General features: G+C 61.7%; 106 protein-coding genes and 1 pseudogene (2 of these 107 running past the window's edge). 57 read left to right on the top strand and 50 right to left on the bottom strand.

The genetic code is table 11. The features are described 5' to 3' along the window. The 3 genes in view from tssC to tssA are tightly spaced (at most 54 nt apart) and all read right to left on the bottom strand, a layout consistent with a single transcriptional unit that may run on beyond the window. Positions 1–1,435: the 5' portion of a type VI secretion system contractile sheath large subunit gene (gene tssC, locus KUA23_RS29555; RefSeq protein ID WP_252993235.1), read on the bottom strand. It extends 65 nt beyond the left edge of the window; 1,435 of the gene's 1,500 nt are visible here — the first part of the coding sequence; it begins with the start codon at positions 1,433–1,435; its stop codon lies beyond the left edge, outside the window. 2 nt (positions 1,436–1,437) lie between these two features. Further along, entirely contained in the window at positions 1,438–1,944 is a 507-nt protein-coding gene (tssB, locus tag KUA23_RS29550; RefSeq protein WP_010207547.1) for a type VI secretion system contractile sheath small subunit, read from the bottom strand. A gap of 54 nt (positions 1,945–1,998) precedes the next feature. Further along, the gene (tssA, locus tag KUA23_RS29545) at positions 1,999–3,018 is read right to left on the bottom strand and encodes a type VI secretion system protein TssA (protein WP_078050755.1); all 1,020 of its coding nucleotides are present in this window, start codon (positions 3,016–3,018) and stop codon (positions 1,999–2,001) included. 394 nt (positions 3,019–3,412) lie between these two features. On the opposite strand from tssA, the gene tagH reads away from it, so the two are divergent. The 13 genes from tagH to KUA23_RS29480 all read left to right on the top strand — a co-directional run bounded on the left by tagH (position 3,413) and on the right by KUA23_RS29480 (position 20,923). Continuing rightward, positions 3,413–4,762: a type VI secretion system-associated FHA domain protein TagH gene (gene tagH / locus KUA23_RS29540; RefSeq protein ID WP_078050754.1), complete on the top strand. Its 1,350-nt coding sequence runs from the start codon at positions 3,413–3,415 to the stop codon at positions 4,760–4,762. Positions 4,763–4,819: 57 nt separating this feature from the next. Next, positions 4,820–5,329 (top strand): type VI secretion system lipoprotein TssJ, encoded by a 510-nt coding sequence (gene tssJ, locus KUA23_RS29535; protein ID WP_078050753.1) that lies wholly within the window; start codon positions 4,820–4,822, stop codon positions 5,327–5,329. 18 nt (positions 5,330–5,347) lie between these two features. Beyond that, complete coding sequence (gene tssK / locus KUA23_RS29530; RefSeq protein ID WP_078050752.1) at positions 5,348–6,682, top strand: type VI secretion system baseplate subunit TssK; 1,335 nt, start codon at positions 5,348–5,350, stop codon at positions 6,680–6,682. Positions 6,683–6,688: 6 nt separating this feature from the next. Then, positions 6,689–7,978 carry a DotU family type VI secretion system protein gene (locus KUA23_RS29525; protein WP_252993234.1) on the top strand — a complete coding sequence of 430 codons (1,290 nt, stop codon included), beginning with the start codon at positions 6,689–6,691 and terminating at the stop codon, positions 7,976–7,978. Next, positions 7,975–11,475, top strand: a complete 3,501-nt coding sequence (gene tssM, locus KUA23_RS29520) for a type VI secretion system membrane subunit TssM (protein ID WP_252993233.1) — start codon at positions 7,975–7,977, stop codon at positions 11,473–11,475. Before KUA23_RS29525 ends, tssM begins: the two co-directional genes overlap by 4 nt. After that, on the top strand, positions 11,472–12,125 hold the full coding sequence (gene tagF / locus KUA23_RS29515; protein WP_252993232.1) for a type VI secretion system-associated protein TagF: 654 nt from the start codon (positions 11,472–11,474) through the stop codon (positions 12,123–12,125). Before tssM ends, tagF begins: the two co-directional genes overlap by 4 nt. Continuing rightward, the gene (locus KUA23_RS29510) at positions 12,126–12,845 is read left to right on the top strand and encodes a PP2C family protein-serine/threonine phosphatase (protein WP_078050748.1); all 720 of its coding nucleotides are present in this window, start codon (positions 12,126–12,128) and stop codon (positions 12,843–12,845) included. Beyond that, positions 12,842–15,823 (top strand): serine/threonine-protein kinase, encoded by a 2,982-nt coding sequence (locus KUA23_RS29505; RefSeq protein WP_252993231.1) that lies wholly within the window; start codon positions 12,842–12,844, stop codon positions 15,821–15,823. The genes KUA23_RS29510 and KUA23_RS29505 overlap by 4 nt, the downstream gene beginning before the upstream one ends. Next, positions 15,823–16,527 (top strand): ABC transporter ATP-binding protein, encoded by a 705-nt coding sequence (locus KUA23_RS29500; RefSeq protein ID WP_078050746.1) that lies wholly within the window; start codon positions 15,823–15,825, stop codon positions 16,525–16,527. Before KUA23_RS29505 ends, KUA23_RS29500 begins: the two co-directional genes overlap by 1 nt. Then, positions 16,527–17,711 carry an ABC transporter permease family protein gene (locus tag KUA23_RS29495; RefSeq protein ID WP_078051008.1) on the top strand — a complete coding sequence of 395 codons (1,185 nt, stop codon included), beginning with the start codon at positions 16,527–16,529 and terminating at the stop codon, positions 17,709–17,711. Before KUA23_RS29500 ends, KUA23_RS29495 begins: the two co-directional genes overlap by 1 nt. After that, complete coding sequence (locus tag KUA23_RS29490) at positions 17,704–19,413, top strand: SUMF1/EgtB/PvdO family nonheme iron enzyme (RefSeq protein ID WP_252993230.1); 1,710 nt, start codon at positions 17,704–17,706, stop codon at positions 19,411–19,413. The genes KUA23_RS29495 and KUA23_RS29490 overlap by 8 nt, the downstream gene beginning before the upstream one ends. Positions 19,414–19,497: 84 nt before the next feature. Continuing rightward, entirely contained in the window at positions 19,498–20,421 is a 924-nt protein-coding gene (gene tagQ, locus KUA23_RS29485) for a type VI secretion system-associated lipoprotein TagQ (protein ID WP_028618483.1), read from the top strand. Positions 20,422–20,545: 124 nt separating this feature from the next. Beyond that, positions 20,546–20,923, top strand: a complete 378-nt coding sequence (locus tag KUA23_RS29480; RefSeq protein ID WP_028618482.1) for a hypothetical protein — start codon at positions 20,546–20,548, stop codon at positions 20,921–20,923. Positions 20,924–21,003: 80 nt separating this feature from the next. Here the strand turns inward: KUA23_RS29480 and KUA23_RS29475 are convergent, their stop codons facing one another. From KUA23_RS29475 to exbB, 6 genes are all read right to left on the bottom strand, one after another. After that, positions 21,004–22,404: an aminoacyl-tRNA deacylase and HDOD domain-containing protein gene (locus KUA23_RS29475; protein WP_078050743.1), complete on the bottom strand. Its 1,401-nt coding sequence runs from the start codon at positions 22,402–22,404 to the stop codon at positions 21,004–21,006. 77 nt (positions 22,405–22,481) lie between these two features. Next, positions 22,482–24,557, bottom strand: coding sequence for an ATP-dependent DNA helicase RecG (recG, locus tag KUA23_RS29470; protein ID WP_099493336.1), 2,076 nt, complete (start codon positions 24,555–24,557; stop codon positions 22,482–22,484). Positions 24,558–24,565: 8 nt separating this feature from the next. Then, positions 24,566–25,486, bottom strand: a complete 921-nt coding sequence (locus tag KUA23_RS29465) for a hydrogen peroxide-inducible genes activator (protein ID WP_015886540.1) — start codon at positions 25,484–25,486, stop codon at positions 24,566–24,568. 142 nt (positions 25,487–25,628) lie between these two features. After that, positions 25,629–26,378: a TonB family protein gene (locus KUA23_RS29460; protein ID WP_252993229.1), complete on the bottom strand. Its 750-nt coding sequence runs from the start codon at positions 26,376–26,378 to the stop codon at positions 25,629–25,631. Beyond that, positions 26,375–26,800 (bottom strand): TonB system transport protein ExbD, encoded by a 426-nt coding sequence (exbD, locus tag KUA23_RS29455; RefSeq protein ID WP_003195519.1) that lies wholly within the window; start codon positions 26,798–26,800, stop codon positions 26,375–26,377. The genes KUA23_RS29460 and exbD overlap by 4 nt, the downstream gene beginning before the upstream one ends. A 6-nt stretch (positions 26,801–26,806) precedes the next feature. Beyond that, positions 26,807–27,787, bottom strand: a complete 981-nt coding sequence (exbB, locus tag KUA23_RS29450; protein WP_099493222.1) for a tonB-system energizer ExbB — start codon at positions 27,785–27,787, stop codon at positions 26,807–26,809. A gap of 186 nt (positions 27,788–27,973) precedes the next feature. Between exbB and KUA23_RS29445 the strand changes: the two genes are divergently transcribed. Further along, a complete protein-coding gene (locus tag KUA23_RS29445) occupies positions 27,974–28,825 on the top strand; it encodes an SDR family oxidoreductase (RefSeq protein WP_099493221.1) in 852 nt (283 codons plus the stop codon). 123 nt (positions 28,826–28,948) lie between these two features. On the opposite strand, the gene KUA23_RS29440 is transcribed toward KUA23_RS29445, so the two are convergent. From KUA23_RS29440 to KUA23_RS29415, 6 genes are all read right to left on the bottom strand, one after another. Further along, on the bottom strand, positions 28,949–29,692 hold the full coding sequence (locus KUA23_RS29440) for a hypothetical protein (protein WP_078050740.1): 744 nt from the start codon (positions 29,690–29,692) through the stop codon (positions 28,949–28,951). A gap of 56 nt (positions 29,693–29,748) precedes the next feature. After that, positions 29,749–30,129: a RidA family protein gene (locus KUA23_RS29435; RefSeq protein ID WP_003176922.1), complete on the bottom strand. Its 381-nt coding sequence runs from the start codon at positions 30,127–30,129 to the stop codon at positions 29,749–29,751. Between the two features lie 22 nt (positions 30,130–30,151). After that, positions 30,152–32,257 carry a bifunctional GTP diphosphokinase/guanosine-3',5'-bis pyrophosphate 3'-pyrophosphohydrolase gene (gene spoT / locus KUA23_RS29430; RefSeq protein ID WP_078050739.1) on the bottom strand — a complete coding sequence of 702 codons (2,106 nt, stop codon included), beginning with the start codon at positions 32,255–32,257 and terminating at the stop codon, positions 30,152–30,154. A gap of 60 nt (positions 32,258–32,317) precedes the next feature. Then, positions 32,318–32,581, bottom strand: coding sequence for a DNA-directed RNA polymerase subunit omega (rpoZ, locus tag KUA23_RS29425; protein WP_003176920.1), 264 nt, complete (start codon positions 32,579–32,581; stop codon positions 32,318–32,320). A 167-nt stretch (positions 32,582–32,748) separates the two neighbouring features. Beyond that, entirely contained in the window at positions 32,749–33,369 is a 621-nt protein-coding gene (gene gmk, locus KUA23_RS29420) for a guanylate kinase (RefSeq protein WP_010168203.1), read from the bottom strand. A 10-nt stretch (positions 33,370–33,379) separates the two neighbouring features. Further along, positions 33,380–34,243: a YicC/YloC family endoribonuclease gene (locus KUA23_RS29415; RefSeq protein ID WP_078050738.1), complete on the bottom strand. Its 864-nt coding sequence runs from the start codon at positions 34,241–34,243 to the stop codon at positions 33,380–33,382. 186 nt (positions 34,244–34,429) lie between these two features. On the opposite strand from KUA23_RS29415, the gene rph reads away from it, so the two are divergent. Both rph and KUA23_RS29405 read left to right on the top strand, forming a co-directional pair. Further along, the gene (gene rph, locus KUA23_RS29410) at positions 34,430–35,152 is read left to right on the top strand and encodes a ribonuclease PH (protein WP_010207511.1); all 723 of its coding nucleotides are present in this window, start codon (positions 34,430–34,432) and stop codon (positions 35,150–35,152) included. A gap of 22 nt (positions 35,153–35,174) precedes the next feature. Next, entirely contained in the window at positions 35,175–35,546 is a 372-nt protein-coding gene (locus KUA23_RS29405; protein ID WP_025856354.1) for a DUF4870 domain-containing protein, read from the top strand. 58 nt (positions 35,547–35,604) lie between these two features. Here the strand turns inward: KUA23_RS29405 and KUA23_RS29400 are convergent, their stop codons facing one another. Continuing rightward, a complete protein-coding gene (locus KUA23_RS29400; protein ID WP_003195493.1) occupies positions 35,605–36,384 on the bottom strand; it encodes a catabolite repression control protein Crc in 780 nt (259 codons plus the stop codon). Between the two features lie 82 nt (positions 36,385–36,466). Between KUA23_RS29400 and pyrE the strand changes: the two genes are divergently transcribed. Continuing rightward, on the top strand, positions 36,467–37,111 hold the full coding sequence (gene pyrE / locus KUA23_RS29395) for an orotate phosphoribosyltransferase (protein ID WP_252993228.1): 645 nt from the start codon (positions 36,467–36,469) through the stop codon (positions 37,109–37,111). Positions 37,112–37,210: 99 nt separating this feature from the next. Here pyrE and argB read toward each other — a convergent pair whose 3' ends face one another. The 4 genes and pseudogenes from argB to coaBC form a co-directional block, all read right to left on the bottom strand. Next, complete coding sequence (gene argB / locus KUA23_RS29390; RefSeq protein WP_016975925.1) at positions 37,211–38,116, bottom strand: acetylglutamate kinase; 906 nt, start codon at positions 38,114–38,116, stop codon at positions 37,211–37,213. A gap of 19 nt (positions 38,117–38,135) precedes the next feature. Beyond that, positions 38,136–39,551 (bottom strand): annotated as a pseudogene (locus KUA23_RS29385) (phosphomannomutase/phosphoglucomutase); the annotation flags it as partial. A gap of 246 nt (positions 39,552–39,797) precedes the next feature. After that, a complete protein-coding gene (gene dut / locus KUA23_RS29380; protein WP_078050734.1) occupies positions 39,798–40,253 on the bottom strand; it encodes a dUTP diphosphatase in 456 nt (151 codons plus the stop codon). Between the two features lie 5 nt (positions 40,254–40,258). Further along, on the bottom strand, positions 40,259–41,467 hold the full coding sequence (gene coaBC / locus KUA23_RS29375; protein WP_010207499.1) for a bifunctional phosphopantothenoylcysteine decarboxylase/phosphopantothenate--cysteine ligase CoaBC: 1,209 nt from the start codon (positions 41,465–41,467) through the stop codon (positions 40,259–40,261). 161 nt (positions 41,468–41,628) lie between these two features. Here coaBC and radC point away from each other — a divergent pair, with 161 nt between their 5' ends. Continuing rightward, positions 41,629–42,303, top strand: a complete 675-nt coding sequence (gene radC / locus KUA23_RS29370) for a RadC family protein (RefSeq protein ID WP_078050733.1) — start codon at positions 41,629–41,631, stop codon at positions 42,301–42,303. 533 nt (positions 42,304–42,836) lie between these two features. Here the strand turns inward: radC and KUA23_RS29365 are convergent. Further along, complete coding sequence (locus KUA23_RS29365; RefSeq protein ID WP_078050732.1) at positions 42,837–44,429, bottom strand: ABC transporter substrate-binding protein; 1,593 nt, start codon at positions 44,427–44,429, stop codon at positions 42,837–42,839. Between the two features lie 458 nt (positions 44,430–44,887). Here KUA23_RS29365 and rpmB point away from each other — a divergent pair, with 458 nt between their 5' ends. Together rpmB and rpmG are read left to right on the top strand one after the other, a co-directional pair. Further along, positions 44,888–45,121 (top strand): 50S ribosomal protein L28, encoded by a 234-nt coding sequence (rpmB, locus tag KUA23_RS29360; protein WP_010207494.1) that lies wholly within the window; start codon positions 44,888–44,890, stop codon positions 45,119–45,121. 11 nt (positions 45,122–45,132) lie between these two features. Next, positions 45,133–45,288 (top strand): 50S ribosomal protein L33, encoded by a 156-nt coding sequence (gene rpmG, locus KUA23_RS29355; RefSeq protein WP_003176906.1) that lies wholly within the window; start codon positions 45,133–45,135, stop codon positions 45,286–45,288. A gap of 72 nt (positions 45,289–45,360) precedes the next feature. Here the strand turns inward: rpmG and KUA23_RS29350 are convergent, their stop codons facing one another. Next, a complete protein-coding gene (locus KUA23_RS29350; protein ID WP_015886527.1) occupies positions 45,361–45,723 on the bottom strand; it encodes a cupin domain-containing protein in 363 nt (120 codons plus the stop codon). A 230-nt stretch (positions 45,724–45,953) separates the two neighbouring features. On the opposite strand from KUA23_RS29350, the gene KUA23_RS29345 reads away from it, so the two are divergent. Beyond that, positions 45,954–47,447 carry an aldehyde dehydrogenase gene (locus tag KUA23_RS29345; protein ID WP_078050731.1) on the top strand — a complete coding sequence of 498 codons (1,494 nt, stop codon included), beginning with the start codon at positions 45,954–45,956 and terminating at the stop codon, positions 47,445–47,447. Positions 47,448–47,596: 149 nt separating this feature from the next. After that, complete coding sequence (locus tag KUA23_RS29340) at positions 47,597–48,739, top strand: MFS transporter (RefSeq protein ID WP_078050730.1); 1,143 nt, start codon at positions 47,597–47,599, stop codon at positions 48,737–48,739. Between the two features lie 124 nt (positions 48,740–48,863). Here KUA23_RS29340 and KUA23_RS29335 read toward each other — a convergent pair whose 3' ends face one another. Together KUA23_RS29335 and KUA23_RS29330 are read right to left on the bottom strand one after the other, a co-directional pair. Beyond that, the gene (locus tag KUA23_RS29335) at positions 48,864–50,432 is read right to left on the bottom strand and encodes a phospholipase D family protein (protein ID WP_078050729.1); all 1,569 of its coding nucleotides are present in this window, start codon (positions 50,430–50,432) and stop codon (positions 48,864–48,866) included. A gap of 62 nt (positions 50,433–50,494) precedes the next feature. Next, on the bottom strand, positions 50,495–51,919 hold the full coding sequence (locus KUA23_RS29330) for an aminotransferase-like domain-containing protein (protein WP_252993227.1): 1,425 nt from the start codon (positions 51,917–51,919) through the stop codon (positions 50,495–50,497). A gap of 167 nt (positions 51,920–52,086) precedes the next feature. Between KUA23_RS29330 and KUA23_RS29325 the strand changes: the two genes are divergently transcribed. After that, positions 52,087–52,311: a DUF1127 domain-containing protein gene (locus tag KUA23_RS29325; RefSeq protein WP_100491886.1), complete on the top strand. Its 225-nt coding sequence runs from the start codon at positions 52,087–52,089 to the stop codon at positions 52,309–52,311. Here KUA23_RS29325 and KUA23_RS29320 read toward each other — a convergent pair whose 3' ends face one another. Then, the gene (locus tag KUA23_RS29320; protein WP_100491887.1) at positions 52,312–53,604 is read right to left on the bottom strand and encodes an NAD(P)/FAD-dependent oxidoreductase; all 1,293 of its coding nucleotides are present in this window, start codon (positions 53,602–53,604) and stop codon (positions 52,312–52,314) included. Between the two features lie 115 nt (positions 53,605–53,719). Here KUA23_RS29320 and KUA23_RS29315 point away from each other — a divergent pair, with 115 nt between their 5' ends. Beyond that, positions 53,720–54,073 carry a YkgJ family cysteine cluster protein gene (locus tag KUA23_RS29315; protein ID WP_028618464.1) on the top strand — a complete coding sequence of 118 codons (354 nt, stop codon included), beginning with the start codon at positions 53,720–53,722 and terminating at the stop codon, positions 54,071–54,073. A 6-nt stretch (positions 54,074–54,079) separates the two neighbouring features. Here the strand turns inward: KUA23_RS29315 and KUA23_RS29310 are convergent, their stop codons facing one another. Continuing rightward, entirely contained in the window at positions 54,080–54,568 is a 489-nt protein-coding gene (locus KUA23_RS29310) for an Lrp/AsnC ligand binding domain-containing protein (RefSeq protein WP_003176896.1), read from the bottom strand. A gap of 156 nt (positions 54,569–54,724) precedes the next feature. On the opposite strand from KUA23_RS29310, the gene dadA reads away from it, so the two are divergent. The 6 genes from dadA to KUA23_RS29280 all read left to right on the top strand — a co-directional run bounded on the left by dadA (position 54,725) and on the right by KUA23_RS29280 (position 60,820). Beyond that, positions 54,725–56,026, top strand: coding sequence for a D-amino acid dehydrogenase (gene dadA / locus KUA23_RS29305; protein ID WP_078050725.1), 1,302 nt, complete (start codon positions 54,725–54,727; stop codon positions 56,024–56,026). Beyond that, positions 55,998–56,351, top strand: a complete 354-nt coding sequence (locus KUA23_RS29300; protein ID WP_252993226.1) for a RidA family protein — start codon at positions 55,998–56,000, stop codon at positions 56,349–56,351. The genes dadA and KUA23_RS29300 overlap by 29 nt, the downstream gene beginning before the upstream one ends. Before the next feature lie 78 nt (positions 56,352–56,429). After that, positions 56,430–57,503 (top strand): alanine racemase, encoded by a 1,074-nt coding sequence (gene alr, locus KUA23_RS29295; protein WP_078050723.1) that lies wholly within the window; start codon positions 56,430–56,432, stop codon positions 57,501–57,503. Between the two features lie 116 nt (positions 57,504–57,619). Next, positions 57,620–58,168 carry a cupin domain-containing protein gene (locus KUA23_RS29290; protein ID WP_003176893.1) on the top strand — a complete coding sequence of 183 codons (549 nt, stop codon included), beginning with the start codon at positions 57,620–57,622 and terminating at the stop codon, positions 58,166–58,168. A gap of 181 nt (positions 58,169–58,349) precedes the next feature. Continuing rightward, a complete protein-coding gene (locus KUA23_RS29285) occupies positions 58,350–58,763 on the top strand; it encodes a c-type cytochrome (protein WP_078050722.1) in 414 nt (137 codons plus the stop codon). 134 nt (positions 58,764–58,897) lie between these two features. Beyond that, positions 58,898–60,820, top strand: a complete 1,923-nt coding sequence (locus KUA23_RS29280; RefSeq protein ID WP_252993225.1) for an acetyl-CoA hydrolase/transferase C-terminal domain-containing protein — start codon at positions 58,898–58,900, stop codon at positions 60,818–60,820. An 83-nt stretch (positions 60,821–60,903) separates the two neighbouring features. On the opposite strand, the gene KUA23_RS29275 is transcribed toward KUA23_RS29280, so the two are convergent. After that, the gene (locus KUA23_RS29275; RefSeq protein WP_025856334.1) at positions 60,904–61,476 is read right to left on the bottom strand and encodes a xanthine phosphoribosyltransferase; all 573 of its coding nucleotides are present in this window, start codon (positions 61,474–61,476) and stop codon (positions 60,904–60,906) included. Positions 61,477–61,534: 58 nt separating this feature from the next. After that, positions 61,535–63,544, bottom strand: a complete 2,010-nt coding sequence (gene rep, locus KUA23_RS29270) for a DNA helicase Rep (protein ID WP_099493208.1) — start codon at positions 63,542–63,544, stop codon at positions 61,535–61,537. Positions 63,545–63,799: 255 nt separating this feature from the next. Here rep and KUA23_RS29265 point away from each other — a divergent pair, with 255 nt between their 5' ends. Further along, positions 63,800–65,464, top strand: a complete 1,665-nt coding sequence (locus KUA23_RS29265; RefSeq protein WP_078050719.1) for a putative bifunctional diguanylate cyclase/phosphodiesterase — start codon at positions 63,800–63,802, stop codon at positions 65,462–65,464. A 125-nt stretch (positions 65,465–65,589) separates the two neighbouring features. Here the strand turns inward: KUA23_RS29265 and KUA23_RS29260 are convergent, their stop codons facing one another. Next, on the bottom strand, positions 65,590–66,993 hold the full coding sequence (locus tag KUA23_RS29260; protein ID WP_100491889.1) for a NorM family multidrug efflux MATE transporter: 1,404 nt from the start codon (positions 66,991–66,993) through the stop codon (positions 65,590–65,592). A 149-nt stretch (positions 66,994–67,142) separates the two neighbouring features. Between KUA23_RS29260 and KUA23_RS29255 the strand changes: the two genes are divergently transcribed. Both KUA23_RS29255 and KUA23_RS29250 read left to right on the top strand, forming a co-directional pair. Next, positions 67,143–68,063, top strand: a complete 921-nt coding sequence (locus KUA23_RS29255; protein ID WP_078050717.1) for a LysR substrate-binding domain-containing protein — start codon at positions 67,143–67,145, stop codon at positions 68,061–68,063. 177 nt (positions 68,064–68,240) lie between these two features. Next, entirely contained in the window at positions 68,241–70,217 is a 1,977-nt protein-coding gene (locus tag KUA23_RS29250) for a methyl-accepting chemotaxis protein (protein ID WP_099493206.1), read from the top strand. A gap of 46 nt (positions 70,218–70,263) precedes the next feature. Here KUA23_RS29250 and KUA23_RS29245 read toward each other — a convergent pair whose 3' ends face one another. The 3 genes from KUA23_RS29245 to KUA23_RS29235 all read right to left on the bottom strand — a co-directional run bounded on the left by KUA23_RS29245 (position 70,264) and on the right by KUA23_RS29235 (position 73,413). Beyond that, entirely contained in the window at positions 70,264–71,760 is a 1,497-nt protein-coding gene (locus KUA23_RS29245; protein ID WP_100491890.1) for a YifB family Mg chelatase-like AAA ATPase, read from the bottom strand. Between the two features lie 94 nt (positions 71,761–71,854). Beyond that, positions 71,855–73,135 carry an MFS transporter gene (locus KUA23_RS29240; protein ID WP_252993224.1) on the bottom strand — a complete coding sequence of 427 codons (1,281 nt, stop codon included), beginning with the start codon at positions 73,133–73,135 and terminating at the stop codon, positions 71,855–71,857. Between the two features lie 17 nt (positions 73,136–73,152). Continuing rightward, entirely contained in the window at positions 73,153–73,413 is a 261-nt protein-coding gene (locus KUA23_RS29235; RefSeq protein WP_078050693.1) for an accessory factor UbiK family protein, read from the bottom strand. Positions 73,414–73,835: 422 nt separating this feature from the next. On the opposite strand from KUA23_RS29235, the gene glnK reads away from it, so the two are divergent. The 4 genes from glnK (at position 73,836) to sutA (ending at position 76,613) form a co-directional block, all read left to right on the top strand. Further along, positions 73,836–74,174: a P-II family nitrogen regulator gene (gene glnK / locus KUA23_RS29230; RefSeq protein ID WP_002555808.1), complete on the top strand. Its 339-nt coding sequence runs from the start codon at positions 73,836–73,838 to the stop codon at positions 74,172–74,174. 34 nt (positions 74,175–74,208) lie between these two features. Next, a complete protein-coding gene (locus KUA23_RS29225; protein WP_078050692.1) occupies positions 74,209–75,546 on the top strand; it encodes an ammonium transporter in 1,338 nt (445 codons plus the stop codon). Between the two features lie 211 nt (positions 75,547–75,757). Continuing rightward, complete coding sequence (locus tag KUA23_RS29220) at positions 75,758–76,183, top strand: secondary thiamine-phosphate synthase enzyme YjbQ (protein ID WP_010567185.1); 426 nt, start codon at positions 75,758–75,760, stop codon at positions 76,181–76,183. Between the two features lie 103 nt (positions 76,184–76,286). Further along, positions 76,287–76,613: a transcriptional regulator SutA gene (gene sutA / locus KUA23_RS29215; protein ID WP_015886504.1), complete on the top strand. Its 327-nt coding sequence runs from the start codon at positions 76,287–76,289 to the stop codon at positions 76,611–76,613. Positions 76,614–76,782: 169 nt separating this feature from the next. On the opposite strand, the gene KUA23_RS29210 is transcribed toward sutA, so the two are convergent. The 6 genes from KUA23_RS29210 to lptM are packed head-to-tail and all read right to left on the bottom strand — an operon-like array spanning position 76,783 to position 81,368. Then, positions 76,783–77,478 carry an HAD family hydrolase gene (locus KUA23_RS29210; RefSeq protein ID WP_099493203.1) on the bottom strand — a complete coding sequence of 232 codons (696 nt, stop codon included), beginning with the start codon at positions 77,476–77,478 and terminating at the stop codon, positions 76,783–76,785. Continuing rightward, positions 77,475–78,374 (bottom strand): tyrosine recombinase XerC, encoded by a 900-nt coding sequence (gene xerC / locus KUA23_RS29205; protein WP_078050689.1) that lies wholly within the window; start codon positions 78,372–78,374, stop codon positions 77,475–77,477. The genes KUA23_RS29210 and xerC overlap by 4 nt, the downstream gene beginning before the upstream one ends. Positions 78,375–78,376: 2 nt before the next feature. Beyond that, positions 78,377–79,093 carry a DUF484 family protein gene (locus KUA23_RS29200; RefSeq protein WP_099493202.1) on the bottom strand — a complete coding sequence of 239 codons (717 nt, stop codon included), beginning with the start codon at positions 79,091–79,093 and terminating at the stop codon, positions 78,377–78,379. Between the two features lie 13 nt (positions 79,094–79,106). Continuing rightward, positions 79,107–79,937: a diaminopimelate epimerase gene (gene dapF, locus KUA23_RS29195; protein ID WP_099493201.1), complete on the bottom strand. Its 831-nt coding sequence runs from the start codon at positions 79,935–79,937 to the stop codon at positions 79,107–79,109. A gap of 3 nt (positions 79,938–79,940) precedes the next feature. After that, positions 79,941–81,188, bottom strand: a complete 1,248-nt coding sequence (gene lysA / locus KUA23_RS29190) for a diaminopimelate decarboxylase (protein ID WP_099493200.1) — start codon at positions 81,186–81,188, stop codon at positions 79,941–79,943. A 9-nt stretch (positions 81,189–81,197) separates the two neighbouring features. After that, entirely contained in the window at positions 81,198–81,368 is a 171-nt protein-coding gene (gene lptM, locus KUA23_RS29185) for an LPS translocon maturation chaperone LptM (protein WP_010207449.1), read from the bottom strand. Between the two features lie 238 nt (positions 81,369–81,606). On the opposite strand from lptM, the gene cyaY reads away from it, so the two are divergent. From cyaY to rnk, 3 genes are all read left to right on the top strand, one after another. Then, on the top strand, positions 81,607–81,939 hold the full coding sequence (cyaY, locus tag KUA23_RS29180) for an iron donor protein CyaY (RefSeq protein ID WP_033897501.1): 333 nt from the start codon (positions 81,607–81,609) through the stop codon (positions 81,937–81,939). A gap of 2 nt (positions 81,940–81,941) precedes the next feature. Next, the gene (locus KUA23_RS29175) at positions 81,942–82,160 is read left to right on the top strand and encodes a DUF1289 domain-containing protein (protein ID WP_015886498.1); all 219 of its coding nucleotides are present in this window, start codon (positions 81,942–81,944) and stop codon (positions 82,158–82,160) included. Positions 82,161–82,291: 131 nt separating this feature from the next. Beyond that, positions 82,292–82,705 (top strand): nucleoside diphosphate kinase regulator, encoded by a 414-nt coding sequence (gene rnk, locus KUA23_RS29170; RefSeq protein WP_010207444.1) that lies wholly within the window; start codon positions 82,292–82,294, stop codon positions 82,703–82,705. On the opposite strand, the gene KUA23_RS29165 is transcribed toward rnk, so the two are convergent. The 3 genes from KUA23_RS29165 to KUA23_RS29155 all read right to left on the bottom strand — a co-directional run bounded on the left by KUA23_RS29165 (position 82,702) and on the right by KUA23_RS29155 (position 86,345). Continuing rightward, positions 82,702–85,542, bottom strand: coding sequence for a class I adenylate cyclase (locus KUA23_RS29165; RefSeq protein ID WP_252993223.1), 2,841 nt, complete (start codon positions 85,540–85,542; stop codon positions 82,702–82,704). The genes rnk and KUA23_RS29165 overlap by 4 nt on opposite strands. 167 nt (positions 85,543–85,709) lie before the next feature. After that, the gene (locus KUA23_RS29160; RefSeq protein WP_010207442.1) at positions 85,710–85,964 is read right to left on the bottom strand and encodes a TIGR02647 family protein; all 255 of its coding nucleotides are present in this window, start codon (positions 85,962–85,964) and stop codon (positions 85,710–85,712) included. A gap of 96 nt (positions 85,965–86,060) precedes the next feature. Further along, positions 86,061–86,345 carry a hypothetical protein gene (locus tag KUA23_RS29155; RefSeq protein WP_010207441.1) on the bottom strand — a complete coding sequence of 95 codons (285 nt, stop codon included), beginning with the start codon at positions 86,343–86,345 and terminating at the stop codon, positions 86,061–86,063. A 125-nt stretch (positions 86,346–86,470) separates the two neighbouring features. Here KUA23_RS29155 and KUA23_RS29150 point away from each other — a divergent pair, with 125 nt between their 5' ends. After that, complete coding sequence (locus KUA23_RS29150; RefSeq protein ID WP_078050684.1) at positions 86,471–87,130, top strand: glutathione S-transferase family protein; 660 nt, start codon at positions 86,471–86,473, stop codon at positions 87,128–87,130. Between the two features lie 93 nt (positions 87,131–87,223). Here the strand turns inward: KUA23_RS29150 and argH are convergent, their stop codons facing one another. Next, positions 87,224–88,618 carry an argininosuccinate lyase gene (argH, locus tag KUA23_RS29145; RefSeq protein ID WP_078050683.1) on the bottom strand — a complete coding sequence of 465 codons (1,395 nt, stop codon included), beginning with the start codon at positions 88,616–88,618 and terminating at the stop codon, positions 87,224–87,226. 505 nt (positions 88,619–89,123) lie between these two features. On the opposite strand from argH, the gene KUA23_RS29140 reads away from it, so the two are divergent. The 7 genes from KUA23_RS29140 (at position 89,124) to KUA23_RS29110 (ending at position 95,509) form a co-directional block, all read left to right on the top strand. Beyond that, on the top strand, positions 89,124–89,870 hold the full coding sequence (locus KUA23_RS29140) for a LytR/AlgR family response regulator transcription factor (protein ID WP_078050682.1): 747 nt from the start codon (positions 89,124–89,126) through the stop codon (positions 89,868–89,870). 138 nt (positions 89,871–90,008) lie between these two features. Beyond that, complete coding sequence (gene hemC, locus KUA23_RS29135) at positions 90,009–90,950, top strand: hydroxymethylbilane synthase (RefSeq protein ID WP_252993222.1); 942 nt, start codon at positions 90,009–90,011, stop codon at positions 90,948–90,950. Continuing rightward, positions 90,947–91,705: a uroporphyrinogen-III synthase gene (locus KUA23_RS29130; RefSeq protein ID WP_214497175.1), complete on the top strand. Its 759-nt coding sequence runs from the start codon at positions 90,947–90,949 to the stop codon at positions 91,703–91,705. Before hemC ends, KUA23_RS29130 begins: the two co-directional genes overlap by 4 nt. An 18-nt stretch (positions 91,706–91,723) precedes the next feature. Next, positions 91,724–92,836, top strand: a complete 1,113-nt coding sequence (locus KUA23_RS29125) for a uroporphyrinogen-III C-methyltransferase (protein WP_100491895.1) — start codon at positions 91,724–91,726, stop codon at positions 92,834–92,836. 5 nt (positions 92,837–92,841) lie between these two features. Then, complete coding sequence (locus KUA23_RS29120) at positions 92,842–94,083, top strand: heme biosynthesis protein HemY (protein ID WP_252993221.1); 1,242 nt, start codon at positions 92,842–92,844, stop codon at positions 94,081–94,083. Between the two features lie 236 nt (positions 94,084–94,319). Further along, positions 94,320–94,841: a disulfide bond formation protein B gene (locus tag KUA23_RS29115; protein WP_099493195.1), complete on the top strand. Its 522-nt coding sequence runs from the start codon at positions 94,320–94,322 to the stop codon at positions 94,839–94,841. 209 nt (positions 94,842–95,050) lie between these two features. Further along, positions 95,051–95,509 (top strand): Rsd/AlgQ family anti-sigma factor, encoded by a 459-nt coding sequence (locus KUA23_RS29110; RefSeq protein ID WP_078050678.1) that lies wholly within the window; start codon positions 95,051–95,053, stop codon positions 95,507–95,509. A 54-nt stretch (positions 95,510–95,563) separates the two neighbouring features. On the opposite strand, the gene KUA23_RS29105 is transcribed toward KUA23_RS29110, so the two are convergent. Further along, complete coding sequence (locus tag KUA23_RS29105; protein ID WP_252993220.1) at positions 95,564–96,241, bottom strand: FKBP-type peptidyl-prolyl cis-trans isomerase; 678 nt, start codon at positions 96,239–96,241, stop codon at positions 95,564–95,566. A 192-nt stretch (positions 96,242–96,433) separates the two neighbouring features. Here KUA23_RS29105 and KUA23_RS29100 point away from each other — a divergent pair, with 192 nt between their 5' ends. Beyond that, entirely contained in the window at positions 96,434–97,672 is a 1,239-nt protein-coding gene (locus KUA23_RS29100; protein WP_252993219.1) for an AlgP family protein, read from the top strand. Here KUA23_RS29100 and KUA23_RS29095 read toward each other — a convergent pair. Next, complete coding sequence (locus KUA23_RS29095; RefSeq protein WP_100491898.1) at positions 97,669–98,136, bottom strand: TIGR02444 family protein; 468 nt, start codon at positions 98,134–98,136, stop codon at positions 97,669–97,671. The two genes, KUA23_RS29100 and KUA23_RS29095, sit on opposite strands and share 4 nt — an antisense overlap. Positions 98,137–98,186: 50 nt before the next feature. Here KUA23_RS29095 and KUA23_RS29090 point away from each other — a divergent pair, with 50 nt between their 5' ends. The 3 genes from KUA23_RS29090 (at position 98,187) to KUA23_RS29080 (ending at position 101,390) form a co-directional block, all read left to right on the top strand. Then, positions 98,187–100,097, top strand: coding sequence for an ATP-binding cassette domain-containing protein (locus tag KUA23_RS29090; RefSeq protein ID WP_214497179.1), 1,911 nt, complete (start codon positions 98,187–98,189; stop codon positions 100,095–100,097). Continuing rightward, on the top strand, positions 100,097–100,669 hold the full coding sequence (locus KUA23_RS29085) for a mechanosensitive ion channel family protein (protein ID WP_025857438.1): 573 nt from the start codon (positions 100,097–100,099) through the stop codon (positions 100,667–100,669). The genes KUA23_RS29090 and KUA23_RS29085 overlap by 1 nt, the downstream gene beginning before the upstream one ends. Positions 100,670–100,757: 88 nt before the next feature. Beyond that, positions 100,758–101,390 carry a LysE family transporter gene (locus KUA23_RS29080; RefSeq protein WP_028618426.1) on the top strand — a complete coding sequence of 211 codons (633 nt, stop codon included), beginning with the start codon at positions 100,758–100,760 and terminating at the stop codon, positions 101,388–101,390. 137 nt (positions 101,391–101,527) lie between these two features. On the opposite strand, the gene KUA23_RS29075 is transcribed toward KUA23_RS29080, so the two are convergent. The 4 genes from KUA23_RS29075 to KUA23_RS29060 are packed head-to-tail and all read right to left on the bottom strand — an operon-like array spanning position 101,528 to position 104,671. After that, positions 101,528–102,268 (bottom strand): penicillin-binding protein activator LpoB, encoded by a 741-nt coding sequence (locus KUA23_RS29075; protein ID WP_078050673.1) that lies wholly within the window; start codon positions 102,266–102,268, stop codon positions 101,528–101,530. 3 nt (positions 102,269–102,271) lie between these two features. Then, the gene (gene lpoB, locus KUA23_RS29070; protein ID WP_015886479.1) at positions 102,272–102,859 is read right to left on the bottom strand and encodes a penicillin-binding protein activator LpoB; all 588 of its coding nucleotides are present in this window, start codon (positions 102,857–102,859) and stop codon (positions 102,272–102,274) included. 35 nt (positions 102,860–102,894) lie between these two features. Next, complete coding sequence (locus KUA23_RS29065; RefSeq protein WP_078050672.1) at positions 102,895–103,266, bottom strand: YcfL family putative periplasmic lipoprotein; 372 nt, start codon at positions 103,264–103,266, stop codon at positions 102,895–102,897. 10 nt (positions 103,267–103,276) lie between these two features. After that, a complete protein-coding gene (locus tag KUA23_RS29060; RefSeq protein WP_100491901.1) occupies positions 103,277–104,671 on the bottom strand; it encodes a COG3014 family protein in 1,395 nt (464 codons plus the stop codon). A gap of 265 nt (positions 104,672–104,936) precedes the next feature. Here KUA23_RS29060 and KUA23_RS29055 point away from each other — a divergent pair, with 265 nt between their 5' ends. Together KUA23_RS29055 and KUA23_RS29050 are read left to right on the top strand one after the other, a co-directional pair. Then, positions 104,937–106,832, top strand: coding sequence for an FTR1 family protein (locus KUA23_RS29055; protein WP_078050670.1), 1,896 nt, complete (start codon positions 104,937–104,939; stop codon positions 106,830–106,832). Positions 106,833–106,834: 2 nt separating this feature from the next. Further along, positions 106,835–107,290, top strand: a complete 456-nt coding sequence (locus KUA23_RS29050; protein ID WP_078050669.1) for a YaiI/YqxD family protein — start codon at positions 106,835–106,837, stop codon at positions 107,288–107,290. A 215-nt stretch (positions 107,291–107,505) separates the two neighbouring features. Here the strand turns inward: KUA23_RS29050 and elbB are convergent, their stop codons facing one another. Further along, a complete protein-coding gene (gene elbB / locus KUA23_RS29045) occupies positions 107,506–108,171 on the bottom strand; it encodes an isoprenoid biosynthesis glyoxalase ElbB (protein ID WP_099493190.1) in 666 nt (221 codons plus the stop codon). 117 nt (positions 108,172–108,288) lie between these two features. Here elbB and KUA23_RS29040 point away from each other — a divergent pair, with 117 nt between their 5' ends. Continuing rightward, positions 108,289–109,524, top strand: a complete 1,236-nt coding sequence (locus KUA23_RS29040; RefSeq protein ID WP_078050667.1) for a sterol desaturase family protein — start codon at positions 108,289–108,291, stop codon at positions 109,522–109,524. On the opposite strand, the gene KUA23_RS29035 is transcribed toward KUA23_RS29040, so the two are convergent. After that, on the bottom strand, positions 109,505–110,155 hold the full coding sequence (locus tag KUA23_RS29035; protein ID WP_078050666.1) for a DedA family protein: 651 nt from the start codon (positions 110,153–110,155) through the stop codon (positions 109,505–109,507). The two genes, KUA23_RS29040 and KUA23_RS29035, sit on opposite strands and share 20 nt — an antisense overlap. A 207-nt stretch (positions 110,156–110,362) precedes the next feature. On the opposite strand from KUA23_RS29035, the gene hemB reads away from it, so the two are divergent. Both hemB and ppk1 read left to right on the top strand, forming a co-directional pair. Next, positions 110,363–111,376: a porphobilinogen synthase gene (hemB, locus tag KUA23_RS29030; protein ID WP_078050665.1), complete on the top strand. Its 1,014-nt coding sequence runs from the start codon at positions 110,363–110,365 to the stop codon at positions 111,374–111,376. An 18-nt stretch (positions 111,377–111,394) separates the two neighbouring features. Then, positions 111,395–112,767 carry the 5' portion of a polyphosphate kinase 1 gene (gene ppk1 / locus KUA23_RS29025; RefSeq protein WP_252993218.1) on the top strand. Its footprint extends 850 nt past the window's final position, so the window shows 1,373 of its 2,223 coding nt (coding positions 1–1,373); it begins with the start codon at positions 111,395–111,397; the stop codon falls past the right edge of the window.

Here is a 112,767-nt window from a genome sequence, read left to right as displayed (position 1 = left end):
GGTAGTGCGGGCGCAGGTAGAACTTGGAGTTGTAGTAACCCGGGTTGCCTTCCACTTCTTCCACGATCACTTCGGCGGCAGCCAATGGGTGCTGGGCCTTGGTGGTTTCGGTGGAGTGCGCTGGGTCACCGTCCACGTAGTTGAGGATCCAGTCCTGCAACCAGCGCTGCATCTCGTCCTTCTCTTTGAAGGAGCCGATCTTGTCGCGCACGATGCACTTCAAGTAGTGGGCGAAACGGCAGGTGGCGAACAGGTACGGCAGGCGCGCGGCCAGGTTGGCGTTGGCGGTGGCGTCCGGGTCATCGTATTCGGCCGGTTTCTGCAGCGACTGCGCGCCAATGAACGCGGCGAAGTCGGTGTTTTTCTTGTGCAGCAGCGGCATGAAACCGTTCTTCGCCAGTTCCGCTTCACGGCGGTCGCTGATGGCGATTTCGGTCGGGCACTTCATGTCCACGCCACCGTCATCGGTAGGGAACGTGTGGGCCGGCAGGTTTTCCACTTCGCCGCCGGACTCGATGCCACGGATGCGCGAGCACCAGCCGTAGTGCTTGAACGAACGGTTGATGTTCACCGCCATCGCGTACGCGGCGTTGGCCCAGGTGTACTTGGAGCTGTCGGCACCGTCGGTGTTTTCTTCGAAGGCGAAGGCTTCCACCGGGTCGGTCTTGGCGCCGTACGGCAGGCGCGCCAGGAAGCGCGGCATGGTCAGGCCGATGTAGCGCGAGTCTTCCGATTCACGCAGCGAACGCCAGCCCGCGTATTCCGGGGTGGTGAAGATCTTGGTCAGGTCGCGCGGGTTCGACAGTTCCTGCCACGAGCCCATGCCCATCACAGTCGGCGAAGCGGCAGCGATGAACGGGGAGTGCATGGCGGCGCAGACTTTCGACAGCTCGCCCAGCAGTTCGACATCGGGTGGCGACTGGTCGAAGTAGTAGTCGCCTACCAGGCAGCCGTACGGCTCGCCGCCGAACTGGCCGTATTCTTCTTCGTACATCTTCTTGAAGATCGGGCTCTGGTCCCACGCAGTGCCCTTGAATTTCTTCAGGGTCTTGTGCAGGTCCGGCTTGGAGATGTTGAGCACGCGAATCTTCAGCTGCTCATCGCTCTCGGTGTTGTTGACCAGGTAGTGCAGGCCACGCCAGGCGCTTTCCAACTGCTGGAAATCCTGGTGGTGGATGATCTGGTTGACCTGGGCGGTCAGTTTGGCGTCGATGGCGGCGATGATCGATTCGATCGACTTGATCGCGTCATTGGACACCAGGTCCGTTTGCGCCAGGGCCTGTTCGGCCAAGGTGCGCACAGCGGTTTCCACGGCTTCGCGGGCGCGCTCGGTCTTTGGCTTGAATTCTTGCAGCAGCAGGTTTGCGAACTCGCTGGCTTCTTCGGTCTGGGTCCCCAGGATCTGGGTGCCTTCGCGGACGGTATTGTTAGTCATGATTACTGGTCCCCTGCAGGCTTGGGCGCGCTGGCAAGTGCCTGGAGCAGTGCCGGGTCCTTGATCGCCTTCATGATGATTTCTTCAGCGCCCGTCTTGCCGTCCATGTAGGTCAGCAGGTTGGCCAGCTGGGTGCGGGCTTCGAGCAGTTGGTTCAGCGAGTCGACTTTGCGCGCCACGGCGGCCGGGCTGAAGTCGTCCATGCTTTCGAAGGTGATGTCCAGGCTCAGGTTGCCTTCGCCGGTCAGTTCGTTGGGCACGTGGAACGCCACGCGCGGCTGCATGGCCTTGAGGCGCGAGTCGAAGTTGTCGACGTCCACTTCAAGGAACTTGCGGTCGGCCACCGGCGCCAAAGGCTCGGCGGGCTTGCCGGCGAGGTCGGCCATCACACCCATCACGAAGGGCAGCTGGACCTTTTTCTCGGCGCCGTAGAGCTCGACGTCGTACTCGATCTGCACTCGAGGCGCGCGGTTGCGCGCGATGAATTTCTGAGAACTTTGCTTCGCCACGTTGCTGCTCCTGGTCGCTTGAGCGACGGTGTTGTTACTGCGCAATCGGGCGGCTTACTCGCCGTCCGGGCCACGCAGGTTTTCAAATTGGGACATGCCGTCGGGAATCAGATTGCGCACGATGGCCGCGAAGTCGGCGTGTACCAGATTCTTGGCCCGGTTCAACAGCACCGGCAGCGGGCTCGAAGGCTCGTGCCGGGTGTAGTACGCAAGGATCTTGTCGAGGCTGCGCAGCACATCGTCGCGGCTGGCGATATCGCCAACGGGGCGCGGTGCTGCGGGGGCGGCGGCGAAGTCGACCGAGGGGGCATTGTCGTCACTGACGGCCTCGGGTTCGCTGCTGCCGGCGGTGCCTGGCACCGCTTGGTTGAGTATCTGCAACGCCTGCTTGAGCGGTTGCTTCAAGGCACTGAGGTCCACGCCCTGGGCGGAACCGACCTGATCGTTGACCTGTTGTTCGATCGCTTCGCACGCTGCACGCGCTGCAACCAGGGCGTCGCGAGTGGCTTGCAATTGCTCGGGGTCGCTGTCGAGGAACGCGGCATTGAGCTGCTGGGCGCCGAGTTGTTCATCGGGGAAGCTCAACAGGCCGCTGGCGTTGAGCGCCGCGCGCAGGGTTACCGGACCGAAGGTGCGTGAGCGCGTGAGGATGCTTTCGCGCAGCAGGCGGATGTTGGTGTCGCAGGTCAGGCCGGTGAGGGCGTTGATGCGCACGGTGGGGTCGTTATCGTCGTCAGCGTCCAGGCGCGGGTGCAGGTCGGCCCAGTAGTCGCGCAGCAGGGCGTCGATCAGCGTCAGGGCTTCGGCCAGGCCGGCCACACCCTGGAGGGCGAGGGCGCTTTGCAACAGGAAATGAGTGATGCGCAGGTCTTTGCTGCGTGCGAGCAAGTCGAGGCTTTGCTGCTGGATGCTGCGCCATTCCGGCGGTTCAGCGGGCAGGATGGAGTCGCCCATGCTGCGCTCGGGTTGGCCCTTGGCATCACGCTCCAATTGCAGAAATTGCGCGTCATATTCCATGTCTTCGCCACAGGGCGAAGTCGCGGAAACGGCGGTGAGCAGCAACGGCACATCCACTGAATTTGATCTCCCTATCAGCCCGTTAGAAGGCGGGCAATTCATGCATTAGTTGCGCGAGGAACTTTGCATGTTTTCTTGGTCATATAAGCAAGATGCCACTAATGTGCCATCACTGGTATTCAAGAAGTTGTGCATTTTTGGTGTAGTACTTAGGGCTTGTCAAGGTAAGCTATTCGCCCTCTGTGACAGATGTGCGGTGCTTAACAACCTGTGCGACTGGTGGGTCGAACGACGCACCGGGACAGGATTTTTGTCATAGAGCCCAGTTAAGATCAGCGATCATGCTGGCATTGGCAGGTTTTAGATGGTCGATTGCTCGACCTGATGGGGATACCCCGGGAAGCGCTGTCCCGGGAATCGACCGCGCGCGAAGTATCAGCAAGGAGGCAAGATGTCGCTGTGTTTGACTATCACTAGTTATCACAAGATTACCCCTGGGCAGTGCTCCGAAAAGTCCATGAATCAGGGCGCGATGGCTATCGGCCGCAGCTCGGATAATGACTGGGTATTGCCTGATCCAGAGCGCCTGGTGTCCTCGCAGCATTGCGTTATTCAATACAAAGATGGCCGTTATTATTTAACCGATAACAGCACAAATGGTGTGGAGTTGGTTAAAGCCGGTATTCGTATGCGCCGGGGTAATAGTGAGCTGTTGCAAGATGGTGAACTGATCCGCATCGGCGATTACGAGATCCAGGCGCGCATCGACTTCAATGTGCAAGCCATCGACAGCCAGCCGTTTGCCGGCGATGCACCGAACAGTTTTGAAGCGCTGATGGGCGCTGTGGTGAACACGCCCACGCCAGTCGCCACGCCGGTGATTGCGCCGCAGTTCCAGGGGGCGTCCTCGATGGACACGCTGCCGGACCTGTTTGATTTCCTCAGCCCCACTGCCGTGCCACCGCCCACCGCGCCGGACCACGTACCTTCCGAGCAGCACGACTTCCGCCCGCCGACGCCAGTCGCCATGCCTGTGGCCGAGCCGCCTGTGGTGTCGGGCGCGGTGATCCCCGAAGACTGGGACCTGTTTGGCGATGCGCCTGCACCTGTTGTCAGTGCTCCACCACCGCTCTCTCCACCACCGCCGACTCCACAGCCAGTCATCCCGTCGCCACCCGTGGTCGAGCCTGTGCTCCCCGTGGCAGACAGCCAACAACCCGATCTTTTGCAAGCCTTCCTGCGCGGCGCGGGCCTGGACCAATTGCGCCTGGACAAAGCCCAGGCCGAGGCCCAGATGGAAAGCATCGGCCGCAGCTACCGCCTGATGGTCGAAGGCCTGATCGACGTGTTGCGTGCCCGTGCCAGCCTCAAAGGCGAGTTCCGCATGCAGCAAACGATGATCCAGCCCGCGGAAAACAATCCGTTGAAATTCGCCCCCAATGCTGACGAAGCGTTACTGCTTTTGCTTCGTCACGGCAACCAGGCGTTTATGGCACCGGACCTCGCCGTGCGCGACAGTTTCAACGACCTGCGTGCCCACCAGTTGGCAGTGATGGCCGGCGTGGAAGCGGCGATCAAACACTTGCTCAGCCGCTTCGAACCGGCGCAATTGGAAGAACGCATGGGCAAGCCCGGCGGGCTCTCAAGTATTTTCAACGGCTCACGCCAGGCGCAGTACTGGCAGCAGTTCACCGAGCTCTACAGCAATATTTCCCGCGAGGCCCAGGAAGATTTCCAGGACCTGTTCGGCCGCGAATTCAGCCGGGCCTACGAAGAGCACAGCGCACGACAGCGTCGGTAAAACCGCGCCGCAACACATGGATTAACGGATAGCTAAGTACGTCATTGAGGACGCAGGATGATTCCCAGATTTTTACTCGCAGCCGCCACCTTGCTGCTGCTGACGGCGTGTGCCAAAGACGCCGCCAAACCCGAAACAGCCGCCGAGGCCGACGCGGATACCGCCGCCGTCGAGCTGCACTTTCATGCGATCAGCGGGCTTAACCCCGGCGCCAACGGCCAGGCCGCCCCGGTGCGGGTGCGTATCTTCGAGCTGAAAAACGCCGCCACCTTTGCCCGCTCCGATTACTTCGCTCTGGCTGATCGGGCGCAATCGACCCTGGGCCTGGACCTGCTGGACCAGGACGAAGTGATGGTGCAGCCCGGCGAGCAACTGAGCATCCAGCGCGACCTCGACCCCTCCACGCGCCAGATCGGTTTGCTAGTGGGCTATCGCGAGTTGGACCGCGCGCAATGGCGCACGGTGATCAACGTGCCCGCGCGCCAATACACCGAATATCAGATCAGCCTCGATGTACGTGCCGTGCGCGCTGACGTCGTGGTCACCCCATCCAGCCCTGCCCAATAAGAAGCAATCGGAGCCCCCATGTCCTGGAACAATCGCGTGGTCTGGTCGGAAGGCATGTTCATCGGAACGCAGCACTTCCAGCAGCATGACCGTTACCTGGAAAACCTGATCGACGCCCGTAGCCGTCCGTTATCCGCCGGCGCCTGGGGTTTTTCCGAGTTGCTGATCGACCAGGGCCTGCTGGCCCAGGGCAAGCTGGCAATCGTGTCGGCACGCGGCCTGCTGCCAGACGGTACGCCGTTCAACATCCCCCAGGACGACCTGGCGCCGAGCCCGCTAAACATTGACGACAACCTGCGCGACGGCCTGGTGTACCTGGCCCTGCCGCTCAAGCGTGCCGGCGCCCGCGATACCGTGGAGGAAGGCGAAGCCCTGGAAGCCGCGCGTTACGTGAGCCAGGTCCGTGAAGTGCGTGACGACAACGCACCGTTCGAAAACCGCGCTCCGGTGGCCGTGGGCTCCCGCGCCCTGCGCCTGCTGACCGCCCAGGATGGCATCAGCGATTACGCCGCCATCGGCCTGGTACGCATCAAGGAAAAGCGCGCCGACCGTGCGCTGGTGCTCGACGACACCTACATTCCGCCGGTCCTGGACGTCGCCGCGAGCAAGCCGCTGACCGCGTTCCGCAGTGAATTGCTCGGCTTGCTGCACCAGCGTGGCGAAGCCCTGGCGGGGCGGGTAGTCGCGTCAGGCGCCGGTGGCGCGTCGGAGATTGCCGACTTCATGCTGCTGCAACTGGTCAACCGTGCCCAACCGCTGATCCAGCATTTGAGCCAGTTGAGCCCGCTGCACCCGGAGCGCTTCTTCAGTGAATTGGTGAGCTTGGCCGGTGAGTTCTCGACCTTCTCGACCTCGGGCCGCCGTCCCCAGGAATACCCGCAATACCAGCACGACGACCTGGCCCTGAGCTTTGCCCCGGTGATGGCCGCGCTGCGTGAAGCGCTGTCGATGCTGATCGACAGCAAGGCCACGCCAATCCCGATTGTGGAGAAAGCCTACGGCGTGCACGTGGCGATGCTGGCCGACAAGACCCTGCTCGACAACGCCAGTTTCATCCTGGTGGTGCGTGCCGATGTCCCCGGCGAAACCCTGCGCGCACGCTTCGGCCAGCAGAGCAAGGTTGGTTCGGTGGAGCACATCCGCGACCTGGTCAACCTGCAACTGCCGGGCATCACCCTGTTGCCTCTGCCCGTGGCGCCGCGCCAATTGCCGTACCACGCAGGCTCGACCTATTACGAGCTGGATCGCGGCAGCGAGGCTTGGCAACAGCTGGGCAACTCCGGTGGCTTCGCCTTCCATATCGCCGGGCAGTTCCCGGGCTTGAACCTGGCCTTCTGGGCGATCCGAGGATAATCCGCGATGCATCCCAATGATGATGACCGCACCCAGTTCATGCCGCGTCCGGGTGGCCGGGCGCCGGAACCTGTGCGTGCCGAACCGTCGCCGCTGGCCATGCCAGCCGCGCCAATGCTCACCGGCAAAAGCCAGGGCCTCAACCCGCTGGAAAGTGCCGCCGGCCCCTTGCTGGCCCTGCTGACGCGCCTGCGCAATACCATCGCCCACCCGGCGCCGGCCAGCCTGCGCGCGCAGTTGTTGGCCTACCTGCGCCAGTTCGAAGAGCGTGCCGAAGCGGCCGGTATTGCACGTAATGAAGTGCTGCTGGCTCGTTACGCGCTGTGCACCGCGCTGGATGAAGCGGTGTTGAGCACGCCTTGGGGCAGCACCAGTGACTGGGGCAAGCAGAGCCTGCTGATCACCGTGCACAACGAAGCCTGGGGCGGCGAAAAAGTCTTCCAGTTGCTCGACCACTGCCTGCAAAGCCCACGGGAACGCCTGTACCTGCTGGAGCTGCTGTACCTGTGCATGTGCCTGGGTTTTGAAGGCCGTTATCGCGTAATGAACGACGGCCGCAGTCAGTTGGAAACCCTGCGTGAACGCACGGCTGCCGCCATTCGCAGCGCCCGTGGCGAACACGAACGTGAACTGTCGCCACACTGGCGCGGCGTGACCGTGGCGCGGGATCGCCTGGCGCAATTCATGCCGCCATGGATCGCCGTGGCCATCGGCGTGGCGTTGTTGCTGGCGCTGCTGTTTGGCTTGCGCCTCAAGCTGGCGTCGGATGCCGAGCCGGTGTTCAAGAATATTCACGCGTTGGGCGAAATCCCGGTGCAGGCCATCGACCGTCCGGTGGCGCAGCCCAAAGTCATCGAGCGCCCACGCCTGGCCGGTTTCCTGGTGGAAGACATCAAGGCCGGGCGCGTTGCCGTGGAAGATGCGGTCGACCGTTCAGTGGTGACCATCCGTGGCGACGAGCTGTTTGCGTCCGCCAGCTCCAGCATTGTCGATGACTACCAACCGCTGATGCTGCGCATCGCCGATGCCATCCGCAAAGTGAAAGGCCAGGTGCGGGTGACCGGGCACAGCGACAACCGCCCGATTGCCACGCTGCGCTTCCCGTCCAACTGGGCGCTGTCGGAAGCACGGGCCAAGTCTGTGCTGGAAATCCTCGCGGCCAAGACTGGCCAGGCGGAGCGCTTCAGCGCCGAGGGCCGAAGCGACACCGAGCCGGTGGCGACCAACGCCACCGCAGAAGGCCGCGCCCGCAATCGTCGGGTTGAAATCACCGTATTGGCGGAGGGCGTCGAGTGAAGGCGTTTTTCAGTTTCATGATTCGCTGGGTGATTCCCGTGCTGGGCCTGATCGCCCTGAGCCTGATCATCTGGTTTGTCGGGCCGTTGCTCGACGTGCTGGTGCCGGAAGGGCGCCGCTGGGCGCTGATCATCCTAGTGTTCGCGGTGTGGATTGCCTACCGCGTGTTCCGCATTATCCAGGCCCGTCGCCAGGCCGCCGAAGTGATGCGCAGCCTGGCCGCCGAAACCCCGGCAGACCCCAACAGCGTCGCCACCGCCGAAGAACTCAGCACCCTGCGCCAGCGCATGGACGAGGCCCTGGCGCTGCTGAAGAAGGCCAAGCTGGGTGGCGATGAACGCCGCAACCTCTACGAGCTGCCGTGGTACGTGATCATCGGCCCGCCGGGTTCGGGCAAGACCACGGCGCTGGTCAACTCCGGCCTGCACTTCCCGCTGGCCGCACAGTTGGGCGCCGGTGCCGTGCGTGGTGTTGGCGGCACGCGCAACTGCGACTGGTGGTTTACCGATCAGGCGGTATTGCTCGATACCGCTGGGCGCTACACCACCCAGGACAGCAACTCCACGGTGGATAAAGCCGCGTGGCTGGGCTTCCTCGACCTGCTGAAAAAGCAGCGCTCGCGCCGGCCTATCGACGGTGCCTTCATCGCCATCAGCCTGTCGGACCTGTTGCTCGGCACCGACGCCGAGCGCGCCGCCCACGCCGCCGCCATCCGCTTGCGGATCCAGGAGCTGTACACCCAACTGGGCGTGCGCTTCCCGATCTACCTGATGCTGACCAAGCTCGACCTGGTGCCAGGCTTCATGGAGTTCTTCGACAACCTGAGCAAGGAAGAGCGCGCCCAGGTGTGGGGCATGACCTTTGCCCTGGACGACGGCAAGAACAGCGACAGCCCGTTGGCACACCTGCAAAGCGAGTTCGCGGGCCTGGAACAGCGCCTCAACGAACGCCTGGTCGAGCGCCTGCAACAGGAACGCGACCCGGCGCGGCGCGACCTGATCTACGGCTTCCCGCAGCAGTTCGGCGCGTTGAAGGATTGCCTGCAAAGCTTCCTCGAAGGCGTGTTCAAGCCCAATGCCTTTGAAGAGCGCGTGTTGCTGCGTGGTGTGTATTTCACCAGCGGTACCCAGGAAGGCAGCCCGATCGACCGCCTGATCGGCGCCATGGCTCAAAGCATGAACCTGGACCGCCAGCACCTGGCGCGCCAGAGCGGCACCGGGCGCAGTTACTTCATCGAAAAACTCTTCACTGCGGTGGCGTTTGCCGAGCGTGGCTTGGTGGGAGTGAACCCGAAGGTCGAGCGTCGGCGCAAGTGGATTGCACGCGGGGTGCTGGCCGCCACCGTGGCACTGGTCGTGGTAGTCAGCGGCCTGTGGTGGGTGAGTTACCGCGCCAACCAGGCCTATATCACCCAGGTCGACCAGAAGGTCGCACCGCTGGGCCAGACCGTGCAGAACCTGAGCCCGGCGCAGCGTGAAGTGCTCGCCGTATTGCCGTTGCTCAACGCCGTGAAGAACCTGGCGGGCGACTCGCCGAGCTGGTCCGAGGGCCTGGGGCTGTACCAGGGCGATATGCTCGAAGCCGAGTCCGCCAGTGTCTACCGCAAGCTGCTGATCGCCGTGTTCGCGCCACGCCTGGTGACGCGCATCGAAGAGCAACTGCACGGCGGCGGCAATTCCGACTTCCTCTACGAAGGCCTCAAGGCTTACTTGATGCTGGCGGATACCGAGCATTACGACCCGGATTTCATCAAGGCCTGGATCGCTCTCGACTGGGACCGCAACCTGCCCCGCGACCTGCCGGCCGATCAGCGCCAGGCACTGGCCGGGCACTTGCAGGCGCTGTTCGAACGCCATCCACCGAGTGCTCGCCTCGACCCACGCCTGATCGATGACCTGCGTCGTCAGTTGCAACAACTGCCGGTTGCCCAGCGTGTGTATGACCGGGTCAAGCGCCAGAAACTGCCCGAAGGCATCCCGGACTTTCGCCTCAACGAAGCTGCCGGCCGTGACGCGGCGCTGGTGTTCAGCCGCAAAAGTGGCAAACCGCTTGGCGAGCCGTTGAGTGGGTTCTTCACCGCGAAGGGCTATCGCCAGGCGTTTTTGCTGAGCAGCCTGAACCAGACCGGCACCCTGGCTGAAGAGCAGTGGGTGTTGGGGCACGAACAGGCCGACCAGCAGAACGTGGTGAGCCTCGCCGCCGATGTGCGTCGCCTGTATTTCCAGGATTACCAGCGCCAGTGGGATGCGTTGCTGGCGGACATCGACTTCGTGCCGATCACCAGCGTGGCCCAGGCGGCCGACGTACTGCGGGTGATTTCCGGCCCGAGCTCGCCGCTGAAAAAACTGCTGGTGGCCGTGGCCAAGGAAACCGACCTGCAAGCCGAAGAGCGCCAACTGGCCGCCAAAGGCGTGCCGGTAGAAGGTGGCGTCGACAAGCTCAAGGAGCGCCTGGGCAGCTTGCTCGGCCAGGAGCAACCGACCGCCAATGCACCTGCTGCGGCGGATGATCCGGTGACCGCGCATTTTGCCGAGCTCAACAGCATCGTCAGCAAGAACGAAGGCGAGCCGGCGGCCATCGATGGCCTGCTCACCGATATGAATGCACTGTATGTGCAGGTCAGCGCCATGGTCGGCGCCAGCGGCGATGCGTTGCTCGGCGAGGCGAAGAACCAGGCGGCGGCTGCGGCCACGCGGGTCAGCCTGAACGCCGAGCGCCAGCCACCGTTGGTGCAGGGCATGGTCAAGTCGGTGGTCAACTCCACCACCAACAGCATGATGGGCGGCGTGCGTAACCAGCTGAACGCGGCCTGGGTCAGCGAAGTGGTCAACGTGTATCGCCAGTCCCTGGCCGGCCGCTACCCGATGTCGCCCGGCAGCGCGCGGGATGCCACCCTGGATGACTTCGGGCAGTTCTTCGGCGTGGGCGGGGTGATGGACAATTACTTCCGCAAATACCTGCAACCTTACGTGGACACCTCGGCGCAGACCTGGCGCTGGCAGCCGGGCGCGGCGCAGAAGCTCGGCATTGCTCCGGGCGTGCTGCAAACCTTCCAGCGCGCAGCGACGATCCGCGATGCGTTCTTCCGCTCGGGTGGCACCCAGCCCATCGTGCGTTTCGAACTCAAGCCGGTGTCGATGGACCCGACCATCACTCAGTTCCTGCTTGACCTCGACGGCCAGCAATTGAGCTACGACCACGGCCCCAGCCGCCCAGTGGCGATGCAATGGCCGAACCCCGGCAGCATTGGCGTGGTGCGTATCTCCATCATGCCGCCCTCGGCCAGTGGCCGTTCGGGTGTGACGCTGGACGGACCGTGGGCCTGGTTCCGCTTGCTGGAACAATCGGACCTCACCGCCGGTAATTCGCCGGACCGTTTCAACCTGCGCCTGCGCGTCGACGGTGCGAGCATCGCCTACGAACTGCGCGCCAACAGCGCCTTCAACCCGTTCAAGAGCCGCGTGCTCAGTGGCTTCAGCCTGCCGGAGCGGCTATGACGACCCTGGGCTTCTACGGCAAGTTGGCCAGCCGCGGTGACTTTGTCAGCCGCGCCTTGCCTCAGAGTTTTGTCGGCCCGTGGGACAGTTGGCTGGCGGCGGGTTTGCTCGCCAGTCAGAACAGCCTCGGCGCAGACTGGCTCAACACCTACCTGGTCAGCCCGCTGTGGCGCTTTGTGTTGGCACCGGGCGTGTGCGGTCCGGACGCGGCGGCAGGCGTGGTGATGCCGAGCATCGATCGGGTGGGGCGCTATTTCCCGCTGGCGGTGGTGGCGTTACTCGATCACGACACCAACCCTGCCTCGCTGGTGGGTGGTCCGGACAGCTGGTTCGAACAGGCCGAAGCACTGTTGCTCAGCACCCTGGATTCCGGTGCCACCTTCGAAAGCTTCAATGAAGGCCTCGATGGCCTGGGTTTCCCTCCGAGCGAGCCGCGTGCCGTGGGCAGCCGTTTCGCCGGCTTGCAGCGGGTGGCCGCCACTGTGTCCCACGGGCGTATGAGCGCACTGACCGAACAGGCCTGCGAAGGCGCCAGCCTGTGGTGGGGCCGTGGTTCACAACGTATTTCCCCTGGTTTGTTGCGGTGTCAGGGCCTGCCTGCCGCCAGCGATTTTGCGCAGTTTTTGCTCGGACAAGAAGGTGTGGTGTAGATGGGGTCGACGTACAAATCCGCGAGCAAAAGCCATGTGGGCATGGTCCGTCAGGTCAACGAAGACGCCTGCCTGGACCTGCCGGAAAACCGCCTGTGGGTGGTGGCCGACGGCATGGGCGGGCATGCGGCCGGGGACTACGTGAGCAGCCTGATCGTCGACAGCCTGCGCAGCGTGCCGGTGGGGCGCTCCCTGGATGAATACACGGCGGCGCTGCGCAACGACTTGCTTCGCATCAACACGGCCGTGCGCGAAGAAACCGCCAACCGTGGCGTGACCATGATGGGCAGCACGGTGGTGCTGTTGGCCGCCCGTGGCCTGCGCGGCGTGTGCCTGTGGGCCGGCGACAGTCGCTTGTACCGCTTGCGCGACGGGGTGCTCGAAGGCATCTCCCGCGACCACAGCTACGTCCAGGACCTGCAAGACAGCGGCCTGCTCAGCGAAGCCGATGCCCGCACCCATCCGCGCGCCAATATCGTCACCCGCGCCATTGGCGTGGAAGCCCACCTGGACCTGGCGGTGGTCGACCTGCTGATCGCCCCCGGTGACAGCTACCTGCTATGCAGCGACGGCCTGAACAAGACCGTCGAAGACCATGAGATCCGCGAAGTGCTCAGCCACGACGCGCCAGATGAAATCGTGCGCAGCCTGGTGCACCTGGGGCTCAACCGGGGGGCGCCGGACAACATCACCGCCATCGTCGTGAAGGTATCGCCATGAACATCGTCATCCCCGGTTATGACATCGAAGGCGAGATCGGCGAAGGCGCCATGGCCAGCGTGTACCTGGCGACCCAGCGCTCGCTGGAGCGCAAGGTGGCATTGAAGGTGATGGCGGCGGCGCTGGCGGCCGACCCGAGTTTTTGCGAGCGTTTCCTGCGCGAGGGCAAGACCCTGGCGCGCTTGTCGCACCCGCACACGGTGACCATCCATGACATCGGCAATGTCGGTGAGCTGTATTACATGGCCATGGAATACCTGCCCAACGGTACGCTCAAGGAGCGCATCGCGGCCGGCATGACGCCGGAGCAGGGCGTCACGCTGATCCGCCAGGTCGCCTCGGCGCTGGGCTATGCCCATGCCCAGGGCCTGGTGCACCGCGATGTGAAACCGGCGAACATTCTGTTCCGCGCCGATGGCACGGCGGTGCTGTCCGACTTTGGTATCGCCAAGTCGCTGGATGATCGCACCCAGTTCACCCAGGCCGGGTTCGCCGTGGGCACACCGAGCTACATGAGCCCGGAGCAGGCGCGCGGCCAGGAAATCGATGGCCGGGCCGACCTGTATGCGTTGGGTGTGGTGCTGTATGAAATCCTGGTCGGCAAACTGCCATACAACGGCACTGACGCGCTGTCCACGGCGCTGGCGCACTTGACCGAGCCGTTGCCGGAACTGCCGGTGCACCATGGCCGCTACCAGGAGGTGTTGCGCAAGCTGTTGGCCAAGGACCCGGCGGAACGTTTCCCGGATGCGGCGGCGTTGCTGGCGGCGCTGGATAACCTGCCGGCAGAGTCGCCGGAGGCCACCCTGGTGCGACCGCTGCCTATCCCGTTGAGCTTCGACTTGGCGGGCATGACTCCGGTCTCCATCGATATTCCGACCGATAAGCCGCAGCCGCAACCTGTCGTGCGCCAGCGGGTGGTGACCCCAACGCAACACAACGCCGTCTCCGAACAGCGCCGTGGCCCGGTGTTGGCGCTGGCGGCGGTTGCGGTGGCGGTTGCCTTGGCCATCGGTGGTGCCAGTTACTGGTGGTTGAGTGGCAGCGATGAGCCTGTTGCCAAGCCGCCGGCTGCGGTGGTGCCGCAAGTCACGCCGCCACCCGCGGTAGCCGAAGTTGATGGCGGCCAGCGTCCGTTGCTGATGGCGGGCAAGAAGACCCTGTTTCAGCGCGTGTTGAGCAAACCGGGCGCCACGCTTTCCGCTGACGCCGGCAGCGCGCCGGGCAAAGCCCTGCCGGCGTTTTCCGTGCTCTACGTTTACCAGCGCAAGGACGTCGACGGCAGCCCCTGGGTGCGTGTCGGTGCCGCCACCGATGGCCGCAGCGATGGTTGGTTGCCTGCGTCGCAGGTCAGCGACTGGAAACAGAGCCTGGTGCTCAAGTTCACCGAGCGTTCGGGCCGGGCGCCGGTGATGTTCCTGCGCCAATCCGGCGAAGTGGAAAAACTGCTGGCCGATCCCGCCGCAGCCAAAGGCGTCCTGGCCAAGGCGCAGAAAAACAGCGAAGACAACAGCCAGGTCCTGGCCTTGGAACCGAGCGCCAGCGCAGTGCCGCAGAATCAGTTCTACCTGCTACCAATCTTCGATTCCAAAGAGAGCTTCGACGAGAACGGCCAGCCTGTGCAGTTGCTCAACGTGGCCTCCATCGACCCCGGCAGCAGCGCAGCGGCCAAGCCCTCGACGCCGGTGCTCAAGGCCAACGCCGATGCCTTCCGCACGGCCGTGGTGCTGGTAGTGGACACCACCGTGTCGATGCAGCCCTATATCGACCAGGTTCGCGACGTGGTGCACGAACTGCAAACTCGCATCGCCGAGCGGGGCGAGTTGGACAGCGTCAGCTTCGGCATGGTGGGGTTTCGCAGCAGCATCAAGAAAACCCCCGGCCTGGAATACGTGGCCAAGACCCTGATCACCCTTGACCAGGGCCGCGACCCGCAGCGGTTTCTCGACATGGCGCGCCAGGTCAAGGCGTCCACCGTGTCCAGCCATTCCTTCAACGAAGACGCGTTCGCCGGGGTGATGCAGGCGGTGGATGGCATGGATTGGTCCGGCTACGGCGGGCGCATCATCCTGCTGGTCACCGACGCCGGCGCGCTGCGCAAGAACGATCCGTTTGCCGCCACCCAGATGAACGAAGCCGAAGTGCGTCAGGCCGCGCTGGGCAAGCAGATCAAGATCTACGCCTTGCACCTGCGCACCGACGCCGGCAAGAAAACCCATGCCGGCGCCGAGAGCCAGTACCGCGTCCTCACCGCCGACGCCAACCCGCAGATTGGCGACCTGTACACGGCGGTGCCCGGTGGCGATGTGCGCAAGCTCGGTGAACGTGTGGATGAGATCGGCACGGTGTTCGCCAACCTTGTGCACCAGGTGCGCAGCAATACGCCGCAGCCGGTGCCATTGCTGAACAGCGCACCGAGCCTGGCGGACAAATCCGCAGCCGTCGGTTATGCCATGCACATGGATTTCCTCGGGCGCAAAGCCGCGAGCCAGGCGCCGCAACTGGTCAGCGCCTGGACCGCCGACCGCGACCTGACCAACCCGGCGCTGCCGGCGTTCCAGGTGTGCGTGATGCTGACCAAGCTGCAGCTCAACGACCTGCAGCAGTCGCTGAAACTGATTGTCGACGCGGCGCGCAAGACCCAGACCTCGCCCAAGGACTTCTTCCAGGAAATTGCCAGCGCGTCGGCCTACATGAGCCGCGACCCGCAAGCCTTGCGCAAGGGCGGCAACCTGGCCGACGGCGGCATTCTGGGTGAATACCTGGAAGGCCTGCCGTACCGCAGCAAGTCGCTGAACATGACCCAGGACCTGTGGTTGTCGTTGAGCGTGGCCGAGCAGGAAGACTTTATCGACGAGCTGGATTCGAAGATCCGTCTCTACGAAACCTTCCACAATGACGTGGCCAACTGGGTCCGTTTTGGCGATGCCGAGCCGGGTGATGCGTTGTACCGCGTGCCGTTGTCGACATTGCCGTGATGCTGAACCTGAACGCGGTGCACAAGAGCCGGGGCGTCGGTAGCCAGCGCTATAGCCTGGTGATCCCGGCGCTGGCGCTGCGTGCGGGTGAGCAACTGGCGATTGTCGGGCCCAGCGGTTGCGGCAAAAGCACCTTGCTGGACCTGCTGGCGCTGGTGTTGGCGCCGGACCAGGTCGGGCAGTTCGAATTCCATCAGCACGACATTGCCGGGCTATGGCGCGGTGATCAGCAATCTACCTTGGCCGCGCTGCGTAGCCAGCATCTGGGGTATGTGCTGCAAACCGGTGGCCTGCTGGGTTTTCTCGATGTGCGCGGCAATATCGCCTTGTCCCGGCAACTGCTGGGCTTGAAGGACGATGGCAGCGTGGCGCGCCTGGCCGAACAGTTGGAGATCAGCGATCAGTTGGCCAAGAAGCCGGCGGCGCTCTCGGTAGGCCAGCGCCAGCGCGTCAGCTGTGCCCGTGCCTTGGCCCATGCACCGCACCTGGTGCTGGCGGACGAACCGACGGCGTCCCTCGACCCCTTGAATGCCGAGCGCGTGATGCAAGCGCTGCTGGCCCAGGCGCGCGAACACCGTGCCGCCTGTGTGATCGCCACCCATGACGAAGCCCTGGCCCGCGCCAGTGGCTTGCAGGTGCGGCGCATCAGTTGCCGTCGCGACACCGACGGCGGTGTGACGGCGACCCTTGGGGAGGCATGCTGATGCGCCTCGGTCTGGTGACGTCGCTGGCCTGGCAGGATTATCGCAACGATGCCTGGCTGTCCGCCTGCTCGGTGCTCGCGCTGGTGGCGGTGATCGCACCGTTGCTGGTGTTATTCGGCCTGAAATTTGGACTGGTTAGCAGTTTGACCGAACGGTTGGAGACCGACCCCGCCACCCGTGAAATTATTCCGTTGGGCGGTGGTCGATTCAGCAGCGCATTCATCGAGCAGCTCGGCCAGCGCAGTGATGTGGCGTTTGCGTTGCCGCGTACGCGGCAGATTGCGGCGACCGCGCAGGTGGGCACGCTGGTCCTGGAGATGCTGCCGACCGCGTCGGGTGATCCGTTGCTCGCCGGCCTGCCGGTGCCACAGGGCCTGGACCAGATCGTGCTGAGCCACACTGCCGCCGAGAAGCTTGCGGCGCGGCCTGGGGATTGGCTGGAAACCAGCTTTGCACGGCAAGTGGCGGGACGCGTGGAAGCCCAGCGCACACGCTTGCAGGTGCTGGCGGTACTGCCGTTGGAAGCGTTTGCCCGTGACGGCTTGTTTGCCGATCTGAAAGTGCTGGAAGCGGCGGAAGATTACCGCGACGGTCGCGCAGTGCCGGCGTTGGGATGGAGTGGTGAGGTGGAGGGGACGAATGAGCAGCGGGTCTACCCGGCGTTCCGCTTATATGCGCGCACCCTCACCGATGTGGAGCCGCTGCGGGTGTACTTCGCGGCGCAGAATTTACTGGTGTCGACCCAGGCACAGACCATCGCGCAGGTGCAGTCGTTGAGCCGCAACCTGTCGATCGTGTTCTGGGTGATCTGCGGGTTGGCGTTGGCGGGGGCGTTTGCGGCGATATTTGCCGGGGCCCTGGCCGCCGTGGCACGCAAGCGGCGGGAATTGTCGGTGCTGCGCCTGCTGGGGTTTTCCACGGGCGGGCTGCTGTTATTCGTGGTGGTGCAGGCGTTGTATAGCGCAGGCTTTGCTGCCGTACTCAGTGCCGGGCTGTATGGCCTGGCCGAGGCAGCGTTGAATCAGTTATTTGTGCAGGTGCCGGGCGAACACGCCAGTCACCTGCTGGCGCGCCATTACGGCCTGGCCCTGGCTGCTGTGCTCGGCGTCAGCGCCGTGGCGGCGGCCTGTGGCGGTTGGCGAGTGGCGCGGATCCAGGCTTCTGAAGGAATCAGAGATGTATAAGTTACTGGGCGCCTGTGTGGCGCTGACCCTGGCCTCGATGGCCTGGGCCGATGAGGCGAGTGACAAACTCGATAACCCCAAGCCGCTGGAAGGCGACGTCAGCCTGCCGCTGCCGTGCGAAGGCAACATGGTGTTCCGCTATGCCTATGTGCTGGCCCAGGGCACCCTGGATGACCGCGAAATCAGCCTCGGCTACCCCTTTGCCGAAGGCGAGGCGGGTTATCAGCAGTCGTTTATTTCCGGCTACCGTCGCGACTTCATCAACGGCCAGTTCACCCTCAAGGACCTGCCCAAAGACTGGAGCAAGGTCATCGCGCCGTTGATGCCGAAGACCGACGCCAAGACCCCGCTCAAGCCGATGCTGTACTTCATCGGCAAGTACGAAGTGACCGCACGCCAGTACGCCCAGGTGATGTCCCAGGCGCAGTCGTTGGCCAGTGGTGAACCCGCGCCTGCGTGCGACGCACCTACTGGCATGGCCGGGCGCTTGCCCAAGGTCAAGCTGTCGCGGTTTGAAGCCGAGCGCTTCTCGGCGGTGTACAGCGCCTGGTTGATGAAATACCACCGTGAGTTGCTGCCGGTCAGTGGTCGCGGTTCTTCGGCGGATGACGGTGGCCTCGGTTTTGTGCGCCTGCCCACCGAAGTGGAGTGGGAATTCGCCGCACGCGGTGGCCATGCCGTGAGTCGCCAAGACCTGGAAGGGCGCCTGTTCCCCCGCCGCGTCGAAGGCAGTGACAGCGACGGCCCGCTCGGCGATTACGCCGTGTTCAACCAGGTGGCTGGCGGCACCGGCCAGGCCGCACGCCTGATGCCCATCGGCACCAAATTACCCAACCCGATCGGCCTGTTCGATGTGATCGGCAACGCCGCAGAAATGGTCCAAGAGTCTTTTCAACTGGTGCACGCCGGGCGTCGCCAGGGCACTTATGGCGGCTTTGTGGTCAAGGGTGGCAACTACCTGGAAGGCGAGGGCACGCTGTTCACCGGCATGCGCCGTGAGTACCCGCTGTTCGCCGCCGACGGCACCGAGCAAAGCAACGAGACCACCGGTTTCCGCGTAGCGATTGGCGCGCTGTCGGCACCGCGCTCGCGCTATAAGGAGCTGTTCGCGCAGTGGCAGAAAGAGGGCCGCCTGGCCTCGCTGACCGACGCCATTGACGACGCCCAGGACCCGACCAAGCGCCTGGACAGCATCATCGCCGCCAGCGCCGACCCCAAGCTGCAAGCCGAGCTGGGGCTGGTCAACGAAGAGCTCAAGCGCAATGTCTCGCTGATCGCCCAGCAACGCGAAGAAGCCGCGGGCAACCTGATTCAGTCGGCCGCCCTGGTGGCCGAGACCATCGCCAACTACAACATCCGCCTGGCCAACCTGCAGAAGAGTCGCCAGCAGGCCCTGGACAACAAGGACGAGGCCAGCGCGCAACTGTTTGAGATGGCCATCACCAATGGCCGCAGCGCGCTCGATGGCGCCGTGGCGATCTATATCGACAACCTGGCCACCGGCACGCGCTATACCGATGCGGTGATCCAGGCGCAGTTTCAACGGATCAAGGAAGAGTTGGATCGCAAGCCAGTGCTCGGCAAGAGCCTGGTGATGCGCGCAACACTGTTCGTTCGCCATGTCGGCAACTACCGCAAACAACAGCGGGCCGACCCGGCAACGATCTTGAAGGAATTGCTCGCAGCGAGCGGTCAGCGATGATCGCTGGCTGTATGGCGAGCTTGGAAGGGACTCAGGCGGCGGTGGGCCGTGCTGGGCAAGTCAAACTTAAAAGAGAACACACCTATGCTTTTTTCCCGTAAGGCGGTTTCCAAGCGTCACTTGCTGCTGATCGCAGCTGGTTTCAGCACCGTGTTGACCGGTTGCGCCACGTCGCCGGCCTCCAAGGTCGCGTCGAGCACCAAGGTCGAGTATTACCCGAACTGCTACGAGCCGGTGCAGCACCTGCGTGCGACTGACTCGGACATGACCAAGTCAGTCGTCACCGGCGCAGCCATCGGCGCGGCCGGCGGTGCACTGCTGGGCGCCCTGACCGGCGACTCCGACAAGCGCGGCCGTAACGCCGCCATCGGTGCAGCGGGCGGCGCCCTGGCCGGCGGCGCGGCGGGTTACTACACCGAGCGCCAGAAGCAGATCAGCGATGACAACCAGCGCATTGCGTCCTACTCCACCGACTTCAACAAAAGCGCGTCCGACATCGACCGCAGCACCGCGTACGCCAAAGCGTCGCAACAGTGCTACCAGAGCGCGTTCACCAAGCTGGTGGCCGACCGCAAGGCCAAGACCGTCAACGACACCGAAGGCCGCAAGCGCCTGGCAGAAATCGTTGCAGGCCTCAAAGAGTCCAATGACCTGATCGTTGCGGTCAACGGCAAGGCCAGCGAAGACCTGAACAACTACACCCAGGCCTACGAGAAAGACCTGCAGCAAGTGGGCGTGCAGCGTAACGACGTGGTGACCGTGGCTACCGCCGACACTGCTCCTGTGGTTGCTCCGGCCAAGGGCAAGAAGCCGGTCAAGGTTGCGAAAAAGCAGGCTCTGCCAGTCGTGCCGAAAGAAGCTGTCACCACCGAGAAGAGCATCCAGACCGTGCAGGCCAAGCAAGCTGAAAGCAAGCAGGTCGCCAGCGCCGGCAAGGCCCAGCTCGAAGGCAGCTGCCGCGATCCGAACCTGGCTGACTGGGCACCGGTACCTTGCCCTAACGTTTAAGTAACATGCTGCTATAAGCGTCAAACGCCAGCCGATCTTCCGCTAATGCGCTAGATCGGTGGCGTTCTTTTAGCAAATCGTTAAACTGCTGCGGCCACTCAATAATTACACCGAGGCCGTGTGCATGAAATTTCGTCTTCTCCTGTGGGTGCTTGGCCTGATGATGGGCAAAGCCAGCCGCACCAACCCCGCCTTCCAGCAGCAACTGGGTGACAAAGACCTGGCCTTCCAGCTGCAGACCCTCGACGGCAAGGTTGCCCGTCACTTCATCGTCAAAGACCAGCGCATCACCAGCCGTTCGGGTGTTCACCCGTCGCCGGCGTTCGCCATCGCCTTTAAAGATGCGGCCTACGGCTTCGCCACGATGCAGGCGAAGAACAAGCAATTGGCGTTCATGACGGGAATTCAGGACAAGTCGATCCAGATCAAGGGCAACCCGGCCCTGGTGATTTGGTTCCAGGGGTTGACCAAGTATTTGAAGCCGAAGAAAAAGAAGGGTTGAATTCATCGCCGGCAAGCCGGCTCCTAAACAAACTCTGTAGGAGCCGGCTTGCCGGCGATGGCGATGTAACAGGTGGTAGGTTAGCCCTGGCTGAACTGGGACGCCAACTCGCGCAACAGCACTTCAGCATCCAGCACTTTGCCCACCACTTCCTCAGCCTTGTCACGGCTCAAGCCCAGACGCTCAAGCAGCGCATCCGGAATCGCCTCATCCGGCCCGGAGCCAATCCCGCGGCTGCGCAACAAGCGTACCGCCAGACACACCAGGTTCGGGTATTCAGCGTACTGACCATCGTAGGTCGGATCGTGCTGGAAGCGCAGGGCAGTGGACAGTTCATCCGGCATGTCCCAGTAGCGCATCAGCCACGCACCGATTTGCTCGCGGCTGATGCCCAGCAGGTGTTGCTCGACATAGCTGTGGCACAGGTGCGGGTTGACCTCCAGGTGGCGGCAGATCAGCGAGAAGTGCGGCGGGAACACATGGGCCAGCAGCAGGTAGCCGAAGTTGTGCAGCAGGCCCGCCAGGTAGGTCAGGCCGGCTTCCGGGCGCTGGGCGCGGGGCATGGCGCGGGTCAGGCCCTCGATCACGGCGGCGGTGTAGATCGACTGGTGCCAATACGGTGTGGACTGGTGTGGATGGTCCTTGGGCAGGCTCAGGGTCTTGCCCAGGGCCAGGCCCAGCGCCAGGTTGATCACCAGGTCAAAGCCCAGCACCCGCACGATGGCGTCTTCCACTGAACGAATCTTGCCCGGCGAGGCATAGTACGGCGATGCGGCCCAGCTCACGACTTGGGCGGCCAGGGCCGGGTCGGTCTCGACCACGCCAGTGATGTCATCAATGGTGGCGTTCGGGTCGACACGCAGTTTGATGATCTTCTGTGCGGTATCCGCCAGCGGTGGAATCTCGATGGTCGCTTCCAGGCGTTGCTGGATGCGGCGGGCGGTGAACGCCTGCATCGCCTGGGTGATTTCCTCGCGGTCATCATTGGGGCGGTCGAGGTTGGGGCGAATGTTGCTCAGCGGCTCGCCAAAGTGGCCGGCGCTGGCCTTGGTGAGCAGGGTCTTGAAGGCGTCGGTGGCGATTTCCAGCAGCAAACCGGCTTCACCCGAATGCACCAGCAGGCTCGGTTCATCCAGCAGGCTGCCTTCGTACAGGCACGGCGAGCTGGTGAGAGGCGGCAGGCCCGGCAGCAGGCTCAGGTCATGTTTGCCCAGCATGCGTTCGACGCGATCCGGCGACACCGCGGTGAGGCGGCGACCGGTGAGTTCGGCGAGGCGGTTGAGGTCGAGCAACTGATTCTGCGGGAACAGCACCATCAGTGCGCCCACCGCGTCTTCCAGCAATACCGCTTGGACCTTTTGCGCAGGATTCAGGCCCGGTAGATCGGCGACTTCCGTGTAGGGGATGGCGAGTTTTGCGAGCAGAGCCCGAATGACCGGCGGGGCGGTCAGTGGGGCTGTGGCGAGGGCAACTTCTGACATGGCCTGATCCAATTTCTTACAGTCAACGAAGTATAACCAGCTTGATACAACTGTTGGTCGCTTAAGTGCGTCAGGCGTCACACTTGGCCGTATTGCTGTCCGTGCCTGAGCCAGCGATTGAGCAGCGGGCTGACGTGGTCCGGCCAGCGCTCCAGCAAAGCCTGCGCCGCATCGCGCACGGCTGGCAGCAGATCGGCGTCGCGCATCAGGTCGGCGACCTTGAATTGCAGCAGGCCGGTCTGGCGCGTGCCGAGCATTTCGCCGGGGCCGCGCAATTCGAGGTCTTTTTCGGCGATGACAAAACCGTCGTTGGTTTCGCGCATGATGCCCAGGCGCTGGCGACCGATCTGCGACAGCGGCGGGTGGTAGAGCAGCACGCAATGGCTGGCGGCGCTGCCTCGGCCAACACGCCCGCGCAACTGGTGCAACTGCGCCAGGCCCAGGCGCTCGGGGTTTTCGATGATCATCAGGCTGGCATTGGGCACGTCCACACCCACCTCGATCACGGTAGTGGCCACCAGCAGTTGCAGGTTGCCGGCCTTGAATTCGGCCATCACCGCAGCTTTTTCAGCGGGCTTCATGCGCCCGTGGATCAGGCCGACCTTGAGTTCGCCCAAGGCGCTGGTGAGGTCTTCATAGGTGGTTTCGGCGGCCTGGCAGGTCAGCTCTTCGGACTCTTCGATCAGCGTGCACACCCAGTACGCCTGGCGGCCTTCGGCGCAGGCGCCACGGACCCGCTCGATCACTTCGACACGCCGGGTGTCGGTGACCAGTACGGTGTTGACCGGGGTACGGCCGGGCGGCAGTTCGTCGAGGATCGAGGTGTCGAGGTCGGCGTAGGCGCTCATGGCCAGGGTGCGCGGGATCGGCGTGGCGGTCATGATCAACTGATGCGGGTTCATCCGCCCGCCCACGCCTTTCTGGCGCAGGGCCAGGCGCTGTTGCACGCCGAAACGGTGCTGCTCGTCGATGATCACCAGGGCCAGGTTCTTGAACCGCACTTCGTCCTGGAACAGCGCGTGGGTGCCGACCACCATCGGCGCGCCGCCGGCGATCTGCTCCAGTGCGGCTGTGCGATTCTTGCCCTTGAGCTTGCCGGCCAGCCACGCCACTTCCAGGCCCAGCGGTTCGAGCCAACGCTTGAAGGTGATGAAGTGCTGCTCGGCGAGGATTTCGGTGGGCGCCATCAGCGCCACCTGGTAACCGGCTTCGAGGGCTTGCAGGGCGGCGAGGGCGGCGACCACGGTCTTGCCCGCGCCCACGTCGCCCTGGATCAGCCGCAGCATGGGCTCTTGCTGGCTGAGGTCGTAGGCGATTTCATTGCCGACGCGTTGCTGGGCGCCGGTCGGCGCAAAGCCCAGGTTGGCCAGGTATTGGGCAGGCAAGCGCGTGGCCTTGGGCATCGCTGGCGCGCGCAGCGAGCGCATGCTTTCGCGCAGGCGTTGCTGGGACAGTTGGTGGGTCAGCAGCTCTTCAAAGGCCAGGCGGTGCTGGGCCCAGTGATGACCGAGGGCCAGTTCGTCGACATCGGCATCGGCGGGTGGGTGATGCAGGTAGCGAATCGCATCGTCCAGCGGCGCCAGTTGATAGTCGCGGGCGAGTTCCTGGGGCAGCCAATCAGGCAGGCTTTTCGGGCCGAGCATGGTCAACGTCTGCATGCACAGTTGGCGCAGGCGTTGCTGGGTCAGGCCTTCGGTGAGCGGGTAGATCGGCGTGAGCGTGGTGTCGACCGGCGGCGGTTCGTCACCGGTAATGGCGCGGTATTCCGGGTGATAGATCTCAAGGCCGGATGCGCCGGGTCGCGCTTCGCCGTAGCAGCGCACGCGGGTGCCGCGCTTGAGGCCTTCTTTCTGCGCGTTGCTGAAATGGTAGAAGCGCAGGCTCAGGCCACCGGTGCCGTCCTGCAGGCGTACCACCAGGCTGCGGCGCTTGCCCATGACCACGTCGGCACCGCTGACGGTGCCTTCGACCACCGCATCCTGGCCTGGACGCAACTGGCCGATGGGCACCACGCGGGTGCGGTCCTGATAGCGCAGGGGCAAGTGGAACAACACGTCCTGGAGGTTCTCCAGGCCCACCTTGGCCAGCTTCTCGGCCATGGCTTCACCGACACCCTTGAGTGCCGTCACCGACACCTGCGACAGCTCAGTCATACCCTTGCTTAGCTCGCGGCAGGCGGCTTGGCCACCGAACACAGGCGGATCGAGTCAGCGAGAATCTCAATGGCCTTGGGCCGTGGAAAGCTGGCGCGCCAGGCGATCGCCACGGTGCGGAACGGCACCGGCGGCGTGAGCGGGCGTACTTCGATCACGCCGGGGGCGTAGTGATGGCTGTCTACTGCCGACAGCGGCAGGATCGAGATGCCCAGGCCGGAAGCGACCATGTGGCGAATGGTTTCCAGGGAGCTGGACTCCACGGTGGTGTGCTTGGCGCCGTCGTTGCCCTTGGTCAGGGTCGGGCAGGCTTCGAGCACCTGGTCGCGGAAGCAGTGACCTTCGCCGAGCAGCAGCAGGCTCTTATCGTTGAGCAGGCCGGCGTCGATGGTGTCTTTTTGCGTCCACGGGTGGGAGGCCGGCATCAGCACGTAGAACGGCTCGTCGTAGAGCGGCAGGGTCAGTACGTCGGCCTCATTGAACGGCAGGGCAATGATGATCGCGTCCAGCTCGCCGTTGCGCAGCTTGTCGCGCAGCACGTGAGTGAAGTTCTCTTCGATATACAGCGGCATCTGCGGCGCGACGCGGTGCAGTTGCGGGATCAGGTGCGGGAACAGGTACGGGCCGACGGTGTAGATGGCGCCGACTTTAAGCGGTGCGGTCAGCTGGTTCTTGCCGGCCTGGGCCAGTTCGCGAATGCTCTGCGCTTGCTCCAGTACCTTCTGGGCCTGGGCAACAATACCTTCGCCCACAGGCGTCAGGCGCACGGCGCTCTTGCTGCGCTCGAAAATCAGCACACCGAGTTCGTCTTCAAGCTTTTTCACGCCCACCGACAGCGTCGGCTGGCTGACGTGGCAACGCTCGGCCGCGTGGCCGAAGTGCTGCTCTTGGGCGAGGGTAACGATGTAGCGTAATTCTGTAAGAGTCATAGCGGGCGTCCATGAGGTTGCGGGCCAAGCATACCGGCTGCAATCGATAGACGCACGTTATCAGAACTTTGGTGGGGATTGAGCGGGGAGTTACGCAGATTTTGCTGAAGGTGGTGAGGGTTGCCCCTCACCACCTTCATTTTCAGCGACGACGCTTCTCGATGTTGTACACGAACGGTGCAACGATCTCGATGCTGCCACCCTTGAGCATGTCCGCTGGCGGTTTTGGCAGCGGCTGGGCACGACGGATCATGTCCAGTGTGGCGCGGTCCAGGTCGGCGTTGCCGGAGCGGCCCACCAACTCGTAGGACAGCACATTGCCGTCGGCATCCACCACGAACTTCAGGCGGTTCAGGCCTTCCTTGCCACGGGCCTGGGCACCTGGCGGGTACTTCTTGTACTTCTGCAAGTGGGCCAGCAGGGTGCCTTCCCAGGATGCCTTGGCAGCGATTTGCTGCGGAGAAGGGCCTGGTACAGGTTGGGCCGATTTCTCAGCCGGTGCCTGGGTCGGCGGAGCATCGCTCGGCGGATCCTCGGAGGGTTTCTCCTTGGGCGGCTCGATCTTTTTCTCTACCGGTTTGGGCGGCTGTGGTTTGGGCTTGGGCTTGACCGGCTTGGGCACCTGGATCGTTGGCTTGGGTGCCTCGGCCAGTTTCGGCAGGGGCAGCTCTTCCACCGGTGCAGGCGGTTGCGGCGGCGTTACCACCCTGGGCGGCGCTGGCGGCGGGGGGGCTGGCATCGGTGCCAGGTCGATGACCATGGCAGCCGGTGGCAACTGCACCGTGCGCGGCGCGGACCAATGAAGCGCGATAGCGATCGCGACGGCATGCACGCCCAGCACGACGGCGAGGCTGGTGCCATAACGCGTCAGTTTGTGGCGCGTCGTGATCATTTCTTGGCTGCCGTCTCAAGTCCGACCAGGCCTACCTTGAGGTAGCCGGCTGCCCGCAGGGCATCCATCACGCTCATCAGGTCGCCGTAGTCCACGCCCTTGTCAGCCTGGAAGAAGATCGTCGTGTCTTTCTTGCCTTGGGTCTTGGCGTCGAGCACCGGCCCCAGGGTTTCAGCCTTGACTTCTTCTTCGCCCAAAAACAGGCGTTGGTCCGCCTTGACGCTGAGGAAGATCGGTTTCTCTGGCCGCGGTGCCGGCTTGGCGCTGGACGCGGGCAGGTCGACCTTAATGTCCACGGTCGCCAACGGTGCCGCCACCATGAAGATGATCAGCAGCACCAGCATCACGTCGATAAACGGCGTGACGTTGATTTCGTGGTTCTCGACGAGTTCGTCGTCGCCTTGATTCAAATGCAGGCCCATGGCCGATTACCCCACTTTCACCATGTGCGGTTGCGAGCTGCGCTCGGTAGGCAGGTGATCGAGGTCGCGGCTGACCAGCAGCAGGACTTCCGCCGACGCGTCCGATACCTGAGCCTTGTAGCCGGCAATCGAACGGGCGAAGACGTTGTAGATCACTACCGCAGGAATCGCGGCAACCAGGCCCAGGGCAGTCGCCAGCAGGGCCTCTGCGATGCCTGGGGCAACGACGGCGAGGTTGGTGGTCTGGGTTTTGGCGATGCCGATGAAGCTGTTCATGATGCCCCACACGGTACCGAACAGGCCGACGAAGGGCGCGGTGGAACCAATGGTCGCCAGCACGCCGGTGCCGCTGCTCATGTTACGACCGCAGGCCGCTACCAGGCGCTCCAGGCGGAAGGCCACACGTTCCTTGATGCCTTCTTTTTCGCGGGTGTTGGCCGACAGGCGCATTTCTTCCAGCGCGTCGTGCACCAGGGTGTTGGCCAGGGTGCCTTTCTTGGTCGCGCTTTCGCTGGCTTCCTTGAGGGTGGTGGCCTTTTTCAGGTGGACGATTTCGTTGCGCAGGCGACGTTTGGCGCCCAGCAGCTCGAAGCCTTTGGCGATCCAGATGGTCCAAGTGATGATCGAGGCGATGGCCAGGCCGATCATGACCGCTTTAACCACCACGTCAGCGTTCTGGTACATGCCCCACGGCGACAGGTCGTGGGCCATGCCCAGGGTGTTGTCTTCTTCCAGCACCACGCCAGTGTCGTCAGCAGCGGCAGGGTCAGCAGCCTGGGCCGGGTCGGTGGCAGCGGGCGCTGTGCCTGGTGCTGCCGGTGCCGCGGCATTGTGCTCGGCGGCAGCCGGGGTGGCTGGCGCGGTGGCGTCAGCGAAGGCAGCGGTCGGTGCCAGCAGTACGCTGAACAGCAGCGCAGCAATCGCACGCCAGGCGCGGGATGGGCTGTGAAGCTTGGTTGGCGAAGCGGGGGTTGTATTACGTGTCATGCTGGCCGGACCTAAGTAAAAAAATGAGTGATCGTCCTTCCAGACCCTGAGGTCGAGGACAAATGGGCGGTTATTATTGCAAGTAATTCTTGTTAACTAAAGTAATACAGTTACTTTATTTGCCCTTTTTCTGGCCGTCGGTCACTCGCGAGGGCTAACCTAGACCTTTCAGTACGGAGTTTTGTGATGTCTGCGCCTTCTGTTGTGATTGCCGGTTGTGGCGACGTGGGTAGTCGGCTGGCCAGCCAGTTGCTGGCCTCGGAATGGGAGGTCCATGGCCTGCGCCGCGATATTTCGCGGCTCCCCGAGGGGGTGATCGGCATCGCCGGCGACCTGTTCAAGAAAGATTGCCCTGACACCTGGCCGATCGGCGGGGTGGATTACCTGGTGTACTGCGCGGCTGCGACGGACCACGACGAAGCCGGCTATCGCGCCGCCTACGTACAAGGGCTCAAGCATGTGCTGGAGTGGCTGGGCGACTACGGCCAGACGCCCAAGCACCTGCTGTTTGTATCGAGCAGCAGTGTCTACGGGCAACAGAACGGCGAGTGGGTCGATGAAACGTCGCAGACTCAGGCGAAGGGATATTCCGGGCAAGTCATGCTGGAGGCTGAGCAAGTGGCGCTCAACAGCGGCATCCCGGCCAGCATTGTCCGCCTGACCGGTATTTACGGCCCCGGCCGCGAATGGCTGCTGACCCAGGTGCGCCAAGGTTATCGCGTGGCAACCGACCCACCTTTATATGGCAACCGCATTCACGCGGACGACGCAGCGGGTCTGCTGGCATTTTTGTTGCGGCATGTAGAAAAGGGCGGCTCGCTGGACACGATCTACATTGGCGTCGACAACGCGCCTGCGCCACTGGCGGAGGTGGTGGGCTGGTTACGCGAGTACCTGGGTGTGACCGAGTGGGCCGATGATGCGAGTGTTCGGCGCGCTGGCAGCAAGCAATGCAGCAATGCGCGAATCAAAGCGTTGGGTTGGGTGCCGACTTACCCGACTTACCGCGAAGGCTACGCGGCGATCCTGAAAGGCTGAAATGCGCTGAAAATGTGGGAGCGGGCTTGCTCGCGAAAGCGCTGTGTCAGTCACTGAATGTGCTTCTGATAAACCGCTTTCGCGAGCAAGCCCGCTCCCACATTTGGATACGCGTTAGGCTGCTTATTGCTTTTCAAGCAGCCATTGGCGTGGACCTGGCGTGAACGAGGGGACTTCATCCGCCTGTGCGGTATTGATCGCCTGGAAGATCTCCAGCTGTTTGCCCTTGCGGGTAAAGATCCACGGGTTGCCCTGGCCATTGAGTTGCAGCCAGATGCTGTCGTAGCCGCCGCTCATGGACGCGCAATCGCCCGCCAGGCACAGCGAGTACTGATCGACATTGGGCAAGCCGGCGACCTTGCCGTTAGCCTGGAACTGCACGATGGCGCCGCTGCCGAAGCCGTCGGCGATTTTCCAGTCGCCGCCCATGTAGGCCGCGTACAGCGCACGTTCGAAGTTGGCGCCGATGGGCGCACCGTCCGGCGCGGGTTCTTTGGCGCGGGCAAACAGCTGTTCAGGCTCGTTGTCGTTGGCCACTTGCAACAGTTGCTTGCCTTTGCGCTTGAGTTCGGTGGCGGAGCTGCCGTAGAAGTCCACACTCCAGGCGCCGGACTTTTCTCCCAGCAACTTGCCTTCCGCTACTTCAAAACCGTTGTAGTAGCGGGCTTGCGAGGCCTTGGTGTTGACCTCCCATTCGAGGTTCGGGCCAAAGCTCTGCAAGGCTTCACGCAAAGGGCCGCCTTTGGCTGCCGCATCAATGGCGACCTGGTTGATCCAGGTGCCGCTCACATCCAGGTCGGCGGGGTTGCTGGCACAGCCGCCGAGCAACAGGGCGAGCATTGATGAGGCTACAAGCGCTTTGCGCATCATGAAATCCTTCTGAAACGAAGTCGGCGCAGCCTGTGGGGGCTGCGCCGGGTGTTTTACTCGATGACCAGAATCGCGTCCATCTCTACCTGCGCACCCTTTGGCAGGGCAGCAACGCCGATGGCGGCGCGAGCTGGGTAAGGCTGTTCGAAGTACTTGCCCATGATCTCGTTGACCTTGGCGAAGTGGCTCAGGTCGGTGAGGAAGATGTTGAGCTTGACGATGTCCTTGAACGAGCCGCCAGCAGCTTCGGCAACCGACTTGAGGTTCTCGAAGACCTGTACGGTCTGTGCTTCAAAGCCTTCCACCAGTTCCATGGTCTTTGGGTCCAGTGGAATCTGGCCGGACATGTAGACGGTGTTGCCTGCCTTGATCGCCTGGGAGTAAGTGCCGATGGCGGCCGGGGCTTTATCGCTGGTGATAACAGTCTTGGTCATGAATGACTCCTTGTAATGTGGCTTAGGCGCGCATGCGAGTGATGCGGATCACACCCGTCAAGGCGCGCAGTTTCTTGATCACGCGGGCCAGGTGCACGCGGTCGTGAACGCTGACCACCAACTGGACCACGCTGATGCGACCATCGCGTTCGTCCATGCTGATCTTCTCGATATTGCCGTCGGCCGCGTTGACGCTGCTGGCGAGCAGGGCGATCAGGCCGCGCTGGTGTTCCAGCTCCACCCGCAACTCGACGTTGAATTCGCCGGTGACATCCTTGGCCCACGAGAGCTGGATGCATTTTTCGGGGTTGTGGCGGATTTCGGTGATGTTGCGGCAGTTGTCCAGGTGCACGACCATGCCTTTGCCCGCCGACAAGTGGCCGACAATTGGGTCGCCCGGGATTGGCGTACAGCACTTGGCGTAGCTGAGTACCAGGCCCTCGGTGCCGCGAATCGCCAGCGGGCCTTCCGGGCTGGGCAACTGTTCGCCTTCACCGAGCAGGCGACGGGCGACCACGTAGGCCATGCGGTTGCCCAGGCCGATATCTTCCAGCAGGTCTTCGATGGTTTCCTGGCGGTACTCATGGAGCATCGCTTGCACGCGCTCTGTAGGAATCTTGTCGAGGGCACTGTCGAAACCGTTGAGCACCTTGTTCAGCAGGCGTTCGCCCAGGCTGATGGACTCGGAACGACGCTGCAGTTTCAGTGCGTGACGAATGTGCGTGCGCGCCTTGCCGGTGACCACGAAGTTGAGCCAGGCCGGGTTCGGGCGTGCGCCCGGTGCACTGACGATTTCGACCGTGGAGCCGCTTTGCAGCGGTTCGGACAGCGGCGCGAGACGACGATTGATCCGACAGGCGATGCAGCTGTTGCCCACATCGGTGTGCACGGCGTAGGCAAAGTCGACCGCCGTGGAGCCTTTGGGCAGCTCCATAATCCGGCCTTTGGGCGTGAACACGTAGACCTCGTCCGGAAACAGGTCGATCTTCACGCTTTCGATGAATTCCAGGGAGTTGCCGGCCCGTTGCTGCATTTCCAGCACGCCCTTGACCCACTGGCGGGCGCGGGCATGGGTGCCTTTGGGCTGCTCGTCGCCGCTGGATTTATACAGCCAATGGGCGGCGATGCCGTTGTTGGCCATCTCTTCCATTTCGCGGGTGCGAATCTGGATCTCGATCGGCACCCCGTGCATGCCGAACAGCGTGGTATGCAGCGACTGGTAGCCGTTGGCCTTGGGGATCGCGATGTAATCCTTGAAACGGCCTGGCAGGGGTTTGTACAAATTATGTACAGCGCCCAGCACGCGGTAGCAGGTGTCGACCTTGTCGACGATGATCCGGAATGCATATACATCCATGATCTCGTTGAAGGCCCGGCGCTTGCCGCGCATCTTCTTGTAGATGCCGTAGATGTGCTTCTGCCGTCCGCTGACCTCGCCCTCGATCTCATCGATCGCCAGGCAATGGCTCAGGGACTCTTCGATCTTGTTGACGATTTCCTTGCGGTTGCCACGGGCGCGCTTGACCGCCTGGTAGATGCGCGCCGAACGCATCGGATGCATGGCTTTGAAGCCGAGGTCTTCGAATTCGATACGAATGGCGTGCATGCCCAGCCGGTTGGCGATGGGCGCGTAGATTTCCAGGGTTTCCTTGGCGATGCGTCGGCGTTTTTCGCCGGACAGCACCTCCAGCGTGCGCATGTTGTGCAGCCGGTCGGCCAGCTTGACCAGGATCACGCGAATGTCGCGTGCCATGGCCATGGCCATTTTCTGGAAGTTTTCCGCCTGGGCTTCGGCCTTGGTCTCGAAGTTCATCTGGGTCAGTTTGCTGACCCCGTCGACCAGTTCGGCCACGGTTTCGCCAAATTGCGCGCTGAGCGCTTCCTTGGCAATGCCGGTGTCTTCGATCACGTCATGCAGCATCGCGGCCATCAGGCTCTGATGGTCCATGTGCATGTCGGCCAGGATATTTGCCACCGCAAGAGGATGGGTGACATACGCCTCGCCACTGCGGCGGCGTTGGCCGTCGTGGGCTTGTTCGGCGTAGAAATACGCTCGGCGGACCAGGTTGACCTGGTCTGGGCCGAGGTAGGTCGATAAGCGATCGGCGAGGGCGTCTATGCTCGGCAAAGGAAGAACTCCTGCCGTTGGCTGTGACCCCGCGCCGTGCTACGTCGACCAGGCATAGGCTTAGACGGCCTCGTTGGACTCGTCCTCGAACGCTGCAAACAGCGGTTCGTCTTCAACGATTTCGGCGTTGGCGATGAACTCGTAGCTCATCAGGCCTTCAGCGATTTCACGCAGGGCTACAACGGTAGGCTTGTCGTTTTCCCACTGGACCAGGGGCTCTTTGCCGCCAGTGGCCAGTTGACGGGCACGCTTGGTAGAGAGCATGACCAGCTCAAAGCGGTTATCCACGTGTTCTAGGCAGTCTTCAACGGTTACGCGGGCCATGGTATTCCTCGGAGCGAATGCAAGATGCGCGCTGCCCGGTTGGGCGAGCGGACTCAACAGTTTAAAAAATCACCAGCGTTTAGGGAAGCGCTGATTTCTCGCAGGCCCTCGCAAAACCGCTACAAGTGCCAATGTAAAGCCCTTGCAGCCGTTTTGGGAAGAGCCAATCAACCGAGCAGTTCGGCCAGTAATTTGCCGAAACGCTGTTGCTGACGCTTTTGCTGGAGCTGGTTGGTGCGGAAAATCGCCTTCAAATCGTCCAGCGCGTGGGCAAAATCGTCATTGATGATCAGGTAGTCGTAGTCGACGTAGTGGCTCATTTCGCTGACGGCTTCACGCATGCGGCCTTCGATGATCTCGTCGCTGTCCTGGCCGCGATTGGTCAGGCGCTGGTGCAACGCCTCCAGCGACGGCGGCAAGATGAAGATCGAACGCGCCTTGGGCATCAACTGGCGCACTTGCTCGGCGCCCTGCCAGTCGATTTCCAGAATGAGGTCGTGGCCTTCGTCCAGGGTTTGCTGCAAGTGGCTCTGCGACGTGCCGTAGAGGTTGCCGAACACTTCGGCGCGCTCCAGGAAGTCGCCGTGTTCGATCATCTTGACGAACTCGGTGCGCTCGACGAAGTGGTAGTGCACGCCGTTCACCTCGCCCGGGCGCATGGCGCGGGTGGTGTGGGAGACCGAGATGCGGATCTGCTCGTCAGCGTCGGTCAAGGCCTTGACCAGGCTGCTCTTGCCCGCGCCCGAAGGGGCGGAAATGATGTAAAGGGTGCCGGTGCTGTGGGTCATGGGGGTTGCCTTACTCAATATTCTGTACTTGTTCGCGCATCTGCTCGATCAACACCTTGAGGTTGACCGCAGCCGTGGTGCTGCGCGGATCGAACGCCTTGGAGCCCAGTGTATTGGCTTCGCGGTTGAGTTCCTGCATCAGGAAGTCCAGGCGCCGACCGGCGGCACCGCCGGACTTGAGCACGCGGCGCACTTCGAGGATGTGGGTGCTCAGGCGGTCCAGCTCTTCGGCGACGTCGCTCTTTTGCGCCAGCAGGACCATTTCCTGCTCCAGGCGCACCGGGTCAAGGTCGGCCTTCATGTCGGTGAAACGGTCGAGCACCTTCTGGCGCTGGGTGGCAAGCATCTGTGGGACCAGCTCGCGCAGGGTCACTACGTCTTCTTCGATCGAGGTCAGGCGCTCGTTGATCAGGCGAGCCAGCTCGGCCCCTTCGCGCTCGCGGCCGGCCTTGAGCTCCTTGAGGCCTTGGTTGAACAGAGCCAAGGCTTCGGCGTTGAGGGCTTGCGGGTCGGTGGCGTCGGCCACCAGCACGCCGGGCCAGGCCAGCACTTCCAGGGGGTTGAGCGCGGCCGGCTGCTTGATCAGGCCGGCGATGGTTTCGGCGGCGGCCACCAGTTGTGCGGCGCGGTCGCGGTCGACCTGCAGCGGCTTGCCGGTGGTTTCTTCGGTAAAACGCAGGGTGCATTCCAGCTTGCCGCGGGAAATGCCTTGGCGCAACGCTTCACGCACGGCGCCTTCGAGGTCGCGGAACGACTCCGGCAGGCGCAGGTGCGGCTCCAGGTAACGGCTGTTGACCGAGCGCAGTTCCCAGCTCAGGGTGCCTTGTACGCCGGCTTTTTCGACGCGGGCGAAGGCGGTCATGCTGTGCACCATGGAGGTACCTCGCGTTGCAGTCCCGCAAACACGGGCTGATGGTTAAGAAGGCGCAGGATTGTAGCGCAGTGGAACGAGCGCGCCCAAACCCGAGCATTCGTAACTGGATTTTTTAGCAGTGCCCCGAACCGGCTCGCGGCTCTATAATGCTCGGCAGTTTTTCGTCCTCAGTACAGGTGTCTCCCTATGAAACGTCCAAGTGGTCGCGCTGCCGATCAGCTCCGCTCGATCCGCATCACCCGCAACTACACCAAACACGCCGAGGGTTCTGTACTGGTCGAGTTTGGCGATACCAAGGTCATCTGCACCGTCAGCGTCGAAAACGGCGTGCCGCGCTTCCTCAAAGGCCAGGGCCAGGGTTGGTTGACCGCCGAGTACGGCATGCTGCCGCGCGCCACTGGCGAACGTAATCAGCGTGAAGCCAGTCGTGGCAAGCAAGGCGGCCGCACCCTGGAAATCCAGCGTCTTATCGGCCGCTCCCTGCGCGCAGCCCTGGACATGTCCAAGCTGGGCGACGTGACCCTGTATGTCGACTGTGACGTGATCCAGGCCGACGGCGGTACCCGTACCGCGTCTATCACCGGCGCCATGGTGGCCCTGGTTGACGCGCTGAAAGTGATCAAGAAACGTGGCGGCTTGAAAGCAGGCGACCCGCTCAAGCAAATGATCGCCGCTGTGTCGGTAGGCATGTACCAGGGCGAGCCAGTGCTGGACCTGGACTACCTGGAAGACTCGGCCGCCGAGACCGACCTGAACGTGGTCATGACCAGCACCGGTGGTTTCATCGAAGTGCAGGGCACCGCCGAAGGCGCGCCCTTCCAGCCGGCCGACCTGAACGCCATGCTGGCCCTGGCCCAGAAAGGCATGACCGAAATCTTCGAGCTGCAGAACGCCGCCCTGGCTGACTGAGCCCGTTTCAAGGAGAAACGCCATGAATGACAACAGCCAAATGCCGGTGCCTACGCCTTCCTACGAAGTGCGCCAGGGGGCAATGTTGTGCCATCTCGCGGCGTTTCTGGGCTTCGTGTTTCCCTTCGGTAGCGTCGTGGGGCCACTGATCCTGTGGCAGATGAAGAAAGAAGTGGACCCGTTCATTGATGATCAGGGCAAGGAAGCGCTGAACTTCCAGATCACCGTGGCCATCGCCTGGATCGCTTGCATCGTGCTGGCTTTTGCAGTGATTGGCTTTTTCCTGATGGTTGCCCTGGCGATCGCCACGGTGGTGCTGACTATCATTGGCAGCATCAAGGCCAACAAGGGGATTGTTTATCGCTACCCCTTGACCTGGCGCCTGATTAAATAATGAGCACCCACAAAAAAACCGACAGCGATGTCGGTTTTTTTGTGCCTGGAAAAAGACCTTAGATGGTCAATGTCCAGTCGTAGTCCACGATCAGCGGCGCGTGCTGCGAGAAGCGTGGCTGGCGCGGCAGGCGTGCGCTGCGCACGAACCGGCGCAGACCAGGGGTCAGCAACTGATAATCGAAACGCCAGCCCAGGTTGAGCATCTCAGCCTGTTCGTTATCTGGCCACCAGCTGTACTGGTCGCCTTCGCGGCTGACTTCGCGCAGTGCATCCACATAGCCCATGTTGCCGACAATCTCGTCCATCCAGGCACGTTCCGGCGCCAGGAAACCCGGGGATTGCTGGCTGTCGCGCCAGTTCTTGATATCCAGCTTCTGTTGCGCCACGTACAGCGAGCCACAATAAATGTACTCGCGACGTTTGCGCCGCTGTTTATCCAGATAACGGGCGAAATCGTCCATTAGCTTGAACTTCTGGTTCAAGTCTTCATCGCCGTTCTGCCCCGAAGGAAGCAGCAAGGTCGCGATGCTGACCTTGTCGAAATCGGCTTGCAGGTAGCGCCCGTAGCGGTCGGCTGTCTCGAAGCCGAGGCCGCTGATGACCGCCTTGGGTTGCAACCGCGAATACAAAGCCACGCCACCTTGGGTGGGCACTTCGGCATCGCAGGCATAAAGGAAGTAGCCATCCAGTTGGAAGGCTGGGTCGTCCAGTTCAAAGGCGGAGGCGCGGGTATCCTGCAGGCAGATGACGTCGGCATTCTGGGCTTGCAGCCAACTGAGCAAACCACGCTCGACTGCAGCCTGAATACCATTAACGTTCACACTGATGATCCGCATAAATGGCCCCAAAAATCGCGTGCGTGTATGATACACGCCGTCTACCTAATTAGCTAAATCCGTGGTATCTGAGGCTTTTTTCATGCAGGCGTATCAACGCGATTTCATTCGTTTTGCCATCGATCGCGGCGTTTTGCGCTTCGGTGAGTTCACTCTGAAGTCCGGGCGCACCAGCCCGTACTTCTTTAATGCGGGCTTGTTCAACTCGGGTTCGGCCCTGGCTCAGCTGGGTCGTTTCTATGCGGCCGCCATCGTTGAAAGCGGTATTTCCTTCGACGTCCTGTTTGGCCCGGCCTACAAGGGCATCCCCCTGGCCGCGGCCACAGCTGTGGCCCTGGCTGAACATCACGGGCAGGATTTGCCATGGTGCTTCAACCGTAAAGAGGCCAAGGCGCATGGTGAAGGCGGCAGCCTGGTCGGGGCTCCGCTCAAGGGCGATGTGCTGATCATTGACGACGTGATCACTGCTGGTACCGCCATCCGTGAAGTGATGCAGATCATCTCTTCCCAGGACGGCGCCAAGGCTGCCGGTGTGCTGATCGCGCTGAACCGCCAGGAGCGTGGCAACGGTGAGTTGTCCGCGATCCAGGAAGTGGAACGCGATTTCGGCATTCCCGTGGTCAGCATCGTGTCACTGAACCAGGTGCTGCAGTTCCTGGAAGATGATCCACAGCTCAAGCAGCACCTGCCGGCGGTGCGTGCATATCGCGAGCAGTTTGGCGTCTGACCCACCGCCTTCGCGGGCAAGCCCGCTCCACAGGGGAGCAGCGTGCATAAAAAAGGCCCCGCTCAATCCTATTGAGCGGGGCCCTTTTGTTTTCAGCGTTTAGGGGCGCTTGCGGTTACTGATCAACGTGCCCATGCCGGTATCCGTGAAGATCTCCAGCAGTACCGCATTCGGTACCCGGCCGTCGATGATCAGCGAGCTGCCCACACCGCCTTGCACCGCTTCCAGCGCGCAACGGATCTTCGGCAGCATGCCACCGTAGATGGTGCCGTCGGCGATCAGTTCGTCGACCTGTTGGGTCGTCAGGCCGGTCAACACCTTGCCTTCCTTGTCCATCAAGCCGGCGATGTTGGTCAGCAGCATCAGCTTTTCAGCCTTCAATGCTTCGGCCACCTTGCCGGCCACCAGGTCGGCGTTGATGTTGTAGGACTCGCCATTGGCGCCCACGCCGATCGGCGCGATCACCGGAATGAAATCGCCCTTGACCAGCAGGTTCAGCAGGTCGGTGTTAACGCCAACCACTTCGCCCACTTGGCCGATGTCGATGATTTCCGGCTGGGTCATCTCCGGCGTCTGGCGGGTCACGGTCAGTTTTTTCGCACGGATCAGCTCCGCATCCTTGCCGGTCAGACCGATGGCGCTGCCGCCATGGCGGTTGATCAGGTTGACGATGTCCTTGTTGACCTGGCCGCCGAGCACCATTTCCACCACGTCCATGGTCTGCGCGTCAGTGACGCGCATGCCATCGATGAAGTGACTCTCGATCGACAAGCGTTTGAGCAGATCGCCGATTTGCGGGCCGCCACCGTGGACCACCACCGGGTTGATCCCGACGGCTTTCATCAACACGATGTCGCGGGCAAAGCCGGTTTTCAGCTCGTCGCTTTCCATGGCATTGCCGCCGTACTTGATCACCAGCGTCTTGCCGACGTAGCGTCGGATGTAAGGCAACGCTTCGGAAAGGACCTTGGCAGTGTTGGCAGCGGCTTCGCGTTCGAGGGTCATTCAGGGCTCCGGTAAAAAATCAGAACGGTAATTGGAGATCAGGGGCAACACGTTTCAACTGGGCGTGGAACACGTCCTTGATGCGCTGCAACTCAGCCTCGGTATCCGCCTCGAAACGCAGGACCAGCACCGGTGTGGTGTTGGACGCGCGAACCAGGCCCCAGCCTTTGGCGTAATCGACTCGCACACCATCAATGGTGGTCAGGTTGGCGCCTTCACCCCATTGCGCATCGTGCAGTGCGTCAATGATGCTGAATTTGCTCTCCTCGGTCACATGGATATTGATCTCTGGCGTAGAAATATCGTTTGGGAAGGTCTGGAACAGCTCTTCGGCGGTGGATTTTTCCTTGCTGAGGATCTCCAGCAGGCGCGCAGCGCTGTAAATACCGTCATCAAAGCCGAACCAGCGCTCCTTGAAGAACACGTGACCGCTCATTTCGCCAGCCAATAGCGCGCCGGTTTCCTTCATTTTCTTTTTGATCAACGAGTGACCGGTCTTCCACATTAGCGGGCGACCGCCATATTCCTTGATCAGCGGGGTGAGGCGGCGAGTGCACTTCACGTCGAAGATGATTTCGGCGTTGGCATTGCGCGCCACCACGTCACGGGCAAACAGCATCAGCAGGCGATCCGGGAACACGATTTCGCCGGTCTCGGTCACCACACCCACGCGGTCGCCGTCGCCGTCGAAGGCCAGGCCCACATCAGCCCCGGTTTCCTTGACCTTGGCGATCAGGTCCACCAGGTTCTCAGGCTTGCCCGGGTCCGGGTGGTGGTTGGGGAAGTTGCCGTCGACCTCGCAGAACAGCGGAATCACTTCGCAGTTCAAGGCTTCGAGCAACTGCGGGGCGATCACGCCGGCCGCGCCGTTGCCGCAGTCCACCACCACTTTGAGGCGGCGCGCGAGTTTGACGTCACGGGTGATCTCGTCAGAGTAGCGCTGCAGGATGTCGACTTTGGTGATGGTGCCCTTACCGCTGGTCAGGTCGTTATTTTTCAGGCGCTCGTGCAGGGCCTGAATCTGTTCGTTGGCCAGGGTGTCGCCAGCAATGACGATCTTGAAACCGTTGTAGTCCGACGGGTTATGGCTGCCGGTGAGCATCACCCCGGACTTGCCGGCCAGTACGTTGGCTGCGTAGTACAGCGCAGGCGTCGGCACCAGGCCGACGTCGCTCACATGGCAACCGCTGTCGGCCAGGCCCTGGATCAACTGCTCCACCAGTTCCGGGCCGGACAGGCGACCGTCACGGCCGACCGAAACGTTGGGCTCATCCTGGGCCAGGCTCTGGGAGCCGATGGCGCGGCCAATCCAATAGGCGGTTTCGGCAGTCAGGGTCTTGGGCACCACGCCACGAATGTCATAGGCGCGAAAGATGCTGTCGGGGAATGTCGGGGCTACTCGGGCTGCGGTACTCATCGCGGGGGGAAACTCCATCTGAAAGGGGCAAGGCTGGCCTTAATGTGGCTGACCGGCAGGCTCAAACTGAAGGGTATGACGGCGTTTTCGGCAGAGAGTTCGTGGTGCAAAAATGCCATCGGAGCACTGGCTCCACCTTGCTGTCTGCGTAATGCTTTGATTTCTATGGGGAAATCTCGCTCATAAAGTCCGCGCATTCTTCGTCCTGAAAGGCCTTGCGGTGGCGTCGGGCCGGGCAAGGGTGCCCGGCCAGATTCAGCTTAGTCAGTGACTGCCGGAATGCCCGAAACCACCTGCGCCGCGCTGGGTTTCATCGAATTCCTCGACCAGTTCGAAGTGCGCCTGCACCACTGGCACCAGTACCAACTGGGCAATGCGCTCGCCGACGGCGATGTTGAACGCGGTCTGGCCACGGTTCCAGCACGACACCATCAACTCGCCCTGATAGTCCGAGTCGATCAGCCCCACCAGGTTGCCCAGCACGATGCCGTGTTTGTGGCCCAGGCCGGAGCGCGGCAGGATCAGCGCCGCCAAGCCAGGGTCACCGATATAGATCGACAGGCCGGTCGGAATCAGGAGGGTCTGGCCCGGCTCAAGGACGGTGTCTTGCTTGAGCATGGCGCGCAGGTCAAGGCCGGCGGAGCCCGGTGTGGCGTAGGCCGGCAGTGGGAATTCGTTGCCGATGCGTGGGTCGAGGATCTTGGCTTGCAAAGCGTGCATGGAAATTAAACCTGGTTCAGCCGTTGGGCGATAAAAGAGATCAGTTGGCGGGCAATCTTGCCTTTGCTGGTCTGGGCGAAAACGGTGGCGTGCAACTCGCGGTCGATCACGCTGATGGCATTTTCCTCGCTGTTGAAGCCAATGCTCGGGTTGGCGACATCATTGGCAACGATCAGGTCGAGGTTTTTGTCTTTCAATTTGCGTGCTGCGTAGTCCAGCAGGTGCTCGGTCTCGGCGGCAAAGCCAACACTGAACGGTCGGTCCGCACGGGTGGCGATGGTCGCCAGGATGTCCGGGTTGCGCACCATTTGCAGGAGCAGGCCGTCACCGCTTGTAGGGTCTTTCTTGAGTTTTTGCGGGGCGACGACTTCCGGGCGGTAGTCCGCCACCGCTGCCGAGGCGATAAACAGGTCGCACGGAATGGCTGCCTCACAGGCCGCCAGCATGTCGCGGGCGCTGACTACGTCGATTCGCGTGACCCGATCAGGGGTCGGCAAATGCACCGGGCCGGTGATCAAGGTGACACGTGCGCCTGCCTCGACCGCCGCTTCGGCCAAGGCAAAACCCATTTTCCCTGAGCTATGGTTGGTGATGTAGCGCACCGGGTCGATATTTTCCTGAGTCGGGCCTGCCGTGATCAGCACGTGCTTGCCGGTCAGGGCCAGGTGCTGGAAACACTCGGCGGCACACAGCGCCAGGTCGGTGGCTTCGAGCATGCGGCCCATGCCGACGTCGCCACAGGCCTGGCTGCCGGAGGCCGGGCCGAACACCTTGAGGCCACGGCTTTGCAGGAGTTGGGTGTTGGCTTGGGTGGCTGGGTCGCGCCACATGGCCTGGTTCATGGCCGGGGCGATGGCAACGGTAGCGTCGGTGGCCAGTACCAGGGTGGTCAGCAGGTCATCGGCAATGCCCTGGGCCAGGCGGGCGATCAGGTCGGCAGTGGCCGGCGCGATCAGCACCAGGTCGGCCCATTTGGCCAGTTCGATGTGACCCATGGCGGCTTCGGCCGCGGGGTCCAGCAGATCCAGGTGAACCGGGTGCCCGGACAATGCCTGCATGGTCAGCGGGGTGATGAATTCACTGCCACCGCGCGTCATGACCACGCGCACTTCGGCGCCTTGGTCCAAGAGCCTGCGGACCAGCTCTGCGCTCTTGTAGGCGGCAATGCCGCCGCCAACGCCGAGAACGATGCGTTTCCGATACAGACGCTGCATTGGTTTGCCTTTCCAGTTCAGTGATGCCAGTTCAGTGACGCCTGCGATGCCCCCTCCCCAGGGGAAATCGCCTGCAAAAAAGAGGGCCTACGATAACACAGCGTCCGCTTGGCAACAGCGGCGCACATGGCGCATAGCGCGCATAGGGACAGGGAGGTGGGATGAGTATTCGCGATTGGCCAGCAGCAGAGCGGCCGCGAGAGAAGCTTTTGGAGTGGGGCGCGGCAAGCCTGTCGGATGCCGAGTTGTTGGCGATCTTCCTGCGTACCGGGGTTTCCGGCAGGAGCGCGGTGGACCTTGCGCGCCATTTGTTGGCGCAGTTCGGCGGCTTGCGCCCACTGCTGGAGGCCAGCCAGACATTGTTCAACCAACAATTGGGCCTGGGGCCGGCGAAGTTTGCCCAGTTGCAGGCGGTGCTGGAAATGGCCAAGCGGCACATGGCCGAGCGCCTGCGAAGCGACTCGGTGCTGGAAAGCCCCGTGGCCGTGCGGGACTACCTGAAGGCCATGCTGCGCCATGAGCCTCATGAGATCTTCGGCTGCCTGTTTCTTGATTCAAGGCACAGGGTGCTGGGCTTCGAGGCGTTGTCCCAAGGCACCATCGACACGGCGATGGTGTATCCCCGGCAGGTGGTCAAGCGCGCTTTGGCCTACAACGCCGCGGCGTTGATCCTGTGCCATAACCATCCTTCCGGCAGCCTTGAGCCGAGCGCAGCTGATCGAAAATTGACCAAATTGTTGCAGAAAGCCCTGGAAGTGGTGGACGTGCGGGTGCTGGACCACATCATTGTCGGGGATGGTGACCCGTTGTCGATGGCGGAATATGGTTGGATGTAGGAACTGGCTTGCTCGGAAAGTTGGCCTGAAGGACGACCACTGTCTATCTGTTGCCCCGCGATCCAGATGTGGGAGCCAGCTTGCCTGCGAAAGCGGCCTGACAGACGACCGCTCTCTAACTGTCACCCCGCGATCCAAATGTGGGAGCTGGCTTGCCTGCGAAGGCGGCCTGACAGCCGACCTGGATAGTGGATCAGACCGGGTACATATCCGTTATTTGGAGGAAGGCTGCTATGGGTTCCGCCCTTACGGCGGCTCACTTTGGAAAAGCCGGAATGCCGGCCCAGCCCAAAGTAAGCAAAGGGTTCTTGCCCCAACACTCGGCACCTCGCCTAGGTTCGGTGTACCCGTAATCCGACAGGTATTTGGGGGGCGGCTAAACCGGCATCCCTGCCGGTTTAGTCCCCAAATTCCTGTCGAATTCCGGCCAGCGTGTTTGATCGGGCGCCTAAGATCAAAAGCTAGATCAAGAGCGACTCGCTTCGCATCTTCGTTAGCTTGGTCTAGATACCTACGGCCTCCGTACGGGGCGGTTACGGTTTAACGCTGACTTTGGAGAAGTCCTGCCGGCCGAACGGGCTCACTTGGTAGCCTTCGATGTTTTTGCGGGCCAGGGCAAACGCGGTTGGGTGTGCAAGCGGCAGCCACAGTGCCTGCTGCTGGATCTGCGCTTGGGCCTGCTGGTACAGCTTGCTGCGCACACCTTGTTCGCTGGTGGTCTTGCCGGCGCTGATCAGCTTGTCCAGCGCGGGGTCGCAGTAGCGGGCGAAGTTGGTGCCGGATTTCACCGCTGCGCAGGAGAACTGCGGGGTCAGGAAGTTATCCGGGTCGCCGTTGTCGCCGGCCCAGCCCATGAACAGCAGGTCGTGCTCGCCAGCTTTGGCGCGGCGAATCAGCTCGCCCCATTCGATCACGCGGATCTCGGCCTGGATGCCGACCTTGGCCAGGTCCGCTTGCAGCAGTTGTGCGCCGAGGTTGGGGTTGGGGTTCAGCAGGCTACCGGTAGGGCGGGTCCAAATGGTGGTCTTGAAACCGTCCTTGAGCCCGGCGCGGTCGAGCAGTGCCTTGGCCTTGGCAAGGTCTTGTGGATAACCGGGCAGGTCCTTGGCGTAGCTCCAGGTGTTGGGCGGGTAAGGGCCGTTGGCGGCTTCGGCGGTGCCTTCAAACACGGCTTTGAGGTAGCTGCCTTTGTCGAAGGCCAGGTTGATCGCCTGGCGCACTTCCGGCTTGTCCAGGGGCGGATGCTGGCTGTTGATGGCCACGAAGGCGGTCATGAATGCAGCGGTTTTTTCCACTTTGAGTGCCGGGTCCTTCTCGGCCTCGCCCACATCCAGCGGCTTGGGCGACAGGGCAATCTGGCACTCATCGCGATGCAATTTCTGCAGGCGCACGTTGGCGTCCGGCGTGATGGCGAAGATCAAGTTATCCACAGACGGTTTGCCAGCGAAGTAGTCCGGGTTGGCCTTGTAGCGCACCACGGCATCCTTCTGGAAACGGCTGAAGATGAACGGCCCGGTGCCGATCGGTTGGCTGTTGAGCTTCTCCGGCGTGCCGGCCTTGAGCAGTTTGTCGGCGTATTCCGCCGGGTAGATCGAGGCAAAACCCATACTCAGGGCGGCGAGGAAGGTGGAGTCGGCGTGATCCAGGGTAAAGCGCACGGTCAGCGGATCGAGGGCGTCGATTTTCTTCACCAGCGTCGGCAGTTGCAGCGACTGGGCGTGGGGGAAGCCGCTCTGGGCGATTTTGTGCCATGGGTTGGCCGGGTCGAGCATGCGCTCGAAGCTGAAGCGCACGTCTTCGGCGGTCAGGGTACGGCTTGGGGTGAAGTAATCGGTGCGGTGGAATTTCACCTCCGGGTGCAGCTTGAAGGTATAGGTCAGGCCATCCGGCGAGACTTCCCAACTGTCCGCCAGGCTTGGCACCAGTTTGCCGCTGGCTGCATCGTAGTCCACCAGGCGGTTCATCAGCACGTCGGCCGAAGCGTTGGTAGTGGTCAGCGAGTTGTATTGCACCACATCGAACCCTTCGGGGCTGGCCTCGGTGCAGACGCTCAGGTTGCTGGCGGCAGAGGCCAGCGGGGCGATAAAGAGAGGGGCTAGCAATAGCGGTAGGGCAGCGAGGCGCATGTTCAGTTTCCTTTGCAGATCGAAGGCCCATCTGCGAGTGCAGTCTGGAAAAGTCCTACCGTAGTGGTCTGATAGGTAAATGACTAGCCCATTTTTGCCTGTGCTTTTGCGCCAAATGCTGTTTTGATGGCACCTCAGCGCGTTTTGTCGTGCACTTTACCGTGCCCGCGAGCGCTGAAAATCATTCTGTGCGACGAGCGGTCGGCTGTGACAGCGGCCCCTCCTGGCAACGGTTCAGGCGTCTGCCGCCAAGATTTACGCCAGTAAAAACACGCGGGCTGTTGTTGCACCTGGGTCTTTCTGGTATAAAGCAGCGCTCTTTTCTAGGGGCCCGGTTCCTTCGCTTGTAGGTGTAGCCGGTAAGACCCTAAAGAAACGCGGCGCCTGGCGCCAAATGACTGAGAGATTAAGCGGCCAACCCATGCCGGGTTGGGCATGTGGTTTTAGAGGGCTGAGGCATGTCGAGAGTCTGTCAAGTTACCGGTAAGGGTCCGGTGACTGGGAATAACATTTCCCACGCAAATAACAAAACCCGTCGTCGTTTCCTGCCGAACCTGCAGCATCACCGCTTCTGGGTTGAAGAAGAGAAACGTTTCGTCCGTCTGCGCGTATCTGCTAAAGGCATGCGCATCATCGACAAGCGTGGCATCACTGTCGTGCTGGCTGAATTGCGCCGCGCTGGCACAATCTAAGGAGCTATATCATGCGTGAATTGATTCGAATGATCTCTAGCGCCGGTACTGGTCACTTCTACACTACCGACAAGAACAAGCGTACTACTCCGGACAAGCTCGAAAAGAAAATGTTCGACCCGCGCGTTCGCAAGCACGTGATCTACAAAGAAGGCAAAATCAAGTAATTGATTTTCCTCCTTGTGAAAAAAAGCCCGTATCTCACGATCCGGGCTTTTTTTTGCCTGCGATTTGGCTGATCAGGCTTTCTGTTCGAACACCACGTAGATCTTGCGGCAAGGCTCCAGCACTTCCCAAGTGCCACTGAACCCGGCAGGGATCACAAAGCGGTCGCCGGCGCGCAAGGTCTTGGCATTGCCATCGGCATCACGCAGCACGGACACGCCCTGCACAATCTCGCAGTACTCATGCTCGGTGTAATTGACCTTCCACTGCCCGACTTCGCCTTCCCAAACGCCGGCACTCATCTGGCCGCACGGGCTGTTGTAGTGGTTGTAGATCGTTTGCTCGGGATCGCCCTTGAGGATTTTTTCGGCAGCGGGGCGGTAGCGGTCTGGGGCGGTGCTGGCTTGGCTGAAGTCGACGATGTCCTGGATACTCATGTGCGTGTCCCGTCTGGCCTGCGGTTGGAGAGCCCAAAGTCTATGTTTATTAAAATGAACATCGCAAGGGCGTTTACTGGCGTTATGTCAAATATATTGAAACACCCCCAGCCGCTGGTTTAGGGTGGCAGCTGCCTTGAGCCGAACAGCTGGCTGGCGGGGCAAGCATTCTTTGAGGCTGCCGGGGCACATCGCCTGGCCCTTGTATTCAATAAGAGGAGGACACTCGCATGACCACCCTGACCCGTGCCGACTGGGAACAACGCGCCAAGGATCTCAAGATCGAAGGCCGTGCCTACATCAATGGCGAGTACACCGCCGCCGCTTCCGGTGATACCTTCGAATGCATCAGCCCGGTCGATGGCCGCCTGCTGGCCACTGTTGCCAGCTGTGACGCCGCCGATGCCCAGCGCGCCGTGGAAAACGCGCGTGCCACGTTCAATTCCGGCGTGTGGTCGCGCCTGGCGCCGGCCAAACGCAAGTCCGCCATGATCCGTTTCGCCGCGTTGCTCAAGGCCAATGCCGAAGAGCTGGCGCTGCTCGAAACCCTGGACATGGGCAAGCCGATCAGCGACTCCCTGAACATCGATGTACCCGGCGCGGCGAATGCCCTGAGCTGGAGCGGCGAAGCGATCGATAAGATCTACGACGAAGTCGCGGCTACCCCGCACGACCAACTGGGCCTGGTGACCCGTGAGCCGGTTGGCGTCGTCGGCGCCATCGTGCCGTGGAACTTCCCGCTGATGATGGCCTGCTGGAAACTGGGCCCGGCGCTGTCCACTGGTAACTCGGTGATCCTCAAGCCGTCCGAAAAATCCCCGCTGACTGCCATCCGCATCGCGGCCCTGGCCGTTGAGGCCGGTATTCCAAAAGGCGTGTTCAACGTGCTGCCGGGCTACGGCCACACGGTCGGCAACGCGCTGGCACTGCACATGGACGTCGACACCCTGGTGTTCACCGGTTCCACCAAAATCGCCAAGCAACTGTTGATCCGCTCCGGCGAATCGAACATGAAGCGTGTATGGCTGGAAGCGGGCGGCAAGAGCCCGAACATCGTGTTTGCCGACGCGCCGGACCTGCAAGCCGCAGCCGAATCCGCCGCCGGTGCCATTGCCTTCAACCAGGGTGAGGTCTGCACCGCAGGTTCGCGTCTGCTGGTGGAGCGCTCCATCAAGGACAAATTCCTGCCACTGGTGATCGAGGCCCTCAAAGGCTGGAAGCCCGGCAACCCACTGGACCCGGCCACCAATGTGGGCGCATTGGTAGACACCCAGCAGATGAACACCGTGCTCTCGTACATCGAAGCCGGGCATGCCGACGGCGCCAAGTTGGTCGCCGGTGGCAAGCGCACCCTGGAAGAAACTGGCGGCACTTACGTCGAACCGACGATTTTCGACGGTGTGACCAACGCGATGAAGATCGCCCAGGAAGAGATCTTTGGTCCGGTCCTGTCGGTGATCACGTTCGACAGTGCCGAGGAAGCGGTCGCCATTGCCAACGACACCCAATACGGCCTGGCCGCAGCGGTGTGGACGGCGGATATCTCCAAGGCGCACCTGACTGCCAAGGCCCTGCGCGCCGGTAGCGTGTGGGTCAACCAGTACGACGGCGGCGACATGACTGCGCCGTTCGGTGGCTTCAAGCAGTCGGGTAACGGTCGCGACAAGTCGCTGCATGCGTTCGACAAGTACACCGAGCTGAAGGCGACCTGGATCAAGCTCTAAGCAACACCGCAGGCCAAATGTGGGAGCGGGCTTGCTCGCGAATGCGGTATGACAGTCACGTATGTATTGACTGGTACGCCGCTTTCGCGAGCAAGCCCGCTCCCACACTGTTTTGTGTGATCTTAAAAACTATCCACAGGAGCGTGGACATGCGTTGGGCGACTTATTTCGCCGTCCTGGCCTCGGTGCTCAGCGTCGGCCTGGCGCTGGGTGTCAGCATGCCGCTGGTGTCCCTGCGCCTTGAAAGCTGGGGTTATGGCAGTTTCGCCATCGGTGTGATGGCGGCGATGCCGGCCTTTGGCGTGCTGCTCGGCGCGAAGGTGTCGAGTCGCCTGGCTTCATGGCTCGGCACCGCCAACCTCATGCGCCTGTGCCTGTGGGCGGGCGCGGTCTCCATCGGTTTGCTGGCGGTCTTGCCCAGCTATCCGGTCTGGCTGGTATTGCGGCTGATGATCGGCGTGATCCTCACCATCGTGTTTATCCTCGGCGAAAGCTGGATCAACCAGTTGGTGGTGGAGCAGTGGCGCGGCCGGCTGGTGGCGCTGTACGGCTGCAGCTATGCCTTGAGCCAGCTGTCGGGCCCGTTGTTGCTGGGGCTGATCGGCACCGACCATGACTACGGTTTCTGGGTGGGCGTAGGCTTGCTGATGGTTGCGCCGCTGTTGCTGCTGGGGCGCTCCGGCGCGCCGAGCGCCGAGTCGTTCAGCGTAACCTTCGCGCAACTGTGGCGCTTCTGCCTGAGCCTCCCCGCGATCGCCTGGGCGGTGGCTTTGTTCGCCGCCTTTGAGGCGATGATCCTCACGTTGCTGCCGGTGTACTGCCTGCAGCAGGGATTCACCGCCGAAATGGCCCTGGCCATGGTCAGTACAGTGGTGGTCGGCGATGCGCTGCTGCAACTGCCCATCGGGGCGCTGGCCGACTACCTGCCTCGGCGCACGTTGTTCCTGAGCTGTGCTGTGTTGTTGCTGGCATCGAGCCTGGCGATTCCTCTGCTGATGCACACGCCGTTGATCTGGCCGATCTGGGTGGTGTTCGGTGCAAGTGCTGGAGGCCTGTTCACCTTGTCGCTGATCCTGATCGGCGAGCGTTACCGCGACGACGCGCTGGTGCGCGCCAATGCCCACGTGGCGCAATTGTGGGGTATCGGCTGCCTGGTCGGTCCCTTGGTGGCCGGTGCTGGCAGCCAGTGGATCAGCGGCCATGCGCTGCCGCTGCTGATGGCAGCCGGTGCGCTGGGCCTGGTGCTGTTGTTGCTGCGCCAAGGTGCATTCGGCGCAGCACAGCCGGCCTGATCTGAAAATGCATCCCCTGTAGGCACTGGCTTGCCAGTGATGGCAGTGTGTCAGCCCGCGAATTGATCAACTGAAACGCCGCCATCGCCGGCAAGCCGGCTCCTACAGTTGCTCTGTGTCGTTTTTAGAGCATGCGTTCCAGGCCGACGGAGGTGGCGAACCAGGCATTGAACCGTCGCCACCAACTGCCCGGCTCGCGGGTCAGGGTGTGCAATTGGCCGTTGTCCTCCGTCACCCATACCACCTGGCCATCCTGCAACTTCGCCTCATAGCTCAAGGCCGGCGCCATGCCTTGCAGGGCCAGGTTGCGCACGTGCTCCGCCAGCTCCGGGCTGTCGACCAGCACACCCACTTCGGTGTTCCACAGCACCGAGCGTGGGTCGAAGTTGAACGAGCCGATAAACGACTTTTCCCGATCAAAGATCATCGCCTTGCTGTGCAGGCTGGAGTCCGAGCCACGGAAGGTGCCGCGCCGGAACAGGTGCGGTCCGCTGCCAGCGCTGGGGTCGCCCGGTTGGCGGCGCAATTCATAGAGTTTCACTCCGTGCTCCAGCAGCGCCTTGCGATAGGGCGCATAACCGCCGTGCACGGCAGGCACGTCGGTTGCCTCCAGGGAATTGGTCAGCAAGCTGACCGACACGCCTGCATCGGCGCGCCCGGTCAGGTACAGCAGCCCCGGTTGCCCCGGCACGAAGTAGGCCGAGATCATCATCAGCTCGTGATTGACCCCTTCCAGTTCCGGCGCGAGCTGGGTGGTGAGCAGCAGGCGAGGGTCCGGATCGGCCTTGGCCAGTACCTTGCTCGGCGCATCCCACAGCGCCTGGTTCCAGGCCCAGATCAGTTCGCGGCGCCAGGTGTCCATGCGCGGTTGGGTCTGGTAGGTGCGCAAGCGGTTGTACAGCGCGTGGTTCTGCTGGCGCGACTCGGCCAGCGACGCTTCCAGGCGTACGCGGGCAGCGGCCAGGTCGCCTTTGGATGGGGTGTTTGAAACGAAGTCGTCGATGGGCTTGCTGAGGGCACTGTTCCAGTATTGGTCGAAACTGTGGCCCAGTTGCTCCGCCACCGGCCCCACGCTAAGCATGTCGATGTCGGTGAAGTTCAGGTTGGGCTCGGCGTCGAAATACTCATCCCCCAGGTTGCGCCCACCGACGATGGCCACGCTGTTGTCCGCCAGCCACAGCTTGTTGTGCATGCGCCGATGTTGCAGCGAGAGGTTGAACAACCGCCCCATGGCCCGCGTGACGCCTGTGCTGCGGCCCAGGTGCAAAGGGTTGAACAGGCGGATCTCGATCTTGGGATGGGCGGCGAGGGTGGCGATGATCTGGTCGAGGCCGTCGCTAGTGGTGTCATCCAGCAGGATGCGCACCCGCACGCCACGGTCGGCAGCCTTGAGCAGTTCGTCCACGAGCATGCGGGTGCTGATGCCGTCATGCACGATGTAGTACTGCAGGTCGAGGCTGGTCTGGGCGTTGCGGATCAATTCGGCGCGGGCCATGAACGCTTCGCTGCTGTTGGGTAACAGGCGAAAGCCCGAGCGCCCCTGATATGGCGCGGCCTGGGCCTGGATAGAGCGCCCGAACGATGACTGTGCGGCGGGCAGGGCGTCACTGGGGACGCGCGGCGTGCTCACGCTGGCGCAGCCACCCAGGGTCAGGGCTCCCAACAGGAAAAACGGTAATAGCCGTTGAATCATCAAGGGAGTTGCTTCCAGATCAGGGCGGTTGTCGGCATATGACGGCAATTTCCCGCGAAAGGTCAGTCGGCGGTCTCTGCGAGCATCTTGATTGCGGCGGCCCCGACCTTGCGCACGGCTTCTTCAATCTGTGCGGTTGGCTTGGCAGCGTAGTTCATGCGCAGGCAGTTCCGGTATTTGCCCGATGCAGAAAAGATGCTGCCTACCGCTACCTGCACACCTTGCTCAATCAGGACGCGGTTGAGCTTGAGTGTATCGAAGCCCTCAGGCAGCTCGACCCACAGCATGAAACTGCCCTGGGGCCGGCTGGCGCGGGTGCCTGCCGGGAAGTAGCGGCTGACCCAGTCGAGCATCAAGTCGCGATTGCGCTGGTATTGCGTGCGCATCCGCCGCAAATGGGGTTCGAAGTGGCCACCCTTGAGGAATTCGGCAATCGCGATCTGCGGCTGCGTGGCGGTAGAGCCGGTGCTGATGTATTTCATGTGCAGCACCCGTTCCAGGTAGCGACCGGGCGCCACCCAGCCGATGCGCAATCCGGGTGCCAGGGTTTTGGAAAACGAGCTGCACAGCAATACACTGCCGTCTTCGTCGAACGACTTAATGGTGCGCGGGCGCGGGTAGCTGTAGGCCAGTTCGCCATACACATCGTCCTCGATGATCGCCACGTCAAAGCGCTGGGCCAGGGTCAGCAGCGCGCGCTTGCGGGCCTCCGGCATGATGTAGCCCAGGGGGTTGTTGCAGTTGGGTGTGAGCTGGATGACCTTGATCGGCCACTGTTCAAGCGCCAGTTCCAAGGCTTCGAGGCTGATGCCGGTGATGGGGTCGGTGGGAATTTCCAGGGCTTTCATCCCCAGGCCCTTGAGTGTCTGCATGGCGCCGTGAAAGCTCGGCGAGTCCACCGCGACGATATCGCCTGGCTCACAAATGGCATGGATGCTGGCGGACAGCGCCTCATGGCAGCCGGTGGTGATCACGATGTCCTCGGCCGTCAGCTGGCAACCGGAATCCAAGGACAGGCGGGCGATCTGCTCGCGCAATTCCATACAGCCGAGGATATTGTCGTAATACAGGCCTGGCAGGTCCTGGCGGCGACTCACGCGGGCCAGGCTGCGTAGCAGCGGCTTGAGGGTGGGCGACAATACATCTGGCATGCCGCGACCCATCTGTATGACATCCTTGCGCGGCACTGCGCGTATCAATTCCAGCACCAGGTCCCACTGGGATATCTCTACCGGTCGTTGGGCCGGGCGGCCGACTTCGGGCAGGGCCGGCAACTCGCGTCCGACCGGCACGAAGTACCCGGATTTTGGCTTGGGCATCGCCAGGCCGTTGTCTTCAAGCAAGCGGTAGGCCTGCTGCACGGTGCTCAGGCTGACCCCGTGTTCCACGCTCAAGGCCCGTACAGACGGCAAGCGATCACCTGGGCGATAGAAGCCCTGTTCGATGCGCGTGCCCAGCAATTCGGCGAGATTCACGTAAAGAGTCATGGCGCTCGCTCCCGGGAGACCAGTACAGATAACCGGAAAATACAGGATTCAGCCCGTCCTGGGCAGTATCTGTATGGATTTAATAAAGATGGGTTGAATCTGTAATGGTTTCGGCCGCCCGCCCATGCTTGTCACTCAAGGCAACACGGCAAATGAGGGGCAGCAAAATGAACGGTCTAAGCGATGTGCGGCTGACGCTACACAGTCTGGAATTGGAGGCAGAACAAGCGCGTGCGACGGCGCCGCGTGATATCAGCCGCTGGAGCTTGTTCTGGCGCCGTCGCCACACGCGCAAGGCGTTACTGCATTTGACCCGCGAGCAGTTGCGCGATGTGGGGCTGACCGCCGAACAGGCGCGTCAGGAAGGCCTCAAACCCTTCTGGCGCGATTGATCACACCAGTTCTTTGAGCCGGTGCCAGAGCATCCCCAGCGCCAGCAGCGGCGAGCGCAGGTGCTTGCCGCCGGGGAAGGTGATGTGCGGCACCTGGGCGAACAGGTCGAAGCGCCCCTGTTGCTGGCCACTGATGGCTTCGGCCAGCAACTTGCCCGCCAGGTGGGTGGCGTTAAGGCCATGGCCGGCGTAGGCCTGGGCGTAATACACATTGGGTTGGTCGGCCAAGCGGCCAATCTGCGGCAAGCGGTTGGCACCGATGCCGATCATGCCGCCCCATTGGTAATCGATTTTCACGTCTGCCAATTGCGGGAACACCTTGAGCATTTTCGGACGCATATAGGCGCCGATGTCCTTGGGGTCGCGACCGGAGTAGTGGCAGGCACCGCCGAACAGCAGGCGGCGGTCGGCGGACAGTCGGAAGTAATCCACCGTGACACGCTGGTCGCACACCGCCATGTTCTGCGGTAGCAGGTTGGCGGCCTGGGCTTGGCTCAACGGCTCCGTGGCGATGATGTAGCTGCCGGCGGGCAGTACTTTGCCGCTCAAGTGTGGGTTGAGGCCATTGAGGTAGGCATTGCAGGCCAGTACCAGGGTCTTGGCGCGTACGTTGCCTTGGGGGGTGTGCACGTTGACTTCGGGGCCGTAGTCGATACGGGTGACTTCAGACTGCTCGAACAGCTTCACGCCCAGTCGCTGCGCGGCGGCGGCTTCGCCAAGGGCCAGGTTCAGCGGGTGCAGGTGGCCGGAACCCATGTCGATCATGCCGCCCACATAGCGGTCCGAACCGATTACGCTGCTCATCTCGTTGGCTTGCAACAGGCGTACTTCGTGGCGATAACCCAGGCCACGCAGCTCTTCGGCGTCTTCGGCCAGGCCTTGCAGGTCGCGAGGCTTGTTGGCGAGGTCGCAGTAGCCCCAGGTCAGGTCGCAGGGAATCTGATAGCGCTCGACGCGTTCGCGCACAATCTCCACTGCTTCCAGTCCCATCAGCTTCATCTGGCGCACACCATCGTTGCCGATCACATTGGCGAACTGGTCCAGGCCATGGCCGACTCCGCGGATCAGCTGGCCGCCGTTGCGTCCGCTGGCGCCCCAGGCGATCTTGCGCGCTTCCAGCAACACCACGCTGAAACCTTGCTGGGCCAGCTCAAGCGCCGTGTTCAGCCCGGAAAAACCGCCGCCCACCACGCACACATCGGCCGTCACTTCGCCGATCAGCACCGGATAATCGGGTTGCGGCACGCTGCTGGCGGCGTAATAGGACGGGGTGTGCCGGGCGCTGGCAGTCATGGGGAGCATCCCTGTTTGGAAAATTTGACGCAGGATACAGTGGTCGGATGAAGCTGTCTGCGCAGGACGTTTTGCGGCAGAATCCACACCTATTCGCCGTTCGGTATGTGTTTCGATGAGTTGCAACAGTCAGAAAATCAGCGCGCTGCGTCGGCAGATTCCTTCGTTCGAGTGCGTCCCCGGTTGCCACGACTGCTGTGGGCCGGTGACCACGTCGCCCGAGGAAATGTCGCGTCTGCCGCGCAAGACCGCCGCCGAGCAAGACGCGGCCATGGATGAGCTGAACTGTGTGCACCTGGGCCCCAACGGCTGCACGGTGTACGACGAGCGACCGTTGATCTGCCGGCTGTTTGGCACCACCAAGGCCTTGCCGTGCCCGAATGGGCGGCGCCCGGTGGAGCTGATTCATCCGCGAGTGGAGAAGCAGATCCATGAGTACATGGCGAGCACGCGGCAGGTTTTGGTTTAGCCCTCTTCAGTCCGGAATCGGCAGGTTAAGGCTCTCCTTCACCTCTTCCATCACGATATAGCTCTTGGACTCCCGTACATGGGGCAGCTTGAGCAGGATATCCCCCAGCAGTTTGCGGTACGACGCCATCTCGGAAATCCGCGCTTTGACGAGATAGTCGAAGTCGCCCGACACCAAGTGGCACTCCAGCACATGGGGCAGTTTCAGCACGGCGCGGCGGAATTCCTCAAAGGTGTCCCCGGATTTGTAATCGAGGCTGATCTCGACAAATACCAGCAAACTTCCCTTCAAATGCTGGGGATTGAGCCGCGCGTTGTAGCCCATGATGATCCCTTCACGCTCAAGCCGACGGACCCGTTCGGTGCACGGCGTGGTCGACAGCCCAACCTTCTCCCCCAGCTCCGTGAACGAAATACGCCCGTCGGTTTGCAGGATGCGCAGGATGTTGCGGTCGATCTTGTCCAGCTCCCGCTTGGTCTGGGTGTTGGTACGCATAGGGGATACGCCTCTGTGAAAAGGGTTTTTGCCGAGAATTGTCGCCAAATATAGGCAGTTATATAGTGAAATGCACTGGCAATTGTTTTTTACACTGCGCTCATCATTGCTCGAATAACACACGTCAGCGGCCATGCCCGCGATGAGGATAAAAAAATGCGCGTTCTGGTCTTGGGTAGCGGCGTCATTGGTGTGACCAGTGCCTACTATTTGGCTCGGGCCGGCTTTGAAGTCGTCGTAGTCGACCGTCAGCCTGCTGCTGCCATGGAAACCAGTTTCGCCAACGCCGGCCAGGTGTCCCCAGGCTACGCCTCGCCATGGGCCGCACCAGGCGTGCCGCTCAAGGCCATCAAGTGGCTGCTGCAACGCCACGCGCCGCTGGCGATCAAGGCCACCGCCGATATCGACCAATACCTGTGGATGGCGCAGATGCTGCGCAACTGCACCGCCAGCCGCTATGCAGTGAATAAGGAGCGCATGGTGCGCCTGTCCGAGTACAGCCGCGACTGCCTCGACGAACTGCGCGCCGAGACCGGCATTGCCTACGAAGGCCGCAGCCTCGGGACCACGCAGTTGTTCCGCACCCAGGCGCAGCTGGATGGTGCCGCGAAGGACATCGCCGTGCTGAAAGAGTCCGGCGTGCCGTTCGAACTGCTCGACCGCGCTGGCATTGCCCGCGTTGAGCCGGCCCTGGCCAGCGTCACCGATATCCTTGCCGGTGCCCTGCGCCTGCCCAACGACCAGACGGGCGACTGCCAGATGTTCACCACCCGCTTGGCCGACATGTGCACGCAATTGGGCGTGGAGTTCCGCTTCGAGCAGGACATCCAACGCCTTGACTATGCCGGTGACCGCATCAACGGCGTGTGGATCGACGGCAAGCTGGAAACCGCCGACCGCTACGTGCTGGCCCTCGGCAGTTATTCGCCGAAATTGCTCAAGCCGCTGGGGATCAAGGCGCCGGTGTACCCGCTCAAGGGCTACTCGCTGACCGTACCGATCACCAACCCGGCCATGGCGCCGACTTCGACCATTCTCGACGAGACCTATAAGGTCGCGATCACCCGTTTCGATAACCGCATCCGCGTGGGTGGCATGGCTGAAATAGCCGGTTTTGACCTGTCGCTGAACCCGCGCCGGCGCGAAACCCTGGAGATGATCGTCAACGACCTTTATCCTCAGGGTGGCGATTTGAACGAAGCCAGCTTCTGGACCGGCTTGCGTCCGACCACACCCGATGGCACGCCGATTGTCGGTGCCACTCCGTTCAAGAACCTGTTCCTGAATACCGGCCACGGCACCCTAGGTTGGACCATGGCGTGTGGCTCCGGTCGTTTGCTGGCCGACCTGATGGCGAAGAAAACGCCGCAGATCAGTGCCGAAGGCCTCGATATTTCCCGTTATGGCAACCACCAGGAGTCCGCAAAACATGTCAATCCAGCGCCAGCTCACCAATGAGCGCATGAGCCAGATCGTTGTCCACAGCGGTACCGTGTATCTGGCCGGGCAAGTCGGCGACGACATGAGCGCCGGGATTGAACAGCAGACCCGTGAAACCCTGGCCAATATCGAGCGTTTGCTGGAGCTGGCCGGCACTGACAAGACCAAGCTGCTGTCGGTGACGATCTACCTGAAAGACATCGACGCGGATTTCGCCGGCATGAACGCGGTGTGGGACAAGTGGCTGCCAAAAGGCGTTGCCCCGGCCCGTGCCACGGTTGAAGCCAAGCTGTGCGAGCCGCAAATCCTGGTAGAGCTGTCCGTCGTGGCGGCCCTGCCTTAACAACGATCCCTCTCCCGGTGCCGAAGCGGTTGGTCGGTGCCGGTTTTTTCTTCACTTGCCGCCTAGAAGCCTGCCGCCATGCGTCCTGCCCGTGCCCTGATCGATCTCCAAGCCCTGCGCCACAATTACCAATTGGCCCGTGAAGTCACGGGGGCCAAGGCCCTTGCCGTGGTCAAGGCCGATGCCTACGGCCACGGCGCCGTGCGCGTGGCCCAGGCGCTGGAAACCGAGGCGGACGGGTTTGCAGTGGCCTGCATCGAGGAGGCACTGGAACTGCGCGCTGCCGGAATTCGCGCGCCAGTGCTGCTGCTGGAAGGCTTTTTCGAGGCTGACGAGCTGCCGCTGATCATCGAGCATGATTTCTGGTGTGTGGTGCATTCGCTGTGGCAGTTGGATGCGATTGAGCAAGCCAGGTTGAGCAAGCCGCTGACAATTTGGCTCAAGCTCGACTCAGGCATGCATCGCGTTGGCCTGCATCCCAAGGATTATCAGGAGGCGTACCAGCGCCTGCTGGCCAGCGGCAAAGTGGCCAAGATTGTGCTGATGAGCCACTTCGCCCGCGCCGATGAACTCGATTGCGTGCGCAGTGATGAGCAGGTGGCGGTATTTGAAGCGGCGCGCCAGGGCTTATCAGCCGAGGTCAGCCTGCGCAATTCACCGTCAGTGATGGGCTGGCCAGGTGTGTCCAGCGATTGGGTCCGTCCTGGCATCATGCTCTACGGGGCCACGCCCTTCGGCGAAGACCAGAGCGTGGCCGCGCGTTTGCAGCCGGTGATGACCCTGGAGTCCAAGGTTATCTGCGTACGTGAACTGCCGGCCGGTGAGCCGGTGGGTTATGGCGCCAAGTTCATTACGCCAAAACCGATGCGTATCGGCGTGGTTGCCATGGGCTACGCCGATGGTTACCCGCGCCACGCACCGACCGGCACGCCAGTGCTGGTGGCGGGGCAACGAAGCCAGTTGCTGGGGCGTGTGTCCATGGACATGCTGTGCATCGACCTGACGGACGTGCCGCAGGCCGGCCTCGGTTCCACGGTAGAGCTGTGGGGCAAAAACATCCTGGCCAGTGACATCGCGGTCGCTGCCGAGACCATTCCCTACCAGCTGTTCTGCAACCTGCGCCGCGTGCCAAGGCTCTATTCCGGGGCTTGACCGCCCGGTACGAACACAACCGCCCGGGATTTAGGCCCAAGTGTTGTAAATACTGAACGCTGTCGCCATGATAACGCTCAATTACAACAAAGCCTGAATCCTAGGAGGCTCCTGCATTGGACGTCGGCGAACGACTGCAATCCATCCGTAAACTGAAGGGTCTTTCCCAGCGCGAGCTCGCCAAGCGCGCGGGTGTCACCAACAGCACCATTTCGATGATCGAAAAAAACAGCGTCAGCCCCTCGATCAGCTCCTTGCGCAAGGTGCTGGGCGGCATCCCCATGTCCATGGTCGAGTTCTTTTCCGAGGAGATCCTCCAGGAAATACCGACGCAGATCGTCTATAAAGCCAATGAGCTTATCGATATCTCTGACGGTGCCGTCACCATGAAACTGGTGGGTCGCGCGCACCCCAGCCGGGCGATTGCGTTTCTCAACGAGATCTACCCGCCGGGCGCCGACACGGGCGAAGAAATGCTCACCCACGAAGGCGAAGAAACCGGGATTCTGGTGGAAGGTCGCCTGGAGTTGGTGGTCGGTCTTGAAACTTTTGTGCTCGAAGCGGGCGATAGCTACTACTTTGAAAGCACCAAGCCTCATCGTTTTCGCAACCCGTTCGACGTGCCGGCGCGACTAATCAGCGCAGCCACACCCGCGAACTTTTAAGAAAAGAGGCGTCCTGCCAGCGTTGCAGAGACACCCAGGCAGTATTCCGTGAAGCCGAATCTCCCTTTATTTAATAGGGTTGTTTCGGCCAGGCGGGCTAACCGTTATACTTTCGCCGCCTGCGAAACCGTGGCCGCAGGCGTGAATAGCCACCATTGAGGGTGAACGCGTGAACCTAATTATGAAAATGCTGGCTGCACCAGCAACCGTACTGGCCCTATGGGCTGTCAGCGCTCAAGCTGCGACCAATGATGACATTGCCAAGCGTCTGGAGCCTGTCGGCCAAGTCTGCGTCCAGGGCCAGGAATGCAAGGGGATGGAAGTCGCGGTAGCCGCAGGCGGCGGCGCGGCGAAGACGCCGGATGAGATCATCGCCAAGCATTGCAACGCTTGCCACGGCACCGGCCTATTAGGTGCGCCAAAAATCGGCGACACCGCTGCCTGGAAAGAACGCGCCGACCATCAAGGCGGCCTGGATGGCATCCTGGCCAAGGCGATTACGGGCATCAATGCCATGCCGCCAAAAGGCACCTGCGCCGATTGCTCGGATGACGACCTCAAAGGTGCGATCCAGAAGATGTCCGGGTTGAAATAAACCGATCTTCGCCAAAAAGCCGCTTACGAGCGGCTTTTTTTGTGCCGGCGATTTATGTTTCAGCGCTGTTCTTTGCAGCAAAGACCCGGCAAGCTCGGTCCAACCCCTAATCATGGAATGTTCAGGAGGGTCGGATGGTGCAGTTGTGTTCAATCGAGCAAGCAGTTGACGATGTACTGGAACGGTTGCCGGCGCATATCCACATGGGCATGCCGCTTGGCCTGGGCAAGCCGAACCTGTTTGCCAACGCGCTGTACCGGCGCATCGCCAAACTGCCGGAGCGGTCGCTGACGATCTATACCGCCTTGAGCCTGGGCCGGCCAACGCTGGGCGATGGCTTGCAGAAACGCTTTCTCGAGCCCTTTATCGAGCGGGTGTTTGGCGATTATCCCGAGCTGGATTTCCTCGCCGCGCTGCACAAGGACAACCTTCCGAAAAATATTCACGTCCAGCAATTTTTCATGCAGCCCGGCAGCTTGCTCCACAGCGAGTCGGCCCAGCAGGACTACGTCAGCAGCAATTACAGCCATGCCGCGCGCGACATCAACGCCGCTGGCCTGAACCTGGTGGCGCAGCTGGTCGCCAGCAGCGCCGAACATCCTGATCGCCTGAGCCTGAGCTGCAACCCGGATATCACCCTTGACCTGTTGCCCATGATTGCCAAGCGTCGTGAGGCTGGCGAAACCATTCTGGTGGTCGGCCAGGTTCACAGCGACTTGCCCTATATGCCCGGGGACGCTGAACTGGGCATGGATGCTTTCGATTACCTGATCGATGAAAAAGACAGCACCACATTGTTCTCCACGCCAAATATGCCGGTGGGTTTCCAGGACCACTTTATCGGCCTGCATGCCAGCACCCTTGTGCGCGACGGCGGCACTTTGCAGATCGGCATCGGCTCCATGGGTGATGCGCTGACGGCCGCGCTGTTGGCCCGCCAGGCGGACAATGAATCCTATCGACTGCTGCTGACAGACCTCGATGTGTACCAATGGGCGCCATTGATCAGCCGAGAAGGCGGCGTCGACCCCTTCGCCCGTGGCCTCTACGGTTGCAGTGAAATGTTCGTCAACGGCCTGCTGGTACTGGCAGACGCGGGGATTATCCGCCGCAAGGTCTACCCGGATGTGGCCACGCAGGAACAGGCTAACGCCGGTACGCTCGACGATGCCGCGCAGCCCGACGGCATCTCGATCCACGGCGGATTCTTCCTGGGCCCGAGCAGTTTTTACCAGCGCCTGCAGGAAATGACTCACGCCAAGCGCCTCGAATTCAACATGACCCGCATCAGCTACATCAACGAGCTGTATGGCCAGGAAGAGCTCAAGCGCCTGCAGCGTCTGGACGCGCGGTTTATCAACAGCGCGATCATGGTGACGCTGCTCGGCGCGGGTGTCGCCGACCAACTGGACGACGGTCGCGTGCTCAGCGGTGTGGGCGGGCAATACAACTTCGTAGCCCAGGGCCATGCGTTGGAGGGTGCGCGGTCGATCCTGATCTTGCGCAGTTGGCGCGAGTCGGCGGGGGAGGTCAGTTCCAACATTGTGTGGGAATACGGCCACTGCACGATTCCTCGGCACCTGCGGGACATTGTCATCACCGAGTATGGCATTGCCGATTTGCGTGGGCAGACGGATGCCAAGGTGATCGAGGCGTTGCTCAATATCACTGACTCACGGTTCCAGGACGACTTGATCGAGCAGGCGCAAAAGGCCGGCAAGCTAGCCAAGGATTTCCAGCTGGATCCACGCTTTGCCGATAACACGCCGGAACGGTTACAGGCGATTCAAGCGCGTCATCGTCGACTGTTCCCGGAGTATCCGCTGGGCAGCGATTTCACGGACGAGGAGCGGGATTTGCTGCGGGCGCTGAACTGGCTCAAGAGCAAATTCAAGCTCACGGAGATTCTGGAGTTGGGCAAGGCAGCGTTGGACGCGCCGGAGCCGGAGGCGTTTCCCAAGCATCTGGAACGCATGGGATTGAACAAGCCCGATGGGCTGAAAGAAGATTTGTATCAGCGGCTGTTGCTCGCTGGCCTGCAGGCCACCGCGAATTAGCCAGCAGCGCCGGGCTTTTGTGGTGAGCGGACTTGCCCCGCGCGAGGCAAGCTCGCTCACTACAAAAATACCGCCAGGCGTGATTATTCGATGAAGGTCACTACGCCGCCTTCCAACGATTTCACCCGTGCCAGGGATTCCACTCGGTATCCCTGCGCGTCCAACTCCGCACGGCCGCCCTGGAACGACTTCTCGATCACGATCCCCAAACCGGCAACGGTCGCGCCGGCCTGCTTGATGATCGAGATCAGCGCCTGGGACGCCTTGCCATTGGCCAGGAAGTCATCAATGACCAGCACGCGGTCGCTGCTGGTCAGGTGGCGAGGGGAAATCGCCACGGTGCTTTCGACCTTCTTGGTGAAGGAATACACCGTCGCCGACAGCAGGTTTTCCGTGAGGGTCAGGGATTGCTGCTTGCGTGCAAAGATCACCGGTACGCCCAGGTTCAGGCCGGTCATGATCGCCGGGGCGATGCCCGAGGCTTCGATGGTGACGATCTTGGTGATGCCCGAGTCCTTGAACAGTGCGGCGAATTCGTCGCCGATCAGTTTCATCAGTGCCGGGTCGATCTGGTGGTTCAGAAAGGCGTCGACCTTGAGTACCTGATCGGAAAGCACGATGCCTTCTTCGCGAATTTTCTTGTGCAGTGCTTCCACGGAAAGCTTCCTCTAATGGCGCGGTGCGCGCCGAAAGTAGATTAAAAAGTAGTCGATTCTAGCGCTTTAACATCGCGCGTATATCCGCCAAGGCGGTGTTGCCGCGAACGGCCTTCACCTCGGTCGGGGTGTCGTCATTGCCTTCCCAGGCCAGGTCATCCGGCGGCAGTTCATCCAGGAACCGGCTGGGGGCACAATCGATGATTTCGCCGTATTGCTTGCGCTTGGCGGCAAAGGTGAAGGCCAGGGTCTGACGCGCGCGGGTAATGCCCACGTAGGCCAGGCGGCGTTCTTCTTCGATAGTGTCGGCTTCAATGCTGGAGCGGTGCGGGAGGATTTCCTCTTCCATGCCCATGATGAACACGTAGGGGAATTCCAGACCCTTGGACGCATGCAAGGTCATCATCTGCACGCCTTCGGCGCCGTCTTCCTCTTCCTGCTGGCGCTCGAGCATGTCGCGCAGCACCAGCTTGCCGATGGCGTCTTCGACGGTCATTTCGCCGTCTTCGTCTTTTTCCAGGGTGTTCTTCAGCGCTTCGATCAGGAACCAGACGTTGCTCATGCGGTAATCCGCGGCCTTGTCGCTGGAACTGTTGGTGCGCAGCCAGTTTTCGTAGTCGATGTCCATGACCATGCTGCGCAGCGCACTGATCGGGTCTTCGCCGGCGCACTGCTCGCGCACCTTGTCCATGAAGCGCTTGAAGCGCGACAGGCGATCGGTGAAGCGCGAATCCAAATGTTCGCCCAGGCCGATTTCGTCGGTGGCGGCGTACATCGAGATCTTGCGTTCAGTGGCGTAGTTGCCGAGCTTTTCCAGGGTGGTCGAGCCGATTTCGCGGCGCGGCACGTTGATCACGCGCAGGAAGGCGTTGTCGTCGTCCGGGTTCACGATCAGCCGGAAGTAGGCCATCAGGTCCTTGACTTCCTGGCGTCCGAAAAAGCTGTTGCCGCCCGAGAGGCGATACGGCACCTGGTGGTGCTGCAACTTCAGCTCGATCAGCTTGGCCTGGTAGTTGCCGCGGTACAGGATCGCGAAGTCGCTGTAGGGCCGGTCGGTGCGCAAGTGCAGGCTGAGGATTTCCACGGCCACGCGCTCGGCTTCGGCGTCTTCGTTGCGGCAGCGGATCACACGGATTTCATCGCCATGGCCCATCTCGCTCCACAGCTGTTTTTCAAACTCGTGGGGGTTGTTCGAGATCAGCACGTTCGCGCAGCGCAGGATGCGGCTGGTGGAGCGGTAGTTCTGCTCCAGCATCACTACTTTCAGGGACGGGTAGTCGTCCTTGAGCAGCATCAGGTTTTCCGGGCGGGCGCCGCGCCAGGCGTAGATCGATTGGTCGTCGTCGCCTACTACGGTGAACTGGTTGCGCTTGCCGATCAGCATCTTCACCAGCAGGTATTGGCTGGCGTTGGTGTCCTGGTATTCGTCCACCAGCAGGTAGCGCACCTTGTTCTGCCATTTTTCGAGGATGTCGGCGTGTTCCTCGAACAATTTCACCGGCAGCAGGATCAGGTCGTCGAAGTCCACCGCGTTGAACGCCTTGAGCGTGCGCTGGTAGTGGGTGTAGACGATGGCGGCGGTCTGTTCCTTGGGGTTGCGTGCGTTTTCCAGGGCCTGGGCGGGCAGGATCAGGTCGTTTTTCCAGGCGCCGATCATGTTCTTGATCTCATCCACGCCGTCGTCGCCTGCGTATTCCTTTTGCATGATGTCGGTCATCAGCGACTTCACGTCGGTCTCGTCAAAGATCGAGAAGCCCGGCTTGTAGCCTAACCGCGCATGCTCCTTGCGGATGATGTTCAGCCCCAGGTTGTGGAAGGTGCACACGGTGAGGCCACGGCCTTCGCCACCCTTGAGCAGGGTGCCGACGCGCTCTTTCATTTCCCGCGCCGCCTTGTTGGTAAACGTCATGGCGACAATGTATTGGGCGCGGATGCCGCACTGCTGGATCAGGTGCGCGATCTTGCGGGTAATCACGCTGGTCTTGCCGGAGCCTGCACCGGCGAGCACCAATAGAGGGCCGCCGACGTAGTTCACGGCTTCTTGCTGCCGGGGATTGAGTCGGGACATACGGAATTCAGGGAGTCGTTATTCAAAAGGGCGGGCATTTTAACAGGCTGGCAGGATTCTGCCCTGTCAGAACGACAGTGTGACGTACCACTCGATCTAAATTTGCCGGTTTTGATACTTTGCCGCAGGATGTCGGGGTTGTTTGAGACTATTGTTTACAGTTCGCGTGTTTGATAACCCCTATCATTGGTGATTCTCAGGCCGCACGTCATAATGCCCGCCGCCACGATTTTTTGCAGAGTCTAGGGAGCTAGCTTGTCTACGCCTGTCGAACCCTTGCGTTTGCTGCTGCTGGCCGATGAGCCCGCGTGGGCAGCGTTATTGCGCGAGTGCCTGGCGCCGATGGGCGATGGGGCTGTGCTGATCAGCGCGCCAAACTGGGATTCCGTGAGCCGTCTGTTCGATGACGACCAAAGTGCCGTGCTGCTCACCACGCCCAGCCTGCAACCCGGCCCTGGGCGATGCAGCCTGCCGTGCGTCTTGCTGCTGGAGCAGGAACCGCTGGTTTCGCCGCTGGGTGTCAGCGATTGGCTGGTGCGTGATGTATTGGATGCCGATACAGTGCGCCGCTGCCTGCGCCACGTCCGCGAGCGTGGCGTGCTGGAAAACACCCTGCAACGCCTGGCCGAACAAGACCCGCTCACCGGTATCGCCAACCGCCAGGGCTTCCAGACCCTGTTGACCGCGCGCCTGGCCGAGAACGAAGGCCGTGGCCTGGCCCTCGGGCACCTGGACCTTGATAACTTCCGCCACGCCAACGACGCCCTCGGCCACCAGGCCGGCGACCGGTTGATCCTGCAAGTGGTCTCGCGGCTCAAGAGCCAGCTCGAGGTTGGGGACCAACTGGCGCGCCTGGGCAGCGACGAATTCGCCCTGCTCATCGACACCCGCCGCGCGCCCCAGCGTGCCGAATGGATGGCCGAGCGTATCACCGAAGTCATGGCCGAACCTTATTGGGTGGATGGCGAAAGCCTGCTGATCGGTTGCAGCCTGGGCGTGGCGCATGCCCGTGCCCGCGCCGGTGCCGACCCGCTGATGTGGCACGCGCATATCGCCATGCAGCAGGCCAAGAGCACCCAGGGCTGCACCTTCCATATCTTCAACGAACGTATCAATCGCAACGCGCGCAGCCTGGCCGACCTGGAAAGCGAACTGCGCCGCGCTTTGCGGCGTGATGAACTGGAGCTGCACTACCAGCCGCGCCTGGACCTGGACGACGGGCATATCGTCGGCCTGGAGGCCCTGGTGCGCTGGCGCCATGGCGAGCGAGGCCTGTTACCGCCGAGTGAATTCGTGCCCCTGGCCGAGCAAAGCGGCCTGATCGTGCCGTTGGGCTACTGGGTGATCTCCCGGGCCCTGCGTGACATGCAAGACCTGCGCGAACGCGGCCTGCCGCCGCTGCACATGGCGGTCAACCTGTCGTTCCGCCAGTTCCAGGACAGCCAGTTGCTCTCGACCCTCAGCCGGCTGATTGCCGAGCGTGGCGTGGAGGCGCAATGGCTGGAGTTCGAACTGACCGAAACCGCCGTGATGCGCCGCAGTGACCTGGTCAAACAGACCATGGACGCCCTCGGCCGCCTGGGCGTACGGTTCTCCCTGGATGATTTCGGCACGGGCTTCTCATCCTTCGTGCACCTCAACAGCCTGCCAATTGCCTTGCTGAAAATCGACAAGAGCTTTGTCGGTGGTATGGAAGAGCGCGAAGAGAACCGCAAGCTGGTGCACGCCATGATCAACCTGGCGCACAACCTCAATCTGGAAGTGGTCGCCGAAGGCGTGGAAACGCCGGAGCAGTTGGCGTTGTTGAGGTTGTTTGGCTGCGACCAGGCCCAGGGTTACCTGATCAGCAAGCCGCTGCCATTGCCGGAGTTGGTAGAGTACCTGACTTTCGGGAAAAGCCAGCAGGCGCTGCTGGGTTGAGCTGCAAACCCAATCAACTGTGGGAGCGGGCTTGCTCGCGAATGCGGTAGATCAGTCAATAAATGTGGTGACTGACACTCAGCATTCGCGAGCAAGCCCGCTCCCACATTGACCTTGTACAATCCCTAGTCAGGTTGCATTGCCTGGAATTCAGCGCGAACTTCGGGCTCTCGCCGAATCATCCGCTTCATCTTCGCCTCGAACGCCCAGGTCAAGCTCACCGCCGCGCACGCCAGGCCCAGCGCCAACCCCCACCACACACCGGTTGGCCCCCAGCCGAGGGTGAAGGCCATCAACCAGGCCGACGGTGCCCCAATCAACCAATAGCAGCCCGCCCCGATCAGGAAGGTGGTCTTGGCGTCTTTGAGCCCACGAATGCAACCCATGGCGATGGTTTGCACACCGTCGAACAACTCAAACCACGCCGCTACGGCCAGCAGGCTTACGGCCAGGACGATCACGTCGTGGAACGCCGGGTCGTTATGGTCGATGAGCAGCCCGATCAGCGGGTCGGAAAACAGCCACAGTATTACGGCAAATCCCAGCATTACCGCCGCGCCAAAGCCTATGCCCACGCGCCCGGCCAGGCGCGCCTGCAGTAACTGCCCGGCGCCGTAATGCTGGCCGATGCGCATGGTCACCGCGTAGGACATCCCCGCAGGCACCATGAACGCCACCGAGACGATCTGCAGCGCGACCTGATGCGCTGCCAACTGCGTGCTGCCCATGGTGCCCATGCACAGCGCCGCAAAGGCAAACAGCCCGACTTCCACTGCGTAGGTGCCGCCGATTGGCAGGCCCAGGCGCCACAACTCGCGCAGGTACTGCGTATTGAGGCGCAGCAGGCCGCTGCTCAGCGGGTAGGCCGCATAGGTACGGTTGCGGTGGATGTACCACATCAACGTCAATGCCATGCCGTTGGCGACGATGGCGGTGACCAGCCCAATGCCCATCAGGCCCAGTTTAGGCAGGCCGAACATGCCTTCGATCAACGCGTGGTTGAGCAGGTAGTTGGCCACCGCACCACCGAGGCTGATCACCATCACCGGCTGGGCCTTGCCAATCGCGCTGGTGAAGCCGCGCAAGGCCATGAAGCTCAGGAAGCCCGGCAAGGCGAACGGCAGGATCGTCAGGAATTGCCCCGCCGAGTGCACGTTGGTCTCGGTCTGGCCAAACATCAACAGCAGTGGCTTGAGGTTCCACAGCAGCAGGCCCGCAGCCAACGCCATCAGCCATGCCAGCCACAGCCCGGCCTGGGTCAGGCGGGTAGCGCCTTCGATATCGCCCGCGCCGTGACGAATGGCCACGAGAGTACCCACGGCGGCAATCACGCCGATGCAAAAAATCGACACGAACGAATAACTCGCTGCGCCCAGGCCGCCACCGGCCAGAGCTTCGGGGCTCAGGCGGGCCATCATCAGGGTGTCGGTCAGCACCATCAGCATGTGTGCCAACTGTGAGGCAATCAACGGCCCCGACAGCCGCAGAATGGCCCAGAGTTCGGTACGTGCCGGATGCTGCATGATCATCACACTCGAAATGTCGGAGGGTTGGGGAAGGGTTGATTCTCGGCGCTCCCAACCCATTGCACAAAGGGATAAATGCGATCGTTCGCATGACTAAAACTCATGCGTAATGAATCTGGTAGCTTAGGGTATTGCCTGTAGGAGTTTTCCAGATGCCACGTCGCCTACCTCCGCTGTATGCCCTCCGTGCGTTTGAGGCGGCTTCCCGGCACAACTCCTTCACGCGTGCGGCGGAGGAGCTGTCCATTACGCAGAGTGCGGTGAGCCGACATATCCGCACACTGGAAGAGCATTTCGCCTGTCGACTGTTCCAACGCAGTGGCCGTACTCTGCAGCTCACTGAAGCCGCGCGCTTGCTGTTGCCTGGCGTGCGCGAAGGTTTCGCCGCACTGGAGCGGGCCTGCCATACGCTGAACGCCGAGGACGACATCCTGCGCATGAAGGCACCGTCGACCCTGACCATGCGTTGGCTGCTGGCGCGACTCAGTCGCTTCCGGGCGCTACAGCCTGGCAATGAAGTGCAGTTGACCAGCGCCTGGATGAGCGTGGACGAGGTGGATTTCAACCAGGAGCCGTTCGACTGTGCAGTGCTGCTGAGCTACGGACATTTTCCGGCGGACTGGGAGGCCAGTTACCTGTTCCCGGAATTGCTGATTCCGGTTGGCGCACCCAACCTGTTGGCGGATGGTCCCTGGGACGCCGCACGCTTGGCCACTGCCGAGCTGTTGCACCCAACGCCCGACCGTCGCGATTGGCGCAATTGGCTGGAGCGCATGGGGTTGTCATCCCAGGTCTCGCTCAAGGGCGGGCAGGTGTTCGATACCCTCGAACTGGGCATGATCGCCGCCGCGCGGGGCTATGGCGTGTCGATGGGCGACTTACTGATGGTGGCCGAAGACGTGGCCCAGGGACGGTTGAGCCTGCCATGGCCCACTGCCGTCGCCAGTGGTGAAAATTATTACCTGGTGTGGCCGAAAACCCGCCCCGGCGGCGAGCGTTTGCGGCGCTTGGCGGAGTTTCTCCAGGCTGAAGTCAAGGCCATGGAATTGCCTGTGGTCGAGCGATTCGATTGAGTGGTGCAAGACCGTTCGTGCAATCGTTTGCGTGATACCCCTGTGATTCGCTCAAGTATTGGCTCTGCCCGCCGAAGTAGGTGTGTTGGAACCATCGCGCACCAACGTTTCCCACCAGATAATTTGCCGAGCAGCGCTATGAGATCAGGATGATCCTGGCCTCGGCCAGGAGCCTTCATGTCTCAACCTCGCGCCCGGATAGCCTCACAGCTAGGCCTCGCACTCGCCGTGATACTGGCTGTCGTCATCAGCGGCAGTACCGTGTTTGCCTTGCGTTCCCTCGACTCCGCCAACCTCGCCACCCGTGAGGAACACCTGGCCAGCGAGGCGCGCTTGCTCGCCGACCAACTCAATACCTTCCACAGCACGTTGCGCGAAAGTACCCAGCGGCTGAGCGGGCTGTTTGAAAAGCGATTCGGCGCGGGCTTGAGTGTGCGTGGGGACCAGCCCATTACCGTGGCCGGTGTGCAGACCCCGAGCCTGTTCCTGGGTAGCGACCTGCTGAACAACGATTTCGATGAGGTCGATGAGTTCAAGGACACCTCCGGCGGCGTGGCCACGGTATTTGTGCGCAGCGGCGAAGACTTCATCCGCATCAGTACGTCGCTGACCAAGCAGGATGGCAGTCGTGCCATTGGTACCGCCCTGGACCATCAGCATCCGGCGTATCAGCGCCTGCTTGCCGGGCAGAGCTACGTTGGCCGTGCGGTGCTGTTCGAACGTTCCTACATGACCCAATACACCCCGGTGCGCGATGCGGCCGGCAAGGTGATTGCGGTGCTGTTTGTCGGCTTCGATTACACCGATGCGCAGAACGCCCAGTTCGAAAACCTCAAGCGCTTCCGTATCGGCTCCACCGGTTCCCTGGCCTTACTGGATGAACAGAAACGCTGGCTGGTACCGCCGGCCGGTGTACAAGCACTGGACCAGTCGATTCCGGTGGTGCTCGACCTGGCGAAAAAACCGGGTGAGGGCCGCTTCTGGAGTGACAAGAACGAAGACTTCTACAGCGTCGCGGTGCCATTCGAAGGCGGACCGTGGTCGGTAGTGGCGAGCATGCCGAAGGCGGAAATCCGCGAAGTCACCTGGGCTGTGGGGATCCGCCTGGTGATTGGCAGTGTGCTGGCGATGCTGTTCGCGGTCGGCGCGGCGGTGTGGCTGCTGCGCAGCAAGTTGCAGCCCCTGAGTGACCTGGTGCGTCAGGCCGAGGCCCTGGGCGCCGGTGATTTGAGCGCACGTCTCAACGTATCCAGCCATGACGAAATCGGCCAGCTGGCGCGCAGTTTCAACCAGATGGGTGAAGCGCTGTCGACCATGGTCTCGCATATCCGCAAGGCGGCCGAAGAGGTCAACAGCCGTGCCCAGGCGTTGTCCGGTTTGTCCGGTGGCGCCTATGAAGGCATGGAGCAGCAGTCCGGCGAGATCACCAGCATGGCCGGCGCGGTGGAAGAATTCAGCGCCACCTCGCTGAACATCGCCGACAACATGGGCAACACCGAGCGCCTGGCCCAGGAAAACGCGCAGCAAACCCGTATCGGTCGTACCTCGATGCAAGAGGCGTCTTCGTCGCTGGAGCACATCGCCGCTGCGTTGAACAGCACGGCCACGGTGATCAACACCCTCGGCCAGCGCTCCCAGGAGATCGGCGGGATCGTCGGCGTGATCACTTCTATCGCCGAACAGACCAACCTGCTGGCGCTCAACGCCGCCATTGAAGCCGCACGGGCGGGTGAGCAAGGCCGCGGGTTTGCCGTGGTCGCCGACGAAGTGCGCAACCTGGCGTCGCGCACCCGCCAGGCCACTGACGAAATCTCCGGGATGATCCAGAGCATCCAGCAGGAAACCGGCAACGCGATCAGCACCATGGAACACGGCAATGTGTTGATGCAGGAAGGGCTGTCGCGCAACGCCGACGTGGCCTCGGCCCTGGCGCGTATCGACGAGCAAAGCCGCTCGGCTGGCCAGCAGTTCGCCGCGATCACCACCGCCACTCAGGAGCAGAGCAGCACCGCTACGCTGCTCAGCAGCAACCTGCAGAGCATTGCGCTGGCCAACAGCGAGCAGCGTGAAGTGGTGTCGAACCTGGCGATTACCGCCAAGGAGCTGGAAACCCTGGCGGCAGGTTTGCGCCATGAGGTGGATCGCTTCCGCTGACCCCCTTTGTAGGCGCCGGCAAGCCGGCTCCTGCAATGTTGGGCTGTCAGGTGATTGCTGCCGGGCGATATTGCAGGGCCTCTTGCAGATGATGGCGAGCGATAGCGTCCGTTTGCTCCAGATCTGCCAGGGTGCGCGCCACCTTGAGCAGCCGGTGGGCCGCGCGCAGCGACAGTGTCAGCCGCTCGCAGGCAGTCTCCAGCCAGCCTTCATCGACCTTCGCCAGCGTGCAGTGCTGGCGAAGCCCAGGCAGATCCAGGAAAGCATTCGCACAACCCTGGCGCTGTAACTGGCGCTCCCGGGCCTCGGCAACCTCGGCCGAAGCCTTTGCAGTGTTATCGCCAGCCTGTTGGGTGGGGTTCAGCGCGGTGGTTTCCCGAGCGACGGTCAAGTGCAGGTCGATCCGGTCCATCAGCGGTCCGGACAGCTTGTTGCGATACCGCTGGATCTGCTCCGGCGTACAACGACAGCGCCCGCTGGGTTCGCCCAGATAGCCGCAAGGGCAGGGGTTCATCGCGGCCACCAGTTGAAAGCGTGCCGGGAATCTCACCCGGTCACGGGCGCGGGAAATCACGATATGCCCTGACTCCAGGGGTTCACGCAGTACCTCCAGCACCTTGCGATCAAACTCCGGCAATTCATCCAGGAACAGCACACCGTGATGAGCCAGGGTAATTTCCCCTGGCTGCGGTTTCGACCCGCCGCCCACCAATGCCGGGCCTGATGCCGAGTGATGTGGCTGGCGGAATGGCCGGTGCGGCCAATGGCTCAGTGGTGCCAGGCTGACGACCGACTGAATTGCTGCGACTTCCAAGGCTTCCTGCTCGCTCAACGGCGGCAGCAAACCCGGTAGGCGACTTGCGAGCAGCGTCTTGCCCGTTCCTGGGGGCCCGCTGAACAGCACATTGTGTGCGCCCGCTGCTGCTATCAGCAGCGCGCGCTTGGCCGACAGTTGGCCCTGGACTTCACTCAGGTCCGGGTATGGCTTATTCAGATACAGCAAGCCATCGGATTTATAAGGCTCGATAGGCTGGTGCCCATTCAGGTGCGCCACCACTTGCAGCAAGTGATCCACCGCAATGACCTTCAACCCTGACGCCAGGCACGCTTCCTCCGCATTCGCCCGCGGCACTATCACGGTGCGCCCGGCTTTGCGTGCCGCCAGTGCCGCTGGCAATACGCCTTTCACCGCGCGCACTTCACCTGAGAGCGCCAACTCCCCGAGGCACTCCACATCGTCGAGCATCAACGCCGGTACCTGCACGCTGGCCGCGAGAATCCCCAGGGCAATCGCCAAGTCAAAGCGCCCGCCGTCCTTGGGCAGGTCGGCAGGCGCGAGGTTGAGGGTGATGCGACGGGCGGGGTATTGCAGCGCGGAGTTGAGGATGGCGCTGCGCACGCGGTCCTTGCTCTCCTTGACCGCCGTTTCCGGCAAACCCACCAGCGTCAGGGACGGCAAACCATTGGCCATGTGCACTTCGACAGTGACGGCAGGCGCTTCGACGCCGATCTGGGCGCGGCTGTGGACGATGGCGAGGGACATGCACATTCCTTGAAAAATAGAGGCCGCTTCCTGCGGTTTTTCAAAGGTAGTCGAGGGATTGCCGGGGCGGCGGATCAGACTTTTACAGGACGTATCAACGTGCAAAGGCGTCGGGATATTTATCCAGGTAGGCATCGTTGAGCTGCGTGTCGGGGGCGCGCATGAAGGTGCGAAAATCCGGGATCAGGAACACCAGCAGTGACAATCCCAGCACCATCACCCCCAGCGACGTGATGGTCAGTGCAACGCCGAGATGAGCAATCAAGCCGTTCATGGCAAAACTACCCAGCGGGCTGGCTGCAGCGGACAGGAACGACACGGTGGCAAAGATCCGATTGCGATGCGACTTGGGGGTCGCCAGCAACCTGACGGCAGAGGTCGGGATATTGATCAGCATCAGGCCCACCCCACCGCAGAAAAATGCCAGCGGCACGACGACCACTGATGAAAGTGTGCCGGCCAGCCACAGGTTGCCCCCCAACAGTGCAAAGCCCAGCGCGACACAGAAGTCACGGGGCATTCGCTCGGTCAGCCAGCCGGTGATCCTGTAGCTGCCCAGCAGGATGCCCAGGCCAAAGCAAGTATCCAACAGGCCGAGGTAGGTGACCGGGTAGTGGATAACGGTCTTGACGTAGAGCGGCAACAGGATCGTAAAGAATGGAAATAGCGCAAAGTTGACGAGCATCGCCACCAGGGCCAGGTAGAACTCGACCTTCACGCCATAGACCGCCTTGAAGCCCGAGTAAATCATGCGCCAGCCGTTGGCAGTCGGGGCTTGTTCATCCGGGGGGCTGGCACCGAGGTGGCGTGGGATCGATGCAATCAAGGCTGCCGCGCCAAGCATCGCAAAGAAGTCGACGGTAAACGCCAGCGTGGTGCCGAAACTGAAAATCAACGCGCTGGCCATGATTGGCCCAAGCAGGTTGGAAATGGACGAGAGCATGCTTTTGGTGCGCACGGCCAGTGAGACCTGATCGTCGCGCGCAAACAACGGAATAATCGAGGATTGCAGCGGGTCGCGGACGCCCGCGACGGCACTGTTGACCAGCATCAGGGCGCCGACGGTCCAGGGGTTGAACAGTTGCGTGGCAGAGAGCACCACCATCAACAGCGCGGTCAGCAGGCTGGTAAGAGAGGCGAGTTTGAGGATCAGGATCTTGTTGTACTTATCGCCCAGCCACCCCAGCAGGGGGCGGGCCAGTACCTCCGCTGCGATGGAGCAGGCGATCATGTTGGCGAAGGCGAGGGCTGAACCGGTTTGCTGCAAGGCCCACCAGGCCACGGCCAATTGGTTGCAGCGGCCACCAAGCACCACCAGCAAAAAGCTGAATTGTATTTTCAGCAGGCGCCGGTCGAGGGCCGGCAGGGCCCACATAGAGCGCTTGATATCGGTTATTCGCTCGGTGGATTCAACCGCGCTTCGAGCTCAGCGACTTTTGCTTCCAGGCTTTCCAGGCGTGCACGTGTGCGGGCCAGCACGACCATCTGGCTGTCGAATTCTTCCCGGCTCACCAGGTCGAGTTTGCTGAAACCGCTTTGCAGCAATGCCTTGAATTGGCTTTCGATTTCATTGCGGGGCAGGGGGGTGTCGCCGCTGAACAGGCGAGAGGCGTGGCCGCTCAGGGCGTCGAGGAGGTCTTTGGGCGCGAGCATGGGAAATATTCCGGAAAACTGTTGGCCGGCAGTGTATCACGCAGCGTCTATAGTCTTTTTTGACGTCCTTGGCGCACGGTTTTCGCGCAGGGGGGCGGGCGGCGGCGCACTGTTTTTGTGCGCATTGGCACCGCCGAAAAGCCCAGTAGGTGGGCATAAGTGGGCAAAGGACTGATTTCAGTGATTTTTACGGAGCTGGCAAGGTTTCTGCTTAGACGATCATGACCCATGCACTGATGCAGTCGCTGTGACGAATGCAGTGCGCCGACGGATCAGGGGTACAGGTTTCGTCACCAGTGGTTCGCTGGCGTCGCAACGGCATCTGCTCTTGCGACGACGCGTTACAAAGCCAGGCACTGCGCTTAGACTTGAGACGGGTTTGTTTTCCTGGGGCAAGTCCACCAATTCGGGAGAGAGTTTTCATGAAGCTAGTCACTGCCATCATCAAGCCGTTCAAGTTGGACGATGTACGCGAGTCGTTGTCCGAGATCGGCGTGCAGGGCATTACCGTTACTGAGGTCAAAGGCTTCGGTCGGCAGAAGGGTCACACCGAGCTGTATCGCGGCGCGGAATACGTGGTCGATTTCCTGCCAAAGGTGAAGATTGATGTCGCCATTGACGACAAGGATCTTGACCGGGTTATCGAGGCGATAACCAAGGCAGCCAACACCGGCAAGATCGGTGACGGCAAGATCTTCGTGGTCAATCTGGAACAGGCTATTCGCATCCGTACCGGCGAAACCGATACCGACGCTATCTAAGCCGCCAAACCCCAACGCCCCAGGAGAAAACAATATGACTCTGCGTAAATTCGCAGGGCTCGGAGCCCTGTTGTCCATCGTAATGCCAAGCCTGGCCATGGCGGCAGACGAAGTGGCTGCTCCAGTCCTCAATTCCGGCGACACCGCGTGGATGCTCACATCCACCGCGCTGGTGCTGTTCATGACCATCCCAGGCCTGGCGCTGTTCTACGGCGGCATGGTGCGCTCCAAAAACATTCTTTCGGTGATGATGCAGTGCTTCGCCATCACTGGCCTGATCAGCGTGTTGTGGGTCATCTACGGCTACAGCATCGCGTTCGATACCACCGGTATGGAACAGGGCGTCGTCAACTTCAACTCCTTCTTCGGCGGCATGGGCAAGGCGTTCCTGGCGGGCGTTACCCCGGCCAGCATCACCGGGCCTGCAGCGTTGTTCCCGGAAGCGGTGTTCATCACCTTCCAGATGACCTTCGCCATCATCACCCCGGCGCTGATCGTCGGTGCGTTCGCTGAGCGTATGAAGTTCTCCGCGATGCTGATCTTCATGGCTATCTGGTTCACCCTCGTCTATGCGCCAATCGCGCACATGGTCTGGAGTGGTAACGGTGGCCTGCTGTGGGACTGGGGCGTGCTGGACTTCGCGGGCGGCACCGTGGTGCACATCAACGCCGGTGTGGCTGGCCTGGTGGCGTGCATCGTGCTCGGCAAGCGCAAAGGCTTCCCGACCACGCCGATGGCACCGCATAACCTGGGTTACACCCTGATCGGCGCGGCCATGCTGTGGGTGGGCTGGTTCGGTTTCAACGCCGGTTCCGCTGCTGCGGCCAATGGCACTGCCGGCATGGCGATGCTGGTCACCCAGATCGCTACCGCTGCTGCGGCGCTGGGCTGGATGTTCGCCGAGTGGATCACCCACGGTAAGCCAAGCGCACTGGGCATTGCCTCGGGTGTGGTGGCGGGCCTGGTTGCCATCACCCCAGCCGCTGGCACCGTTGGCCCGATGGGCGCCCTGGTGATCGGCCTGGTGGCCGGTGTGATCTGCTTCTTCTGCGCCACCAGCCTCAAGCGCAAGCTGGGCTATGACGACTCCCTGGACGCATTCGGCGTGCACGGTATCGGCGGTATCGTCGGTGCGATCCTCACCGGTGTGTTCGCAGCCCCTGCACTGGGCGGTTTCGGCACCGTGACTGATGTGGCGGCACAGGTCTGGATCCAGGCCAAAGGTGTTGGCTTCACAGTGATCTACACCGCAATCGTGACCTACATCATCCTCAAGGTGCTGGACATGGTCATGGGCCTGCGGGTTACCGAAGAGGAAGAGGCTGTCGGCCTCGACCTGGCGCAACACAACGAACGCGGCTACAACTTGTAATAGTGTGAAAAAAAGATGCCCGGCTTGCCGGGCATTTTTTTGTCTGTTGTTTGTCAGTCATAACGAGCTGTACCGGTTTTTATCCAGTGTTTGTGATGGGATGCACACGGCACTTTTCTGCGTGCCAATGTCTTACAGGCATGTGGGCGTATTCGGCACTTTGTTTTTTCCCAGAGCGCGCTAGAATGCGCGCCGATGGGCGGAGAACTGTATGTGGCAACAGACCCTGATTACCCTGCGGGCCAAGCCCCGGGGCTTTCACCTGGTAACCGATGAGTTGCTGGCCGGCTTGCCTGAATTGAAGGCCTGTCGCGTGGGCTTGTTGCATCTGTGGCTGCAGCACACCTCGGCCTCGTTGACCGTCAACGAGAATGCCGACCCGGCGGTTCGCCGTGACTTCGAGCGTTATTTCAACTCGCTGGTGCCCCAAGGCCTTGCAGGGTTTGAACACAACGACGAAGGTCCGGATGACTTGCCGGCGCACTTCAAGGCCAGTCTCCTGGGCTGCCAGCTGAGTTTGCCGGTGAAGGCCGGCCGCTTGGCGATGGGGACCTGGCAAGGTGTTTATCTGGGCGAGCACCGTGATCATGGCGGTGCTCGTAAAGTCCTCGCCACCTTGCACGGTGATGGGGCATAAGCCACTGGTTATCCAGTGGATGTTGATTTTTTTCCAGCAGCCATCGACAGAGGGTGAAGCTGGGCTATAACTAATCTGCTTTTCGCAAGTCATGAGGTAGAACATGAGCGACGATGATCTGGAAAACGACGAACTCGAAGTAGGTGACGAAGACGACACCGAAGAAGGTCTTGAAGCGGCGGCGGAAGACGTTGCTGACGACGACGGTGGCGATGATGCACCTGTCCCGGCTGCCAAAGGCAAAGCCAAGGCAGCGGTGTCGGTAGACGAATTGCCGAGCGTTGAAGCCAAGAACAAAGAGCGTGATGCCCTGGCCCGTGCGATGGAAGAATTCCTCGCTAAAGGCGGCAAAGTGCAGGAAGTCGAGGCTAACGTGGTGGCAGACCCACCGAAGAAGCCAGACAACAAGTACGGCAGCCGACCTATCTAAGGTCAGTCATCCGCTTGTAGGAAAAGCCCGCCGTCGCTGCGGGCTTTTTCATGCCTGGCGCAATACCCTGTGGGAGCGAGCTTGCCCGCGATGGCGCAGTGTCAGCCAGTAAAAATGTGCCTGATAGACCGCTATCGCAGGCAAGCCAGCTCCCACATTGGGTTCGGTGTCAGTTCCAGCTGCGGAGCAATTCTGGCAGCTCCGCCAGGTTACGAATCTCGGCATCCGGACGCTTATCCGCATCCCACGCCTTGCCCGTCGGGTTAAACCACACCGCTCGAAGCCCCGCCTGCTGCGCCCCAGCAATGTCATCCCCTGGGTGATCGCCAACATGCACCGCGGCATTGGCATCCACCCCACCACGCTGCAACGCCTCCTGAAACAAACGCGCATCCGGCTTGGCAATGCCGATATCTTCGGCGCGCAAGGCAAAATGAAAGTAATCCGCCAGGCCCACGCGCTGCACGTCGGCATTGCCATTGGTGATCACCCCCAGCAAAAAGTGCTGGCGCAGGGCTTGCAGCATCGGCTCGGCTTCCGGGAACACCGTGAGCTGGTGGCGCGCATGGATGAACGCTTCAAAGCACACATCCGCCATTTCCGTGGCTTCGGGCTGCGGATAACCCGCCTCTTCAAACGCATGCATCAACACCCGGTGGCGCAGGATGCTGATACGGTGTTTGAGCTCGGGATGACGTTGCAGCACCTGCTGGCGCAGGCTGGCGAAGTGCTCGAGGGGCAGGTCGCCGACCTTGGTCGCATGGGTGGCCAGCCATTCGCGCATCGACGCTTCGGCGCTGATGATGACGGGTACGTTGTCCCAGAGTGTGTCGTCCAGGTCGAAGGTGATCAGCTTGATACTCATGAGTCGCCGCCCTTGATGCGTTTGGCCCGTGGATGGGCGCTGTCGTAGACCGTTGCCAGGTGTTGGAAATCCAGGTGGGTGTAGATCTGTGTGGTCTTGATGTCGGAGTGGCCGAGCAGCTCTTGAACCGCGCGCAGGTCCTGCGACGACTCCAGCATGTGGCTGGCAAAGGAGTGTCGCAGCATGTGTGGGTGCAGGTTCTGCCCCAGCTCGCGCTCGCCGGCGGCCTTGACCCGCAACTGGATCGCGCGCGGCCCCAGGCGCCGGCCTTGCTGGCTGACAAACACGGCGTCATCCGCCGGATTGGTCAGCAGGCGCAGCGGCAGCCACAACTGCAGGGCGTCCCGGGCTTTGCGGCCTACCGGCAGGACGCGGGTCTTGCTGCCCTTGCCGAGCACCTGCACCAAGCCGTCCGCCAGGTCCAGGTGCTCCAGGTTCAGGCCGGTCAGTTCTGACAAGCGCAAACCCGATGAGTAGAACAGCTCCAGGATCGCTTGGTCGCGATGAGCCAGGAAGTCGTCCTCGACGGCGCCATCCAGCAATTGCAAGGCGCGATCGGTGTCCAGGGTCTTGGGCAGGCGCCGCTCACCCTTGGGCGGCGACAGGCCGTTGGCCGGGTCGTGGTCGCACAGGCCTTCGCGGTTCAGGTAGTGATAGAGCCCACGCACCGCCGAGAGCAGGCGCGACAGGCTGCGCGAGGATTGGCCGGCCTGGTGCAGGCGCGCGATCAGGCTGCGCAGGCTCTGGATATCCAGGGCCTTCCAGCTGCTGATCTGTTGTTTTTCGCAGTACGCCAGGACCTTGTTCAGGTCCCGTCGATAGGCTTCCAGGGTGTGGGGCGACACCTGGCGCTCGTTGCGCAGGTGAGCGCAGTAAGCGTCCAGTTGCCGTTCCATGGCTAGCGCACCGCGCGCAGGGCGGTGGTGAAGCGCGGCAAGACGCGGCCCAGCACTTCGGCGATGTAGGTCAGGAACAAGGTGCCCACGGAGCTCTTGTAGTGCTGAGGATCACGGCTGGCGATGGCCAACACGCCGTGCAGGCCTTGATGGCTGAGGGCGACCACGGCGGTGGAGCCGATCTGTTTGCGTTGCTCGGCGCCAAACAGAAAGTCCAACTCATGCTCACGCAAGGTGCCGCTGATGGTCTTGCCTTCGGACAACAGGCCGCCGATGGCGGTTTGTGCGTCGCTGCCGCTGACCCAGCGACCCACCGGCATCGGGTTGTCGCTGAACAGGATCAGGCTCACGAACGGCACCTGGAAGTCCTGGCGCAGGCTGTCTTCGACGGCGATCACCGTTTCTTCCAGGCTGGTGGCGTCCATCAGCGTCAGGATCAGGCGGCGGGTTTTCTCGAACAGGCGGTCGTTGTCGCGGGCGACGTCCATCAGGTGCGAGAGCTTGTGGCGCATTTCGATATTGCGCTCACGCAGGATCTTCATCTGCCGCTCCACCAGCGACACGGTATCCCCGCGTTGATGGGGGATGCGCAGTGCCGGTAGCAACTCTTCGTGTTCGACGAAGAAGTCCGGATTAGCCTCAAGGTACGCCGCGACGGTAGCGGCCTCCAGGCTGTCGCTCGGGGTTGCTTGTGCGGGTACTTGAGGCTTATCGGTCATTGGCTTGACTCACTCATAGACGGACCTGTCCTTCGTATACGCGCGAGGCCGGCCCGGTCATCATCACCGGGTGGCCAGGGCCTGCCCACTCGATGGACAAGCGTCCACCGGGCAGGTCGATCAGCAGCGGCGAATCCATCCACCCCTGGCTGATCGCGGCCACGGCAGCGGCGCATGCACCGGTACCGCAGGCCTGGGTTTCGCCGGCGCCGCGTTCCCACACACGCAATTGCGCGCGGGAACGGTCGATCACCTGCAGGAAGCCCACGTTGACCCGAGCCGGAAAGCGCGGGTGGTGTTCGATCTTCGGCCCCAATTCATGCACGGGCGCGTTGTTGATGTCGTTGACCCGCAGCACCGCGTGGGGGTTGCCCATGGACACGGCAGCAATGTCGACGGTCTTGCCGTCAACGTCCAACGCATAGCTGACGGCCTGCTCGGTGGCCTGGAATGGAATATCCGCCGGCACCAGGCGTGGCGCGCCCATGTTGACGCTGATCTGGCCGTCGCTGCGGATGTCCAGGTCGATCACGCCGCTCTTGGTCTCGACACGGATCTGCCGCTTGGCGGTCAGGCGCTTGTCCAGCACAAAGCGTGCGAAGCAGCGCGCACCGTTGCCGCACTGTTCCACTTCGGAACCGTCGGAGTTGAAGATCCGATAACGGAAATCCACCTCGGGGTTGCTCGGCGCCTCGACGATCAGCAACTGGTCGAAACCAATGCCGGTGTGGCGATCGCCCCACTGTTTGGCGTGTTTGGGCAGGATATGCGCGTGCTGGCTGACCAGGTCGAGGACCATGAAATCATTGCCCAGCCCGTGCATCTTGGTAAAACGCAGCAGCATGGCTTACTCCGGCAGCAGGCTTTCGCCAGCATACAACTCGGCTACCGTCTCGCGGCGACGCACTTCAAACGCTTGATCACCGTCCACCAGCACCTCGGCGGTACGTCCGCGGGTGTTGTAGTTGGAACTCATGACAAACCCGTAGGCACCGGCCGAATGCACAGCCAGCAGATCGCCTTCTTCCAGGGCCAACTGACGATCCTTGGCCAGGAAGTCGCCGGTCTCGCAGATCGGGCCGACGATGTCGTAGGCGCGGGCTTCGCTGTCGCGAGGCGTCACGGCGGTGACATTCATCCAGGCCTGGTACAGCGCCGGGCGGATCAGGTCGTTCATCGCCGCGTCGACGATGGCGAAGTCCTTGTGCTCGGTGTGCTTGAGGTACTCGACCTGGGTCAGCAGCACGCCCGCGTTGGCGACGATATAGCGGCCCGGCTCGAACATCAGCGTCAGGTCACGGCCTTCGATGCGCTCGCGCACGGCTTGGATATAGTCGGCAATCAGCGGCGGCTCTTCGTCGCGATAGCGCACGCCCACGCCACCACCCAGGTCGATGTGGTGCAGGTAAATGCCGCATTCGCCGAGACGATCGATCAGTGCCAACAGGCGGTCGAGCGCGTCCAGGAACGGAGGCAGGCTGGTCAGTTGCGAGCCGATGTGGCAGTCGACGCCCAGCACTTCCAGGTTTGGCAGTTGGGCAGCGCGGATGTACACGTCTTCGGCGTCGGCGATGGCGATGCCGAACTTGTTCTCTTTGAGACCGGTGGAAATGTACGGGTGGGTGCCGGCGTCGACGTCCGGGTTGACGCGCAGGGAGATAGGCGCGCGAACGCCCATCTCGGCGGCCACGACTTGCAGGCGCTCGAGTTCGTCGGTGGATTCGATGTTGAAGCAATGCACGCCGACTTCCAGGGCGCGGCGCATGTCTTCGCGGGTCTTGCCGACGCCGGAGAAGACGATCTTTTCAGCCTTGCCGCCGGCAGCCAGTACACGCTCCAGCTCGCCACGGGAAACGATGTCGAAACCAGCGCCGAGGCGTGCCAGGACATTCAGGACGCCCAGGTTGGAGTTGGCCTTGACCGCGTAGCACACCAGGTGCGGTACGCCGTCGAGCGCGTCGGTGAACGAGCGGTACTGGGCTTCGATATGCGCACGGGAATACACATAGGTCGGCGTGCCAAAGCGCTCGGCAATCGCGGACAACGCCACGCCTTCCGCGAACAGCTCGCCGTCCCGGTAGTTAAAAGCGTCCATGGAGTACCCTTATTCGTAGGTGTCGTGCTTATGCGCTTTGGATGGTTTTTGCGACGACTGCGCCTGTTCATTCGGGTCTTTGCTGTCATCGGGCAGGTACAGCGGGCCTTTCTGACCACAGGCACTAACGAGGCAAGCGACCGCGACGAGCGCAGCAAGGGAAGAGATCAGGCGCTTCATGGCGAAATCCTTGAATATGCATTAATTGCGCCCGAGTATACCGACCACCCGCCAGCTTGCCTATGCGCTGGAATACCCGTCCGGCGGGGGTTTGCCGAGACGGTTAGGATGCGGACTACGCTGGTTGAGGATATTTCACACCGTCAATCGTATTGAAATCGGTATCCTTTGCAATCGGCGGGGCGCGCCCGTATCGTGCGGCGCTTGAGCAAAACCAGACACTTTTGAGGTTGCCACAATGAGTTTGACCGAAGCCCGTTTTCACGACCTGGTGGATTCGACCCAGCAGGCGCTGGAGGATATTTTCGACGACAGCGGCCTGGACGTGGACCTGGAAAACTCGGCCGGCGTGCTGACCGTCAAGTTCGACAGCGGCCAGCAACTGATCTTCAGTCGCCAGGAACCGCTGCGCCAACTGTGGCTGGCGGCGCGCTCCGGTGGCGTGCACTTCGACTACGACGAAGAAAGCGGCAAATGGCAGTGCGACAAGAGTGAAGAGCTGCTGAGTGAAATGCTCGCGCGCCTGGTCAGCGAGTACACCGGCGCCGACCTGGATTTCGACGAGATCTGACCGTGACCCAGCCTGCACCCGTTCGCCCGCCGAAGCCGCTGTTCAGTAATGTCAGCCCCGCGGTGCCCTCACCTTGTATCAGTTTGTGTCGCCTGGACGAGCAGAAAGTCTGCCTCGGCTGCTTCCGTCACGTGGAAGATATCCGTGAATGGCGCTCTGCCGACGATGCCCGGCGCCGCGTGATCTGCGCCGAGGCCGAGCAGCGCCGGGCCCACGCCTGAGGCCGTCTTGTTTATTTGTGACGCTGTGGTAGTGTCCGGGTACGCCTCAACTCATCGAGGCCCGTGAGAACCCCGCCTTTTCCTGGCGGGGTTTTGCTTTTTTGTGCAGAAAAAAGGAGTCTGCCTGAATCATGACCACCGCACCGTCCATCATCCTCACCCGTCTTGACGTGCAGCGTCTGGAGCAACTGATCGACCGCTTGGGCGACGAATCTCCCGGCGTCGAAGCGTTGCAAGCCGAACTCGACCGCGCCGAAGACGTGGTTGGTCACGATGAAGTGCCTGCGGGTGTCGTGACCATGAACTCCAGCGTGCATTGCCGTGAGCAAGGCAGCGGCAAGGACTACCACCTGACTCTGGTCTACCCGAAAGACGCGAACGCCGACGAAGGCAAGATCTCGATCCTGGCGCCCGTGGGCAGCGCCTTGCTCGGCCTGCAGGTGGGTCAGCACATCGACTGGCCAGCACCGGGCGGCAAGACGCTCAAGCTGGAGCTGCTCAGCGTTGAAGGCCAACCCAAAGACGGTGGAGCCTTTCCCCTTTAAATCTGGCTCAGCGCCTCGTTGAGCGACAGCTCAAGTTCGGCCTTGTAACGCAGGTACAGGTTGCTTGGGCTTTGCACATCGCCGAGCAGGCCGGACAGGTCCAGGTCCGTGATGTAGCAGCGGTAACGTTCGGCTTCCCGGCGTTGCCCGACGATCTCCAGGGCGACCACTGCAAACAGCTGGTCGCCAAATTCCAGTTCGGAAAACTCTCGCTGATTGCAATACAGGGTAATTCCCACTTGGCCTGGCGCTGCCTTGCCGATAATCGCCTGCACATCGTAAAACGGCTTGTTCGCCGGGTTCGTTGGCGCTGGCCGAGGTTCGATGCCGCGTGCGCGTCCACTGCCCGACGGCAATAGCTGGTAATACAAGACGTGCACTGCACCCAGCGGCTGTTGCGGGTCCAGCGGGGACAACGCGTCCCGGCGGTAAATGATCGACTGCAAGAAGCGCTGCAGGGGCGCCAACAGGCTCTGTTCATCATGAAACGGCAGGCGCTGTTGCCAGAGCGCATTGAATTCATCCAGCACATACAGCTCGGCAAAACCTTCGTTGACCCGGTAGAACACCTGTACGCAATCGGCCATGCCCATGGGCAGCAGCAGGGCCAGGTCGTGGTCTTCCAAGGCCATGGCGTCCAGGTGCAGTGGGCTGTAGCTGGCCAGCTCCTCGCTGAGGTAGGCGATCAGCGCATCCTGGGTCGGCAGGGATACATGGGTGGCCTGGCCCGGCATCAGTTCCATCACGTGGTAATGCTGCTGCACCTGGAGCAGATAGCGGTGATTGCCTTGGCCCAACAGCAGGTTCTGAGCGGTGTCGAAGATTTCTTCCACACGCTGGGCAATGAACTGCGCACGGTTGTGACAGAAGCAGCGCACTCGCAGGCGGGGCAGATGGTCGGGTGGTAACTGGTTGAGGTAGTCGCGCAGGCAGTCGAGCAACGCGTGGGGGCCGTCGTAGCGGCTGACCATCACCTCGTTCCAGCTATTGAGCGTGACCTGGTCCAGGGTCAGCACCAGGTTGTCGCGCACCCCGGCGTAACTCAGGGAGTCGGTGCGCTCGGTGGTCATCAGGATATTCAGGTCGCGGTGATGCTTGAGCGGGTCGACGCCGACGTTGATCAGCAACAACACTTCCTCCGGCACGGCTGAGCGCAGCAGGCGCTCTTCATCCACGCTGGCCAGGGGCAGGGCGATGGTCTGTTGCAGGCTGCCCAGCAGGTTGAACAGCTCGAATTCGGTCATGTCGCTGGTGCCGGGGTGCAAGGCCAGGCGCGTGCTGCTGTCGATCACGCCGTTGCGGTGGCACCAGGTGAGCATCTCGAGCAGGTCGCGGCTGCGCTTGATCGGCGCGAAGTGCTCCCATTCCAGGGCCGTAAGGTTGCCGTTGTACAGGCCCCAGTGGTGCTGGCCGGGCTCCTTGCGGTTGGGCGATTGCACCAATGTCAGGGTGTCTTCGGCCAGGTCCGGGGCGATGCCGGGGTTGATGAACTCGACTTTGCCGGCCTTGCGCTCGAACGCGGCGTATAGGCGTCGTCCCAGCACATTGAGGTCGCGCTTGTTGATCAGGCTGACGGTCTGTTCGGTGCGGGCGAACTGGGTCAGGAAGCGATAACTGTAATTGAGCTCGCTGACCAGCGCGCGGCGCTCGGAGGCTACCTGGCGCACCTTCCATTGGCTGCGGCTGTCCAGCAGCGCCAATTGGCGCTGGTCCCAGCCCCATTCATGGGCCAGGCGCTCCAGCAGCAGCCGTTGCCAGCTGGTGGTGCGCTGCCCGGCGCTGAGTTTGCGATTGACCTTCAGGTACAGCGCGCGCCGCACCAACTCCAGGCGCTCGGGCTCGTTGCGGGCCTTGAGGTATTCCTCGATGCGGCGGTACACCACGATGTAGGGGTCGAGTTCGTCCAAGTCCATTTGGTTGGCGAATACCGCACGCTTGAAGCGTAGGCTCAGGCAGTGCACCTTCGGGTGTTCGCTGGCGTAGACCTCGGTCAGCAGCAGCTTGAGCACGGATTTGTAGGGCGACTCGATGCCCTTGAATAGCTGCCACAGCCCGGCGCCGATGAATTCGCCCGGCGGGATGCGCGCCAGGTGGCCGAGGTCCAGGGTTTCATCGGCGCGGATAAAACGCTTGGAAATCAGCGTGTGGGTGAACTCGGCATAGCGCGTCTCTTCATACACCGGCACCAGCCACCAGATCGGCGTGCGCCCGGCCAGCCAGATGGCGGTGCGGTAGAACTCATCGAGCAGCAGGTAATGCTGGGTCGTGCCGCAATCATCGGAACTCAGTTGCGTGTCGCGCTCACCGAGCACAAAGCGTGTCGGTTCGATCAGGAAGAAGTGCGCCTCGGCGCCCATGGTCAGGGCCCAGGCTTCCAGTAACTGGCATTTTTTGCGCAGTTCGGCCAGTTCGCTCTCACTCAGGTCGGCGGCGTGGCAGACCCACACGTCCATATCGCTCTGGTCGGCCTGGGCCAGGGTGCCGAGGCTGCCCATCAGGTACAGGCCGTGGATAGGCCGCGGCGGGTTGCCGTGGCGCGGCTTGTAGGAGAAAGAGCGGGTCAGGCGCTGGGCTTCTGCCAGGGCCTGGGCATCGGGTTCGAAATTCGACAAGCCGGCTGGCGTACTGCCCGACACATAGCCGGGCAGCAGCGGGTGGTTGACGTGGAAGAACAGCGGCAACAGGTTCAGCACGCTTTGCTGGCGCGGCGTCAGCCCCTCGACGGCACGGGCCATGCGGCCGTCATTGAGGGCCATGAAACGCGCGCGCAATTGGGCCAGCACCTTGCGGTCGATGCCTTCGTCCAGGTCGGGGCGGATTTCATGGGTGCGGGTCATGTCGAACTCGGTGGCTCGCAGGGCCCGACGTGGGCGGCCGTGTAGGAGTTTACAGCCAGTAGCGTAGGAGGTTTAGAGGGAAATGGATTTTGACGTCAGAATTTTCGCACTTCCACAGCAACGCCCTCGGAATCCGCAAGAGGCGGACTCCATGGGCGTATCCGATATCAGGCGGCTTCTTTGGTCGTGGCAGTGGTCAAGATAGTCAGCAGGGTCTGGGCCTGCTCTGCGGCGTCCCGGCCAAGGCTGGTCAGGTAGCCCCCGTCCGGTTGGTCGATAAGTCCTTTCGCGTGGAGGCGTTTAGCAGCAGCGATGGCAGTAGGAGCGGCGGTCTGATGGACTTTCAGGCCTTCTTTAGTGCTGTCCAATGGGAAGAGTACAAGGATTTCCAGTTCGGCAACCAACTCAGGGGTATACGACATAAGGACTCCAGACTTTCTAAGAATTTATTAGAGGCTAGCAGGCCATAAGGTGAACGCACTTTGCCGAACTGTCCAGCGTGTTGCTGCACCCTGGGATTACTGCTTTTCCGGAGGCAATTCCGGCAGGGCACGCAGTGCAGTTTCATACCATTCGGTATTGAAAGCGCGGTCTTCTTCCAGCAATGCATCGATCTCGACAGCCAGCACGTGGGCCATCAGTTGGAGGATCTCTTCACGCTCGTAACCGACCAGGGTCAGCTTGTTGAAAGTGGCCTTAGCAGCCGGTGGGTTTTCGCTTTCGATCTGGTTCTCGATCGCCTCGATCAGGGTGGTTTCGGCGAATTCTTCTTCGTCGTTGTCGATATCGGTCGGCTCGCTCATGGCAGGCTCCTCAAGGAAAGGGCGCCAGTCTACCCCCATTCAGGCAGGTGATGCTGCTGGTCAGGGCAGGCGTCGGGATCTATAACGGTTGCAGCCAACCCCATTCCCGGCCTGGAGGCACAGACATGCTCAAGCTCTACGGATTCTCGGTCAGTAACTACTACAACATGGTCAAGCTGGCGCTGCTGGAGAAAGGGTTGCCATTCGAAGAGGTGCCCTTTTATGCCGGGCAAACCCCGGAGGCCTTGGCCGTCAGTCCGCGCGGCAAGGTGCCGGTGCTGGGCGTGAAGCAGGGGTATATCAACGAGACCAGCGTGATCCTCGAATACATCGAGCACACCCATGAGGGCCCTGCGCTGCTTCCGGCCGAGCCGTTTCAGCGTGCTCAGGTGCTGGCGTTATGTCGCGAGATTGAGCTGTATATCGAACTGCCTGCCCGTGCATGTTTCGCCGAGGCGTTTTTTGGAATGCCGGTGGCGGAGGCGATCAAGGAGAAGTCCAAGGCCGAGTTGCTGTTGGGTTTCGGGTCTTTGGGCAGGCACGGCAAGTTCGCACCCTATGTGGCGGGGGAGAGTTTCACCATTGCCGACCTGTATTTCATGTACAGCGTGAACCTCGCCTGCGCGGTGGGCGAGAAGCTGTTTGGCCTGGATCTGCTGGCTGAAATGCCGGCAGCCAAGGCGTTGCTGGAAAGGTTGCACGCCATGCCCAACGCTCAGAAAGTGGCGGCGGACAGAGAGGCGGCGATGCCGGCGTTTATGGCGATGATCGCGGCCAAGAAATAGATTTTTGGCGTCTGGCAGGACGCTATCGCGGGCAAGCCCGGCTCCCACATTGGAATGCGATTTCCTGTGGGAGCTGGCTTGCCTGCGATGCTTTTAGCGGCTGGCGAGCAATTCCTGGCCGCGCAACACAGCTGCTTTCACCTGCGCCGGCGCAGTACCGCCGATGTGATTACGGGCATTTACCGAGCCTTCCAGGGTCAGCACGGCAAACACGTCCTGCTCGATCTGGTCACTGAACTGACGCAGTTCTTCCAGGCTCATTTCCGCCAAGTCCTTGCCGGTGTCCACGCCGTACTTAACTGCGTGGCCGACGATTTCGTGGCAGTCGCGGAACGGCAGGCCACGGCGTACCAGGTAGTCCGCCAGATCAGTCGCGGTAGAGAACCCGCGCAGCGCCGCTTCACGCATGATCGCGTGCTTGGGCTTGATCGCCGGGATCATGTCGGCAAACGCGCGCAGTGAGTCGCGCAGGGTGTCGGCAGCGTCGAACAGCGGTTCCTTGTCTTCCTGGTTGTCCTTGTTGTAGGCCAGGGGTTGGCCTTTCATCAAGGTCAGCAGGCCCATCAAGGCGCCGAACACGCGGCCGCTCTTGCCACGCACCAGCTCGGGCACGTCGGGGTTTTTCTTTTGCGGCATGATCGAGCTGCCGGTGCAGAAGCGGTCCGGCAGGTCGATGAATTGGAATTGCGCGCTGGTCCACAGCACCAGCTCTTCCGAGAAGCGCGACAGGTGCATCATCGCGATGCTGGCGGCGGCGCAGAATTCGATGGCGAAATCACGGTCCGACACGCCATCCAGCGAGTTGCCGCCGACAGCGTCGAAGCCCAGCAATTGCGCGGTGTACTCGCGGTCGATCGGGTAAGTGGTGCCGGCCAGTGCAGCGCTGCCCAGTGGCATGCGGTTGGCGCGCTTGCGGCAGTCCACCAGGCGCTCGTAGTCGCGGCTGAGCATTTCGAACCAGGCCAGCAGGTGGTGGCCGAACGTCACCGGTTGCGCGGTTTGCAGGTGAGTGAAACCCGGCATGATGGTGTCCGACTCACGCTCGGCCTGTTCCAGCAGGCCTTTCTGCAGGCGGGTGATTTCTGCCAGGATCAGGTCGATTTCATCACGCAGCCACAAGCGGATATCGGTGGCCACCTGGTCGTTGCGGCTACGGCCGGTGTGCAGCTTCTTGCCGGTCACACCGATGCGGTCGGTGAGGCGGGCTTCGATGTTCATGTGCACGTCTTCCAGGTCGACGCGCCAGTCGAACGTGCCGGCTTCGATCTCGCCACGGATGGTGGTCAGGCCGTCGATGATGCTGTCGCGCTCGGCATCGGTCAGCACGCCGACCTTGGCCAGCATCGTCGCGTGGGCGATGGAGCCCATGATGTCGTGGCGGTACAGGCGCTGGTCGAAGGTGACGGAGGCGGTGAAGCGGGCGACGAAGGCGTCGACGGGTTCACTGAAGCGGCCGCCCCAGGACTGGTTGGTCTTGTCGGTGCTCATGGATTCGCTCGTGATCTGCTTAATAAAGAGGCATGGAAGTGTGCCGGCGATAATAACAGGGTTGCCCGTGGAGGCGGTGCTGTGGGTCGTCGGCATTTTTATTTGTGCAAAGGATGGCTAAGTGCCTTGCCGCCGACCGCGTCCAGGACGAGACTGAGTACAGAGGCTTATTGAAACGATATTTGACGATTGAGCAATGTCGTCTCAGTGAGCGTCTACAGTTGGACTGATAGTGTGTGAATGCACCAAAGTCGGGTGATGCGGTCAGAGCCCAGACTATCCATTAAAAAAGGGGGGTATTCGGATTGTGTATCAGCAAACCCTATGACGATGCCCGAAGGCAGCAGGTCTTGGGCGTAATTGAACAGGTCCGGGTAAATATGGGTGCCACTCTCAGGGCACTTTTTGCCGCTCGCGCTAGTCTTAGCGTGGATCGCTGTGACGCAAGTCACCGCACCTGTCTACGCTATCCTTGTGCGAGACTCACGCAGGAATCCAGCGCAATATGAATGTCCTGATCGTTGATGACGAACCCCAAGCCCGCGAGCGACTGAGCCGTTTGATCAGTGAACTCGAGGGTTACGCAGTATTAGAACCGAGCGCCACCACGGGCGAAGAGGCGTTGACGCTGATCGACAGCCTCAAGCCGGATGTGGTGTTGCTCGATATCCGTATGCCAGGCCTCGATGGCCTGCAAGTTGCCGCCCGACTGAGCGAGCGAGAGTCACCACCCGCCGTGGTGTTTTGCGCAACCGGCGAAGAGTTTTCTGCGGAAACGCTGGAAGCCAGCGGTGTCAGCTTCCTCACCAAGCCGGTGGCCGGCGACGCGTTGCTCAAGGCCCTGAAAAAGGCTGAGCGCCCAACCCGCGTCCAGCTTGCCGCCCTGACTCAGCCTGCCGCCCAAAGTGGTAACGGGCCGCGCAGCCATATCAGCGCCCGAACCCGCAAAGGCATAGAGCTAATCCCGTTGGGTGAAGTGGTCTATTTTATTGCCGACCACAAGTACGTGACCCTGCGTCACCAAGGTGGCGAAGTACTGCTCGATGAGCCGCTCAAGGCACTTGAAGACGAGTTCGGCGACCGCTTCGTGCGTATCCACCGCAACGCGCTGGTAGCCCGCGAGCGAATCGAACGCCTGCAACGCACGCCCCTGGGGCACTTTCAGCTATTCCTGAAAGGCCTTAACGGTGACGCGTTGATCGTCAGCCGACGGCACGTCGCCGGTGTGCGCAAGATGATGCAGCAGCTTTAGTCCCAGGGCTGTGGCGAGGCTTGCATTCCATATCCCGGTGCGACGAGGCCAGGGAGGCCCCGCACTTGCTGATTCAAATCAAAGCGTATTTGCCTGAGCTGTTATTATCTGCCGTATCTATTCAGTACGGATTGATCCATGTCCTCTCGCGAAATCCGCATCGCCACCCGTAAAAGTGCCCTGGCCTTGTGGCAGGCCGAATACGTCAAAGCACGTCTGGAGCAGGCCCATCCAGGTCTCACGGTGACCCTGGTGCCCATGGTCAGTCGCGGCGACAAGCTGCTCGACTCGCCACTGTCGAAAATCGGCGGCAAGGGTTTGTTCGTCAAGGAACTGGAAACCGCACTGCTCGAAAACGAAGCTGACATCGCCGTGCATTCGATGAAAGACGTGCCCATGGACTTCCCGGAAGGCCTGGGTCTGTTTTGCATCTGCGAGCGCGAAGACCCGCGTGATGCCTTCGTTTCCAACACGTATGCCTCTTTGGATGAGCTGCCCCTGGGCAGCATCGTCGGTACGTCGAGCTTGCGCCGCCAGGCACAACTGCTCACCCGCCGCCCGGACCTGCAGATCCGCTTCCTGCGCGGCAACGTCAACACCCGTCTGGCGAAGCTGGATGCCGGCGAATATGACGCGATTATCCTAGCGGCGGCGGGCCTGATCCGCCTGGGCTTCGAAGCCCGTATCACCTCAGCCATCAGCGTCGAGGACAGCCTGCCCGCCGGTGGGCAAGGCGCGGTTGGCATTGAATGCCGTACCGCCGACACAGAAATCCACGCCCTGCTCAAACCCCTGGATCACCAGGACACCGAAGTGCGCGTCACGGCCGAGCGCGCCCTGAACAAGCACCTCAACGGTGGCTGCCAGGTGCCGATCGCCTGCTACGCCGTGCTTGAAGGTGAAAACCTGTGGTTGCGTGGCTTGGTCGGCGACCCGGAAGGCGGCACCCTGCTGACTGCTGAAGTGCGTGGTCCGCAGCGTGACGCCACAGCCCTGGGTATCCAGGTGGCTGAAGAGCTGCTGGAAAAGGGCGCCGGCGCCATTCTGCAAAAAGTCTATGGCGAGGCCGGTCCGCAGTGACCGAATGGCGCGTGCTGTTGACGCGGCCTGCCGAGGACTCGATGGCCCTGGCGGCCACGTTGTCCGAAGCGGGTATCTTCAGCAGCAGCTTGCCGTTGCTGGACATTGAGCCGCTGCCTGTCACCCCTGAACAGCAGGCCGTCTTCTGTGATCTGGACCGCTACTGTGCGGTGATCGTCGTCAGCAAACCTGCCGCGCGCCTGGCCGTGCAGCAGCTGGGGCGGGCGGGGAAGCAACTGCCGTGGTTCAGTGTCGGCGCCGCCACCGCGCAGGTCCTGGCTGATCACGGCCTCAATGTTCACTACCCACCGACTGGCGATGACAGCGAGGCCTTGCTTCAATTGCCTGCGTTGCGCGAGGCTATCGCACGCCCCGATGCTCAGGTATTGATCCTGCGGGGCGAGGGCGGTCGCGAACTGCTGGCGGAGCGTTTGCGTGAGCAAGGTGCTAGTGTCGACTATCTGGAGTTGTATCGCCGTTTCCTGCCGGCCTACGACGCCGGTGTGCTGATGCAACGCATCCAGTTGGAACGCTTGAACGGCCTGGTGGTCAGCAGTGGGCAGGGTTTTTTGCACCTGCAAGCCCTGGCCGGAGCCGATTGGCCACAGGTGGCACAGCTGCCGTTGTTCGTGCCGAGCCCGCGAGTCCAGGAAATGGCGCGGGCCGCTGGCGCAGAAAAAGTTGTGGATTGTCGCGGTGCGAGTGCCGCGGCTTTGTTAGTGGCGATACGGAGCTATCCCGTTCCCACTCTCTGAAACGCAAAGGACGGATACGTGAGCGAAACAGCCTTGCCTAAAGATGAAACCCAACCCGCACTTGATGCGCCGGTTGAGTCACCGGTCACCGTGCCGCGCCGTGGCAATGGCCTGGCAATCGTCGCCCTGCTGCTCGGCGTAGCCGGTGTTGCCGCCGGCGGCTGGGGTATCTGGCAGGTCCGCGCCCTGCAGGCCAGCAGCCAACAACAGTTGGGCCAGGTGCAGACCCTCGATGACCAGTCCCAGTCCCTCAAGCAAAGCCAGCAACAACTGGCCGCGCGCCTGGCGCAATTGCCGGGTGCGGATGAGCTGGAGGAACGCCGTCGCTTGGTGGCCCAGTTGCAGGGTGACCAGCAGAAGCTGAGCCAGCGCCTGGAAACCGTACTGGGCTCCAGCCGCAAGGATTGGCGACTGGCCGAGGCCGAACACTTGATCCGCCTGGCGAGCCTGCGCTTGTCCGCCCTTCAAGATATCAACAGCGCCCAGGCGCTGGTGCAGGGTGCCGACGAGATCCTACGCGAGCAAAGCGATCCAGGCTCTTACGCTGCCCGCGAACAATTGGCCAAGAGCCTTGCCGCGCTGCGCAGCACCGAGCAGCCGGACCGTACCGGGCTATACCTGCAACTGGCGGCCCTGCGTGACCAAGTCGTGCAATTGGCGGCCATTGCCCCTGAGTATCAACTGACCGACCCCGCTTCCGAAGGGCGTCCGACCACCGATACGCAAAGCCGCTGGAGCCAGTGGTGGGAGCAGATTTCCCGTTACTTCCGCATCGACTTCAACCCCGACGACAACATCCGTCCACTGCTGGCCGGCCAAGGTCTGAACCAGGTGCGCCTGGCCCTGAGCCTGGCCCTGGAGCAAGCGCAATGGGCGGCGCTCAATGGTGAATCGGCCGTCTACAGCCGCTCGCTGGGCGAAGCGCGCAGCGTGTTGCAGGACAACTTCAACCAGGACAACCCGCAGAGCAAGGCGATGCTGGCGCGTATCGCCGAGCTTGAGCCCAAGGCCGTGTCGGTGGTGACACCGGACCTGGCCGCAAGCCTGGCTGCCGTGCAGGCGTACCTTGAGCGTCGTCATCTGTCTGCCGACGAAGCCAAGGCGGCGGCGACGTCGGCGAAGCAGGAGTAGAGCCGATGAAACGTTTCTATGTGATCCTGGTGCTGGCGATTGCAATCGCGCTGGCGCTGGCTGTAGGCATTTCGAAACACACCGGCTACGTGCTGATTACCTACCCGCATGTGCTGCATTACGAGTCGAGCCTTTGGGCAACCGTGGTGGCGGTATTTGCCTTCGGTTTGGCCATCTACCTGATCCGCGTACTGGTGAGCCTGGTTACCACGTCCGGTGGTGTGGTCAACCCGTGGTCGCGACGTAATCGCAGTCGCCGCGTGCAGATCGCCATCGAGCAAGGCCAGATGGACCTCGCTGAAGGCCGCTGGGCCAGCGCCGAGCGCCACCTGCACCGAGCCGCCGAAGCCGAGCGCCAGCCACTGCTGTACTACCTCGGCGCGGCCCGTGCCGCGAATGAGCAGGGGCGGTATGAAGAGTCCGACGGCTTGCTGGAGCGCGCCCTGGAGCGTCAACCCCAGGCCGAGCTGGCGGTTGCCTTGAGCCATGCGCAACTGCAATTGGACCGTGGCGACAGCGACGGTGCACTGATCACCTTGCAGGCAATGCACGAACGTCATCCCCATAACGCGCAAGTATTGCGCCAATTGCAGCGCCTGCATCAGCAGCGCGGTGATTGGTCGTCAGTGATTCGCCTGCTGCCGGAACTGCGCAAGGACAAAGTGCTGCCCGCCAGTGAACTGGCCGAGCTTGAGCGCCGCGCCTGGGGTGAGAACCTGAGCCTCGCTGCCCAACGCGAAGAGCAGGGCGAAGCCGGCTTGCAGTCGCTTGAGCGGGCCTGGCAGCAGCTCACGTCTGCCCAGCGCCAGGAGCCGCAATTGGTGCTGGCCTACGCCGAGCAATTGCGCCAACTGGGCGCCGATGCCAAGGCTGAAGAAGCGTTGTGTGTCGCGCTCAAGCGCGGCTACGACAGCCACCTGATCCGGCTATATGGCCTGTTGCGTGGCAGTGACCCGGCCCGGCAATTGAAGTTTGCCGAGGGTTGGCTCAAGGACCATCCAGGCGATGCCAGCCTGCTGCTGACACTGGGTCGCCTGTGCCTGCAAAACAGCTTGTGGGGCAAGGCGCGGGATTACCTGGAAAGCAGTTTGCAGGTGCAACGCAATCCTGAAGCCTGCGCCGAGCTCGCACGTTTGTTGGCTCAGCTTGGCGATACCGAGCGCAGTAATCAGCTGTTCCAAGAGGGCCTTGGGCTGCTGGATAACCGTTTGCTGGCATCACCGCTGCCTGTCCCGGCTCGCGCTTGATGTAGGAAGGCGGACGAGGGTTGGCGCGGATATATCCGACCGCCAACCTTCATGAGCTCTAAAAACGTTGCGTTAGAGGGTTTGTGGGCAAAGTCCGACGCTAGATAGCCCAAAGTCCTCCATCTTCTGGTGGGAAGTCCTTACCCTCTCGCGGAATCGTCTGCTCCAGCATGTATTGAAAGCGGTCAGGCCTTTCCTCTACCGTAGCGACCTATCTTTCGCGATGCGGATAAAGCATGTCTTTGGCCCCCTCACGCTCCTTGTTTTTCCTTGCGTTCCTGGCAGGTGCGCTGACGTTGGGCGCGTCCTTCTACCTGGAATTTGGCGCCTCGCTGCGTCCTTGCTTCCTGTGCCAAATGCAACGGGTATTCCTCGCCGCTTTCACCTTGATCAACCTGGTCGCTGCCCTGCATAACCCCAAGCGCTCTATTCTTTGCCTGTACGGGCTGGCAAGCATGGGCTTTGCGTTGCTCGGTGCGATGACTGCCGTGCGTCAGGTATTGCTACAAAACGCCGCACCGGACCAGGCAGCGGATTGCTGGCCGAGCCTGCACTTCATGATCGAAAACCTGTCGTTTTGGCAGGCCCTGCAATTGACGGTCAAAGGCACCGTTGATTGCGTGGAGATCAACTGGACGCTGTTTGACTTGAGCCTGCCGGAGTGGAGCCTGCTGTTCTTCGTCGCGATGTTGATCCTTGGCGCCATGCAGTTTTCACGGCTGTTGTTGAGCCAACGTTTGCGCCCGGCGAGGCACTGAACGCCGGTTGCAGTTTGTAGGACGGGATTAAACACTTGTATGAACTTTCTCTCCTGCGTACCTTGAAGCCATAGTCATGCGGGCATAATCTGGCCCGCACGTGTTATTGAAACCGTTTATCAGATGCGGCCTTGTCCGGTTGCTGCTTTATCCTTGAAGTGTTGCGCGGGCACCAGGCGGCAGCGCCCCTATAGGGAAGAGAGATCATCATGCTGGAAAGTTGTCAGAATGCTCAGGAACGCTGGGGTGGGGTGCACAAGCTGATCGACAGCTGGCTGAAGGCACGTCACGAACTGGTTCGGGCCTTTGATGCTCTCGGCGCCAAGCCCGAGGCACTGGCGGAGAACCGTGAACCGTTGCAGGATTTCTGCGGTGTGTTGGTGGACTACGTGTCAGCCGGCCATTTTGGCGTCTACGAACAGCTGACCAAGGAGGCCGAAGCCTTCGACGATCAGCGTGGCCTGGACTTGGCTGAGACCATTTACCCACGCATCGATGTCATCACCGAGAAGCTGCTGGCCTTCACCGACCTGTGTGATGCCGGAAACTGTGTTGCAGCAAAATTCAAAGAATTGGGTGCGCTGCTGCATGAGCGATTCGAGCTGGAAGATTGCTTGATCGAAGTGCTGCATAACGCTCACAAGGAAGAGTCTGCTACTCAGGCTTGAAGCTCGATCGCGATACAAAAAAACGGTGCGCATGACGCACCGTTTTTTATGGCCTCAGTGTCGGGTTCCGAGCAACTCGATCTCGAACACCAAAGGGGTATAGGGCGGGATCAATTCGCCGGCACCGTCGGCACCATAGGCCTGGGCTGAGGGGATCACCAGGCGCCATTTCGCGCCCACTGGCATTTGCTGCAATGCACTGCTCCAGCCGCTGATCACGCTGTCCAGACGGAACCACTGGGGTTGCGTGCTTTGGTCGAACACCGTCCCATCGGGCAATCGTCCCACGTACTTCACTTGGACTTGATCGCTGGCCGTTGGCTTCTCGCCATTGCCGGGTGTGAGTTCGGTAAGCAGGATTCCATCCGCCAATTCGCGCACGCCTTTTACGGCTTTTTCCTTGCTCAGGAATTGTTGTTCGGCCGCGAGTGCTTTTTCGCTTTGCGGTGCCTGCGCATCGGCTTCGTTCTGTGCTTCGTGCTGGGCAAGAATCTGCTCGATGCGTGCGTTGTCCAATGCCAATGGCTTGCCTTGATACGCTTGCTTGAGGCCGTCGATCAACGCTTGTAGCTGCAGGTCCGGAACCTCCTGGCGCAAGCGTTCACCAAGGCTCGCGCCCAGGCTGTAGGCGAGGTCATGTTGGTTTTTTTCAGTGATTTTTGCCGGCGATTGCTCGCTCGCATTGGTCACTGATATTGCTAGACCAAGCACAAGAAAAAGGTAACGCGACATGGGTATTCTCCCGCCGAAAGTGCGACGGATTATGCCAGTGTGAACGGGTAAAAAGTGCCGCGTGTTTTCGTTATATCGATAAGAATTTTCGCGCGGTGCAACGCAAGGCAAACGATACTGTCAACATGCCCTAGCGGCGGTAAGAGCAGAGGGCTAGTATGAGCCGCACCCACGTCAGCCAGGAGGTAAACCATGTCGGCCAAACAGAAGCCTGTTAATACCCCGTTGCATTTACTCCAACAACTTTCGGGCAGCTTGCTCGAACATCTGGAAAGCGCCTGTTCCCAAGCGTTGGCCGATGCAGAAAAACTGCTCGCCAAGCTGGAAAAACAACGCGGTAAAGCGCAAGAAAAGCTGCACAAATCCCGCACCAAACTGCAAGACGCCGCTACTGCCGGCAAGGCCAAGGCACAAGCCAAAGCCAAAGATGCTGTCAAAGAGCTTGAGGACCTGCTGGACGCCCTCAAGGATCGCCAAGCTGAAACCCGCGCCTATATTTCCCAACTCAAAAAAGATGCTCAGGAAAGCCTGAAACTGGCCCAGGGCGTTGGTCGTGTGAAAGAAGCCGTGGCTAAAGTGCTGGGCGCTCGTACCCCTGCGAAAGCTGTTGCAGCGAGCGCGGCGAAGAAGCCCGCGAGCAAAGCGGTTGCTGCCAAGTCACCGGCTAAAGCCGCAGCAAAACCTGCTGCCAAAACTGCTGCTGCAAAACCAGCCGCCAAGCCAGCGGCCAAAACTGCTGCTGCGAAACCAGCCGCCAAGCCAGCGGCCAAAACTGCTGCTGCAAAACCAGCCGCCAAGCCAGCTGCCAAAACTGCTGCTGCAAAACCAGCCGCCAAGCCAGCTGCCAAAACTGCTGCCGCAAAACCAGCCGCCAAGCCAGCTGCTAAAACTGCTGCTGCAAAACCAGCCGCCAAGCCAGCTGCTAAAACCGCTGCTGCGAAACCAGCCGCCAAGCCAGCGGCTAAAACCGCTGCTGCCAAACCAGCCGCCAAGCCAGCTGCTAAACCTGCTGCTGCCAAACCAGCCGCCAAGCCAGCGGCTAAAACCGCTGCTGCCAAACCAGCCGCCAAGCCAGCTGCTAAACCTGCTGCTGCGAAACCAGCCGCCAAGCCAGCTGCTAAAACCGCTTCTGCGAAACCAGCCGCCAAGCCAGCCGCTAAACCTGCTGCTGCCAAACCAGCCGTTAAGCCAGCCGCTAAACCTGCTGCTGCCAAACCAGCCGTTAAGCCAGCTGCCAAACCTGCCGCTGCAAAGCCGGCCGCCAAACCAGCTGCTAAACCTGCTGCTGCAAAGCCGGCTGCCGTAAAACCAGCACCGGCCAAGCCAGCAACACCTGCTGCCGCCCCGGCAGCGTCCACCGCACCCACTGCGCCGGCCAGCAGCACGCCTGCTCCGGTAGCGCCAAGCACCACCCCAGCCAGCGCTTCCTAAGTGCTGGTGACCCCGGCGCGCAGCTGCTGCAGCGCGCCGGGGTCAAGGTTGGCGGCATCCTCAGCCGTCAGTCCTTCCAGCCACCGCCGCTGATCCATCGCATCGCCAGTCGGCCAAGTTTGCGCCAGTGCTTCCAGTCGCGTCAGCAACTGTCGTTCGGCGTCCAACTCCAGGGCCTTAACCCGCTCGCGTAACCCCGCCAGAGCTTCATCCTGCTGCGCCATGGCGCGCCAGTGCGTGCGTATTTGACGTAACGGTTCGATCACCTGTGTCTGCCAAGGCCGGGCAATCTGTTTCAGCGCTTGCAGGCGCTCGGAGGTTGCTGCCACAGCGCGCTGCTCCAACCAGGCACCACACAGCAACAGGCACACGTCCGCGCCGTCTTCCTGCAAGCGCAGGCAAGCGGATTCGACGCCCGGGCGGGCATAAGTCGTGAGGGCAAAGCTCCACAGGTCAGCGTACATATTCACACCCAAGCCAGCGGCCAACGAAGCTGGTAGACTCCGCCGCCATTATGATCCGACTTCAAAGCCTAACATTACAGCGTGGCCCGCAACGTCTTCTCGAAGACGCCGAGCTGACCCTGCACGCCGGTCACAAAGCCGGCCTGATCGGTGCCAACGGCGCCGGCAAATCAACGTTGTTCGCCTTGTTGCTGGGAGAGCTGACTCCGGACTCCGGGGATTGCTTGCTGCCGGCCGACTGGCGCATTGCCCATATGCGCCAGGAGATCGACACCCTGGACCGCATCGCGATCGATTATGTGCTCGATGGCGACCTGCGCCTGCGCCAGGTGCAACACGACCTGGCCGAGGCCGAGAAAGCCCAGGACGGCGCCGCCCAGGCCCGCCTGCATTCCGAGTTGGACAGCGCCGACGGCTACACCGCCGACGCCCGCGCCCGCAAGATGCTCGCCGGCCTTGGCTTTACCAACGAACAAATGGACCGCCCGGTCGCCGACTTCTCCGGCGGCTGGCGCATGCGCTTGAACCTTGCGCAGGCGCTGATGTGCCCGTCGGACTTGTTGCTGCTCGACGAACCGACCAACCACTTGGACCTCGATGCGATCCTGTGGCTGGAAGACTTCCTCAAGAATTATCAGGGCACTTTGCTGCTGATCTCCCACGACCGGGATTTCCTCGACGCCGTGGTCGACAACATCGCCCACGTCGAACAGAAGAAAATCACGCTCTACCGTGGCGGCTACACCGCATTCGAACGCGCCCGTGCCGAACGCCTGGCCCAGCAACAACAGGCCTACGAGAAGCAGCAGGCGCAGCGCGCGCACATGGAAAGCTACATCGCCCGCTTCAAGGCCCAGGCCACCAAGGCCCGTCAGGCCCAGAGCCGGATCAAGGCCCTGGAGCGCATGGAGGAACTGTCGGCGGCTCACGTTGATTCGCCGTTCGACTTCGTGTTCCGCGAGTCGGTGAAGATCTCCAGCCCCTTGCTGGACCTTTCCGATGCGCGCCTGGGGTATGGCGAAAAAACCATCCTGGAAAAAGTGAAGCTGCAACTCACGCCAGGTGCACGCATTGGATTGCTCGGGCCTAACGGTGCGGGCAAGTCGACGCTGATCAAGAACCTGTCCGGCGAGCTTTCGCCCCTGTCCGGCCGCCTGACCCGTGGCGAGAACACCGTGGTGGGCTACTTCGCCCAACACCAGCTGGACTCCCTGGACTCCAAGGCCAGCCCATTGCTGCACTTGCAGCGCCTGGCGCCGACCGAGCGCGAGCAGACCCTGCGCGACTTCCTGGGTGGCTTCGACTTCCGTGGCGCGCGCATCGATGAGCCGGTGCTGAACTTCTCTGGCGGCGAAAAAGCCCGCCTGGCCCTGGCGCTGATCGCCTGGGACCGCCCGAACCTGCTGCTGCTTGATGAACCGACCAACCACCTGGACCTGGAAATGCGCCTGGCGCTGACCATGGCCTTGCAGGAGTTCAGCGGTGCGGTGCTGGTGGTGTCTCACGACCGCCACTTGCTCAAGAGCACCACGGATAACTTCCTGTTGGTGGCCGACGGTAAAGTCGAAGAATTCGACGGTGACCTGGATGACTACGCGCGCTGGCTGACGGATTACCGCCTACGCAACGCGCCGGTCAGCAACACCCCGGTCAACCCCGACAAGACCGACAAGAAAGCCCAGCGTCAGGCTGCCGCTGCGTTGCGCCAACAATTGGCGCCGCACAAGCGTGAAGCCGATAAGTTGGAAGCCGAGTTGGGCAAGGTGCACGAGCGCCTGGCCAAGATCGAGACCAGTCTGGGCGACAGCGCCGTCTACGAAGCTGCCCGCAAGGATGAATTGCGCGATCTGCTGGCCGAACAGGCCAAGCTCAAGGTGCGTGAAGGGCAATTGGAGGAAACCTGGATGGAAGCCCTCGAGCTGCTCGAAACCCTGCAAGCGGAGCTGGAGGCGCTGTCCTGATGGAAGCGTTGCAGCTGCCTATACCGACGCAGTGGGTCGAACCCGTGTGGATTGGCGTGCAAATCCTGCTGATCCTGCTGGCCGGCTATCTCGCCCAGCGCTTTGTCGCCAAGGGCCTGACGCGCCTGGGTGAGCGTTACCCGTTCCCGCCACAACTGCTGATGCCGCTACGCGGTGGCCTGCGCTGGTTGATCATGGGCAGTGCGCTGATCTTTGTGCTGGGCCGCCTGGGGGTGTCTGCCACGGTGTTGTGGACGGCGCTGTCGGGGTTTGTTGCGGTCGCCGCAGTGGCGTTCTTCGCCATGTGGTCGGTACTGTCCAACCTGCTGTGCGCCATTCTGATCTTCACCGTCGGGCCGTTTCGCCTCGGCGATATCGTCGAACTGGTAGATACCGTCGACAAACCGGGCGTGAAGGGCCGAGTCGTGGCGATCAACCTGCTCTACACCACGCTGGTTGAAGTGGCAGAGGCCGGTACCGACAGCGCGATGGTGCAAGTGCCCAACAGCTTGTTCTTCCAGCGCTCGGTGCGGCGTTGGCCAGGTACCCACGTGTTTCCGGGCGACCGCTAGCATTCACATCTTGTAAAAATCTATAGCCATCCTTTGGTCGGCGGAGTTAGCTTAAGACACAACAGCAAACTCCCTCCTGAGGTGTGTAATGGCACTCGATACGTGGCTGGCCTTTTTCCTGGCCAGTTGGATCATCTCCCTTTCTCCTGGTGCTGGCGCCATCGCCTCGATGTCCAGCGGCCTGCAATACGGTTTCCTGCGTGGTTACTGGAATGCCATCGGCCTGCAATTGGGCCTGGCGATGCAGATTGCCGTCGTTGCTTGCGGCCTGGGTGCCATTCTGGCGACGTCCTCTACCGCCTTTTATGCGATCAAATGGTTTGGCGTGGCGTACCTGGTGTACTTGGCCATCAAGCAATGGCGCGCCCTGCCCATGGACATGACTGATGACGCGGCGGTGCGCCCGATCGGCAAGCCGATGGCGATGATGTTCCGTGGTTTTCTGGTCAATGCCAGTAACCCCAAGGCACTGGTGTTCATGCTGGCGGTGTTGCCGCAGTTCGTGAACCCGCAGGCGCCGCTGCTGATCCAGTACCTGATCCTGGGTGCAACGATGATCTGCGTCGATATGGTCGTGATGGCGGGGTATACAGGGCTGGCGTCGAAGGTGTTGCGACTGTTGCGTACGCCTAAGCAGCAGAAGCGTATGAACCGCACGTTTGCCGGGTTGTTTGTCGGCGCTGCGGGCTTCCTGGCCAGCTTGCATCGCGCAACAGCTTAACTGCCAAAACCGGATCAAAAATGTGGGAGCTGGCTTGCCTGCGATGCAAGCGCCGCGGTTTAACTGATACGCCGCGGTGATGCTATCGCAGGCAAGCCAGCACTCACATTGGTTTGTGTTGCTTGTGAAATCGGGTTTCAGCGCAGGATCTTCGGCGCTTCATCCCTTGGCAGGTTGTTGCGCAGCGGTGGTTGGCCAGGTTCTTGATACCCGCCACCCAACTGTTCCGCCAATTGCCTGGCCACATCCTCACCCAAGGCTTTCGACACTTCCTTGACCACGCGCGGCCGGTTCAGGCTTACGCGTACGTCACGGCTGTTCACCAGCTTGGTGTCCTGGCCTTCACCCATGGCGGTAAACGCCGAGGTGATTTCGTAGGTGCGGGTATTGATCAGGCTGAAATCCGCCACCAACGTGAGGCCCAGCACGGCTGAGTAACTGTTGGTGTGGTCCAGGGCGTTGATGTCCTGGGTAAAGTCGATGTCTGACAGCGTGCCGAACAGCACGTAGTCCGCACCCTTGAAGTTACCGGCCTTGATGCGCTTGATCACGTCGTAGACGTCACCCTTGGCATCGGCGGTGTAAGGCGTGCCTTGCACCAGCTGGAACTGCCGGGACTTTAGAATCTCGCCCTTGATATCGCCGCTGAATTTACGCAGCTCGGTCTGTTCGATGTAGCTGGTACGGCTTTCGTACTCGCTGTAGTTCGACGCACCGCTGGCGTGGTAGGCGCTTGCCTGGAAGTTGTTGCTCGCCGAAACCTGGTGGATGTATTCCTCGACCCGCGCCTCGTAGGCCAGGTCGGTTACCGCGATCTTCGGGGCGGCCGAGGCGCCAAAGGCGCACAGTAGGCCGATCATGCCGATCCATGCACGCATTGCTTAGCGCTCCGTGGTTTTGCGGATTTCTTTTTCGTCCATCCATTCGGCCAGGCCGCTCTCGACGTCGATCAGCTGCAGGCTGAATTTGTAGAACACGTCCTTGTAGTCCGAGCTGCGCTTGACGATGGAGCTGATGGAGCCTTCCAGGCGGTACTTGGCGGCCACCATGTTGCCGGTCTTGCTGACGGTGGACTTCTTGTACAGGCCGCTTTGGTTCTGCAGCTTGAGCTGGTCAACCTGGCTCTGCATGTCGGTGTTGTCGCTGGCAAAGCGTGCGGTGCCAGTCTTCATCAGCTGGGTCTTGATCGACGTGGTGATTTCGCGGGTATCGATGTACTCGCTGGTCTTGTTCTTCACGTCGTACACCTGCACCACCGGGCGGCCTTGCAGGATGCCGGACTGGGCGAGGGAGCGGGTCATGCTTTCGGCGATCATCTGCAGGTCGGTGGAGCCGAACTCGTTGGTTACCAGTTCCACAGCCTTGGTGTCGCCGTAGCTGATGTTCTTACCGCCCAGGACCGGGGAGGTGTTGGCGCAGCCGCTGGCCAGGACGGCGACGACGGCAAGGATCGAGAAGCGTGCAAACATTGGGAAATCTCTCAGCAGCGAAAAGGATGGACGGCTCAAGGGGTTTTCACTTCAAGACGGAAGTCCGCCGCCTGCGGCAAATTGGCAATCGCAGGCAGGAAGGTCGCCTGGTTGGCGTACAGGTTCAGCACTTTCCAGGTTTCTTCGTCGCCCACCGGGAAGCCGTCGGCACCCAGCCAGGCAAAGCGGTAGTACATCATCTGGTTACTGCTGGTGATGTTGCTCAACTGCACCTTGGCGGTGAGGAAGCCGTTTTCGCGGGCCACACGGATGGCACCGACGGCAATGCCCTTGAACTTGCCCATCACCACGATTTTGCTTGCAGCGCTGCCGGGTTCCGGTGGCGGCGGGGTGGCGCATCCGGCCAGCAGGACCAGCGCGAGGGCGCCGAAGATGAAATGACGCATAGCGTGCTCCTTAAGGTTGTTTGAGGGCGATGGCCTGGTTGGCGGTGCTTGGCACCACATGGGCGGCCAGGCCGCCGGCGAATACCTGGTTGCCGACCACGCGCAGGGTGATGACCTGGTAACGCTGATCAGCCTTGACCGTCACCAGCGTGCCGCCCAGGGCGTTGGGCAGGCTGACCTGATGCTCGCCGTGCTTGAGGCGCAGGCGAGTCACCTGGGTCATGTCCGGCAGGGTGCGCCAGGTGCGGGTATCGGCGCCTTCGGTGACGGCCGAGGCGATCCCCAATACCAAGCCCGCCATGGGGTTGGTCTTGTTCAGGTTGTTCTGCGCTACGCCACGGGTGACTGCGCGCACGGTGGTGCGCAAGATGATGCCTGGCATGTCGTCGCGCAGAGCGCGGCGGGACATGGCGGTGGTGCTGTTGAGTGCGGTGAGGTTCTGTTGCTGGCCGTCGACGCCAATCTGCGTGAAGGGCGCGGTTGAGGTATCAGCCTTGATCACCGGGAACGACAGTGGAGTGATCACCAGATTGCCGTTGATCGGGATCGGCAGCGGCAGGCGAATGGAGTCGCGGGCCGGTGCCAGGCCGCTCTGCACCACGATCAGTACGTCGGTTTCATCGGCGCCGACCTTGGATTTGTCCAGGTCCAGCAGCGCCTTTTCCAGTAAGGGCGTGTTGGGGCGCAGTTCGGCGGCCTTGCGGTAGCCGGGGGCTGCCAGGTCTTTTTCACCCAGGGCTTCGTAGACGAAGCCGGCCAGGTAGTGGCTGAACGCACTCTGGTAGCTGTTTTTGAGGCCGACCACTTCCGGCGCGTCCAGGGCTTCCACCGGGTAGCCGCGCAGGTCTTTCATCTGGGTGGTCACGCCTTCACGCTGGGCTTCGTCCTCGCGCTTGAGGTATTCCTTGTCGCGCAGGTCGGCGATCACCGCTTCGCGCTCGTGGGTCTTCTTGATTTCGGTGCGCGCGCCGTCGAAGTCGTTCAGGGCCAGCAGGTTCAGGGCCATCTGCGTGGTCAGCATGACCTTTTCGTAGTCATAGCCTTCGTAGCGGCGCACCTTGTCGTTGGCCAGGAAGCTGCCGAACTGGGCCAGGTACTTGGCGCTGTCAAACTTGACCGACTCTTCCCACTTGTAGACTTGCAGGTCGGCGCTGCGCCAGGCGGTCTGGCTGCCGGTCAAGTCGCCCTTGGCACGCAGCAATTCGCCCTTTTCGAAGAAATAGAGCAAGTCCTTGTCATCGCCGGTGTTGTTCTTTTCCAGCAGGGTCAGGGCGGCATCGACATTGCCGGTGGCCAATTGCTGATTGGTGGCTTGCAGCTCGGTGTCATAGCTGCGGAACATCGAACAGCCGGACAACAAGGTTACCGCTGCGAGCGCGAGCGAAGGTAAGGCGCGAAATGCCATGCAGACTTCTTCCCTGAACGTATCAACCAATGTGGTTTTCCTCATAAAAACGAGGAACGAAATTCCCTTTCGCACTAACAGGGCGCGGCATTATAAGCGTCATTACTGGCAAAACAATGGCTTTTTGCCTCGATCAATTCGACCAAAAAGCCACTACCTGCGCCTGATTTCCCCGAACTCACCCTCGACAAATCACTTACGCCTTGAGTCAAACCTCTTAAACCTCAACAATGTGTTACTTCGTATTTCCCTTTGAGATTCGTTCATGACTGCCCCCTTCCGTTTTCTCGCCTGGCTGATGCTGCCGGCGTTGATGTCGTGCAGCTTCAACCTGTTGGCCGCGACTGCCGAGGGCGCCCCACAAGCCCTGCATTTGCTGGACTACATTGGCGCTGACTATCCTCCGACGGTGGAGGCGGGCAAGGTTATCGATGAATCCGAATACCGCGAACAACTGGAGTTTCTCGGCGTGTTACAGGGCTTGGTGGCAGAACTGCCGCAACGCCCGGAGCGCGCGGCGTTGGTCAAAGGCGTCGACGAACTGTTAGCGGCTGTAACTGCCCATCAGGACGGCGCCACAGTCGCTCGCCAGGCCCGTCAATTAGGCGCTCAGTTGGCCGTGGCCTATGAAGTCAGCCAGGCCCCGGCGATCACCCCTGATCCCACGCGCGGTGCGCCGCTTTACGCCCAGCATTGCTCGGTGTGCCATGGCACAGCCGGTGCCGGTGATGGCCCGGCCAGCGTGGGCATGACGCCGCCGCCCGCCAACCTGCGGGATGCCGTGCGCCTGGATCGCCTGAGCCTCTACGCGATCTATAACACCCTCGGCCTGGGTGTCGAAGGCACCGACATGCCGTCCTTCGCTGACCAACTGGACGACCGTCAGCGCTGGGACCTGGCCACCTACATTGCCAGCTTCACCGCCGACCCGGCCGCCGCGAAAAGTGAGCAACCGTTCAACCTCGCCGACCTGGCTCGCCAGACCCCCAATGAAGTGCTGGCCGCAAGCGGTCCGGCGGCCGCTGCGACGTTCCGTGCCCAGCGTGCGCAACCGCCGCAGGTCAAGCGTGGCCCGGCGCAGTTGCTCGACTACACCGCCACCACCCTGGACAAGAGCCTGGCGGCATTCCAAAAGGGTGATCATGAGCAGGCCTACGACCTGTCGGTGGCCGCGTACCTGGAAGGTTTCGAGCTGGTTGAAAGCTCCCTGGACAACGTCGACGCCAACGTGCGCAAGGACACTGAGAAGGCGCTGATGGCCTACCGGCAGTCGTTGCAGGACGGTTTGCCGGTCGAGCAGGTGCAACAACGCCTGGACGTGGCCAAGGGCAAGCTCACTGAATCCGCCGGCTTGCTGGGCAGTGATGGCCTGAGTTGGTCGTTGAGTTACATCTCCGGCTTGCTGATCCTGCTGCGTGAAGGCCTCGAAGCGATCCTGGTGCTGGCTGCGATCCTCGCGTTCCTGCGCAACACCGGCCAGCAGTCGGCGGTGCGCAGCGTCAACGTGGGTTGGGGCCTGGCGTTGCTGGCCGGTCTGGCGACCTGGGCGTTGGCCGCGTATGTGATTGACGTAAGCGGCGCCCAGCGCGAACTGCTGGAAGGCTGCACGGCCCTGTTCGCCAGCGTGATGGTGCTGTGGCTCGGCGTGTGGATGCACGACCGCCGCCACGCAGCAGCCTGGCAGGACTACATCAAGAGCAGCCTGGTGGGCGGCGGCGGGCGGTTCGGCTTTGCGATGCTGGCGTTCTTCTCGGTGTACCGCGAGCTGTTCGAAGTGATCCTGTTCTACGAAACCCTGTGGCTGCAAGCCGGCCCGGCCGGGCACAACGCGGTGCTGGCCGGTGGCGCCACGGCGCTGGTGCTGTTGGTGGGCCTGGCGTGGGTGATCCTGCGTGGTTCGGCGAAGCTGCCGCTGGCGTTGTTCTTCGGGATCAACGCGGCGTTGCTGTGTGCGCTGTCGGTGGTGTTTGCCGGGCATGGCGTGAAGGCGCTGCAGGAAGCCGGCATCTTCGGCACGCGGCCGGTGGCGTTCTTTGATTTCGATTGGCTGGGCATCCACGCCGATGCGTACTCGTTGAGTGCACAGGCGGTGGCAATCCTGGCGATTGTGGTGCTGTACGGCCGCAGTCGCTTGGCCGAGAAGCGCCGGGCGGTGGCTTGATTATGCGGGTCTGGATCGATGCCGACGCCTGCCCTCGGGCAGCCAAGGACCAGGTGGTGAAGTTTGCCCTCAAGCGGCAGTTCGAGGTGGTGCTTGTGGCCGGGCAGAGTCAGATCAAGCCGAGCTTTGCCTGTGTGAAGCTGATCGTGGTGCCCAGCGGCCCGGATGCGGCGGATGACTACATGGTGGAGCACGCGGTGCCCGGCGAGCTGGTGATCTGCAGCGATGTGCCGCTGGCCGACCGCTTGGTGAAAAACGGCGTCACGGCCCTCGATCCACGCGGCAAGGAATTCAGCCCGGCGAACATGAGCGAGCGCCTGGCGGTGCGCAACCTGTTCACTGATCTGCGTGAGCAAGGCCAGATGGGGGGTGGGCCACCGCCTCATGGGGAGAAGGAGAAGCAGGCGTTTGCCAATGCGCTGGACCGGATCCTGACGCGGTTAATGCGCCAGGCCTGAGCCTGTGGTGGGTGAGTTGTGTTGAGCGGGCTTGTTGTGGTGAGCGGGCTTGCCCCGCGTTGGGCTGCGCAGCAGCCCCAAACCCTGCAGTCATGTTCTAATTGACGCACCGCGTCGTCTGAATTGGGGCGGCGTCGCCACCCAGCGCGGGGCAAGCTCGCTCACCACGCAAGCCCGCTCACCACAACTAGCGACTTGCCACAGTGAGGGGGCTATCAGTCGTTCTCGTGGGTCAGTTCCAGCACCCGGTCCACCAGCTTGTTGATCCCTGAAGCGACCTCGCTGATGTTCTTGCCGAGCATATAGGCCGGCGTGCTCACCAGTTTGCGTGCCTTGTCTTCGACGATATCTTCCACCCCGCATTCCTGGTGAGTGGCGCCCATCTTGTCCAGCGCGGCGGCGGTGTCGGCGCAGTTGCCGATGGTGCAGGTCACCCCCGGGCCGTAGATCTTCGCCGCCAGGGCAGGGGAGATACAGATCAGCCCCACAGGCTTGCCCGCTTCGGCAAACGCCTCGGCCAATTCCAGCACTTGCGGGTTGACGCTGCAGCCGGCGCCTTCCACGGCAAAGTTCGAGAGGTTTTTCGCCGCGCCAAACCCGCCGGGTACGATCAGTGCATCGAAGTCTTCGACGTTGGCCTCGCGGATGTCTTTCACGTCACCTCGGGCGATCCGCGCCGACTCCACCAGCACATTGCGTGATTCGGGCATTTCTTCGCCGGTGAGGTGGTTGATCACATGCAATTGCGCGATGTCCGGTGCGAAACATTGGACCTGAGCGCCGCGCTGGTCCAGGCGCAGCAAGGTGATCACGCTTTCGTGGATCTCTGCGCCGTCGTACACGCCACAGCCGGAAAGGATCACTGCAATCTTTTTGCTCATGGGCATTTCTCCTGGGATTCTTGGCGTTAAATGTCTACTAATTTGTCATCTGTTGCCAATGGGATCTCGCGCCGCTGCACCTAATCTTGATGTAACAAAAATAGACCGGACCAGACCATGGACTTCGTGCCTTACGCGGTACCGTTTTTCATTGCGTTGATTGTCGTGGAGCTGCTTGCCGACCGTTGGCGCGGTGAACGCAACTACCGGGTGGCGGATGCCATCAACAGCCTCAGCACCGGTGTGCTGTCGACGACCACGGGGTTGCTGACCAAGGGCGTAGGGCTGTTGACCTACGCATTCGCCCTCAAGCATCTTGCCGTCATCGAACTGTCTGCCCAGAGCGTCTGGACCTGGGTGTTCGCGTTTGTGTTCTACGACTTCTGCTACTACTGGCTGCACCGCATGGGCCACGAACGCAACATCCTGTGGGCCGCGCACTCGGTGCACCATCAGAGCGAGGACTACAACCTCAGCACCGCACTGCGCCAGACCAGCACGGGCTTCCTGCTCAGTTGGATCTTCTACCTGCCCCTGGCCGTACTGGGTGTGCCATTGGTGGTGTTTATCAGCGTGGCGTCCCTTAACTTGCTGTATCAATTTTGGGTGCACACCCGGCATGTGCCGAAGCTCGGCTGGTATGAGTGGTTTTTCGTCACGCCGTCCAATCATCGGGCCCACCATGCACAGAACGCTCTCTACATGGATCGCAACTATGGCGGGGTGTTCATTATTTGGGACCGGCTGTTTGGCACCTTCCAGGAGGAAGACGACAACGAACCGGTGATTTTCGGCGTGACCACGCCCTTGGCCAGCTGGAATCCGCTATGGGCGAACCTGCAGTTCTATGCACAGTTGTGGAGTGACGCGCGGCGCACCGAGAGTGGATGGGACAAGCTGCGCATCTGGTTCATGCGCACCGGCTGGCGCCCGGCAGACGTGAAGGCCAAGTACCCGTTGGCCAAACATGACTTGAGCCAGTTTCGCAAATTCGAAGTACCGTTGGATGTGCGCCAACAGGTCTACATCGCGCTGCAGTTCGCGGCGTATGTGGGTTTTGGCAGCTATTTGATGAATGTCGGCGAAGGCTTGCCCGTGGCGGCGCTGATCCTGGGCTGGAGTGCGATGGCGCTGGGGTTGTTCACATTAGGCGTGGCCCTGGAGAACCGGCCGTGGGCGTGGAAGGCCGAGCTTTTGCGGCTGGCGCTGAACGTGCCGCTGGTAGGGCTGGCACCGTTGATCGGGCTATGGCCAGCCAGCAACCTGGGCTGGCTGGGCCTGCTGAGCTACAGCTTGCTCAGCGTGATCGGCCTCTACTGCTGCAGAAGCCGGTTTACTCGACTGGTGTCTTAGGAGCTTCTGTCTTAGGGGCTTCGAGCGGCACGGGCTCGGCGGCAAGCCGGGCCTTGGCCTCGGCACAGGCTTCACGGGCGATACGCGCATTCTTGAAGCGACGGCGCAGCCACAGGCCGAAGCCCAGTACCAGCAATGCGCCCAATACCCACAGTTCGTATTTCTTGACGCTGCCAAGCATACCTTCGAGCACGGCGCCGAAGTGATAAGCCGCCGCGCCCAGGGCGGCGGCCCATATCGCTGCACCAATGCCATTGAGGATCAGGTAGCGCATCGGTGGGTAACCGGAAAGGCCAATCGCCACCGGCATGACGGTGCGCAACCCATACACAAAGCGGAAGCTCAGCACCCAGATATCCGGGTGCTTGCGGATGTGCTCCAGGGCCTTGTCGCCCATCAATTGCCAGCGTGGTTTGCGCGCCAACAGCTTGCGGCCATGCTTGCGGCCCATGTAGTACCAGAGTTGGTCGCCCGCGTAGCTGCCGAAAAACGCAACCACGACCACCAGGTTGATATCCATGTATCCACGGAACGCCAGGAAGCCTGCGAGCACCAAGATGGTCTCGCCTTCGAAGAAGGTCCCAAGGAAGAGGGCAAAGTAGCCGAAGTCATGCAGAAATTGTTGAAGCATGGTCTGGGTGCTGGCGAAATGAACGCGCAGCCTACGCCTTCGTGAACATTCATGAAAGTATCGAGATGTGTCACGAAGTGAACAATTCCTACATAAACGACGAATGCGACTACAGGTCGCATCGTTAAGCACAACTGTCATACCTTCGTCATAATGGCCGCTTATAACTGCAACGCTCGCCCGTGAACCCGGGCTCAGGAGTCTGTCGTGAGCTTTACCCCTGCCAATCGCCTGTTCCCCGCCACCCGTCTGCGTCGCAATCGTCGTGATGATTTTTCTCGCCGCCTGGTTCGCGAAAACGTGCTGACGACCAACGATCTGATTCTGCCGGTATTTGTGCTGGACGGTGAAAATCGTCGCGAAACGGTGGCCTCGATGCCAGGTGTAGAGCGCTTGACCATTGACCTGCTGCTAGAAGAAGCCGCCGGTTGGGTCGAGTTGGGGATTCCGGCATTGGCGCTGTTTCCGGTCACGCCGTCTGAACTCAAGTCACTGGATGCTGCCGAAGCCTGGAACCCGGAAGGGATCGCCCAGCGCGCCACGCGCGCCCTGCGCGAGCGTTTCCCGGAGCTTGGGGTGATCACCGACGTGGCGTTGGACCCGTTCACCACCCACGGCCAGGATGGCATTCTTGACGAAGAAGGCTATGTTCAGAACGACATCACTGTCGACGCGCTGGTCAAGCAGGCCTTGTCCCACGCAGCGGCAGGCGCCCAGGTGGTTGCGCCGTCGGACATGATGGACGGCCGCATCCAGGCGATCCGCGAGGCCCTGGAACTGGCCGGGCACGTCAATGTGCGGATCATGGCCTACTCGGCCAAGTACGCCAGCGCCTATTACGGCCCGTTCCGCGATGCGGTGGGCTCGGCGCTGAACCTGGGCAAGGCCAACAAGGCCTCGTACCAGATGGACCCGGCCAACAGCCATGAAGCCCTGCACGAAGTGGCGGCCGACCTGGCCGAAGGCGCTGACATGGTGATGGTCAAGCCGGGGATGCCGTACCTGGACATCCTTTATCGGGTCAAAGAAGAATTCAAGGTGCCGACTTTCGTCTACCAGGTCAGCGGCGAATACGCGATGCACATGGCTGCAATACAGAATGGATGGCTGAGTGAAGGGGTGATCCTTGAATCCCTGACAGCCTTTAAACGCGCCGGGGCCGATGGCATCCTGACCTACTTCGCCGCCCGCGCCGCCCAATTGCTTAGAGAGCAACAATAGCCCTCACAGGAACATTCGATGAATACCGAAGGACTCACAGAAGTTGCCGTAAAAGACGCTCACCCGGTGGTTGAACAAGTCACCGAGACCCCGCCGGAGCACGAGCCCGCCGCACCTGCGGTGGTGGTCGAGGCGCCCGTGGCGGCCCCGGTGGTCGCGGTGACCAACCTGGATGACAGCAGCCTGTACATCCATCGCGAGCTGTCACAACTGCAATTCAACATCCGCGTGCTGGAGCAGGCGCTGGATGAGTCCTATCCGCTGCTGGAGCGGCTCAAATTCCTGCTGATCTTCTCCAGCAACCTGGATGAGTTCTTCGAAATCCGCGTCGCCGGTCTCAAGAAGCAGATCACCTTTGCCCGCGAGCAAGCCGGCGCCGATGGCCTGCAGCCGCACCAGGCGCTGGCGCGCATCAGCGAGCTGGTACACGGCCATGTGGACCGCCAGTACGCGATTCTCAACGACATCCTGCTGCCGGAACTGGAAAAACATCAGGTCCGCTTCATCCGTCGCCGTCACTGGACCACCAAGATCAAAACCTGGGTGCGTCGCTACTTTCGCGACGAGATCGCGCCGATCATCACGCCGATCGGCCTCGACCCGACTCACCCGTTCCCGCTGCTGGTGAACAAGAGCCTCAACTTCATCGTCGAACTGGAAGGGATCGACGCCTTCGGACGCGATTCGGGCCTGGCGATCATCCCGGCGCCGCGCCTGCTGCCACGGATCATCAAGGTACCGGAAGAGGTGGGGGGGCCTGGCGATAACTATGTATTCCTGTCGTCGATGATCCATGCGCACGCCGATGACCTGTTCCAGGGCATGAAGGTAAAAGGCTGCTACCAATTCCGCCTGACCCGTAACGCCGACCTGGCGCTGGACTCCGAAGACGTCGAAGACTTGGCCCGTGCCCTGCGCGGTGAGCTGTTCTCGCGGCGTTACGGTGATGCGGTGCGCCTCGAAGTGGCCGATACCTGCCCGAAACACCTGTCGGACTACCTGCTCAAGCAATTCAACCTGGGCGAGACCGAGTTGTACCAGGTCAATGGTCCGGTGAACCTGACGCGTCTGTTCAGCATCACCGGCCTGGACAGCCATCCGGAGTTGCAATACACGCCGTTCACCCCGCAAATCCCCAAACTGCTGCAGAACAGCGAGAACATTTTCAGTGTGGTGAGCAAGCAGGACATCCTGCTGCTGCACCCCTTCGAGTCCTTCACCCCGGTGGTCGACCTGCTGCGCCAGGCCGCCAAGGACCCGCACGTACTCGCTGTACGCCAGACCCTGTACCGTTCCGGCGCCAACTCGGAAATCGTCGACGCCTTGGTCGACGCCGCGCGTAACGGCAAAGAAGTCACCGCGGTGATCGAGTTGCGTGCACGCTTCGACGA

The organism is Pseudomonas pergaminensis, from assembly GCF_024112395.2.
Taxonomy (GTDB): Bacteria; Pseudomonadota; Gammaproteobacteria; order Pseudomonadales; family Pseudomonadaceae; genus Aquipseudomonas; species Aquipseudomonas pergaminensis.
The sequence above is the reverse complement of the archived record's forward strand: the minus strand, read 5'-3'. Positions and strand labels throughout refer to the sequence as shown.

Excerpts from the sequence above, each read along its gene's own strand:
- KUA23_RS29075 (WP_078050673.1), bottom strand. The coding sequence starts at position 102,268 with ATGCGTGCATGGATCGGCATGATCGGCCTACTGTGCGCCTTTGGCGCC.
- KUA23_RS29525 (WP_252993234.1), top strand. The coding sequence starts at position 6,689 with ATGCATCCCAATGATGATGACCGCACCCAGTTCATGCCGCGTCCGGGT.
- dapF (WP_099493201.1), bottom strand. The coding sequence starts at position 79,937 with ATGCTGCTGCGTTTTACCAAGATGCACGGGCTGGGCAATGATTTCATG.
- KUA23_RS29500 (WP_078050746.1), top strand. The coding sequence starts at position 15,823 with ATGCTGAACCTGAACGCGGTGCACAAGAGCCGGGGCGTCGGTAGCCAG.
- lpoB (WP_015886479.1), bottom strand. The coding sequence starts at position 102,859 with ATGTTTGCACGCTTCTCGATCCTTGCCGTCGTCGCCGTCCTGGCCAGC.
- rep (WP_099493208.1), bottom strand. The coding sequence starts at position 63,544 with ATGTCCCGACTCAATCCCCGGCAGCAAGAAGCCGTGAACTACGTCGGC.
- hemC (WP_252993222.1), top strand. The coding sequence starts at position 90,009 with ATGTCCTCTCGCGAAATCCGCATCGCCACCCGTAAAAGTGCCCTGGCC.
- KUA23_RS29260 (WP_100491889.1), bottom strand. The coding sequence starts at position 66,993 with ATGATCATGCAGCATCCGGCACGTACCGAACTCTGGGCCATTCTGCGG.
- coaBC (WP_010207499.1), bottom strand. The coding sequence starts at position 41,467 with ATGCAGCGTCTGTATCGGAAACGCATCGTTCTCGGCGTTGGCGGCGGC.
- KUA23_RS29235 (WP_078050693.1), bottom strand. The coding sequence starts at position 73,413 with ATGCTCGCGCCCAAAGACCTCCTCGACGCCCTGAGCGGCCACGCCTCT.
- KUA23_RS29350 (WP_015886527.1), bottom strand. The coding sequence starts at position 45,723 with ATGAGTATCCAGGACATCGTCGACTTCAGCCAAGCCAGCACCGCCCCA.
- lptM (WP_010207449.1), bottom strand. The coding sequence starts at position 81,368 with ATGAAGCGCCTGATCTCTTCCCTTGCTGCGCTCGTCGCGGTCGCTTGC.
- KUA23_RS29100 (WP_252993219.1), top strand. The coding sequence starts at position 96,434 with ATGTCGGCCAAACAGAAGCCTGTTAATACCCCGTTGCATTTACTCCAA.
- KUA23_RS29330 (WP_252993227.1), bottom strand. The coding sequence starts at position 51,919 with ATGACTCTTTACGTGAATCTCGCCGAATTGCTGGGCACGCGCATCGAA.
- KUA23_RS29225 (WP_078050692.1), top strand. The coding sequence starts at position 74,209 with ATGACTCTGCGTAAATTCGCAGGGCTCGGAGCCCTGTTGTCCATCGTA.
- KUA23_RS29095 (WP_100491898.1), bottom strand. The coding sequence starts at position 98,136 with ATGTACGCTGACCTGTGGAGCTTTGCCCTCACGACTTATGCCCGCCCG.
- KUA23_RS29335 (WP_078050729.1), bottom strand. The coding sequence starts at position 50,432 with ATGATTCAACGGCTATTACCGTTTTTCCTGTTGGGAGCCCTGACCCTG.
- pyrE (WP_252993228.1), top strand. The coding sequence starts at position 36,467 with ATGCAGGCGTATCAACGCGATTTCATTCGTTTTGCCATCGATCGCGGC.
- rnk (WP_010207444.1), top strand. The coding sequence starts at position 82,292 with ATGACCACCGCACCGTCCATCATCCTCACCCGTCTTGACGTGCAGCGT.
- KUA23_RS29415 (WP_078050738.1), bottom strand. The coding sequence starts at position 34,243 with ATGGTGCACAGCATGACCGCCTTCGCCCGCGTCGAAAAAGCCGGCGTA.
- exbD (WP_003195519.1), bottom strand. The coding sequence starts at position 26,800 with ATGGGCCTGCATTTGAATCAAGGCGACGACGAACTCGTCGAGAACCAC.
- KUA23_RS29505 (WP_252993231.1), top strand. The coding sequence starts at position 12,842 with ATGAACATCGTCATCCCCGGTTATGACATCGAAGGCGAGATCGGCGAA.
- cyaY (WP_033897501.1), top strand. The coding sequence starts at position 81,607 with ATGAGTTTGACCGAAGCCCGTTTTCACGACCTGGTGGATTCGACCCAG.
- rpmB (WP_010207494.1), top strand. The coding sequence starts at position 44,888 with ATGTCGAGAGTCTGTCAAGTTACCGGTAAGGGTCCGGTGACTGGGAAT.
- KUA23_RS29110 (WP_078050678.1), top strand. The coding sequence starts at position 95,051 with ATGCTGGAAAGTTGTCAGAATGCTCAGGAACGCTGGGGTGGGGTGCAC.
- KUA23_RS29245 (WP_100491890.1), bottom strand. The coding sequence starts at position 71,760 with ATGTCCCTCGCCATCGTCCACAGCCGCGCCCAGATCGGCGTCGAAGCG.
- KUA23_RS29320 (WP_100491887.1), bottom strand. The coding sequence starts at position 53,604 with ATGACTGCCAGCGCCCGGCACACCCCGTCCTATTACGCCGCCAGCAGC.
- sutA (WP_015886504.1), top strand. The coding sequence starts at position 76,287 with ATGAGCGACGATGATCTGGAAAACGACGAACTCGAAGTAGGTGACGAA.
- tssJ (WP_078050753.1), top strand. The coding sequence starts at position 4,820 with ATGATTCCCAGATTTTTACTCGCAGCCGCCACCTTGCTGCTGCTGACG.
- KUA23_RS29400 (WP_003195493.1), bottom strand. The coding sequence starts at position 36,384 with ATGCGGATCATCAGTGTGAACGTTAATGGTATTCAGGCTGCAGTCGAG.
- KUA23_RS29115 (WP_099493195.1), top strand. The coding sequence starts at position 94,320 with ATGTCTTTGGCCCCCTCACGCTCCTTGTTTTTCCTTGCGTTCCTGGCA.
- KUA23_RS29480 (WP_028618482.1), top strand. The coding sequence starts at position 20,546 with ATGAAATTTCGTCTTCTCCTGTGGGTGCTTGGCCTGATGATGGGCAAA.
- tagH (WP_078050754.1), top strand. The coding sequence starts at position 3,413 with ATGTCGCTGTGTTTGACTATCACTAGTTATCACAAGATTACCCCTGGG.
- KUA23_RS29325 (WP_100491886.1), top strand. The coding sequence starts at position 52,087 with ATGAACGGTCTAAGCGATGTGCGGCTGACGCTACACAGTCTGGAATTG.
- KUA23_RS29040 (WP_078050667.1), top strand. The coding sequence starts at position 108,289 with ATGGACTTCGTGCCTTACGCGGTACCGTTTTTCATTGCGTTGATTGTC.
- KUA23_RS29365 (WP_078050732.1), bottom strand. The coding sequence starts at position 44,429 with ATGCGCCTCGCTGCCCTACCGCTATTGCTAGCCCCTCTCTTTATCGCC.
- KUA23_RS29105 (WP_252993220.1), bottom strand. The coding sequence starts at position 96,241 with ATGTCGCGTTACCTTTTTCTTGTGCTTGGTCTAGCAATATCAGTGACC.
- elbB (WP_099493190.1), bottom strand. The coding sequence starts at position 108,171 with ATGAGCAAAAAGATTGCAGTGATCCTTTCCGGCTGTGGCGTGTACGAC.
- exbB (WP_099493222.1), bottom strand. The coding sequence starts at position 27,787 with ATGACACGTAATACAACCCCCGCTTCGCCAACCAAGCTTCACAGCCCA.
- dadA (WP_078050725.1), top strand. The coding sequence starts at position 54,725 with ATGCGCGTTCTGGTCTTGGGTAGCGGCGTCATTGGTGTGACCAGTGCC.
- KUA23_RS29050 (WP_078050669.1), top strand. The coding sequence starts at position 106,835 with ATGCGGGTCTGGATCGATGCCGACGCCTGCCCTCGGGCAGCCAAGGAC.
- xerC (WP_078050689.1), bottom strand. The coding sequence starts at position 78,374 with ATGGAACGGCAACTGGACGCTTACTGCGCTCACCTGCGCAACGAGCGC.
- KUA23_RS29080 (WP_028618426.1), top strand. The coding sequence starts at position 100,758 with ATGGCACTCGATACGTGGCTGGCCTTTTTCCTGGCCAGTTGGATCATC.
- KUA23_RS29465 (WP_015886540.1), bottom strand. The coding sequence starts at position 25,486 with ATGACTCTTACAGAATTACGCTACATCGTTACCCTCGCCCAAGAGCAG.
- alr (WP_078050723.1), top strand. The coding sequence starts at position 56,430 with ATGCGTCCTGCCCGTGCCCTGATCGATCTCCAAGCCCTGCGCCACAAT.
- tagF (WP_252993232.1), top strand. The coding sequence starts at position 11,472 with ATGACGACCCTGGGCTTCTACGGCAAGTTGGCCAGCCGCGGTGACTTT.
- lysA (WP_099493200.1), bottom strand. The coding sequence starts at position 81,188 with ATGGACGCTTTTAACTACCGGGACGGCGAGCTGTTCGCGGAAGGCGTG.
- KUA23_RS29490 (WP_252993230.1), top strand. The coding sequence starts at position 17,704 with ATGTATAAGTTACTGGGCGCCTGTGTGGCGCTGACCCTGGCCTCGATG.
- KUA23_RS29065 (WP_078050672.1), bottom strand. The coding sequence starts at position 103,266 with ATGCGTCATTTCATCTTCGGCGCCCTCGCGCTGGTCCTGCTGGCCGGA.
- KUA23_RS29120 (WP_252993221.1), top strand. The coding sequence starts at position 92,842 with ATGAAACGTTTCTATGTGATCCTGGTGCTGGCGATTGCAATCGCGCTG.
- KUA23_RS29160 (WP_010207442.1), bottom strand. The coding sequence starts at position 85,964 with ATGTCGTATACCCCTGAGTTGGTTGCCGAACTGGAAATCCTTGTACTC.
- glnK (WP_002555808.1), top strand. The coding sequence starts at position 73,836 with ATGAAGCTAGTCACTGCCATCATCAAGCCGTTCAAGTTGGACGATGTA.
- rph (WP_010207511.1), top strand. The coding sequence starts at position 34,430 with ATGAAACGTCCAAGTGGTCGCGCTGCCGATCAGCTCCGCTCGATCCGC.
- KUA23_RS29440 (WP_078050740.1), bottom strand. The coding sequence starts at position 29,692 with ATGCGCAAAGCGCTTGTAGCCTCATCAATGCTCGCCCTGTTGCTCGGC.
- radC (WP_078050733.1), top strand. The coding sequence starts at position 41,629 with ATGAGTATTCGCGATTGGCCAGCAGCAGAGCGGCCGCGAGAGAAGCTT.
- tssK (WP_078050752.1), top strand. The coding sequence starts at position 5,348 with ATGTCCTGGAACAATCGCGTGGTCTGGTCGGAAGGCATGTTCATCGGA.
- argH (WP_078050683.1), bottom strand. The coding sequence starts at position 88,618 with ATGAGCACCGACAAGACCAACCAGTCCTGGGGCGGCCGCTTCAGTGAA.
- KUA23_RS29300 (WP_252993226.1), top strand. The coding sequence starts at position 55,998 with ATGTCAATCCAGCGCCAGCTCACCAATGAGCGCATGAGCCAGATCGTT.
- KUA23_RS29060 (WP_100491901.1), bottom strand. The coding sequence starts at position 104,671 with ATGGCATTTCGCGCCTTACCTTCGCTCGCGCTCGCAGCGGTAACCTTG.
- KUA23_RS29345 (WP_078050731.1), top strand. The coding sequence starts at position 45,954 with ATGACCACCCTGACCCGTGCCGACTGGGAACAACGCGCCAAGGATCTC.
- KUA23_RS29405 (WP_025856354.1), top strand. The coding sequence starts at position 35,175 with ATGAATGACAACAGCCAAATGCCGGTGCCTACGCCTTCCTACGAAGTG.
- tagQ (WP_028618483.1), top strand. The coding sequence starts at position 19,498 with ATGCTTTTTTCCCGTAAGGCGGTTTCCAAGCGTCACTTGCTGCTGATC.
- KUA23_RS29510 (WP_078050748.1), top strand. The coding sequence starts at position 12,126 with ATGGGGTCGACGTACAAATCCGCGAGCAAAAGCCATGTGGGCATGGTC.
- KUA23_RS29085 (WP_025857438.1), top strand. The coding sequence starts at position 100,097 with ATGGAAGCGTTGCAGCTGCCTATACCGACGCAGTGGGTCGAACCCGTG.
- KUA23_RS29200 (WP_099493202.1), bottom strand. The coding sequence starts at position 79,093 with ATGACCGATAAGCCTCAAGTACCCGCACAAGCAACCCCGAGCGACAGC.
- KUA23_RS29495 (WP_078051008.1), top strand. The coding sequence starts at position 16,527 with ATGCGCCTCGGTCTGGTGACGTCGCTGGCCTGGCAGGATTATCGCAAC.
- KUA23_RS29475 (WP_078050743.1), bottom strand. The coding sequence starts at position 22,404 with ATGTCAGAAGTTGCCCTCGCCACAGCCCCACTGACCGCCCCGCCGGTC.
- rpoZ (WP_003176920.1), bottom strand. The coding sequence starts at position 32,581 with ATGGCCCGCGTAACCGTTGAAGACTGCCTAGAACACGTGGATAACCGC.
- KUA23_RS29035 (WP_078050666.1), bottom strand. The coding sequence starts at position 110,155 with ATGCTTCAACAATTTCTGCATGACTTCGGCTACTTTGCCCTCTTCCTT.
- KUA23_RS29310 (WP_003176896.1), bottom strand. The coding sequence starts at position 54,568 with ATGCGTACCAACACCCAGACCAAGCGGGAGCTGGACAAGATCGACCGC.
- KUA23_RS29150 (WP_078050684.1), top strand. The coding sequence starts at position 86,471 with ATGCTCAAGCTCTACGGATTCTCGGTCAGTAACTACTACAACATGGTC.
- dut (WP_078050734.1), bottom strand. The coding sequence starts at position 40,253 with ATGCACGCTTTGCAAGCCAAGATCCTCGACCCACGCATCGGCAACGAA.
- KUA23_RS29255 (WP_078050717.1), top strand. The coding sequence starts at position 67,143 with ATGCCACGTCGCCTACCTCCGCTGTATGCCCTCCGTGCGTTTGAGGCG.
- argB (WP_016975925.1), bottom strand. The coding sequence starts at position 38,116 with ATGACCCTCGAACGCGAAGCCGCTGCCAACACTGCCAAGGTCCTTTCC.
- KUA23_RS29210 (WP_099493203.1), bottom strand. The coding sequence starts at position 77,478 with ATGAGTATCAAGCTGATCACCTTCGACCTGGACGACACACTCTGGGAC.
- KUA23_RS29250 (WP_099493206.1), top strand. The coding sequence starts at position 68,241 with ATGTCTCAACCTCGCGCCCGGATAGCCTCACAGCTAGGCCTCGCACTC.
- KUA23_RS29140 (WP_078050682.1), top strand. The coding sequence starts at position 89,124 with ATGAATGTCCTGATCGTTGATGACGAACCCCAAGCCCGCGAGCGACTG.
- KUA23_RS29435 (WP_003176922.1), bottom strand. The coding sequence starts at position 30,129 with ATGACCAAGACTGTTATCACCAGCGATAAAGCCCCGGCCGCCATCGGC.
- KUA23_RS29165 (WP_252993223.1), bottom strand. The coding sequence starts at position 85,542 with ATGACCCGCACCCATGAAATCCGCCCCGACCTGGACGAAGGCATCGAC.
- KUA23_RS29055 (WP_078050670.1), top strand. The coding sequence starts at position 104,937 with ATGACTGCCCCCTTCCGTTTTCTCGCCTGGCTGATGCTGCCGGCGTTG.
- KUA23_RS29445 (WP_099493221.1), top strand. The coding sequence starts at position 27,974 with ATGTCTGCGCCTTCTGTTGTGATTGCCGGTTGTGGCGACGTGGGTAGT.
- KUA23_RS29155 (WP_010207441.1), bottom strand. The coding sequence starts at position 86,345 with ATGAGCGAGCCGACCGATATCGACAACGACGAAGAAGAATTCGCCGAA.
- KUA23_RS29220 (WP_010567185.1), top strand. The coding sequence starts at position 75,758 with ATGTGGCAACAGACCCTGATTACCCTGCGGGCCAAGCCCCGGGGCTTT.
- KUA23_RS29240 (WP_252993224.1), bottom strand. The coding sequence starts at position 73,135 with ATGTGGGCCCTGCCGGCCCTCGACCGGCGCCTGCTGAAAATACAATTC.
- gmk (WP_010168203.1), bottom strand. The coding sequence starts at position 33,369 with ATGACCCACAGCACCGGCACCCTTTACATCATTTCCGCCCCTTCGGGC.
- KUA23_RS29285 (WP_078050722.1), top strand. The coding sequence starts at position 58,350 with ATGAAAATGCTGGCTGCACCAGCAACCGTACTGGCCCTATGGGCTGTC.
- KUA23_RS29280 (WP_252993225.1), top strand. The coding sequence starts at position 58,898 with ATGGTGCAGTTGTGTTCAATCGAGCAAGCAGTTGACGATGTACTGGAA.
- recG (WP_099493336.1), bottom strand. The coding sequence starts at position 24,557 with ATGACTGAGCTGTCGCAGGTGTCGGTGACGGCACTCAAGGGTGTCGGT.
- KUA23_RS29090 (WP_214497179.1), top strand. The coding sequence starts at position 98,187 with ATGATCCGACTTCAAAGCCTAACATTACAGCGTGGCCCGCAACGTCTT.
- KUA23_RS29315 (WP_028618464.1), top strand. The coding sequence starts at position 53,720 with ATGAGTTGCAACAGTCAGAAAATCAGCGCGCTGCGTCGGCAGATTCCT.
- KUA23_RS29460 (WP_252993229.1), bottom strand. The coding sequence starts at position 26,378 with ATGATCACGACGCGCCACAAACTGACGCGTTATGGCACCAGCCTCGCC.
- rpmG (WP_003176906.1), top strand. The coding sequence starts at position 45,133 with ATGCGTGAATTGATTCGAATGATCTCTAGCGCCGGTACTGGTCACTTC.
- KUA23_RS29340 (WP_078050730.1), top strand. The coding sequence starts at position 47,597 with ATGCGTTGGGCGACTTATTTCGCCGTCCTGGCCTCGGTGCTCAGCGTC.